The sequence below is a fragment of the Microbacterium sp. C23T genome (genome assembly GCF_053345975.1).
Genome location: NZ_JBKFBD010000002.1, coordinates 1 through 111,580, shown reverse-complemented (window position 1 = coordinate 111,580; position 111,580 = coordinate 1). Strand labels below are relative to the sequence as shown.

General features: G+C 70.8%; 114 protein-coding genes and 2 tRNA genes. 62 read left to right on the top strand and 54 right to left on the bottom strand.

What is annotated here, in order from left to right:
* Positions 1-77 precede the first annotated feature (77 nt).
* From rpoZ to ACLBXX_RS01600, 5 genes are all read left to right on the top strand, one after another.
* Positions 78-332, top strand: a complete 255-nt coding sequence (rpoZ, locus tag ACLBXX_RS01620; protein ID WP_018170775.1) for a DNA-directed RNA polymerase subunit omega — start codon at positions 78-80, stop codon at positions 330-332.
* Between the two features lie 117 nt (positions 333-449).
* Positions 450-1,643 (top strand): methionine adenosyltransferase, encoded by a 1,194-nt coding sequence (gene metK / locus ACLBXX_RS01615; RefSeq protein ID WP_387137797.1) that lies wholly within the window; start codon positions 450-452, stop codon positions 1,641-1,643.
* A 10-nt stretch (positions 1,644-1,653) separates the two neighbouring features.
* Positions 1,654-3,675 carry a primosomal protein N' family DNA-binding protein gene (locus ACLBXX_RS01610; RefSeq protein WP_447656536.1) on the top strand — a complete coding sequence of 674 codons (2,022 nt, stop codon included), beginning with the start codon at positions 1,654-1,656 and terminating at the stop codon, positions 3,673-3,675.
* Between the two features lie 21 nt (positions 3,676-3,696).
* Complete coding sequence (fmt, locus tag ACLBXX_RS01605; protein ID WP_447656535.1) at positions 3,697-4,620, top strand: methionyl-tRNA formyltransferase; 924 nt, start codon at positions 3,697-3,699, stop codon at positions 4,618-4,620.
* The gene (locus ACLBXX_RS01600; protein ID WP_447656534.1) at positions 4,617-5,987 is read left to right on the top strand and encodes an RsmB/NOP family class I SAM-dependent RNA methyltransferase; all 1,371 of its coding nucleotides are present in this window, start codon (positions 4,617-4,619) and stop codon (positions 5,985-5,987) included. The genes fmt and ACLBXX_RS01600 overlap by 4 nt, the downstream gene beginning before the upstream one ends.
* A gap of 86 nt (positions 5,988-6,073) precedes the next feature.
* Here the strand turns inward: ACLBXX_RS01600 and glsA are convergent, their stop codons facing one another.
* The gene (gene glsA / locus ACLBXX_RS01595; RefSeq protein ID WP_447656533.1) at positions 6,074-7,246 is read right to left on the bottom strand and encodes a glutaminase A; all 1,173 of its coding nucleotides are present in this window, start codon (positions 7,244-7,246) and stop codon (positions 6,074-6,076) included.
* A gap of 20 nt (positions 7,247-7,266) precedes the next feature.
* Between glsA and rpe the strand changes: the two genes are divergently transcribed.
* The 15 genes from rpe (at position 7,267) to ACLBXX_RS01520 (ending at position 23,167) form a co-directional block, all read left to right on the top strand.
* Positions 7,267-7,962: a ribulose-phosphate 3-epimerase gene (gene rpe, locus ACLBXX_RS01590; protein ID WP_447656532.1), complete on the top strand. Its 696-nt coding sequence runs from the start codon at positions 7,267-7,269 to the stop codon at positions 7,960-7,962.
* Between the two features lie 52 nt (positions 7,963-8,014).
* Entirely contained in the window at positions 8,015-8,278 is a 264-nt protein-coding gene (locus ACLBXX_RS01585) for a phosphoribosyl-ATP diphosphatase (protein WP_045302883.1), read from the top strand.
* A 43-nt stretch (positions 8,279-8,321) separates the two neighbouring features.
* Complete coding sequence (hisG, locus tag ACLBXX_RS01580) at positions 8,322-9,164, top strand: ATP phosphoribosyltransferase (protein WP_447656531.1); 843 nt, start codon at positions 8,322-8,324, stop codon at positions 9,162-9,164.
* Positions 9,164-9,952 (top strand): imidazole glycerol phosphate synthase subunit HisF, encoded by a 789-nt coding sequence (gene hisF / locus ACLBXX_RS01575; RefSeq protein ID WP_447656530.1) that lies wholly within the window; start codon positions 9,164-9,166, stop codon positions 9,950-9,952. Before hisG ends, hisF begins: the two co-directional genes overlap by 1 nt.
* Positions 9,949-10,314, top strand: coding sequence for a phosphoribosyl-AMP cyclohydrolase (hisI, locus tag ACLBXX_RS01570; RefSeq protein ID WP_447656529.1), 366 nt, complete (start codon positions 9,949-9,951; stop codon positions 10,312-10,314). The genes hisF and hisI overlap by 4 nt, the downstream gene beginning before the upstream one ends.
* The gene (locus ACLBXX_RS01565) at positions 10,311-10,946 is read left to right on the top strand and encodes a Trp biosynthesis-associated membrane protein (protein WP_447656528.1); all 636 of its coding nucleotides are present in this window, start codon (positions 10,311-10,313) and stop codon (positions 10,944-10,946) included. The genes hisI and ACLBXX_RS01565 overlap by 4 nt, the downstream gene beginning before the upstream one ends.
* A 46-nt stretch (positions 10,947-10,992) precedes the next feature.
* The gene (locus ACLBXX_RS01560; RefSeq protein WP_387137830.1) at positions 10,993-11,223 is read left to right on the top strand and encodes a DUF6704 family protein; all 231 of its coding nucleotides are present in this window, start codon (positions 10,993-10,995) and stop codon (positions 11,221-11,223) included.
* Between the two features lie 2 nt (positions 11,224-11,225).
* Positions 11,226-12,002: an indole-3-glycerol phosphate synthase TrpC gene (gene trpC / locus ACLBXX_RS01555; protein WP_447656527.1), complete on the top strand. Its 777-nt coding sequence runs from the start codon at positions 11,226-11,228 to the stop codon at positions 12,000-12,002.
* Positions 11,999-13,264: a tryptophan synthase subunit beta gene (gene trpB / locus ACLBXX_RS01550; RefSeq protein ID WP_447656526.1), complete on the top strand. Its 1,266-nt coding sequence runs from the start codon at positions 11,999-12,001 to the stop codon at positions 13,262-13,264. The genes trpC and trpB overlap by 4 nt, the downstream gene beginning before the upstream one ends.
* Positions 13,261-14,055: a tryptophan synthase subunit alpha gene (gene trpA, locus ACLBXX_RS01545; protein ID WP_447656525.1), complete on the top strand. Its 795-nt coding sequence runs from the start codon at positions 13,261-13,263 to the stop codon at positions 14,053-14,055. The genes trpB and trpA overlap by 4 nt, the downstream gene beginning before the upstream one ends.
* Positions 14,056-14,120: 65 nt before the next feature.
* Positions 14,121-15,092 carry a prolipoprotein diacylglyceryl transferase gene (lgt, locus tag ACLBXX_RS01540; RefSeq protein WP_447656524.1) on the top strand — a complete coding sequence of 324 codons (972 nt, stop codon included), beginning with the start codon at positions 14,121-14,123 and terminating at the stop codon, positions 15,090-15,092.
* A 75-nt stretch (positions 15,093-15,167) separates the two neighbouring features.
* Positions 15,168-19,775, top strand: a complete 4,608-nt coding sequence (gene gltB / locus ACLBXX_RS01535; protein ID WP_447656523.1) for a glutamate synthase large subunit — start codon at positions 15,168-15,170, stop codon at positions 19,773-19,775.
* Positions 19,768-21,234, top strand: coding sequence for a glutamate synthase subunit beta (locus ACLBXX_RS01530; RefSeq protein WP_447656522.1), 1,467 nt, complete (start codon positions 19,768-19,770; stop codon positions 21,232-21,234). Before gltB ends, ACLBXX_RS01530 begins: the two co-directional genes overlap by 8 nt.
* A gap of 48 nt (positions 21,235-21,282) precedes the next feature.
* Positions 21,283-22,731: a pyruvate kinase gene (gene pyk, locus ACLBXX_RS01525; RefSeq protein WP_056367250.1), complete on the top strand. Its 1,449-nt coding sequence runs from the start codon at positions 21,283-21,285 to the stop codon at positions 22,729-22,731.
* 46 nt (positions 22,732-22,777) lie between these two features.
* Positions 22,778-23,167, top strand: coding sequence for an SHOCT domain-containing protein (locus tag ACLBXX_RS01520; RefSeq protein ID WP_375872181.1), 390 nt, complete (start codon positions 22,778-22,780; stop codon positions 23,165-23,167).
* Between the two features lie 75 nt (positions 23,168-23,242).
* Here the strand turns inward: ACLBXX_RS01520 and ACLBXX_RS01515 are convergent, their stop codons facing one another.
* Genes ACLBXX_RS01515 through ACLBXX_RS01500 form a run of 4 tightly spaced genes read right to left on the bottom strand, consistent with a single transcriptional unit; the run spans position 23,243 to position 25,516 of the window.
* Positions 23,243-24,010, bottom strand: coding sequence for an ABC transporter permease (locus ACLBXX_RS01515; protein ID WP_056367249.1), 768 nt, complete (start codon positions 24,008-24,010; stop codon positions 23,243-23,245).
* Positions 24,007-24,789, bottom strand: coding sequence for an ABC transporter ATP-binding protein (locus ACLBXX_RS01510; protein ID WP_387137852.1), 783 nt, complete (start codon positions 24,787-24,789; stop codon positions 24,007-24,009). The genes ACLBXX_RS01515 and ACLBXX_RS01510 overlap by 4 nt, the downstream gene beginning before the upstream one ends.
* Entirely contained in the window at positions 24,786-25,154 is a 369-nt protein-coding gene (locus ACLBXX_RS01505; RefSeq protein ID WP_447656521.1) for a DUF1048 domain-containing protein, read from the bottom strand. Before ACLBXX_RS01505 ends, ACLBXX_RS01510 begins: the two co-directional genes overlap by 4 nt.
* A gap of 2 nt (positions 25,155-25,156) precedes the next feature.
* Positions 25,157-25,516 carry a PadR family transcriptional regulator gene (locus ACLBXX_RS01500; RefSeq protein WP_447656520.1) on the bottom strand — a complete coding sequence of 120 codons (360 nt, stop codon included), beginning with the start codon at positions 25,514-25,516 and terminating at the stop codon, positions 25,157-25,159.
* Positions 25,517-25,667: 151 nt separating this feature from the next.
* Between ACLBXX_RS01500 and ACLBXX_RS01495 the strand changes: the two genes are divergently transcribed.
* A complete protein-coding gene (locus tag ACLBXX_RS01495; protein ID WP_447656519.1) occupies positions 25,668-27,215 on the top strand; it encodes an APC family permease in 1,548 nt (515 codons plus the stop codon).
* A 53-nt stretch (positions 27,216-27,268) separates the two neighbouring features.
* On the opposite strand, the gene ACLBXX_RS01490 is transcribed toward ACLBXX_RS01495, so the two are convergent.
* Positions 27,269-27,354 (bottom strand) — tRNA-Leu (locus ACLBXX_RS01490).
* 47 nt (positions 27,355-27,401) lie between these two features.
* On the opposite strand from ACLBXX_RS01490, the gene ACLBXX_RS01485 reads away from it, so the two are divergent.
* Positions 27,402-28,025, top strand: a complete 624-nt coding sequence (locus tag ACLBXX_RS01485; RefSeq protein ID WP_109209425.1) for an ANTAR domain-containing response regulator — start codon at positions 27,402-27,404, stop codon at positions 28,023-28,025.
* Between the two features lie 68 nt (positions 28,026-28,093).
* On the opposite strand, the gene ACLBXX_RS01480 is transcribed toward ACLBXX_RS01485, so the two are convergent.
* On the bottom strand, positions 28,094-28,525 hold the full coding sequence (locus tag ACLBXX_RS01480) for a hotdog fold thioesterase (protein WP_447656518.1): 432 nt from the start codon (positions 28,523-28,525) through the stop codon (positions 28,094-28,096).
* Positions 28,526-28,588: 63 nt separating this feature from the next.
* On the opposite strand from ACLBXX_RS01480, the gene polA reads away from it, so the two are divergent.
* Both polA and ACLBXX_RS01470 read left to right on the top strand, forming a co-directional pair.
* Entirely contained in the window at positions 28,589-31,246 is a 2,658-nt protein-coding gene (polA, locus tag ACLBXX_RS01475) for a DNA polymerase I (RefSeq protein WP_447656517.1), read from the top strand.
* Positions 31,247-31,324: 78 nt separating this feature from the next.
* Positions 31,325-32,998 (top strand): DUF885 domain-containing protein, encoded by a 1,674-nt coding sequence (locus ACLBXX_RS01470; RefSeq protein ID WP_387137871.1) that lies wholly within the window; start codon positions 31,325-31,327, stop codon positions 32,996-32,998.
* A gap of 13 nt (positions 32,999-33,011) precedes the next feature.
* Here ACLBXX_RS01470 and ACLBXX_RS01465 read toward each other — a convergent pair whose 3' ends face one another.
* Entirely contained in the window at positions 33,012-33,668 is a 657-nt protein-coding gene (locus ACLBXX_RS01465; RefSeq protein ID WP_447656516.1) for a phosphoribosyltransferase, read from the bottom strand.
* A gap of 91 nt (positions 33,669-33,759) precedes the next feature.
* On the opposite strand from ACLBXX_RS01465, the gene ACLBXX_RS01460 reads away from it, so the two are divergent.
* The 3 genes from ACLBXX_RS01460 to ACLBXX_RS01450 are packed head-to-tail and all read left to right on the top strand — an operon-like array spanning position 33,760 to position 36,996.
* Complete coding sequence (locus tag ACLBXX_RS01460) at positions 33,760-34,803, top strand: LLM class flavin-dependent oxidoreductase (protein ID WP_447656515.1); 1,044 nt, start codon at positions 33,760-33,762, stop codon at positions 34,801-34,803.
* A 36-nt stretch (positions 34,804-34,839) separates the two neighbouring features.
* Positions 34,840-36,192: an MFS transporter gene (locus ACLBXX_RS01455; protein WP_447656514.1), complete on the top strand. Its 1,353-nt coding sequence runs from the start codon at positions 34,840-34,842 to the stop codon at positions 36,190-36,192.
* 42 nt (positions 36,193-36,234) lie between these two features.
* Positions 36,235-36,996, top strand: a complete 762-nt coding sequence (locus tag ACLBXX_RS01450) for an SGNH/GDSL hydrolase family protein (protein ID WP_387137884.1) — start codon at positions 36,235-36,237, stop codon at positions 36,994-36,996.
* Between the two features lie 7 nt (positions 36,997-37,003).
* On the opposite strand, the gene ACLBXX_RS01445 is transcribed toward ACLBXX_RS01450, so the two are convergent.
* Positions 37,004-37,492 (bottom strand): DUF2087 domain-containing protein, encoded by a 489-nt coding sequence (locus tag ACLBXX_RS01445; RefSeq protein ID WP_447656513.1) that lies wholly within the window; start codon positions 37,490-37,492, stop codon positions 37,004-37,006.
* Complete coding sequence (locus ACLBXX_RS01440) at positions 37,489-38,058, bottom strand: dihydrofolate reductase family protein (RefSeq protein WP_387137890.1); 570 nt, start codon at positions 38,056-38,058, stop codon at positions 37,489-37,491. The genes ACLBXX_RS01445 and ACLBXX_RS01440 overlap by 4 nt, the downstream gene beginning before the upstream one ends.
* An 89-nt stretch (positions 38,059-38,147) precedes the next feature.
* Between ACLBXX_RS01440 and ACLBXX_RS01435 the strand changes: the two genes are divergently transcribed.
* A complete protein-coding gene (locus ACLBXX_RS01435; protein ID WP_447656512.1) occupies positions 38,148-38,537 on the top strand; it encodes an ArsR/SmtB family transcription factor in 390 nt (129 codons plus the stop codon).
* Positions 38,530-38,976 (top strand): SRPBCC family protein, encoded by a 447-nt coding sequence (locus tag ACLBXX_RS01430; protein WP_447656511.1) that lies wholly within the window; start codon positions 38,530-38,532, stop codon positions 38,974-38,976. Before ACLBXX_RS01435 ends, ACLBXX_RS01430 begins: the two co-directional genes overlap by 8 nt.
* Positions 38,977-38,985: 9 nt before the next feature.
* Here the strand turns inward: ACLBXX_RS01430 and ACLBXX_RS01425 are convergent, their stop codons facing one another.
* The 3 genes from ACLBXX_RS01425 to ACLBXX_RS01415 form a co-directional block, all read right to left on the bottom strand.
* Positions 38,986-39,822, bottom strand: coding sequence for a carbohydrate kinase family protein (locus ACLBXX_RS01425; protein WP_447656510.1), 837 nt, complete (start codon positions 39,820-39,822; stop codon positions 38,986-38,988).
* A complete protein-coding gene (locus ACLBXX_RS01420) occupies positions 39,822-40,742 on the bottom strand; it encodes a pseudouridine-5'-phosphate glycosidase (RefSeq protein ID WP_447656509.1) in 921 nt (306 codons plus the stop codon). Before ACLBXX_RS01420 ends, ACLBXX_RS01425 begins: the two co-directional genes overlap by 1 nt.
* 71 nt (positions 40,743-40,813) lie before the next feature.
* Complete coding sequence (locus ACLBXX_RS01415; RefSeq protein ID WP_447656508.1) at positions 40,814-42,103, bottom strand: MFS transporter; 1,290 nt, start codon at positions 42,101-42,103, stop codon at positions 40,814-40,816.
* 263 nt (positions 42,104-42,366) lie between these two features.
* On the opposite strand from ACLBXX_RS01415, the gene ACLBXX_RS01410 reads away from it, so the two are divergent.
* The gene (locus ACLBXX_RS01410) at positions 42,367-42,630 is read left to right on the top strand and encodes a DUF6458 family protein (protein WP_387137908.1); all 264 of its coding nucleotides are present in this window, start codon (positions 42,367-42,369) and stop codon (positions 42,628-42,630) included.
* Between the two features lie 52 nt (positions 42,631-42,682).
* Here ACLBXX_RS01410 and ACLBXX_RS01405 read toward each other — a convergent pair whose 3' ends face one another.
* Positions 42,683-43,375 (bottom strand): GNAT family N-acetyltransferase, encoded by a 693-nt coding sequence (locus ACLBXX_RS01405; protein WP_447656507.1) that lies wholly within the window; start codon positions 43,373-43,375, stop codon positions 42,683-42,685.
* A gap of 86 nt (positions 43,376-43,461) precedes the next feature.
* On the opposite strand from ACLBXX_RS01405, the gene ACLBXX_RS01400 reads away from it, so the two are divergent.
* Positions 43,462-44,028, top strand: a complete 567-nt coding sequence (locus ACLBXX_RS01400) for a TetR/AcrR family transcriptional regulator (RefSeq protein WP_447656506.1) — start codon at positions 43,462-43,464, stop codon at positions 44,026-44,028.
* Between the two features lie 25 nt (positions 44,029-44,053).
* Here ACLBXX_RS01400 and ACLBXX_RS01395 read toward each other — a convergent pair whose 3' ends face one another.
* The 3 genes from ACLBXX_RS01395 to ACLBXX_RS01385 all read right to left on the bottom strand — a co-directional run bounded on the left by ACLBXX_RS01395 (position 44,054) and on the right by ACLBXX_RS01385 (position 47,627).
* Complete coding sequence (locus tag ACLBXX_RS01395; RefSeq protein ID WP_447656505.1) at positions 44,054-44,920, bottom strand: GyrI-like domain-containing protein; 867 nt, start codon at positions 44,918-44,920, stop codon at positions 44,054-44,056.
* Positions 44,921-45,006: 86 nt separating this feature from the next.
* Positions 45,007-46,371, bottom strand: a complete 1,365-nt coding sequence (locus ACLBXX_RS01390; protein WP_447656504.1) for a DUF222 domain-containing protein — start codon at positions 46,369-46,371, stop codon at positions 45,007-45,009.
* A gap of 806 nt (positions 46,372-47,177) precedes the next feature.
* Entirely contained in the window at positions 47,178-47,627 is a 450-nt protein-coding gene (locus tag ACLBXX_RS01385; RefSeq protein WP_447656503.1) for a pyridoxamine 5'-phosphate oxidase family protein, read from the bottom strand.
* Positions 47,628-47,715: 88 nt separating this feature from the next.
* Between ACLBXX_RS01385 and ACLBXX_RS01380 the strand changes: the two genes are divergently transcribed.
* A complete protein-coding gene (locus ACLBXX_RS01380) occupies positions 47,716-48,636 on the top strand; it encodes an AEC family transporter (RefSeq protein WP_447656502.1) in 921 nt (306 codons plus the stop codon).
* A 14-nt stretch (positions 48,637-48,650) separates the two neighbouring features.
* Here ACLBXX_RS01380 and ACLBXX_RS01375 read toward each other — a convergent pair whose 3' ends face one another.
* The 3 genes from ACLBXX_RS01375 to ACLBXX_RS01365 are packed head-to-tail and all read right to left on the bottom strand — an operon-like array spanning position 48,651 to position 50,235.
* On the bottom strand, positions 48,651-48,923 hold the full coding sequence (locus ACLBXX_RS01375; protein WP_447656501.1) for a DUF6510 family protein: 273 nt from the start codon (positions 48,921-48,923) through the stop codon (positions 48,651-48,653).
* Positions 48,920-49,645 (bottom strand): ferredoxin reductase, encoded by a 726-nt coding sequence (locus tag ACLBXX_RS01370; protein WP_447656500.1) that lies wholly within the window; start codon positions 49,643-49,645, stop codon positions 48,920-48,922. Before ACLBXX_RS01370 ends, ACLBXX_RS01375 begins: the two co-directional genes overlap by 4 nt.
* Positions 49,642-50,235 (bottom strand): sulfite oxidase-like oxidoreductase, encoded by a 594-nt coding sequence (locus tag ACLBXX_RS01365; protein ID WP_082496893.1) that lies wholly within the window; start codon positions 50,233-50,235, stop codon positions 49,642-49,644. The genes ACLBXX_RS01370 and ACLBXX_RS01365 overlap by 4 nt, the downstream gene beginning before the upstream one ends.
* Before the next feature lie 185 nt (positions 50,236-50,420).
* Between ACLBXX_RS01365 and ACLBXX_RS01360 the strand changes: the two genes are divergently transcribed.
* A complete protein-coding gene (locus tag ACLBXX_RS01360) occupies positions 50,421-50,978 on the top strand; it encodes an HdeD family acid-resistance protein (protein WP_056367218.1) in 558 nt (185 codons plus the stop codon).
* A gap of 68 nt (positions 50,979-51,046) precedes the next feature.
* On the opposite strand, the gene ACLBXX_RS01355 is transcribed toward ACLBXX_RS01360, so the two are convergent.
* Together ACLBXX_RS01355 and ACLBXX_RS01350 are read right to left on the bottom strand one after the other, a co-directional pair.
* The gene (locus ACLBXX_RS01355) at positions 51,047-53,026 is read right to left on the bottom strand and encodes a prolyl oligopeptidase family serine peptidase (RefSeq protein ID WP_447656499.1); all 1,980 of its coding nucleotides are present in this window, start codon (positions 53,024-53,026) and stop codon (positions 51,047-51,049) included.
* A gap of 4 nt (positions 53,027-53,030) precedes the next feature.
* Complete coding sequence (locus tag ACLBXX_RS01350; RefSeq protein WP_447656498.1) at positions 53,031-53,804, bottom strand: SDR family oxidoreductase; 774 nt, start codon at positions 53,802-53,804, stop codon at positions 53,031-53,033.
* A gap of 41 nt (positions 53,805-53,845) precedes the next feature.
* On the opposite strand from ACLBXX_RS01350, the gene ACLBXX_RS01345 reads away from it, so the two are divergent.
* The 4 genes from ACLBXX_RS01345 to ACLBXX_RS01330 all read left to right on the top strand — a co-directional run bounded on the left by ACLBXX_RS01345 (position 53,846) and on the right by ACLBXX_RS01330 (position 56,663).
* Positions 53,846-54,340: an NfeD family protein gene (locus ACLBXX_RS01345; protein ID WP_447656497.1), complete on the top strand. Its 495-nt coding sequence runs from the start codon at positions 53,846-53,848 to the stop codon at positions 54,338-54,340.
* Positions 54,337-55,368: an SPFH domain-containing protein gene (locus ACLBXX_RS01340; RefSeq protein WP_447656496.1), complete on the top strand. Its 1,032-nt coding sequence runs from the start codon at positions 54,337-54,339 to the stop codon at positions 55,366-55,368. The genes ACLBXX_RS01345 and ACLBXX_RS01340 overlap by 4 nt, the downstream gene beginning before the upstream one ends.
* Complete coding sequence (locus tag ACLBXX_RS01335; protein ID WP_447656494.1) at positions 55,365-56,153, top strand: glycerophosphodiester phosphodiesterase family protein; 789 nt, start codon at positions 55,365-55,367, stop codon at positions 56,151-56,153. The genes ACLBXX_RS01340 and ACLBXX_RS01335 overlap by 4 nt, the downstream gene beginning before the upstream one ends.
* 126 nt (positions 56,154-56,279) lie before the next feature.
* Positions 56,280-56,663, top strand: a complete 384-nt coding sequence (locus tag ACLBXX_RS01330) for an RNA polymerase-binding protein RbpA (RefSeq protein WP_310290648.1) — start codon at positions 56,280-56,282, stop codon at positions 56,661-56,663.
* A gap of 24 nt (positions 56,664-56,687) precedes the next feature.
* On the opposite strand, the gene lnt is transcribed toward ACLBXX_RS01330, so the two are convergent.
* The 9 genes from lnt to ACLBXX_RS01285 all read right to left on the bottom strand — a co-directional run bounded on the left by lnt (position 56,688) and on the right by ACLBXX_RS01285 (position 66,643).
* Entirely contained in the window at positions 56,688-58,244 is a 1,557-nt protein-coding gene (gene lnt / locus ACLBXX_RS01325) for an apolipoprotein N-acyltransferase (RefSeq protein ID WP_447656493.1), read from the bottom strand.
* Positions 58,245-58,294: 50 nt separating this feature from the next.
* Entirely contained in the window at positions 58,295-60,793 is a 2,499-nt protein-coding gene (locus ACLBXX_RS01320) for a DEAD/DEAH box helicase (RefSeq protein ID WP_447656492.1), read from the bottom strand.
* Positions 60,790-61,557 carry a twin-arginine translocase subunit TatC gene (gene tatC, locus ACLBXX_RS01315; RefSeq protein WP_447656602.1) on the bottom strand — a complete coding sequence of 256 codons (768 nt, stop codon included), beginning with the start codon at positions 61,555-61,557 and terminating at the stop codon, positions 60,790-60,792. Before tatC ends, ACLBXX_RS01320 begins: the two co-directional genes overlap by 4 nt.
* Before the next feature lie 66 nt (positions 61,558-61,623).
* Positions 61,624-61,869 (bottom strand): Sec-independent protein translocase subunit TatA, encoded by a 246-nt coding sequence (tatA, locus tag ACLBXX_RS01310; protein WP_116193575.1) that lies wholly within the window; start codon positions 61,867-61,869, stop codon positions 61,624-61,626.
* Positions 61,870-61,936: 67 nt separating this feature from the next.
* A complete protein-coding gene (locus tag ACLBXX_RS01305; protein WP_447656491.1) occupies positions 61,937-62,899 on the bottom strand; it encodes a helix-turn-helix transcriptional regulator in 963 nt (320 codons plus the stop codon).
* A complete protein-coding gene (locus tag ACLBXX_RS01300) occupies positions 62,896-63,891 on the bottom strand; it encodes a helix-turn-helix transcriptional regulator (protein ID WP_447656490.1) in 996 nt (331 codons plus the stop codon). Before ACLBXX_RS01300 ends, ACLBXX_RS01305 begins: the two co-directional genes overlap by 4 nt.
* A 44-nt stretch (positions 63,892-63,935) precedes the next feature.
* Complete coding sequence (locus ACLBXX_RS01295; RefSeq protein ID WP_447656489.1) at positions 63,936-64,901, bottom strand: FKBP-type peptidyl-prolyl cis-trans isomerase; 966 nt, start codon at positions 64,899-64,901, stop codon at positions 63,936-63,938.
* 9 nt (positions 64,902-64,910) lie between these two features.
* Positions 64,911-65,939 (bottom strand): tRNA (adenine-N1)-methyltransferase, encoded by a 1,029-nt coding sequence (locus tag ACLBXX_RS01290; RefSeq protein WP_447656488.1) that lies wholly within the window; start codon positions 65,937-65,939, stop codon positions 64,911-64,913.
* On the bottom strand, positions 65,936-66,643 hold the full coding sequence (locus ACLBXX_RS01285) for an HAD family hydrolase (protein ID WP_447656487.1): 708 nt from the start codon (positions 66,641-66,643) through the stop codon (positions 65,936-65,938). The genes ACLBXX_RS01290 and ACLBXX_RS01285 overlap by 4 nt, the downstream gene beginning before the upstream one ends.
* A 92-nt stretch (positions 66,644-66,735) precedes the next feature.
* Here ACLBXX_RS01285 and ACLBXX_RS01280 point away from each other — a divergent pair, with 92 nt between their 5' ends.
* The gene (locus ACLBXX_RS01280; RefSeq protein ID WP_310290623.1) at positions 66,736-67,611 is read left to right on the top strand and encodes a PAC2 family protein; all 876 of its coding nucleotides are present in this window, start codon (positions 66,736-66,738) and stop codon (positions 67,609-67,611) included.
* A 39-nt stretch (positions 67,612-67,650) separates the two neighbouring features.
* Here the strand turns inward: ACLBXX_RS01280 and ACLBXX_RS01275 are convergent, their stop codons facing one another.
* The 6 genes from ACLBXX_RS01275 to ACLBXX_RS01250 all read right to left on the bottom strand — a co-directional run bounded on the left by ACLBXX_RS01275 (position 67,651) and on the right by ACLBXX_RS01250 (position 73,635).
* Positions 67,651-68,472 carry an undecaprenyl-diphosphate phosphatase gene (locus ACLBXX_RS01275; RefSeq protein ID WP_310290621.1) on the bottom strand — a complete coding sequence of 274 codons (822 nt, stop codon included), beginning with the start codon at positions 68,470-68,472 and terminating at the stop codon, positions 67,651-67,653.
* A gap of 60 nt (positions 68,473-68,532) precedes the next feature.
* Complete coding sequence (locus ACLBXX_RS01270; RefSeq protein WP_447656486.1) at positions 68,533-69,828, bottom strand: M20/M25/M40 family metallo-hydrolase; 1,296 nt, start codon at positions 69,826-69,828, stop codon at positions 68,533-68,535.
* Positions 69,829-69,886: 58 nt separating this feature from the next.
* A tRNA-Leu gene (locus tag ACLBXX_RS01265) sits at positions 69,887-69,971 on the bottom strand.
* An 81-nt stretch (positions 69,972-70,052) separates the two neighbouring features.
* Positions 70,053-71,141 carry a VIT1/CCC1 transporter family protein gene (locus ACLBXX_RS01260; RefSeq protein ID WP_447656485.1) on the bottom strand — a complete coding sequence of 363 codons (1,089 nt, stop codon included), beginning with the start codon at positions 71,139-71,141 and terminating at the stop codon, positions 70,053-70,055.
* A 101-nt stretch (positions 71,142-71,242) separates the two neighbouring features.
* Complete coding sequence (locus tag ACLBXX_RS01255) at positions 71,243-71,707, bottom strand: hypothetical protein (RefSeq protein ID WP_447656484.1); 465 nt, start codon at positions 71,705-71,707, stop codon at positions 71,243-71,245.
* A 32-nt stretch (positions 71,708-71,739) separates the two neighbouring features.
* Positions 71,740-73,635, bottom strand: coding sequence for a DEAD/DEAH box helicase (locus ACLBXX_RS01250; RefSeq protein ID WP_447656601.1), 1,896 nt, complete (start codon positions 73,633-73,635; stop codon positions 71,740-71,742).
* A 164-nt stretch (positions 73,636-73,799) separates the two neighbouring features.
* On the opposite strand from ACLBXX_RS01250, the gene ACLBXX_RS01245 reads away from it, so the two are divergent.
* Complete coding sequence (locus ACLBXX_RS01245) at positions 73,800-74,660, top strand: SGNH/GDSL hydrolase family protein (RefSeq protein ID WP_447656483.1); 861 nt, start codon at positions 73,800-73,802, stop codon at positions 74,658-74,660.
* A gap of 1 nt (position 74,661) precedes the next feature.
* Positions 74,662-75,351: an SDR family oxidoreductase gene (locus tag ACLBXX_RS01240; RefSeq protein ID WP_447656482.1), complete on the top strand. Its 690-nt coding sequence runs from the start codon at positions 74,662-74,664 to the stop codon at positions 75,349-75,351.
* Between the two features lie 21 nt (positions 75,352-75,372).
* Here the strand turns inward: ACLBXX_RS01240 and ACLBXX_RS01235 are convergent, their stop codons facing one another.
* Both ACLBXX_RS01235 and ACLBXX_RS01230 read right to left on the bottom strand, forming a co-directional pair.
* Positions 75,373-76,176 carry a TrmH family RNA methyltransferase gene (locus ACLBXX_RS01235; protein WP_447656481.1) on the bottom strand — a complete coding sequence of 268 codons (804 nt, stop codon included), beginning with the start codon at positions 76,174-76,176 and terminating at the stop codon, positions 75,373-75,375.
* Positions 76,177-76,199: 23 nt separating this feature from the next.
* A complete protein-coding gene (locus ACLBXX_RS01230) occupies positions 76,200-76,973 on the bottom strand; it encodes a class I SAM-dependent methyltransferase (protein ID WP_447656480.1) in 774 nt (257 codons plus the stop codon).
* Between the two features lie 102 nt (positions 76,974-77,075).
* Between ACLBXX_RS01230 and ACLBXX_RS01225 the strand changes: the two genes are divergently transcribed.
* From ACLBXX_RS01225 to ACLBXX_RS01215, 3 genes are read left to right on the top strand one after another with little or no spacing between them, the layout of a single operon-like run.
* Entirely contained in the window at positions 77,076-77,909 is an 834-nt protein-coding gene (locus ACLBXX_RS01225; RefSeq protein ID WP_447656600.1) for a Sir2 family NAD-dependent protein deacetylase, read from the top strand.
* 38 nt (positions 77,910-77,947) lie between these two features.
* Entirely contained in the window at positions 77,948-78,553 is a 606-nt protein-coding gene (locus ACLBXX_RS01220) for a histidine phosphatase family protein (RefSeq protein WP_447656479.1), read from the top strand.
* 10 nt (positions 78,554-78,563) lie between these two features.
* On the top strand, positions 78,564-78,944 hold the full coding sequence (locus tag ACLBXX_RS01215) for an iron chaperone (protein ID WP_447656478.1): 381 nt from the start codon (positions 78,564-78,566) through the stop codon (positions 78,942-78,944).
* A 21-nt stretch (positions 78,945-78,965) separates the two neighbouring features.
* Here the strand turns inward: ACLBXX_RS01215 and ACLBXX_RS01210 are convergent, their stop codons facing one another.
* Genes ACLBXX_RS01210 through ACLBXX_RS01190 form a run of 5 tightly spaced genes read right to left on the bottom strand, consistent with a single transcriptional unit; the run spans position 78,966 to position 85,151 of the window.
* Positions 78,966-79,775 carry an HpcH/HpaI aldolase/citrate lyase family protein gene (locus ACLBXX_RS01210; RefSeq protein ID WP_447656477.1) on the bottom strand — a complete coding sequence of 270 codons (810 nt, stop codon included), beginning with the start codon at positions 79,773-79,775 and terminating at the stop codon, positions 78,966-78,968.
* Positions 79,772-80,299, bottom strand: coding sequence for a MaoC family dehydratase (locus ACLBXX_RS01205; RefSeq protein WP_447656476.1), 528 nt, complete (start codon positions 80,297-80,299; stop codon positions 79,772-79,774). The genes ACLBXX_RS01210 and ACLBXX_RS01205 overlap by 4 nt, the downstream gene beginning before the upstream one ends.
* 16 nt (positions 80,300-80,315) lie before the next feature.
* Positions 80,316-81,476, bottom strand: a complete 1,161-nt coding sequence (locus tag ACLBXX_RS01200) for an acyl-CoA dehydrogenase family protein (protein WP_447656475.1) — start codon at positions 81,474-81,476, stop codon at positions 80,316-80,318.
* Between the two features lie 16 nt (positions 81,477-81,492).
* On the bottom strand, positions 81,493-83,541 hold the full coding sequence (locus ACLBXX_RS01195; RefSeq protein ID WP_447656474.1) for an acetyl/propionyl/methylcrotonyl-CoA carboxylase subunit alpha: 2,049 nt from the start codon (positions 83,539-83,541) through the stop codon (positions 81,493-81,495).
* A gap of 5 nt (positions 83,542-83,546) precedes the next feature.
* Entirely contained in the window at positions 83,547-85,151 is a 1,605-nt protein-coding gene (locus ACLBXX_RS01190; protein ID WP_447656473.1) for a carboxyl transferase domain-containing protein, read from the bottom strand.
* Between the two features lie 135 nt (positions 85,152-85,286).
* Here ACLBXX_RS01190 and ACLBXX_RS01185 point away from each other — a divergent pair, with 135 nt between their 5' ends.
* Complete coding sequence (locus tag ACLBXX_RS01185; RefSeq protein ID WP_387138028.1) at positions 85,287-85,883, top strand: SACE_7040 family transcriptional regulator; 597 nt, start codon at positions 85,287-85,289, stop codon at positions 85,881-85,883.
* Between the two features lie 29 nt (positions 85,884-85,912).
* The gene (locus ACLBXX_RS01180) at positions 85,913-87,730 is read left to right on the top strand and encodes an alkaline phosphatase family protein (protein WP_447656472.1); all 1,818 of its coding nucleotides are present in this window, start codon (positions 85,913-85,915) and stop codon (positions 87,728-87,730) included.
* Positions 87,731-87,769: 39 nt separating this feature from the next.
* On the opposite strand, the gene ACLBXX_RS01175 is transcribed toward ACLBXX_RS01180, so the two are convergent.
* Genes ACLBXX_RS01175 through pdhA form a run of 3 tightly spaced genes read right to left on the bottom strand, consistent with a single transcriptional unit; the run spans position 87,770 to position 91,316 of the window.
* Entirely contained in the window at positions 87,770-89,173 is a 1,404-nt protein-coding gene (locus ACLBXX_RS01175; RefSeq protein WP_387138034.1) for a dihydrolipoamide acetyltransferase family protein, read from the bottom strand.
* A complete protein-coding gene (locus ACLBXX_RS01170; RefSeq protein ID WP_387138038.1) occupies positions 89,173-90,183 on the bottom strand; it encodes an alpha-ketoacid dehydrogenase subunit beta in 1,011 nt (336 codons plus the stop codon). The genes ACLBXX_RS01175 and ACLBXX_RS01170 overlap by 1 nt, the downstream gene beginning before the upstream one ends.
* 2 nt (positions 90,184-90,185) lie before the next feature.
* Complete coding sequence (pdhA, locus tag ACLBXX_RS01165; RefSeq protein WP_447656471.1) at positions 90,186-91,316, bottom strand: pyruvate dehydrogenase (acetyl-transferring) E1 component subunit alpha; 1,131 nt, start codon at positions 91,314-91,316, stop codon at positions 90,186-90,188.
* Between the two features lie 165 nt (positions 91,317-91,481).
* On the opposite strand from pdhA, the gene ACLBXX_RS01160 reads away from it, so the two are divergent.
* Positions 91,482-91,955 (top strand): Lrp/AsnC family transcriptional regulator, encoded by a 474-nt coding sequence (locus ACLBXX_RS01160; RefSeq protein ID WP_045302332.1) that lies wholly within the window; start codon positions 91,482-91,484, stop codon positions 91,953-91,955.
* Here ACLBXX_RS01160 and ACLBXX_RS01155 read toward each other — a convergent pair.
* Complete coding sequence (locus ACLBXX_RS01155) at positions 91,927-92,937, bottom strand: EamA family transporter (RefSeq protein ID WP_447656470.1); 1,011 nt, start codon at positions 92,935-92,937, stop codon at positions 91,927-91,929. The two genes, ACLBXX_RS01160 and ACLBXX_RS01155, sit on opposite strands and share 29 nt — an antisense overlap.
* Before the next feature lie 75 nt (positions 92,938-93,012).
* Between ACLBXX_RS01155 and ACLBXX_RS01150 the strand changes: the two genes are divergently transcribed.
* Entirely contained in the window at positions 93,013-93,567 is a 555-nt protein-coding gene (locus ACLBXX_RS01150) for a CGNR zinc finger domain-containing protein (RefSeq protein WP_387138048.1), read from the top strand.
* Here ACLBXX_RS01150 and ACLBXX_RS01145 read toward each other — a convergent pair.
* Positions 93,527-94,426 (bottom strand): alpha/beta fold hydrolase, encoded by a 900-nt coding sequence (locus ACLBXX_RS01145; protein ID WP_447656469.1) that lies wholly within the window; start codon positions 94,424-94,426, stop codon positions 93,527-93,529. The genes ACLBXX_RS01150 and ACLBXX_RS01145 overlap by 41 nt on opposite strands.
* 89 nt (positions 94,427-94,515) lie before the next feature.
* On the opposite strand from ACLBXX_RS01145, the gene ACLBXX_RS01140 reads away from it, so the two are divergent.
* Entirely contained in the window at positions 94,516-95,247 is a 732-nt protein-coding gene (locus tag ACLBXX_RS01140) for an exonuclease domain-containing protein (RefSeq protein WP_447656468.1), read from the top strand.
* A gap of 67 nt (positions 95,248-95,314) precedes the next feature.
* On the opposite strand, the gene ACLBXX_RS01135 is transcribed toward ACLBXX_RS01140, so the two are convergent.
* The 3 genes from ACLBXX_RS01135 to glgA form a co-directional block, all read right to left on the bottom strand.
* Positions 95,315-95,569, bottom strand: coding sequence for a type B 50S ribosomal protein L31 (locus ACLBXX_RS01135; protein WP_045302322.1), 255 nt, complete (start codon positions 95,567-95,569; stop codon positions 95,315-95,317).
* Positions 95,570-95,691: 122 nt separating this feature from the next.
* On the bottom strand, positions 95,692-96,477 hold the full coding sequence (locus ACLBXX_RS01130; RefSeq protein WP_387138059.1) for an ABC transporter ATP-binding protein: 786 nt from the start codon (positions 96,475-96,477) through the stop codon (positions 95,692-95,694).
* A 9-nt stretch (positions 96,478-96,486) separates the two neighbouring features.
* Positions 96,487-97,680, bottom strand: coding sequence for a glycogen synthase (glgA, locus tag ACLBXX_RS01125; protein ID WP_447656467.1), 1,194 nt, complete (start codon positions 97,678-97,680; stop codon positions 96,487-96,489).
* A 76-nt stretch (positions 97,681-97,756) separates the two neighbouring features.
* Between glgA and ACLBXX_RS01120 the strand changes: the two genes are divergently transcribed.
* The 3 genes from ACLBXX_RS01120 (at position 97,757) to ACLBXX_RS01110 (ending at position 100,455) form a co-directional block, all read left to right on the top strand.
* Entirely contained in the window at positions 97,757-99,001 is a 1,245-nt protein-coding gene (locus ACLBXX_RS01120) for a glucose-1-phosphate adenylyltransferase (protein WP_387138066.1), read from the top strand.
* Positions 99,002-99,043: 42 nt separating this feature from the next.
* The gene (gene serB / locus ACLBXX_RS01115; RefSeq protein ID WP_387138069.1) at positions 99,044-99,685 is read left to right on the top strand and encodes a phosphoserine phosphatase SerB; all 642 of its coding nucleotides are present in this window, start codon (positions 99,044-99,046) and stop codon (positions 99,683-99,685) included.
* A gap of 62 nt (positions 99,686-99,747) precedes the next feature.
* Positions 99,748-100,455, top strand: coding sequence for an alpha/beta fold hydrolase (locus tag ACLBXX_RS01110; protein ID WP_447656466.1), 708 nt, complete (start codon positions 99,748-99,750; stop codon positions 100,453-100,455).
* A 29-nt stretch (positions 100,456-100,484) separates the two neighbouring features.
* Here the strand turns inward: ACLBXX_RS01110 and fabG are convergent, their stop codons facing one another.
* Positions 100,485-101,195 (bottom strand): 3-oxoacyl-ACP reductase FabG, encoded by a 711-nt coding sequence (gene fabG / locus ACLBXX_RS01105; protein ID WP_447656465.1) that lies wholly within the window; start codon positions 101,193-101,195, stop codon positions 100,485-100,487.
* A 128-nt stretch (positions 101,196-101,323) separates the two neighbouring features.
* Between fabG and ACLBXX_RS01100 the strand changes: the two genes are divergently transcribed.
* The 4 genes from ACLBXX_RS01100 (at position 101,324) to ACLBXX_RS01085 (ending at position 103,428) form a co-directional block, all read left to right on the top strand.
* Positions 101,324-101,854 (top strand): DUF4190 domain-containing protein, encoded by a 531-nt coding sequence (locus tag ACLBXX_RS01100; protein WP_387138079.1) that lies wholly within the window; start codon positions 101,324-101,326, stop codon positions 101,852-101,854.
* Positions 101,855-101,921: 67 nt separating this feature from the next.
* Positions 101,922-102,311: a DUF3099 domain-containing protein gene (locus ACLBXX_RS01095; RefSeq protein WP_387138083.1), complete on the top strand. Its 390-nt coding sequence runs from the start codon at positions 101,922-101,924 to the stop codon at positions 102,309-102,311.
* Positions 102,308-102,538, top strand: a complete 231-nt coding sequence (locus ACLBXX_RS01090) for a hypothetical protein (protein WP_387138086.1) — start codon at positions 102,308-102,310, stop codon at positions 102,536-102,538. The genes ACLBXX_RS01095 and ACLBXX_RS01090 overlap by 4 nt, the downstream gene beginning before the upstream one ends.
* Entirely contained in the window at positions 102,535-103,428 is an 894-nt protein-coding gene (locus tag ACLBXX_RS01085) for an SURF1 family cytochrome oxidase biogenesis protein (protein ID WP_447656464.1), read from the top strand. The genes ACLBXX_RS01090 and ACLBXX_RS01085 overlap by 4 nt, the downstream gene beginning before the upstream one ends.
* 21 nt (positions 103,429-103,449) lie before the next feature.
* Here ACLBXX_RS01085 and ACLBXX_RS01080 read toward each other — a convergent pair whose 3' ends face one another.
* Positions 103,450-105,048, bottom strand: a complete 1,599-nt coding sequence (locus ACLBXX_RS01080) for an ABC-F family ATP-binding cassette domain-containing protein (RefSeq protein WP_447656463.1) — start codon at positions 105,046-105,048, stop codon at positions 103,450-103,452.
* 165 nt (positions 105,049-105,213) lie between these two features.
* On the opposite strand from ACLBXX_RS01080, the gene ACLBXX_RS01075 reads away from it, so the two are divergent.
* The 7 genes from ACLBXX_RS01075 to ACLBXX_RS01045 form a co-directional block, all read left to right on the top strand.
* Entirely contained in the window at positions 105,214-105,822 is a 609-nt protein-coding gene (locus ACLBXX_RS01075) for a DedA family protein (RefSeq protein WP_447656462.1), read from the top strand.
* Positions 105,823-105,848: 26 nt separating this feature from the next.
* Entirely contained in the window at positions 105,849-107,099 is a 1,251-nt protein-coding gene (locus ACLBXX_RS01070; RefSeq protein WP_447656461.1) for a histidine kinase, read from the top strand.
* Complete coding sequence (locus ACLBXX_RS01065; protein ID WP_447656460.1) at positions 107,096-107,767, top strand: response regulator; 672 nt, start codon at positions 107,096-107,098, stop codon at positions 107,765-107,767. Before ACLBXX_RS01070 ends, ACLBXX_RS01065 begins: the two co-directional genes overlap by 4 nt.
* 97 nt (positions 107,768-107,864) lie before the next feature.
* On the top strand, positions 107,865-109,211 hold the full coding sequence (locus ACLBXX_RS01060; RefSeq protein ID WP_447656459.1) for an acyltransferase family protein: 1,347 nt from the start codon (positions 107,865-107,867) through the stop codon (positions 109,209-109,211).
* 10 nt (positions 109,212-109,221) lie between these two features.
* Complete coding sequence (locus ACLBXX_RS01055) at positions 109,222-109,869, top strand: biotin transporter BioY (protein WP_447656458.1); 648 nt, start codon at positions 109,222-109,224, stop codon at positions 109,867-109,869.
* A 179-nt stretch (positions 109,870-110,048) separates the two neighbouring features.
* Positions 110,049-111,083 (top strand): iron-siderophore ABC transporter substrate-binding protein, encoded by a 1,035-nt coding sequence (locus tag ACLBXX_RS01050; protein ID WP_387138109.1) that lies wholly within the window; start codon positions 110,049-110,051, stop codon positions 111,081-111,083.
* Positions 111,084-111,105: 22 nt separating this feature from the next.
* Positions 111,106-111,580 (top strand): iron chelate uptake ABC transporter family permease subunit (locus ACLBXX_RS01045; protein ID WP_447656457.1); only part of this gene is annotated, 475 nt, incomplete at its 3' end.

Below are 111,580 nucleotides of genomic sequence, written 5' to 3'. Positions count from 1 at the left end.
GTAGAATGGTGGGATGCCTCGGCACCCCGAGGCCCCGCAGACTCCCATTCCTTTCATCCGATCCAGGAGGTTTCGCCATGGCCGGAACGAACCAGGGCATCATCGAGCCCCCCATCGACAGCCTGCTCGAGAAGGTCGACTCGAAGTACCAGCTCGTGATCTTCGCGTCCAAGCGCGCGCGTCAGATCAACGACTACTACTCCGACCTCCACGAGGGCAACCTGTTCGACAACGTGGGCCCGCTCGTCGACTCGACCGTCGAGGACAAGCCGCTCACCATCGCGATGCACGAGATCCACGAGGACAAGCTGCGCCTGCGCCGCGCGGAGTAATCCGACACATCCTCGATGCCCCCGACGACGGCCCTGTCCGTCGTCGGGGGCATACTGGTGTCCGCCCCTCGGCGCCCGGATGCCACGACGACCGGAGCCACGACAACTGGAGTACCGATGACCGACCTGCGTCTGTTCACGTCCGAATCCGTCACCGAGGGCCACCCCGACAAGATCTGCGACCAGATCTCGGACTCGATCCTCGACGCGATCCTGGACGCCGACCCGAACGGGCGCGTCGCCGTCGAGACCCTCGTCACCACCGGGCTCGTCCACGTCGCCGGTGAGGTGTCGACCTCCGCGTACGTGGAGATCCCGGCCATCGTGCGCGGCGTCGTCAACCGCATCGGCTACACCTCGAGCGACACCGGCTTCGACGGCGACTCGTGCGGCGTGAGCGTCTCGATCGGGGCCCAGTCCTCCGACATCGCCGCCGGCGTCGACAAGGCGTTCGAGCGGCGCGAGGACGGGTCGGAGGACCCGCACGACCTCCAGGGTGCGGGCGACCAGGGCATCATGTTCGGCTACGCGACGACCGAGACGCCGCAGCTCATGCCGATGGCCGCATGGACGGCGCACCGCATGGCCGAGCGCCTCGCCGAGGTGCGCCGGTCGGGCGAGCTGCCGTTCCTGCGCCCTGACGGCAAGACGCAGGTCACGCTCGGCTACGACGGCCACACGCCGAAGACGGTCGAGTCTGTCGTGCTGTCGACGCAGCACCACCCCGACATCTCGCAGAAGGCGCTGCGCGCCGCCGTCCGCGCCGAGGTCATCGACCCGGTGCTGGAGGCGACCGGGCTCGAGCTGCCCGACGTGAACTACTACATCAACCCGGCGGGGCCGTTCGTCATCGGCGGCCCCAAGGGCGACGCCGGCCTCACCGGCCGCAAGATCATCATCGACACGTACGGCGGGGCGTCCCGCCACGGTGGCGGCGCGTTCAGCGGCAAGGACCCGTCGAAGGTCGACCGCTCCGCCGCGTACGCGATGCGCTGGGTCGCGAAGAACGCCGTCGCCGCCGGACTCGCGGACCGCCTCGAGGTGCAGGTCGCGTACGCCATCGGCAAGGCAAAGCCCGTCGGGCTCTACGTCGAGACGTTCGGCACCGGCCACGTGGCCGACGACGTCATCACGAACGCCATCCTCGAGGTCTTCGACCTGCGCCCCAAGGCGATCATCGACCAGCTCGACCTGCTGCGGCCGATCTACGCCCAGACCGCGGCGTACGGCCACTTCGGCCGAGAGCTGCCCGACTTCACGTGGGAGCGCACCGACCGCGCGGACGCGCTGCGCGCCGCAGCCGGGCTCTGACGCCGGCCGCGTGACCGCGGTGCACGACGACGAGCCGGGCGCCGGCGATCGGCCGCGGCGCCCGCGGCGCGTCGCGCGCGTGCTGATCGACTCGCCGCTGCCGCAGCTCGACCGCCTCTTCGACTACGAGATCCCCGACGAGCTCGTCGCCGACGCCGTGCCCGGCGTCCGCGTCCGTGTGCCCCTGCGCAGCGCCGGGCGTGTGGTCGACGCGCTCCTCGTCGAGGTGGGGGAGCCGGATGCCTCGGACCGCCCGCTCTCGCAGCTCGAGGCCGTCGTATCGCCGGTGCCGGTGCTGACGCCGGGACTCTACGCGCTCGCCCGGCGTGCCGCCGACCGGGCGGCGGGGTCGGCGGGCGACATCCTCCGCCTCGCGATCCCCAAGCGCATGGTGCGCGCCGAGAAGGCGTGGCTCGCCGCCGACCCGCCGCCGCGCCCGGCGATCGACGCCGCGGTTCTCGCGTGGGCCGATGGGGTCCTCGACGTGTACCCGGGACTCGCCCAGGCGCTGGACGACGGCGAGCGCCTCGCAGTGGATGCCCCACCGGCGCCGTCGGCACTCGACGACGGCACGGTCGTCGGCTCATGGGCGATCCTCCTCGCCGCGGCGGCGACGCACACCCTCGCCTCCGGGCGCAGCGCCGTGATCGCCGTGCCGGACCACCGTGACCGCGCGCAGCTCGAAGCGGCGCTGGCGGCCCGCATCCCCGCCGACGCCCTGGTCCGCGACGATGCGAAGCAGAGCGGCCCCGCGCGGTATGCCGCGTTCCTGCGCACCCTCGCGGACGCGCCGTGCGTCGTGATCGGCAACCGCTCCACCGTGTACGCACCGGTGTCCGAGCTCGGGCTGGTGGCGCTCTGGGACGACGGGGACCCCTTGCTGGGGGAGCCGCTGAGCCCCGGGGTCCACGCCCGCGACGCGGCGCTGCTGCGTCAGGAACTGCACGGCGGGGCGCTCGTCTTCGCCGGGCACACCCGCACCACGGACGTGGAGCGCCTGGTCGCCGTGGGCTGGGTGCGCGACCTTCCTGCGGCGCGGCGCATGACCCCTCGCGTCGTGCTGAGCGCGAACCGCGAGGGCGAGTCCCGTGCGGCACGCGTGCCGTCGTCGGCGTTCGCCGCCGCCCGCGAGGCGCTCACCGAGGGCCCTGTGCTCGTCCAGGTGGCGCGTCCTGGGTACGCACCCGTCCTCGTGTGCGCGAAATGCCGCCATCCCGCGCGCTGCGCGCACTGCGGCGGGCCGCTCCACGCCGCGCGGCAGGGCGCCGTCCCGACGTGCACGTGGTGCGGACGCGCCGCCCACGCGTGGGCCTGCCCCGAGTGCCGGTCGCCTCTGCTGCGCATGGCCTCGTCCGGCAGCGAGCGCACCGCCGACGAGCTCGGTCGCGCATTCCCGGGCACGCGCGTGATCGTCGCCGACGGCGACCACCCCGTGGCCGAGGTCGACGCGCGTCCGGCCCTCGTGGTCGCCACTCGCGGCGCCGAGCCGCTCGCCGCCGGTGGGTATCGTGCCGTGATCCTGCTCGACGGGGACCGGATGCTGATGGCCGACGACCTGCGGATCGGCGAGTCGTGTCTGCGGTGGTGGTCGAATGCGGCGGCCCTGGCCGCCGCGGGAGCCCCGGTTCATCTCGTCGGCGTGGGCGGCGAGGTCGCTCGCGCACTCGCGACGTGGACGCAGGCGGCGTACGCCCGCTCCGAGCTCGCCGACCGCGCCCCGCTGCGGATGCCCCCGACCGTCCGGGTGGCCTCCGTCGACGGCCCGCGTCGCGCGGTGGACACCGCCGTCGCGGCGCTGCGCGCCGCCGTCCCCGAACTCGACGCAGAGGCCGTCCTCGGTCCGATCGCGCACGAGGAGTCGGTCCGCGCTCTGGTGAGGTTCGACTACGGCCTCGGCACCCGCGTGACCGAGAGCCTGCGGGCGTCCGTGGTGAGCCACGCGATGAAGGGGCGCCGCCCCGCGAAGGGTCGCACGCCCGGGGCCGCCCATACACTGAAGGTTCGGGTCGACGTACCCGATCTCGATCTCTGACCCTCGACTTCCAGGAACGTCATGCGTCTCGTCTTCGCCGGCACACCGGCGCCGGCTGTGCCGTCGCTGCGCCGGCTCGCGGCCTCCGCCCACGACATCGCCGCGGTCATCACCCGCCAGGACGCCCCGCTCGGGCGCAAGCGGGTGCTGACACCGTCACCCGTCGCCACGGCCGCCGAGGAGCTCGGGCTGCCCGTGATCCGGGCGGACCGGCTCGATGCGGCCGTCACGGCCGAGATCGCGGCGCTCGAACCCGACCTCGGCGTCATCGTGGCCTACGGCGGGCTCGTGCGCGAGCCGCTGCTGTCGGCCCCGGCGCACGGCTGGATCAATCTGCACTTCTCGCTGCTGCCGCGCTGGCGCGGCGCCGCACCCGTGCAGCACGCGCTCATCGCCGGTGACGCACGCACGGGGGCCAGCGTGTTCCAGCTGGTGCCCGAGCTCGACGCCGGAGACGTCTTCGGCGAGCTCGCGGTCGACGTCCCGTCGAACGCGACCGCCGGCGACCTCCTCGCCTCGCTGGCCGACGACGGTGCCGGGCTGCTCGCCGACGTGGTCGACGACATCGCCGCCGGCGCCGCGGTCGCCCGCCCGCAGGAGGGCGACACCACGTACGCGTCGAAGCTCGGCGACGACGACGGCCGCATCCGCTGGGACGAGCCCGCGAGCGCGGTGCTCGGCCGCATCCGCGGGGTGACGCCCGAGCCCGGTGCGCACACCACGATCGACGGCGCCCGGTTCAAGGTGCTCGCGGTCGGGCCCGCTCCCGACGATGCTCCGGCGCTCGCACCGGGCGCGCTCGCCCTGCACGGCAAGCAGGTGATCGCCGGGACCGCATCCGCGCCGATCGCGCTCGAGACGGTGCAACCCGCCGGCAAGGGCGCGATGCGCGCCGCCGACTGGTGGCGAGGGCTGCGCGACGCGACCCCGGTGGCGGGATCGTGAGCCGGACGGTCGCGGCGCGCCGCGTCGCCTACGAGACGCTGCGCGCCGTCCACGAATCGGACGCGTACGCCAACCTCCTCCTGCCGACGGCGATCTCGCGCGCCGGCCTCTCCACGGCCGACGCCGCGCTGGCGACCGAGCTGACCTACGGCACGCTCCGGCGACAGGGCACCTACGACGCGGTGATCGCGATCGCCGCCGATCGCCCTGTCGCCGACATCGATCCCGCCGTGCTCGACGCGCTGCGTCTCGGCGTGCATCAGCTCCTGTCGACGCGGGTGGCCTCCCACGCCGCGGTGAACGAGTCCGTGGAGCTCGCCCGGGGTGCGGGCGGCCGCGGTGCGGCCGGGTTCGCGAACGCCGTGCTGCGCCGGGTCTCGCGCGACACTCCGGGCGACTGGATGACCCACATCGCCGCGAGCGCGCGGTCCGACGACGAGCAGCTCGGCCTCCTGTTCTCGCACCCGGTGTGGGTCGTGCGCGCCTTCCGGCGCGCGCTGGCCGCGGAGGGCCGCGCCGAAGAGCTCGAGGCGCTCCTCACCGCCGACAACGCGTCGCCGCGCGTCACCATGGCGGCGCTTCCCGACCTCGCGGGTGTTCCCGATGACGCGCGGCGCACGCCGTTCTCGCCGATCGGCTTCCGCCTCGGCGGCGGCGACCCCGACTCGCTCGTGCGCACCTCGCGCGGCCGCATCCGCGTGCAGGACGAGGGCTCCCAGCTCGCCGCGCTGGCTCTGGCGCGCGCCCTGCCCATCACGGAGGGGGAGCGCTGGCTCGACCTGTGCGCGGGTCCCGGCGGCAAGACCGCCGTCCTCGCCGCCGAGGCCCGCGTCGGCGGCGCCACGCTCGAGGCGAACGAGATCTCGCCGGCCCGCGCCGGGCTCGTCCGGCAGGCGCTGGCGGGGGTCCCGGTCGAGGTGCCCGTGTCGGAGGAGGACGGCCGCACCCGCGCGGAGGAAGCGCCCGACACCTACGACCGCATCCTCGTCGACGCGCCGTGCACCGGGCTGGGCGCGCTGCGCCGGCGTCCCGAGGCGCGCTGGCGCAAGGCGCCGAGCGACGTCCCCGCGCTCACCGAGCTGCAGCGGGAGCTGCTCAGCGCCGCGGTCGGTGCCCTCAAGCCGGGCGGCGTCGTCGCCTACGTGACCTGCTCGCCGCACCTCGCCGAGACGTCGGGCGTCGTCGCCGACATCCGCCTGGAGTGGGGAGCGGCGCTCGAGGAGATCTCCGCCCGCGACGTGATCACGACACTGTCCGATGCCGACCCCGGCCTGCCGCCCCAGGCCGACGGCAGCGGGCGCGCACAGCTGTGGCCGCACCGTCACAACACCGACGCCATGTCGATCTCGCTGCTGCGGCGGGTCTGAGCCGCAGCTGGGCCCACGCGCCCGGAGGCTCCGGGCGACGCGCCAGCGGCGTCTGGAGGGGGCGTGGGGACCGCCGTCCCTCCCGGTCACTCCCGCAGATGGATGCCGTGGGGCATCTGCTCGAACTCGACCCGCAGCGCGACCAGCGCGGCGCCGTGGGCACGGGCGAGATCGCGCGCGTCGACGATCACCTCGGCGCCCTCGGGGAGCGCTTCGGCGATCTCGCGGAGCACCGCGACGACCCGCTCGGTGCCGGCGAGTCCGAGCTCGCCCGCCAGCCTCAGCACGCGCCCTTGGTCGGTGTCCTCGACCGTGAACGCGGGCACGGCGACGCTCTCGTGCGACTCGAGGAGGTGCATGCCGAACTGCTCGCCGAGCATCTCGAGGAGGGCGATGGCGCGCACCGAGTTGCCGTGCTCGTCCAGCCGAGGGCTGAACGCCGCCACGCCGAACTGCGACGGGGCGACGGCGAGCAGGCCGCCGCTGACACCGCTCTTCGCCGGCAGGCCGACGCGCAGCAGCCACTCGCCGGAGTAGTCGTACATGCCGCAGCTCGCCATGATCGAGAGCACGTCGCGGGCCACGGCCTCCGAGACGACCCGCTCGCCGGTGACGGGGTTGAGGCCGCCGAACGCGAGGGTCGCGGACATCACCGCGAGGTCGCGCACCGTCACGAGCAGCGAGCACTGCCGGAAGTAGGTCTCGACGGCGACCTCGACCGAGCCCTCGATGATCCCGTGCGAGCGCAGCAGGTGGGCCAGTGCACGGTTACGGTCGCCGGTGGCGGACTCCGACGCGTAGACCTGCTCGTCGACCCACAGCGAGCGCCCCGCGAAGGCGGAGAGTCCCTCGACGATGCGGGTCATGCGGTCGTCGACGCCGTCGCCGGGGATGAGGGCGGAGGTCGCGATCGCCCCGGCGTTGACCATGGGATTCGCCGGCCGTCCGGTGCCGGGCTCGAGGCTGATCGCGTTGAACGGCTCGCCGCTCGGCTCGACGCCGACCTTGCGCAGCACGGCGTCGCGGCCGCGGTCGGCGAGGGCGAGCGCGAGCACGAACGGCTTCGAGATCGACTGGATGGTGAACTCGTGCGTGACGTCGCCGACGGCGCGCACCCGGCCGCGCGGACCGACGACCGCGAGCGCGAGCCGGTCGGGATCGGCGGCGGCGAGCTCGGGGATGTACCCCGCCGGGGCGCCGCGGTCATGGGGTCGGATGTCTTCGAGGACGTCGTGCAGCAGCGCCGTGATCGGATCCACGGCTCGACGATAATGGACGCGTGCCACCGATCGACGACACCGCCCGCCAGTCCGGCATCCGCATCAATCCCAGCATCCTCGCCGCCGACTTCGTGAACATGCAGGCCGAGCTCGCGCGCATCGCGACCGCGGACTTCGTCCACGTCGACGTCATGGACAACCACTTCGTGCCCAACCTGACGTTCGGCCCGCAGATGGTCGAGCGCATCCAGGCGACGAGCCCCGTGCCCCTCGACGTGCACCTCATGATCTCCGACCCCGACCGCTGGGCACCCGGGTACGCCGAGCTCGGTGCGGCATCCGTCACATTCCACCTCGAGGCGGCGACCGAGCCGGTCGCGCTCGCCCGGCGGCTGCGCGACATCGGCGCACGCGCCGGGGTCGCGGTCAAGCCCGCCACCCCTGTGGAGGGGCTGTTCGACCTCCTCGACGACTTCGACCAGATCCTCGTGATGACGGTCGAGCCGGGCTTCGGCGGCCAGTCGTTCATGCCCGAGACCATGCCCAAGCTGCGCCGCCTGGCCGATGAGGCCCGCCGGCGCGGGTCGTCGGTGTGGCTCCAGGTCGACGGCGGCATCGGCGAGTCGACGATCGCGCAGGCCGCCGAGGCGGGCGCCGACACGTTCGTCGCGGGCTCCGCCGTGTTCGGCGCGAGCGACCCGTCGAACGCCATCGCGGGTCTTCGCGCGTCCGCCGCCGAGCACCACATCCACTGAGCGTCGTGTCACGCGGCGCCGAGGCATCCGCTCGGTTCGATACCCTGGCATGGTGAAGACGTTCGACACGCTGTACGCCGAGCTCGCCGCGAAAGCAGCTGAGCGCCCCGAGGGATCGGGAACCGTCGCACAGCTGGACGCGGGCGTCCACGCGATCGGCAAGAAGATCGTGGAGGAAGCCGCCGAGGTCTGGATGGCGGCCGAGTACGAATCGACGGATGCCGCAGCCGAGGAGATCTCGCAGCTGCTGTACCACCTGCAGGTGCTGATGCTCGCGAAGGGGCTGAGCCTCGAAGACGTCTACCGACATCTCTGAGCGCGCGTCCCCACCCGTCCTCGAACCCGAAAGCCCCGCTGCCATGCTGCGAATCGCCGTGCCGAACAAGGGCTCGCTCGCCGAGACCGCCTCTGAGATGCTTCACGAGGCGGGCTACATCGGTCGTCGCGACCCCAAGGACCTTCACGTCATCGACCCTCAGAACGAGGTCGAGTTCTTCTACCTCCGTCCGAAGGACATCGCCACGTACGTCGGCTCCGGCGCACTGGACGTCGGCATCACCGGCCGCGACCTCCTGCTCGACGCCCGGATGCCGGGCGCCCGCGAGGTCGAGGCCCTCGGCTTCGGCGACTCGACCTTCCGCTTCGCCGGGCCTCCCGGACGCTTCACGTCCGTGCAGGACCTGCAGGGCGCGCGCGTCGCGACGGCGTATCCGGGCCTCGTCGACGCGTTCCTCGACGAGCACGGCGTCGCCGTCGACCTGGTGCCGCTCGACGGCGCCGTGGAGTCGGCCGTGCAGCTGGGAGTGGCGGATGCCGTCGCCGACGTCGTGTCGACCGGCACCACGCTGCGTCAGGCCGGCCTCGAGATCTTCGGCCCGGTGCTGCTGCAGTCCGAGGCGGTGCTGATCACCTCGCCGACCCAGGCGGAGGGCACCGACACGCTGCTGCGGCGCCTGCGCGGCGTCATGGTCGCGCGCCGCTACGTCATGGTCGACTACGACCTGCCCGCCGACCTCGTCGACGACGCGGTCAAGATCGCCCCCGGCATCGAGTCGCCGACGATCGCGCCGCTGCGCGACCCGGCGTGGGTGGCGGTGCGCGTGATGGTGGCCCGCAAGGGCGTCAACCACGTCATGGACGCGCTGTACGCGATCGGCGCCCGCGCGATCCTCGTCACCGCGATCCACAACGCGAGACTCTGATGAGCCTGGTCTGCCGCGTCATCCCGTGTCTCGACGTCGCCGCAGGGCGCGTCGTCAAGGGAGTGAACTTCCAGAACCTGCGCGACATGGGAGATCCGGTCGAGCTCGCACGCGAGTACTTCCGCCAGGGCGCCGACGAGATCACCTTCCTCGACGTCACCGCGACGGTCGATGAGCGCTCCACGACGTACGACGTCGTGCGGCGCACCGCCGAAGAGGTCTTCATCCCGCTCACGGTGGGCGGGGGAGTCCGCTCCGCCGACGACGTCGCGCGCCTGCTGTCGGTCGGCGCCGACAAGATCGGCGTCAACTCCGCGGCGATCGCGCGACCGCCGCTCCTGGACGAGATCGCCGACCGCTTCGGCGCGCAGGTGCTCGTGCTCTCCCTCGACGTCAAGCGCGCTTCGGCGGAGCTCGGCGACCGGATCCCGTCCGGCTTCGTCGTCACCACCCACGGCGGCCGCACCAAGACGACCCTCGACGCGCTCGAGTGGGCGCGAGAGGCGATCGAACGCGGTGCGGGGGAGCTCCTCGTGAACTCGATCGACGCCGACGGCACCAAGCAGGGCTTCGACCTCGAGCTCGTCTCCCTGATGCGCGAGGTGGCCAGCGTGCCCGTCATCGCGTCCGGCGGCGCCGGCCGCGCAGAGGACTTCGGCCCCGCCATCGAGGCGGGCGCGGACGCCGTGCTCGCAGCATCCGTCTTCCACTCCGGCCAGCTCACGGTCGGCGACGTGAAGGCCGCCATGCGCGCCGAGGGGATCTCCGTCCGGGAGGTGGCCGCATGACCGAGACGCTCGACGAGCGCATCGCGCGCGTGACCTTCAACGCCGACGGCCTGGTCGCCGCGGTCATCCAGCAGTGGGACTCCCGCGAGGTGCTCATGCTCGGATGGATGGATGCCGAGGCCCTCCGTCGCACGCTCACCGAGGGCCGCGTCACCTTCTGGTCGCGCTCCCGGCAGGAGTACTGGCGCAAGGGCGACACGTCCGGGCACATCCAGCTCGTCCGCGGAGCGAGCCTCGACTGCGACGGCGACACGATCCTCGTCGAGGTGGAGCAGATCGGCGCAGCGTGCCACACCGGCACCCGCACGTGCTTCGACGGCCGCGACCTCGGCGCCGTACGCGGCCCGGAGCCGGACGCGTGATCCGCAGGGCGCGACTGCTCTCCGTCGTCGTGACGGTGCTGTGCGGGGCGCTGGGCGTGATCTCATCGACCCAGACGTGGCTGACGGTCGAGCTTCAGGACGCCGCCCACCACACGCTCGAGGTGGCCGGCGCTTCCGCCGTGCCGGTGCTGGCGCCGCTCAGCCTGGCGGTGCTGGCCCTGGGTGCCGCGCTGTCGATCGTCGGGCTGGTGCTGCGCTATGTCTTCGGCGCACTGGCGTTCTTCATCGGCGCCGTCCTCGCGTGGCTGACCGCCCGCGTCGTGTTCGAGCACCCCGTCTCCGCTGTCGCCTCCGTCGTCACCGAATCCACCGGCATCGCGGGGGAGACCTCTGTCGCGAAGCTCGTCGCATCGATCGACGCGACCGCCTGGCCCGCGGTGACGCTGGTCGTCTGGGTGGTGCTGATCGCGGCCGGTGTGTTCGTGCTCGCGACCGCGCACTCCTGGTCGCGCACCGGTCGCCGCTACCGCACGGACGAGGCCGCGAAGGCCGCTCCGGCCACCGGTTCCCCTGCGCGCGCCGGCGACGGCTCGCGCCCCCACGACGCTGCCGGATCACGCGCCATCGACGACTGGGACGACCTGTCGCGTGGCGAGGATCCGACCGCCTGACCGCTAGACTGGCGGCATCCCGCCCAGGTTCCACGAGGAGATATCCATGAGCAACAACATCGGCGACCCCGGCCACGGACACTCGCCCGCAGCCTGGACGGCCGTCGTGATCATGCTCATCGCGGTCTCGATCGGCACCTTCTTCTTCTTCATGGACATGCCGATCTACGTGTGGGCGTCGGCAGGCCTCCTGGTCGTCGGTCTGCTCGTGGGCTGGATCATGAAGCGCGCCGGCTACGGCGTGGGCGGCTCCAAGGTCGCGGCGAAAGAGCACTGAGCATGCTCGCCGACCTCACGGCCGGCGCGGTGGAGGATGCGGAGGCACGCGCCTCGCTGCGTCCCCTGGCAGAGGTCGAGGCCGCAGCCCTCGCACAGCGTCCCGCTCTCGACGTCCTCGCCGCGCTCGCCCCTTCCGACCGCGTCAAGATCATCGCCGAGGTCAAGCGCGCGAGCCCGTCGCGCGGCGACCTCGCCGCCATCCCCGACCCGGCACTGCAGGCCCGCCGCTACGAAGAGGGCGGCGCGTCGGCGATCTCCGTCCTCACCGAGGGCCGGAAGTTCAAGGGCAGCCTCGCCGACCTCGAGGCAGTGAAGGCCGCAGTCGCGCTGCCGGTGCTGCGCAAGGACTTCATCGCGACCGAGTACCAGCTGCTCGAGGCCCGCGCGTCGGGCGCCGACCTGGCTCTCCTCATCGTCGCCGCGCTCGACCAGGACCTGCTGGCCCGCCTGTACGCGTTCACGCGTGAACTGGGCATGACGGCGCTCGTCGAGACGCACTCGGCCGAAGAAGTGGACCGCGCTGTGGACCTCGGGGCGCAGCTCATCGGCGTCAACGCCCGCGACCTGTCGACCTTCCAGCTCGACCGCGACCTCTTCGGTCGCCTCGCCGAGCGCATCCCGGCCGGGGCGATCAAGATCGCCGAATCGGCCGTGCTCGCGCCCGACGACGTCGCCCACTACCGCCGTGACGGCGCGGATGTGGTGCTGGTGGGCGAGGCCCTCGTCACCAACGATCCCGTATCCACCCTGCGTGCATTTCTGGAGGCAGGCGCATGAGTCTTCGTGAGGCGCCCGGGCCGCTGTTCGGCGAGTTCGGCGGGCGGTACATGCCCGAGTCCCTCATCGCCGCGATCGACGAGCTGACAGCCGAGTACGAGGCGGCGAAGGCCGACCCGGCCTTCCAGGCCGAGTTCGTGCGGCTGCTGAACTCCTACGCCGGCCGCCCGTCGCCGATCACCGAGGTCGCCCGCTTCGCCGAGCACGCCGGCGGCGCCCGCGTCTTCCTCAAGCGCGAGGACCTCAACCACACGGGCTCGCACAAGATCAACAACGTGCTCGGCCAGGCGCTGCTCACGAAGCGCCTCGGCAAGACCCGCGTCATCGCCGAGACGGGCGCGGGCCAGCACGGCGTCGCGACTGCGACGGCCGCGGCGCTCTTCGGCTTCGAGTGCACGATCTACATGGGCGAGGTCGACACCGAGCGCCAGGCGCTCAATGTCGCCCGCATGCGCCTGCTCGGTGCCGAGGTGATCCCCGTCAAGACCGGCTCGCGCACGCTCAAGGACGCGATCAACGACGCCTACCGCGACTGGGTCGCGAGCGTCGAGAACACGAACTACATCTTCGGCACGGCAGCGGGCCCGCACCCGTTCCCCGCGATGGTCCGCGACTTCCAGAAGGTCATCTCTGAGGAGGCCCGCGCGCAGCTCATCGAGGAGGCGGGGCGCCTGCCCGACGCCGTCCTCGCGTGCGTCGGCGGCGGCTCGAACGCCATCGGCATGTTCGACGCGTTCCTGGACGACGAGGGCGTCAAGCTCTACGGCGTCGAGGCCGCGGGCGACGGCGTCGACACGCCGCGTCACGCCGCGTCGATCGAACGCGGCCGCCCCGGCGTGCTGCACGGCGCGAAGACCTTCGTGCTGCAGGACGAGGACGGCCAGACGATCGAGTCGCACTCGATCTCCGCAGGACTCGACTACCCGGGCGTCGGCCCGGAGCACGCGTGGCTCGCCTCGATCGGCCGCGCCGAGTACATCCCCGCCACCGACGACGAGGCGATGCAGGCGCTGCGCCTGCTCTCCGAGACGGAGGGCATCATCCCCGCGATCGAGTCGGCCCACGCCCTCGCGGGCGCGCTGCGCATCGGCCGCGAGCTCGGTCCCGACGCGATCCTCGCGGTGTGCCTGTCCGGCCGCGGCGACAAGGACATGGACACGGCCGCGCGCTACTTCGACCTGTACGACAAGGGAACGGATGCCGCGGCCTCCGCCTCCGCGCCGCACGACGACGCCGCACACGGCGAGGGGGAGAAGCTGTGACCTCACGCGTCGCCGCGGCGATCGACGCCGCCCGTGCCGAGGGACGCGGCGCGTTCGTCGGCTACCTGCCGCTCGGCTTCCCCGACCTCCAGACGAGCATCGACGCGGCGGTCGCACTGGCCGAGAACGGCGCCGACATCCTCGAGCTCGGCCCGCCCTACTCCGACCCGGTGATGGACGGCACGGTCATCCAGGAGGCGACCCAGGCTGCCCTCGCCGGTGGCTTCCGCCTGCGCGACACGTTCACGGCGGTGCGCGAGATCACGCGCCGCGTCGACGTGCCCGTGCTCGTCATGACGTACTGGAACCCGGTGCTGCAGTACGGCGTCGACCGCTACGCCGACGACCTGCTCGCCGCCGGGGGAGCAGGACTCATCACGCCCGACATCACGCCGGAGGCGGCGCCGGAGTGGATCGCCGCGAGCGAGCGCACCGGCCTCGACCGGGTGTTCCTCGCCGCGCCGACCTCGACGGACGAGCGCCTCGAGCTCATCGCCGAGAACTCCACCGGCTTCGTCTACACCGTCTCGACCATGGGCATCACGGGGGAGCGCGCGCAGTTGGATGCTGCGGCCCGCACCCTCGTCGCGCGCCTCCGCGAACACGGGGTCGAGCACGCGTGCGTCGGCATCGGCATCTCGAACGCCGAGCAGGTCGCCGGCGTGCTCGAATACGCCGACGGCGCGATCGTCGGCACGGCACTCGTGCGCGCGCTGCGCGAGCGCGGCCTCGAGGGCCTCGCCGAGACGGCGCAGAGCCTCGCCGCAGGCACCGCCCGCGACGCGAACTAGACTTCTGAGGTCGGCGGCCACCGCCGCCACCCCCAGCACGGATCCAGCAAGGACACGGTTCTCCCATGATCAACGCCGCCGCGAGCGTCGTCGCCAGCATCCCGAGCCCGTCGATCAGCTACTTCGACATCGGCCCCCTGCGGATCCACATCTACGCGCTGTGCATCATCACGGGCATCATCGTCGCGGTGCTGTGGACCAACGCCCGCCTCACCAAGCGCGGCGCCGAGCCGTGGGTCGTCATCGACATCGCCCTGCTCGCGGTCCCGCTCGCGATCATCACGGCGCGCATCTACCACGTGCTCACGCACTGGAACTTCTACTTCGGCGAGGGCGCGAACCCCTGGTCGGCCCTCTTCATCTGGGAGGGCGGCATCGCCATCTACGGCGCGCTCATCGGCGGCGCCGTCGGTGCGTGGCTCGGCTGTCGGTGGACCGGAATCCGCTTCTGGACCTTCGCCGACGCGCTCGCCCCCGGACTCCTCCTCGCACAGGCCATCGGCCGTTTCGGCAACTGGTTCAACCAGGAGCTGTTCGGCCTGCCGACCGACGTGCCGTGGGGCCTCGAGATCGACTACCCGAACCCGGCGTGGCCGATCGGCCTGCCCGAGGGCACGCTCTTCCACCCGACGTTCCTCTACGAGGTCATCTGGAACACGCTCGGCGTGCTCTTCCTCGTGTGGGTCGGTCGACGCTTCACGCTCCAGTGGGGCCGCCTCTTCGGCCTGTACCTCGTCTGGTACAGCGCCGGCCGCATCGTGTGGGAGTCGATCCGGATCGACCCGAGCGACATCTTCCTGGGCCTGCGCACCAACGTCTGGGCGGCCATCGCCGGCGTCGTGATCGGTCTCGTGATCTTCTTCCTGCAGAAGCGCCGGCACCCCGGCCTCGAGCCGTCGCCCTATGTGTCCGGCCGCGAGTGGAAGGCCGGACAGGCTGTACAATCTCAGGAGACCGACGACTTCGTCGACGTCAGCGAACCCCCGACGTCCGAAGCCGAAGGGGTCAGCGCCACAAGCACTCCTGCCACCAAGTAACGCAGCTCTTCCCCCGAAGAGCGCGCCCAGGGCCGACGTCGTCCCATCTTGACTATCAACGTGAGGACGGTAGGTATGGCTTCGAGCCCCCGTTCCGTCGCCTCTGCGGAGGCGAACTTCCCCGCTGCGTCCGGCCGTGCCGGGTTCCCGCAGAAGCAGGGGATGTACAACCCTGCCTTCGAGAAGGACGCCTGCGGCCTGGCGATGGTGGCCACGCTCCGCGGTGAGGCCGGCCACGACATCATCGATCTGGCCCTGACCGCGCTGCGCAACCTCGAGCACCGGGGCGCCATCGGCTCCGACGCCGGCACCGGCGACGGCGCGGGCATCCTGACCCAGATGCCGGACGCGTTCCTGCGCGCGGTGGCCGGCTTCGACCTGCCGCCCGTCGGCGAGTACGCCGCCGGCCTCGTCTTCCTGCCGCGCGACGCCGAGGCGCGCGCCACGCAGAAGAGCGGGATCGAGCGGATCGCCGCATCCGAGGGTCTGACGGTGCTCGGCTGGCGCGACGTCCCGACCTCCGACGAGAACCTGGGCAAGCTCGCCTTCGAGGCGCGCCCGGTCTTCGAGCAGCTCTTCATCTCGCGTCCCGCGACCGGCGACGCCGCGGCGCTGTCGGGCATCGCGCTCGACCGTCGCGCCTATCGCCTGCGGGCTCGGGCGCGCACCGAGCTCGACGCGTACTTCGTCTCGCTGTCGTCGCGCACGCTCGGCTACAAGGGCATGGTCACGACGCTCCAGCTCGAGCCGTTCTACCCCGACCTGCAGGACGAGCGCTTCGCGTCCGAGCTCGCGGTGGTGCACTCGCGCTACTCGACCAACACCTTCCCGTCGTGGCCGCTCGCGCAGCCGCTGCGCATGCTCGCGCACAACGGCGAGATCAACACCGTCAACGGCAACCGCAACTGGATGCGCGCCCGCCAGTCGCAGCTCGAGTCCGAGCTGCTCGGCGACATCCAGCCGCTGCTGCCCATCTGCACCACCGGCGCGAGCGACTCGGCCTCGTTCGACGAGGTGCTCGAGCTCCTCACGCTGACGGGCCGGAGCCTGCCGCACGCCATCATGATGATGGTGCCCGAGGCCTACGAGAAGCAGGCCGACATCGACCCGAAGCTTCGGGCGTTCTACGAGTTCCACTCCATGCAGATGGAGCCGTGGGACGGCCCGGCCGCCCTCATCTTCACCGACGGCACGCTCGTCGGCGCGACGCTCGACCGCAACGGCCTGCGCCCCGGCCGCTGGACCGAGACGACCGACGGCCTCATCGTCATCGGCAGCGAGACCGGCGTGCTCGACTTCGAGCCCGAGCGGATCAAGCGTCGCGGGCGCCTGCGCCCCGGGCGCATGTTCCTCGTCGACACCGCCGAGCGCCGCATCATCGAGGACGACGAGATCAAGGCGCAGCTCGCCGACCAGGAGCCGTGGCAGGAGTGGCTCGACTCGGGCCGTGTCCGCCTCGCCGACCTGCCCGAGCGTGAGCACATCGTCCACCCGATCGCCTCGATCACGCGGCGTCAACGCACCTTCGGCTACACCGAGGAAGAGGTCAAGATCCTCCTCACGCCGATGGGGCAGACCGGCGCCGAGCCGCTGGGCGCCATGGGCTCCGACACGCCCGTCGCGGTCCTGAGCGAGCGTCCGCGCCTGCTGTTCGACTACTTCACGCAGCAGTTCGCGCAGGTCACCAACCCGCCGCTGGACTCCATCCGCGAAGAGGTCGTCACCTCGCTCGGCCTGGGCCTCGGCCCTGAGCGCAACCTCCTCGAGTGGGGGCCCGAGCACACGCGCGTCGTGACGCTCGACTTCCCGGTGATCGACAACGACGAGCTCGCCAAGATCCAGCACATCGACACTGCGCTTCCCGGTCGCACGTCGGTCACGATCCGCGGCCTGTACCGCGTCGAGGCCGGCCACAAGGGCATGAAGAAGCGCCTCGAGCAGATGTGCCAGGAGGTCGACCAGGCCATCGAGGACGGCGCCGAGTTCATCGTGCTGTCGGACCGCGACTCCAACAAGGACCTGGCGCCGATCCCGTCGCTGCTCATGCTCGCGGCCGTGCACCACCACCTCATCCGCAAGCAGACCCGCATGAAGTGTGGTCTCGTGGTCGAGGCCGGCGACGTGCGCGAGGTTCACCACATCGCGACGCTCATCGGGTACGGGGCATCCGCCGTCAACCCGTACCTCGCGATGGAGACCGTCGAGTACCTGGTGCGCGCCGGCTTCATCACCGGCATCGCGCCGGAGAAGGCCGTCAAGAACCTGATCTACGCGCTCGGCAAGGGCGTGCTCAAGATCATGTCGAAGATGGGCATCTCGACCGTGTCGTCCTACGCGGGCGCCCAGGTGTTCGAGGCCGTCGGCCTGTCGCAGGACTTCGTCGACACGTACTTCACCGGCACCGAGTCCAAGCTCGGCGGCGTCGGACTCGACGTCATCGCCGCCGAGAACGCCGCCCGGCATGCGTACGCGTACCCGCAGGATGCTGCGGTCCGGGCGCACGAGCGCCTCTGGACGGGTGGCGAATACCAGTGGCGCCGCGACGGGTCGCCCCACCTGTTCAACCCCGACACGGTGTTCCGCCTGCAGCACTCGACGCGCACGCGCCGGTACGACATCTTCCGCGAGTACACGAAGCTCGTGGATGACCAGGCGAACGAGCTGAAGACGCTGCGCGGCCTGTTCGCGCTCAAGACCGAGGGTCGCACGCCCGTGCCGATCGACGAGGTCGAGTCGGTGGCGTCGATCGTCAAGCGCTTCTCGACGGGTGCGATGAGCTACGGCTCCATCTCCCGCGAGGCCCACGAGACGCTGGCGATCGCGATGAACCGCATCGGCGGCAAGTCGAACACCGGCGAGGGCGGCGAGGACGTGGACCGCCTCCTCGACCCCGAGCGTCGCAGCTCCATCAAGCAGGTCGCGTCGGGCCGCTTCGGCGTCACGAGCCTCTACCTGACGGAGTCCGACGACATCCAGATCAAGCTCGCCCAGGGCGCCAAGCCCGGCGAGGGTGGCCAGCTGCCGCCGACGAAGGTGTACCCGTGGGTCGCCCGGACGCGTCACGCGACCGCCGGCGTGGGTCTCATCTCGCCGCCGCCGCACCACGACATCTACTCGATCGAGGACCTCAAGCAGCTGATCTTCGACCTGAAGCGCGCCAACCCCGGCGCGCGGGTCCACGTGAAGCTCGTGAGCCAGTCGGGCATCGGAGCGGTCGCCGCCGGCACCGCCAAGGCCCTGGCCGACGTCATCCTGGTGTCGGGCCACGACGGCGGCACCGGTGCGAGCCCGCTGAACTCGCTCAAGCACGCGGGCACGCCGTGGGAGCTCGGCCTCGCCGAGACGCAGCAGACGCTCATGCTCAACGGCATGCGCGACCGCGTCGTCGTGCAGGTCGACGGCCAGCTCAAGACCGGCCGCGACGTCATCATCGGCGCGCTGCTGGGCGCGGAGGAGTTCGGCTTCGCCACGGCGCCGCTCGTCGTGTCGGGCTGCATCATGATGCGCGTCTGCCACCTCGACACCTGCCCCGTGGGCGTCGCGACGCAGAACCCCGTGCTGCGCGAGCGCTTCAACGGCAAGCCCGAGTTCGTCGTGAACTTCATGGAGTTCATCGCCGAAGAGGTGCGCGAGTACCTCGCGTCCCTCGGCCTCCGCTCGCTCGACGAGGCGATCGGCCGCAGCGACCTGCTCGACATCGACGGTGCGGTGAACCACTGGAAGGCGAACGGCCTGGACCTCGGTCCCGTGCTGGACGGCCCGGTCTTCGCCGACGACGAGCCGCGCCGCAACACGACGGCGCAGCTGCACGAGCTCGACGAGCACTTCGACGTCGGCCTCATCGAGCGCGCCCAGGACGTCATCGCGAACGGCGGCGAGATCACGATCGACCTGCCGATCCGCAACACGGAGCGCGCGGTCGGCACGCTGCTGGGTCACCACGTGACCAAGGCGCGCGGCGAGAACGGGCTGCGCTCGGGGAGCATCGTCGTCAACCTCACGGGTTCGGCGGGGCAGTCGTTCGGCGCGTTCATGCCCGCAGGCATCACACTGCGCCTCGAGGGCGACTCCAACGACTACGTCGGCAAGGGACTCTCGGGCGGTCAGATCGTCGTCCGCCCTCCGCGCGGAGCCACGTTCGACGCGTCCCAGAACGTCATCGCGGGCAACGTGATCGGCTACGGCGCGACGCTCGGGACGATGTTCCTGCGCGGCGTCGTGGGCGAGCGCTTCTTCGTCCGCAACTCCGGCGCCACCGCGGTGGTCGAGGGCGTGGGCGACCACGCGCTCGAGTACATGACCGGCGGTCTCGCGGTCATCCTCGGTGCGACCGGACGCAACCTCGGCGCCGGCATGTCCGGCGGAACCGCGTACGTGTACAAGCTCGACCGCAAGCTCGTGAACCGCGAGGCGCTGGCCGCCGGCGAACTCGAGCTCGGCGAGCTCGGCTCCGGCGACGCCGAGATCCTCCGCGACCTGCTCGAGCAGCACGTCGCCGAAACCGAATCGACCCTCGCCCAGGCTCTCCTCGACGACTTCGAGGCCGAGCTGGCGAACTTCGTCCGGGTCCTGCCGCGCGACTACGCCGCGGTGCTGCAGACCCGCCAGGAGGCCGTGGCCGAGGGGCTCGACCCCGACGGCGACGTCGTCTGGAACCGCATCCTGGAGGTGACGGGTGGCTGACCCGAAGGGCTTTCTGAAGGTCACCGAGCGCGAGCTGCCCACGCGGCGGCCGGTGCCGGTGCGCATCATGGACTGGAAAGAGGTCTATGAGCCTGGCGACTCGGCGGTGCTGCGCCGGCAGGCCGGACGCTGCATGGACTGCGGCGTGCCGTTCTGCCACAAGGGCTGCCCGCTCGGCAACCTCATCCCGGAGTGGAACGACCTCACGTGGCGCGGCGAAGGCCGCGCCGCCAGTGAGCGTCTGCACGCGACGAACAACTTCCCGGAGTTCACCGGGCGGCTGTGCCCTGCTCCGTGCGAGAGCTCCTGCGTCCTCGGCATCAACCAGCCGGCCGTGACGATCAAGCAGGTGGAGGTCTCGATCGTCGACGAGGCGTTCGCGAACGGCTGGATCGAGCCGGAGCCCCCGGGGCGCCTCACCGGTAAGACGGTCGCCGTCGTCGGGTCGGGCCCTGCCGGGCTCGCGGCCGCGCAGCAGCTGACGCGGGCCGGCCACACCGTCGCGGTGTTCGAGCGGGATGACCGCATCGGCGGCCTCCTGCGCTACGGCATTCCCGATTTCAAGATGGAGAAGAAGCACCTCGAGTCGCGTCTTCGCCAGATGCAGGACGAGGGCACCCGCTTCCGCGCAGGCGTCGAGATCGGCAAGGACATCTCGTGGGCCGACCTGCGCGCCCGTTACGACGCGGTCGTCATCGCCACCGGCGCGACGGTGCCGCGCGAACTCGCGATCCCCGGACGCGACCTGGCCGGCGTGCACTTCGCGATGGAGTACCTCGTCGAGTCGAACAAGGCCGTCGCGGGTGATGCGGTGGCCAACCAGATCACGGCCGAAGGCAAGCACGTCGTCGTCATCGGCGGCGGCGACACCGGGGCAGACTGCATCGGCACGGCGCACCGTCACGGCGCGCTGAGCGTGACGAACCTCGCGATCGGCCGCCGCCCTCCGGGCGAGCGTCCCGAGCACCAGCCGTGGCCGATGGACCCGCTCGTGTTCGAGGTGCAGTCCGCGCACGAAGAGGGCGGCGAGCGTGCCTTCCTCGCCTCGACCGTCGAGTTCCTCGCGAACGGCGCCGGCGAGGTGCGGGCCCTCCGCGTCGCCGAGACCGAGTTCGTCGACGGCCGCCGTGTGCCCAAGAGCGGCACCGAGCGCGAGATCCCCGCCGACCTCGTGCTGATCGCGATGGGCTTCACCGGCCCCGAGCGCGCCCTCCTCGAGGACCAGCTCGGCGCCCGCTTCACCGAGCGGGGCAACGTGCGCCGCGAGGACGACTACCAGACGACCGCCCCGGGCGTGTTCGTGGCCGGCGACGCCGGCCGCGGCCAGTCGCTCATCGTGTGGGCGATCGCCGAGGGACGCGCCGCCGCAGCCAGCGTCGACCGCTTCCTCATGGGGGAGACGGAGCTGCCTGCTCCGGTCCGCCCGACCGATGTCGCCATCGGCCTGCAGCCCGCGTAGGCTGGCCGAGGCACTCGCCACCTTCAACCCACCCGGAGAAAACCACGGATGAGACGCGCCAAGATCGTCGCCACCCTTGGGCCCGCCACGTCGTCGTATGAGATGGTCCGCGCGATCATCGATGCCGGCGTCGACGTCGCCCGCTTCAATCTGAGCCACGGGGACTACTCGGTCCACGACAACAACTTCGCCAATGTGCGCAAGGCCGCCGACGACGCCGGACGGGCGGTCGCGATCCTCGTCGACCTCCAGGGTCCGAAGATCCGCCTCGGCAAGTTCGAGAACGGACCGCACGAGCTGGCGGTCGGCGACATCTTCAAGATCACCACGGAAGACATCCTCGGCACCAAGGAGATCGTCGGCACGACGTTCAAGGGTCTCCCGAACGACGTCAAGCCCGGTGACTTCCTCCTCATCGACGACGGCAAGGTCCGCGTCGAGGTCGTCGAGACCGACGGCACCGTCGTCACCACCAAGGTGATCGTCGCGGGCCCGGTCTCGAACAACAAGGGCATCAACCTGCCCGGCGTCGCGGTCAATGTGCCCGCGCTGTCCGAGAAGGACGAGGCCGACCTCCGCTGGGGTCTGCGCGCCGGCGCCGACATCATCGCCCTGTCGTTCGTGCGCGACGCGAAGGACGTCCAGCGCGTCCACGTGATCATGGCCGAGGAGGGGCGCCACGTGCCCGTCATCGCCAAGATCGAGAAGCCGCAGGCCGTCGACAACCTCGAGGAGATCATCGACGCCTTCGACGGCATCATGGTCGCCCGCGGCGACCTCGGCGTCGAGCTGCCCCTCGAGGCGGTGCCGATCGTGCAGAAGCGCGCGGTCGAGCTCTGCCGTCGTATGGCCAAGCCGGTCATCGTCGCGACGCAGATGCTCGAGTCGATGATCGAGAACCCGGTCCCGACCCGCGCCGAGACGAGCGACGTCGCCAACGCCGTCCTCGACGGCGCGGACGCGGTCATGCTCTCGGGCGAGACCAGCGTCGGCAAGTACCCGGTCGTGGTCGTCGAGACCATGGCGCGCATCGTCGACTCGACCGAGGAGCACGGCCTGGACCGCATCCAGCCGCTCACGACGAAGCCCCGTACGCAGGGTGGCGCGATCACCCTCGCGGCCATGGAGGTCGCCGAGTTCGTCGACGCGAAGTTCCTCTGCATCTTCACCGAGTCGGGCGACACCGCGCGCCGCATGTCGCGTCTGCGTCCCCGCATCCCCATGATCGGGTTCGCGCCCGAGCCGGCGATCCGGCGTCGGATGGCACTGACGTGGGGTGTGCAGTCGACCCTGGTCGAGCACGTCGCGCACACCGACCTGATGTTCATCCAGGTCGACGACTACCTGCTGTCGAACGACCTCGCGAAGGTCGGCGACAAGGTCGTCGTGATCTCGGGATCCCCTCCCGGGATCATCGGCTCCACGAACGACATCCGCATCCATAAGGTAGGCGACGCGGTGCACGGCAAGGCGCCGATCTACAAGACACGGGACTGACATCTCCCTCGTCCGTACGGCTTTTCTCGAGAAAGGTGTGACGCCGATGTTCTTCGGTGACTTCTGGTGGTTCCTGCTGTGGAGCTTCTACTTCATCGCGTACCTGTACGTGGTGATCGTGATCATCACGGACCTGTTCCGCGACGACGCCCTCAACGGCTGGCTCAAGGCGCTGTGGATCATCGCCCTCGTCTTCGTGCCGTTCCTGACCGCGCTGATCTACATCATCGCCCGAGGCAAGGGCATGGCCGCGCGTGCGCAGTCCGCGCGCGGGGGAGTGGTGGCCGAGTCCGACGACTACCGTCCCTCCGCCTCGTCGAGTCCCGCAGAGGACATCGCACAGGCGAAGGCGCTGCTCGACGCCGGCGCGATCTCGCAGGGCGAGTTCGACGCCCTGAAGAGCAAGGCGCTCGGCAACCAGTACTTCGGCGCGTAACCGGCGCGAACAGCGGAAGAGCGGATGCCTCGTATTGGAGGCATCCGCTCTTCCCTTTGTGACGGCCTTCCGGCGTCAGCTGATCTTCTTGCGGTAGATCGCCATCGACGCGATGTACGCGACGACCAGGATGCCGACCAGCCAGGCCATCGCGACCCAGATGTCGGTGCCGACCGGCTCACCGGCGAACAGCGCCCGCATCGAGTCGACGATCGAGGTGACCGGCTGGTTCTCGGCGAACCACTGCACCGGGCCCGGCATGCTCTCGGTCGGGACGAACGCCGAGCTGATGAACGGCAGGAAGATGAGCGGGTACGAGAACGCGCTCGCGCCGTCCACCGTCTTCGCCGTCAGGCCCGGGATCACCGCGAGCCACGTGAGCGCCAGCGTGAACAGCACCAGCATGCCGATCACGCCCATCCAGGCGCCGAAGCTCGCGCCGGTGCGGAACCCCATCAGCAGCGCCACGCCGATGACGAGGGCGAGCGAGACGAGGATCGACACGAGCGACGTCAGCACGTGCGCCCACAGGACCCCCGACCGTGCGATCGGCAGCGACTGGAACCGCTCGAAGATGCCGCTCTGCATGTCGAGGAACAGCCGGTACGCCGTGTAGGCGATGCCCGACGCGATCGTGATCAGCAGGATGCCGGGGAGCATGTAGTCGATGTACGACCCCTTCGCCCCGCCGGTGTCGATCGCCCCGCTGAAGACGTAGACGAACAGCAGCATCAGCGCGATCGGGGTGACTGCCGTCGTGATGATCGTGTCGGGGCTGCGCAGGATGTGCCGCAGCGAGCGGCTGGTGAGAACGGCGGTGTCGCCGATGACGTGCGTGGTCATGACTCCTCCTTCGCGGATACGGTGTCGTCTTCGCCGGTGAGGGCGAAGAAGACGTCTTCCAGGCTCGGCTGCTTCTCGACGTACTCCACTTCGGCGGGCGGCAGGAGCTGCTTGAGCTCGGCCAGTGTGCCGTTGACGATGATGCGGCCCTTGTGGAGGATCGCGATGCGGTCGGCGAGCTGCTCGGCCTCTTCGAGGTACTGCGTGGTCAGCAGCACTGTCGTGCCGCCCCGCGCCAGCTCCCGCACCGCATCCCAGACCTCCAGGCGCGCCGCCGGGTCGAGACCCGTCGTCGGCTCGTCGAGGAAGATCACCGGCGGATCCCCGATGAGGCTCATCGCGATGTCGAGCCGGCGCCGCATGCCGCCCGAGTAGGTCGACACCTTGCGGGAGCCGGCCTCCGTCAGCGAGAAGCGGTCGAGCAGGCCGTCCGCGATCGCACCCGGGTCGGGGAGGTGACGGAGTTGCGCGATGAGCACGAGGTTCTCGCGGCCGCTCAGCACCTCGTCGACCGCGGCGAACTGCCCGGTGAGGCTGATCGTCTCGCGCACCTTCTGAGCCTGGGCGGAGACGTCGAACCCGGCGATGGCGGCGGTGCCGGCATCGGCCTTGAGCAGCGTCGACAGGATGCGGACGACCGTGGTCTTGCCCGCACCGTTCGAGCCGAGCAGCGCGAAGATGCTGCCCCGCGCCACGTCGAAGTCGACGCCCTTGAGCACATGCAGGTCCTTGTAGGACTTCTCGAGCCCCTGAACCCTGATGGCAGTGTCGGTGGTCATTTCTGGTCTCCTCGTTCTGCGTCGTCGATCGCCTTGTTGAGGCGTGCGCGCTCCTTGTCGATCCACTGCTTGCCGGAGTAGGCGGCGGTGAACTCCTCGGCGAACGCCGACGCGTCCTCGCCGACGATGTCGCGGACGGGCGTGCCGTCGGCGGCCGCGCGCTCCCAGAGGTCGGCGGAGTCGCCGAGCATCTGCATCATCGTGACGCCGTCAGTCATGCCGCCGACGGTCATGAAGTACCGGTCCAGCGCCTTGGCGGCGCCGCGGTAGGGCTCGGGCAGCGCCTCGATGCGCGCCTTGTACAGGCGGTACTGCTTCTTCTGTTCGAGCGAGCCGGTGACGACTTCGTACCACTTGGCGGCCATGATCAGTCCTCTTCCTGGGGGTTGGCGTTGCTGTCTGCGTGTTCGCGGTGGAGCTGTTCGATGCGTTCTGCGAGGAAGCTCCAGGTCCTCCAGAACTCCGCGAGCTGGTCACGGCCCTGCGCGTTGAGGGAGTACACCTTGCGGGGCGGTCCCTTCTCCGACGGGACCTTCTCGACGTCGACGAGGCCGCGCTGCTCGACCCTGACCAGCAGGGCGTAGACGGTGCCCTCGGCGATGTCGGAGAAGCCCTGGTCCCGCAGCCACGAGGTGATCTCGTACCCGTAGGCGGGTCGTCCGGAGAGGATCGCGAGCACGATGCCCTCCAGCGTGCCCTTGAGCATCTCGGTCTCCTGCTTGCCCATCGCGCACCTCCTTCTGACTACTCAGTATTGTTGACTACTGGTAGACGGTAACACTAAGTACCGGTACTTAGCAACACCGATTAGTAGATGATTCGAATCCGCGGGTGTAATGTCCATCCGTCGCCAACGGAGGCGGCAGTGAGGACCATCGATGACCCAAGCCAGCTCACCGGTCGCGCCCGACGACCAGAGCACCCCTGAGCGTCACGATCTGCAGGCGGGCGGCGTCAGCGCCGCCGGCTCGATCGTGATGGCCGTCGCCGGAAGCGCTCCGGCCTACTCGATCGCCGCGACCACGGCGACCCTCGTCGGCGTCGCCGGGCTCGGCGCCCCCGCCGCACTGCTGTGGTGCGGCATCCCGATGCTCGGCATCGCCTGGGCCTTCCTGTACCTCGGCAGGGCCGACGTCAACGCCGGGGCGGCGTACTCGTGGGTGGCGAGAGCGCTCCATCCGGCGCTCGGCTTCCTCTCCGGGTGGGCGCTGGTGATCTCGGCGACGATCTTCATGGTCGCCGGCGCGCTTCCCGCCGGAGCGATGACCGTCTCGCTCTTCGATCCGTCCCAGGCCGAAAACGTGCCGCTCATCACCGGGGTCGGCGCGATCTGGTTCGTCATCATGGCGGCCTGCGTCTACTTCGGGGTGAACATCACCGCGCGCGCCCAGTGGATCATGTCGACGATCGAGGTCGGCATCCTGGTGATGTTCGCCGCGCTCGCGCTCTTCCGCGCCGCCACCACGAGCCACGACGGCCCGAACTTCTCCTGGGACTGGCTCGGCTTCTCACACCTCACCGGACCCGGCATCTTCGTCGGTGCGGCGCTGATCGCTGCCTTCTACTACTGGGGCTGGGACGTCAGCTCGAACCTCAACGAGGAGACCACCGACGGCCACAAGTCGGCAGGCGCCGCAGGACTCATCGGGGTGGGCATCGTCTTCGTGCTGTTCGAGATCTTCACGATCGCGACGCTCATCATGCTGTCGCAGGAGCAGATCGAAGCGAACAGCGCCAACATCCTGTCGGTGCTCGGCGATGTCATCTGGCCGGGGCTCGGAGGCAAGATCCTGATCATCGCGGTGGCCCTCTCGACGATCGCGACGCTCGAGACCACGCTCATCCAGGTCACCCGCTCGCTGTTCGCGATGGGCCGTGACCACACGATCCCGCGCGCGTTCGGTCGCGTTCACCCTCGGTGGAAGACTCCGACCTTCGCGACCATCGTGATCCTCCTCGTCTCGCTGCTGCTGTTCATCGGATCGAACTTCCTCGGCAGCGTGGGCGACATCATGGAGAACGCGATCCTGTCGATCGGCCTCCAGATCGCGTTCTACTACACGCTCGCCGGCGTCGCCGTCGTGGTCGCGTATCGGAGGGTGCTCTTCCACTCCGTCAAGAACTTCCTGCTGATCGGGCTGTGGCCCGCCTCAGGTGCGGTGTTCATGGGCTGGGCGTTCTTCGCGTCGATCCCGAGCAACGAGCCGATCGTGAACTGGCTCGGCATCGGGCTCATCGTGCTGGGTGTCGTGCCGCTCGTGCTCTTCTATCGCAAGGCGAAGGTCTACTACTCTCGCCGGCCTCTGGAACTGCCCGCCGAGCTCGACAAGAAGGCGCCCGTCGACGTCGATCTGCGCTCGCCCGAGCAGGTCGAGACGCTGCCCGACCCGAACACGCAGGTGATCAAGACTCTCGAAGAGGAGTGAGATGGAATGAGCGGATGCCTCGGGTACGAGGCATCCGCTCATCCATGCCTGGGTGGTGCCGGTGGTGGGAGTCGAACCCACACGCCCTTGCGGGCAACCGAGTTTGAGTCGGTCGCGTCTGCCATTCCGCCACACCGGCCCGCGCGCCATGCCGCGCGTCCGCGATTGACCATACCGTAGGATTCAATGGTGACTGAGCAGGAGCAGACCGCCGCATCGACGGCATCCACCCCCCGCCGCGTCGTGGTCGCCGAAGACGAGTCGCTCATCCGACTCGACATCGTCGAGATCCTCCGCGACAACGGATTCGACGTCGTCGGCGAAGCCGGAGACGGAGAGACCGCGGTGGCCCTCGCCACCGAGCTGCGTCCCGACCTCGTGATCATGGACGTCAAGATGCCGCAGCTCGACGGCATCTCGGCGGCCGAGAAACTCAGCAAGAACCACATCGCCCCGGTCGTGCTGCTCACCGCCTTCAGCCAGAAGGAGCTCGTCGAGCGCGCGAGCGAGGCCGGCGCCCTCGCCTACGTCGTCAAGCCGTTCACGCCGAACGATCTGCTGCCCGCGATCGAGATCGCGCTCGCCCGCTACGAGCAGATCATCACGCTCGAGGCCGAGGTCGCCGACATGGTCGAGCGCTTCGAGACCCGCAAGCTCGTCGACCGGGCGAAGGGCCTCCTCAACGAGAAGATGGGCCTCTCGGAGCCCGAGGCGTTCCGCTGGATCCAGAAGGCGTCGATGGACCGCCGCCTCACCATGCAGGATGTCGCGAAGGCGATCATCGAGCAGCTGGCGCCCAAGAAGGGCTGACCCCCACCACTTCACAAGAAGCGGATGCCTCGTGACGAGGCATCCGCTTCTTCCATTCCCGTGGAGGTTCAGACGGGCGGGAGTTCCTTGATGTGGTTCGTGATGCGCACGGTCGAGCAGCGGCGGCCAGCCTCGTCGGTGACGACGATCTCGTGGACGGCGAGCGTGCGACCGAGATGGACCGGTGTGCAGACGCCGGTCACGATGCCCGAGGTCGCCGAGCGCGTGTGCGTCGCGTTGATGTCGACGCCGACCGCGAGCCTGCCCGGACCCGCGTAGAGGTTCGCCGCCATCGAGCCGAGCGATTCACCCAGCACCACGTAGGCGCCGCCGTGCAGGAGGCCGACCGGCTGGGTGTTCCCCTCCACCGGCATCGTGGCCACCGCACGCTCGACGGAGAACTCGGTGAAGACGATCCCCATCTTCTCGGCCAGCGCGCCCATGCCGCGATTCGCGGCCCACGCGAGGCCGTCGACGGGGGAGGGGGAGTGCTCGGGCATGCGTCGCCTTCGGGGGTGCGGGGCGGGAGATCGGGTGTCGCCGGCCCTGACTAGGCTTGCAGGGTGACGGACTCCGCAAAGCCTACCCTTCTCGTCGTCGACGGCCATTCGCTGGCATATCGGGCGTTCTACGCCCTCCCCGTCGACAACTTCTCGACGAAGGACGGCCAGCACACGAACGGGATCTACGGGTTCCTCGCGATGCTGATCAACCTGATCAAGGCGGAGAAGCCGACCCACCTGGCGGTGGCTTTCGACACCTCCCGGCAGTCCTTCCGCACCCGCGAGTACACCGAGTACAAGGCGAACCGCTCCGAGACGCCGTCCGAGTTCAAGGGGCAGATCCCGCTCCTGCAGGACTGCCTCGCGGCGATGAGCATCCGCGTCCTCCAGCAGGAGGACATCGAGGCCGACGACATCCTCGCGACCCTCGCGACGCAGGGCTCGTCGCAGGGGTTCCACGTGCTCGTGTGCTCGGGCGACCGCGACACGATCCAGCTCGTGAACGACGACGTCACGCTCCTCTACCCGAACGTGCAGGGCGTCTCGCAGCTCAAGCGCTACGACCGCGACGCCGTCATCGAGCGCTACGGCGTGCCGCCCGAGCAGTACCCCGACATCGCGGCACTCGTCGGCGAGACGAGCGACAACCTGCCGGGTGTGCCGAAGGTCGGCGAGAAGACCGCCGTGAAGTGGCTCACCCAGTTCGGCTCGCTCGACGCGCTACTCGAGGGCGCCGACTCGATCAAGGGCGTCGTCGGCGGCAACCTGCGCGAGCACATCGAGGACGTCCGTCGCAACCGCCGCCTCAATCGGCTCCTGACCGACGTCGACCTGCCGCTCGGCCCCGACGACCTCGAAGTGCAGCCGATGGACGCGCAGGCAGTGCGCGACATCTTCTCTCGCCTCGAGTTCAAGACCCTCATCCCGCGCGTGGCGGAGCTCGCGGGCATCGAGCAGCAGATGGCCGCAGTCACCTCGGCTGCGGCCGAGCTCGCGCCCGTCGCGAAAGAGCTCGCGCCCGCCGACTTCGCCGCGTGGCTCGAGACCGCCACCGGCGAACTGGCGGTGACGATCGCGGCCGAGGGCGGGCTCCCGGCGCGCATCGGCGTCGCCACGAAGGATGCCGCGGCCGAGGCGTCGTGGACCCCCGAGCTCGCGGCGGCCCTCGCACCGTGGCTCACCTCCGACGCCCCCAAGGTCCTCGCCGACGCGAAGCCGCAGGTGAAGGCGCTGCGGCGTGCGGGCCTGCGCCTCGGCGGGCTCGCGTTCGACGTGATCCTCGCCGGGTGGCTGCTGCGCCCGAGCTTCCCCGACAAGACGCTCGCCGACCTCGTCGACCGCTACCTCGACGAGAAGCTGCCCGAGTCCGACCCGACGCAGCTCGTGCCCGAGACCGAGGGCGCGACGACCGGCCAGCTGTCCTGGTACCTGATGCGCGTGGCGGCCGCGGTGCGGGCAGAGCTTCCCGAGAGCGTGGCAGCCGTCCTCACCGACATCGAGCTGCCCACCCTCCACACCCTCGCCGACATGGAGCTCGCGGGAGTCGCGGTGTCGCACGCGACGCTGTCGCAGTTCTCCGGCGAACTCGGCACCCGTGCCGACGCGCTCGCGCAGGAGGCGTACGCGGCGATCGGCCGCGAGGTGAACCTCGGCTCGCCGAAGCAGCTGCAGGAGGTGCTCTTCGAGGAGCTGCAGCTGCCGAAGACCCGCAAGACCAAGACCGGCTACTCGACGGATGCTGCGGTCCTCGCCGATCTGCAGGAGACCAACCCCCATCCGTTCCTCGACCTGCTGCTCCAGCACCGCGAGGCGACGAAGCTGCGCCAGATCATCGAGTCGCTCGACAGCGCGATCGGCGGCGACCGCACGAGCGGAGCCGACGGCCGCATCCACACCACCTATGTGCAGACCGGAAGCCAGACCGGCCGCCTGTCGAGCACCGACCCCAACCTGCAGAACATCCCGATCCGCACGGAGGAGAGCCGACGCATCCGTTCGGCATTCACCGTCGGCGAGGGCTACGAGACGCTGCTCACGGCCGACTACTCGCAGATCGAGATGCGCATCATGGCGCACCTCTCCGAAGATCCGGGGCTCATCGAGGCCTTCAACTCCGGAGAAGACACCCACCGCTTCGTGGGCTCTCGCGTCTTCGGCGTCGCTCCCGAGGACGTGACCCCTGCGATGCGCACCAAGGTCAAGGCGATGTCGTACGGCCTCGTGTACGGCCTGTCGGCGTTCGGCCTGTCGAAGCAGCTGCGCATCGAGCAGGCCGAGGCGAAGCAGCTCATGATGGAGTACTTCGCCCGGTTCGGCGCGGTGCGCGACTACCTGCGCTCGTCGGTCGAGCAGGCGCGCATCGACGGGTACACCGAGACGATCTTCGGCCGCCGGCGCCCGTTCCCCGACCTCGCGAGCCCCAACCGCGTGCTGCGGGAGAACGCCGAGCGCGCGGCGCTGAACGCGCCGATCCAGGGCAGCGCGGCCGACATCATGAAGATCGCGCTCTTCCACATCCACGACGACTTCACCACGCAGGAGCTCGGCTCGCGCGTGCTGCTGCAGATCCACGACGAGCTCGTGATCGAGGTCGCTCCGGGGGAGTGGGACGCCGCCGAGCAGATCGTGCGCAGCCGGATGGGCGATGCCGCACAGCTGTCCGTACCGCTCGACGTGCAGATCGGCCGCGGCGACAACTGGGACGTCGCGGGTCACTGATCCTCGATCGTCGTCGGGGGCTCACGACACCGGGATTCTCGTTTGTCGGCACCGCGTCCCATGCCTAGGCTCGGTGCTATGACAGACGAAACCCGCACGCCCACGCAGATCGACAAGATCGCTGATGCGTGGGTCGACACCCTCGCCGAACTGGAACCCCGGATCGCCACCTACATCGGTCGCGACGAGTACAACGACCGGTTCGGCGACTACAGCCCCGCCGGCCAGGAGCGCCTGGTCGACGAAGGCCGCAAGACCCTCGCCGCGCTTCAGGCCGCGGACGAGGTCGACGACATCGACGTCGTCACGAAGGACGACCTCAGCCAGCAGATCCAGCTCGAGCTCGACCTGCACGACGCGAAGTGGCACCTGCGCGACCTCAACGTCATCGACTCGCACGCTCAGAACATCCGTGCGGTCTTCGACCTGATGCCGACCGCGACCGCCGACGACTGGTCGGTGATCGCCACGCGTCTCGGCGCGGTGCCCGGCGCGATCGACGGATACATCGAGACCCTCCGCGAAGGCGTCTCGCAGGGCGTGGTGCCCGCGCGCCGACAGGTCACCGAGGTCGCGACGCAGATCGCTCGCTACACCGCGGAGAACGGTTTCTTCGCGAGCTTCGCCGCCGAAGCCGCTCCCGAGGAGGGGCAGCTGCCTGCCTCGCTCGCGCGCGATCTCGCCGACAACGCCAACGCCGCGCGCGTCGCGTACGACCAGCTCGCAGCATTCCTCACGGGCGAGCTCGCCCCGGCGGCGTCGGACAAGGACGCCGTCGGCCGCGAGCTGTACGCGCTGCACTCGCGGCGCTTCCTCGGCGCCACGATCGACCTCGACGAGACCTACGAGTGGGGCATCGAGGAGCTCGCGCGCATGGTGGCCGAGCAGGAGTCGATCGCGAACGAGATCAAGGCCGGCGCCTCGGTCGAGGAGGCCGTCGCGTTCCTCGAGCAGGACGCCAGTCGCAAGCTCTACGGCACCGAGGCGCTGCAGAAGTGGATGCAGGAGACCAGCGACCGCGCCGTCGCCGAGCTCGGCAAGACCCACTTCGACATCGCGGAGCCCATCCGCAAGCTCGAGTGCATGATCGCGCCCACCAAGGAAGGCGGGATCTACTACACCGGCCCGACCGACGACTTCTCGCGTCCCGGCCGCATGTGGTGGTCGGTTCCCGAGGGCGTCGAGGAGTTCGACACCTGGCGCGAGCTCACGACCGTGTACCACGAGGGCGTTCCCGGGCACCACCTGCAGATCGCACAGGGCGTCTACAACCGCGCGCAGCTGAACACCTACCGCCGACTGCTCGGCGGCACCTCCGGTCACGCCGAGGGCTGGGCGCTCTACGCCGAGCGCCTGATGGAGCAGCTGGGCTACCTGTCGGACCCCGCCGACCGCCTCGGTATGCTCGACGGCCAGCGCATGCGCGCCGCCCGCGTCGTGCTCGACATCGGCGTGCACCTCGAGAAGCCGCGTCCCGACGGCCAGGGTCCGTGGGACGCCGACTTCGCGCTCGAGTTCATGCTGCGCAACGTCAACATGCCCGACGAGTTCGTGAAGTTCGAGGTCAACCGCTACCTCGGCTGGCCGGGCCAGGCGCCGTCGTACAAGGTCGGCCAGCGCATCTGGGAGCAGCTGCGCGACGAGGTCGCCGAGCGCGAGGGCGACGCCTTCTCGATCAAGCAGTTCCACAAGCGCGCGCTCGACCTCGGCGGTGTCGGACTCGACACCCTGCGGTCCGCGCTCTCGCGCTGACCCTTCGGCAGGCTCAGCGGCCGGCGTCCTCGTCGGTCGCTGAGCCTGTCGAGGCGGCGCGCAGCAGCGCCACGACTTCGGCGTCCGTCGTCTGGCGGAAGTCGTCGTAGTACTGGCCCACGGCCCAGAAGTCGGCTTCGCGGTAGGGGCACACGAACCCGTCCACGGCGTCCGCCGGCGGCTCCCACTGCTCCGGGGCGACGGGGACGGCCAGCACGACCCGCTCCGGGTCGCGTGCGCGCAGCGCGCGGCATGCCGCGATGGCGGTCGCGCCGGTGGCCACGCCGTCGTCGACGACGATCGCGGTCCGCCCCGACAGTTCGACGGACGCCGAGCCGAAGGCATCCGTCCGCCGTGCCAGCTCGTCGCGCTCCGCCGCCTCCACGCGCTCGAGATCGCGCGGCGTCATCCCCGCCCACCTCATCGCGCCCGGCGTGACGATGCGCACGCCCTCGGCTATCGCGCCCACGGCGTACTCCTCATGACCCGAGGCGCCGAGCTTGCGCACGACGACCGCGTCGAGCTCGAGTCCGAGCGCGTCGGCGACGGCCGCGGCCACGACGACGCCGCCCCGCGGGATGCCGAGGACCACGGCATCCGTTCCCCGCCATCGTTCGAGCTCTGCGGCGAGCTCGCGCCCGGCGGACCGGCGATCCGCGAACGGGATCATGCCTCCACGTTACGCTCGCGGGGTCCGGGCGTCGCGGGAATGCCGCGACCGCTCCGCCGGTTCATGCAAGCGCATAGAAGGAGAAGCACACATGACCTCTGTCGATCCCGCCACGATCGAGCTCGGACTCGACACCTTCGGCGACGTGACCCGCGACGCCTCCGGCGAGCTGATCACCGGCGCGCAGACGATCCGCAATGTCGTCGAGCAGGCGGTGCTCGCCGATCGCGTCGGACTGTCGTTCTTCGGCGTGGGGGAGCACCACCGCCGCGAGTTCGCGGTGTCCAGTCCCGAGATCGTGCTCGCCGCCGCCGCGGCGCGCACGGAGCGCATTCACCTCGGAACCGCCGTCACCGTGCTGTCGAGCGATGACCCGGTGCGCGTCTTCGAGCGGTTCGCGACCCTGGATGCGGTCTCGAACGGCCGCGCCGAGGTCATCCTCGGCCGGGGGTCGTTCATCGAGTCGTTCCCGCTGTTCGGCTACGACCTCCGCGATTACGAGACGCTGTTCGACGAGAAGCTCGACCTCTTCTCGCACCTCCTGACCGAGAAGCCCGTCACGTGGGACGGAACCCTGCGGGCGTCCCTCGATGCCGCAGACGTGTTCCCCAAGACCGAGAACGGCCTGCGCGCGTGGGTCGGCGTCGGCGGCACCCCGGAGTCGGCGGTGCGCGCCGCACGCTACGGGTACGGCCTCATGCTCGCGATCATCGGCGGGCCGGCCGGGCGCTTCGCGCCCTTCGCCGAGCTGTACCGCCGGTCGCTCGACACTTTCGAGCAGCCGCAGCTGCCGGTCGGGGTGCACTCGCCGGGCCACGTCGCCGAGACGGATCAGCAGGCGTGGGACGAGGCGTACGAGGGCTTCGAGGCGATGAACAACTCCATCGGGCGCGAACGCGGCTGGCCGACGTACAACCGCCTGCGCTTCCAGCACGACGTGGGACCCGAGGGGGCGCTCTACGTGGGCTCGCCCGAGACCGTCGCCCGCAAGATCGCCGACACGGTGCAGACGCTCGGCGCGTCCCGCTTCGACATGAAGTTCTCGACGGGCACGCTGTCGCACGAGAAGATGATGCGCTCGATCGAGCTGTTCGGCACCGAGGTCGTGCCTCGCGTGCGCGACATGCTGTCGTGAGCCCCGCCGGGGTTCCGGCATCCGTAGCATGACGCTATGACGGATGCCGCAACCCGCGCGTCGTCGACGCTCTCGGAGCGCCTCGACCGCCTGCCGTTCACCCGCAAGCACCTGCGCGTGCTCACCGGATCGGGGATCGGGTGGGCGCTGGACGCGATGGACGTCGGACTCATCTCCTTCATCATCGCGGCGCTCGCGGCCCAGTGGAGTCTGACGCCGACCGAGGCCAGCTGGATCGCCTCGGTCGGGTTCGTGGGCATGGCCATCGGTGCGAGCGTCGGTGGACTCCTTGCCGACCGGTTCGGGCGTCGCCAGGTGTTCGCGCTGACCCTCCTCGTCTACGGGGTCGCGACGGGTGCGAGCGCGCTCGTCGGCGGCCTCGCCGCACTCCTCGTGCTGCGGTTCCTCGTGGGGCTAGGGCTCGGCGCCGAGCTGCCGGTCGCGAGCACGTACGTGAGCGAATTCGCTCCCGCGCGTATGCGCGGGCGTCTGATCGTGATCCTCGAGGCGTTTTGGGCGGTCGGGTGGACCCTGGCCGCGCTGATCGGCTACTTCGTGATCCCCGCATCGGAGAACGGCTGGCGCTGGGCGTTCGCGCTCGGCGCGATCCCCGCGGCGTACGCGCTCATCGTGCGCTGGGGCCTGCCCGAGTCGGCGCGCTGGCTCGAGCGGCGCGGGCGCTTCGGTCAGGCGGAGTCGGTCGTGCGCTCCTTCGAGGATGCCGCAGGTGCCGCCGCGGTGCCCGTGTCAGGGCGGCCCACGGTTCCCCCCGCCGCCGCGACCTCACTGGGTCAGCGGCTCGGCACCCTGTGGTCGGCCGAGTTCCGCGTCCGCACCGCATGCCTGTGGCTGGTGTGGTTCTGCGTCAACTTCTCGTACTACGGCGCGTTCATCTGGATCCCGTCGATCCTCGTGACGCAGGGGTACGACCTCGTGCGGTCGTTCGGCTTCACCCTGATCATCACGCTCGCGCAGCTGCCCGGTTACGCGGTGGCCGCGTGGCTCATCGAGGTGTGGGGGCGCCGCGCGACCCTCTCGGTCTTCCTCGTGGGTTCCGCGGTGTCGGCGATCTTCTTCGGAACCGCGACCGGAGCGGGCGGCGTCATCGCGGCGGGTATGGCGCTGTCGTTCTTCAACCTCGGCGCATGGGGCGCACTGTACGCGGTGACCCCCGAGATGTACCCGACGTCGCTGCGCGCCACCGGCTCGGGGTGGGCGGCCGGCGTCGGGCGCATCGCGTCGATCGTCGCGCCGCTGGTCGTGCCGCCGCTCCTCGTCGCGGGCGGCGCGCCCGTGCTGTTCGTCGTGTTCGCGGTCTTCTTCGCCGTGGCCGCCGCGGCGGCGTGGGGGCTCGCGGACCGGCGCGGCGTCGCGCTCGACGACCGCTGACGATGGCCGGTCGCGCGCTCCGCCGGACGTAGGCTTGAGCCCGTGGCATCCGTTCGATACGTCGCGATCGGCGACTCCTTCACCGAGGGCGTGGGCGACGAGCTCCCCGACGGACACGTGCGCGGCTGGGCCGATCTCGTGGCGGAGGGGTGGGCGAACACCACCGGCGAGAGCGTCGAGTACGCCAACCTCGCGATCCGCGGCAAGCTCGTGTGGCCCATCGTCGAGCAGCAGCTCGAGCCGGCGCTCGCGCTGAAGCCGACGCACCTGTCGTTCAACGGCGGCGGCAACGACATGCTGCGCCCCCGTACCAGCGTCGCCCACGTGCTCGCCGCCTTCGAGACGGTGCTGCGCCGCTGCGACGAGGAGGGCGTCCAGCTCATCGTGCTCTCGGGGGCGAATCCGACGGCCCAGCTGCCGCTGAAGCGCGTGATCCAGCGGCGCGGCGACCTCCTGTCGCACGCCGTCGAGGCACGTCTCGCCGCCCGCACCGATGTCGTCCAGGCGTACAACTGGTTCGACGAGGAGCTGGCGACGCCGCCGTACTGGTCCGAGGACCGCCTGCACATGAACGCGCGCGGACACCACCGCGTCGCCGCGCGGGTGCTGAGCTCACTCGGTGTCGAACCTGTGCCGGAGTGGTGGTCGCAGCCGCCCCTGCCCCCGATGGGACCCCGTGGCGCCGCCTACTACCGCGAGCACGTCGGCCCGTGGGTACGCCGACGGCTGGCGGGCACGTCGTCCGGCGACGGCCGCGAACCGAAGTTCGGTCAGTGGACCGAGATCGCCCCGACCGTCCGCTGACCGACGGTCACGGGGCGGCCGCGTCGACCCGCGCGTACTCGGACCCCGACCGCGTGCGCTCGAGCAGGGCCGCGTCGACGAGGTAGCGGCGGAGCACCGCGACATCGCCGGTGAAGGGCGCGAGCCGCTCGTTCGTCTGCTTCTCGGTGAGCACCTCGCCGGCGCGGAACGCCCGATCGGCGATCCATCGCAGCAGCTCGTCACGATCGCCTTGCTGGGCAGGGTAGCGGTCGATGCGTCCGTCGGTAGTGAGGAAGCGCTGCGGCCCCCAGGGCTTCGCCGGCGGGCTCTCCGCGAGGAGCGCGCGCACCGCCGCGTCGTCGAACTCGACGGCTCCCGATGCGTTCTCGTGCACGAGGCCGAGCTCGGTCAGCCGCTCCACGGCCCGACGGCGCCGGGCCTCGGACAGGGGCTCCGCACCCATGCTCTCGGCCAGCACCGACCGCAGATCGGGGTTGAGCAGCGCCGCGAGCACCCCGCGCCAGCGCTCGCTCACGCAGCGCCGCCGGTCACCGCGTAGGTGAGTTCGGCGAATGCGCCTGCCTGTCGCACGGCGGTGAGTTCCAGTCGATCGGGGCCGAGGCTGCGGGGGAGGAGTGGCTTGCCCGACGGCAGCGTCGCGGGCGCGATCGAGACGCGGATCTCGTCGAGCAGGCCCGCATCGGCGAACTGGCCCGCGAGGTCGCCGCCGCCGACGATCCACACGTCGCGGTCGCCTGCCGAATCGCGGATCTGCGGCCACACCTCGCGCACGTCGCCCGAGGCGAACCGGATGTCGACGCCCGGAACCACGGGCTGCTCCTTGCTCGTGAACACCCAGGTGGGGCGGTCGCCGTAGTACGACGGCCACTTCTCCGGGTGGGCGACGAGGTCCTCGTGCTCGAGCACCCACCGGTACGTCGACGAACCCTGAACCAGCACGCCGATGTCCGCGAGGAACCGCTGGAAGTCCTCGTCGCCGCCTTCGCCGCCCGGTGCGGCGAACAGCCACTCCAACGAGTCCTGGTCGTCGGCGAGGAAGCCGTTGAGCGTGGTGGCGGTGTAGAAGACGACGCGAGGCATGCGGTCACCGTAGCGCGCATCTCCGACAAAGGGTTGACGAGGTATTCAACCAAGTAGTACTGTACTGATCAGTTGAATACGGAGGCGAGATGACCGATGCACTGAGCCGCACGTTCGCGGCCCTCGCCGATCCGACTCGTCGCGCGATGCTCGCGCGCCTGAGTCGGGGCGAGGCGACGGTGGGGGAGCTCGCGGAGCCTTTCGACATGACGTTCGCCGCCGTGTCGAAGCACCTCCGTGTCCTCGAGGGAGCGGGGCTCGTCACGCGTGGCCGCAACGCCCAGTACCGGCCGGCCCGGCTGGACGCGCGACCTTTGGCGGCAGCATCCGTCTGGATCGGCGGATATGCGCAGTTCTGGGAGGACAGTCTCGGCGCCCTCGATCAGTACCTCAACGCCCTGCAGCAGCTCGGCGCTCCCCGCACGACACCGACCGGCGGCCCCGCCGCACCCACCGAGAAGGAGAACGACCATGACTGAGTACTTCACCGTCACCCGCACCCTGCAGGCTCCCCGGGAGCTGGTGTTCGAGACGTTGACCAAGCCCGAACACTTCGCCGTGTGGTTCGGCACCGCGGCCGTGGAGGTGCCGCAGGACAGCCTCACGATGGACGTGCGTCCCGGCGGCGCCTTCCGCGCCGTGATGCTGCTGCCCGACGGCAACCGCATCGACTGGGCGGGGGAGTACAAGGTGGTCGAGCCGCCGTCGCACCTCGCGATGACGCTGACGGACCAGCCCGGTGACGATGCAGGGCTGCCCGTCCTCTTCGACCTGGAGGAGGCCGGCGACGGCACCGTGCTCACGATCCGCCAGGACCGCAGCGACTTCTCCGACGAGCAGGTCGCCGCGACGATCGCCGGCTACGACTCGTTCATCGACGACATCGAGCGCGTGCTGGAGCGCCTCCAGACCGCCTGAGCGGTGTCGTCACAGCGCGCCCGGACGGCGCAGCGCGCTCATCGCGAGCACGCTGCCCGCCCGGGCGCTCTCGCAGGGGTCCCCGCCGGCCAGCGCCGCCACGATGTACCCCGCGGCGAAGGCATCGCCCGCACCTGTCGAATCGAGCACGTCCTCGACCCTGTCGACGGGCACCGCGGTCGTCGCGCCGTCCGCGGAGACGAGCACGGGCTCCGCGCCCCGCTTGACCACGTACACGCCCGCCGGCGCGACCCCGAGCTCCTCCGCGGCGGCCGCTTCGTCCGCATTCGCGAAGACCACGTCAGGCTCGAGCTCGTCCAACAGGCGACGCAGCCGTTCGCCGCCCAGCGCGCGCATCGTCGCGACACTCGACAGGTCGAGGCTCGCGCGGGCGCCCCGCGCTGCCGCGTGGATCGCGGCATCCGTCACCGCCCGCGCGGAGCCGGGCGACGCGAAGCCGTACAGCGGCAGATGCACCCAGTCGGCGTCGGAGATCCACTCGGGATCGATGCGGTCGAGCTCCGCTGCCGCGCCACGGTCGGTGATCATGGTGCGCTCACCGACGGCATCGACGAGCACGACGATCGAGCCCGTGCGACCGTGCCGCTGCACCCGGGCGTCGACGCCGAGGGCCTCGAGCTCGCCCACGAGCGCGATGGCCAGTGTGTCGTCTCCGACGCGGCCGATGAAGCGGGACGGATGCTGCGCCGCAGCCGCCGCTGCGACGTTCGCGGCGCTTCCGCCCCGCGTCAGACGCACTTCGGCCGGGTTGTCGGTGCCCCGCTCGAGCGTCGCGCCGCCGAGGACGATGAGGTCGGCGACGAGGTCGCCGATGACGACGAGCATCAGTCGTCGCCGGCGAGTGCCCGCGCGATGCGGGCGCCGAGGTCGACGTTGCCGCGGTACACCGCGACGTTCACCTCCAGGCTGCGTCCTGCCGTCTCACGCTGGAAGAAGTCGAGCAGGAACGGAGTCGTGTCGTGTCCCGTCACGCCCTGCGCGTCGGCCGCGGCGAGCGCTCGCGTCAGCACGTCGTCGTGCAGCGCCGGGTCGAGCTGGCGGTCGGCGCCGACGGGGTTCGCGACCAGCAGGGTCGACGAGATGCCCAGCGCGTCGCGGGTGCGCGCGATCGCGGCGATCTCGGCGGGGGAGTCCACCGAGTACTCCACGTCGTGACCGGAGTCGCCGACGTAGAAGCCGGGGTAGTCGGTGGTCCGGTAGCCGACCACGGCGAGGTTCAGCGTCTCGAGCCGCTCGAGAGTGAGCGCGATGTCGAGGATCGACTTGACGCCGGCACTCACCACCACGAGCGGGAGTCCTGCCAGGGTCGGCAGGTCGGCGGACTCGTCGAAGGTCTGCGCGGCGCCCCGGTGCACTCCGCCGAGCCCGCCTGTCGAGAACACCCGCACGCCCGCCCGCGCCGCGAGGTGCGCGGTCGCGGCCACGGTCGTACCCGCGCTGAGCCCCTTGACCACGGCGACGGGCACGTCGCGCACGCTCGCCTTGACCGCGCCGTCGGCGGTCGAGAGGCGCTCGATCTCGTCGGGCGACAGGCCGACGGTGGGGCGTCCGTCGACGATCCCGATCGTCGCCGGCACGACGCCGAGAGCCCGGACGCGGGCCTCGGCTTCCAGGGCGACCGTGAGATTGCGCGGGCGCGGGAGGCCGTGCGTGAAGATCGTGGACTCGAGCGCTAGCACGGGATCGCCCGAGGCGACGGCGTCCCGCACCTCCGGCGCGATGACGAGGGGATCGGACACGGGCATCCTTTCGATCCGGGCAGTTCATCCGACCCGGACAGGGACACAGTATCGAGCGGATGCCGCCACCCGGGCGCTCAGCCGCGCGGGCGGCGCCTCACGCGGGGCGGATCCATCCCGAGGCGGATGCGCGTGCGCTTGCGCTCGATGACGATGAAGATGCTGCCGAGCGCCCACAGCGGCACCTGCATCAGGAACGCGAGACGGAAGGCATCGAGGTTGTACGTCGCGGGCGTTCCCGCACCCTGCAGGTCGAGCGCGAGGCCGATCAGGAGGATCGCGAGGAGTGCCGCGAGGAATCCGCCCGCGTTCGTGACCCCGGTCGCGGTGCTGAGGCGGTGCGACGGATTGTGCGTGCGGGCGTGGTCGAACGCGATCATCGACGCGGGGCCACCCGTCGCGAGAGCCACGGCGAGCGCGAGCAGGAGCCACAGCGGCGCCGGTCCCGGGTAGGCGATCACGACGAGCCAGGCGATCGCCTGCACGGCGACGGTGGGCAGCACGAGCGCCCGCGAGCGCAGGTGCGGGATGCGCCGCGACAGCTCGCCCATGATGGGTCCGAGCGCCATGCCCACGACGACGTACAGCGACATGATCGACGCGGCTTCGGCCGTCGTGCGCCCCTCGCCTGCGGTGAGGAACGGCATGCCCCACAGCAGCACGAACGCGGTTCCCGCGAACGGGGTCGTGAAGTGCGACCAGAAGGCCAACCGTGTGCCCGGGTGCGCCCAGGCCGCACGAATGCCGACCCCCGTGTCGACCGACGACGTCACGACCCGGATCGCGCCGGTGTCGGTGTCGACCGACACGTCCTCATCGCGGTCCGGCGGGTGGTTGCGGATGAGCAGGAAGACGAGGATGGCGAACAGCACGCCGAGCCCGGCGATGCTGCCGAACGTGATGGTCCAGCTGGTGGCGTGCAGCAGCGCCGCGAGCGGGATCAGCGCCACCAGCTGCCCCGCCTGACCCACGATGCCGGTGAGCTGCACCATGATCGGGCCGCGCTGCGCCGGGAACCACGTCGCGATGAGTCGCAGCACACCGGGGAAGATCGCCGCGTCTCCCGCGCCCAGCAGCATGCGCGCGAGGATCGCCACGCCGACGCTGGGGGAGATGGCCATGGTCAGCTGTCCCGCCGCCATCAGCAGCATCCCGACCGTCATGATCGGCCGCGCGCCGTACCGGTCGAGAAGGACGCCGATCGGGATCTGCATCCCGCCGTACACGGCGAGCTGCACCACCGCGAACATCGACAGGGTCGCGGCATCGGCGTCGAAGCGCGCCGCGGCGTCCACGCCGACCGCGCTCAGGGACGAGCGGTTGGTGATCGCGAGGACGTAGGCGGCGACGCCGACCGCCCAGATCACCCAGGCATATGCTCCCGGCCCCGTCGCGCGAGGACGGGACAGACTGTGCACCCTTCCACAGTAGTCACCGCGACGGATGCCTCCGCCTGCGTCCGCCCGCCCAGTGAGCCGGGGAGGCGCCGGCATCCGGCGAAGGATGACGGCAGCATCCGCTCGCTGTCAAGCCCCTCCCTGACGTTCTGCGGCTCCACCAGGCTGAAATGCGGGACAACCGGTCCCGCATCAGGGGAGGGCGCACGCGCACCCCCGGAAAGGAGCTTCGCATGAGCATCGGCGCAGGAATCGTGCTGTTCGCAATCGGAGCCGTCATCGCGTTCGCGCTCAACGTGCAGGTCGACTGGGTGAACCTCGACATGCTGGGCTACATCCTCATGGGCGCCGGCGTGGTCATCTTCCTTGTCGGTCTGGTGCTGATGATGCGTCGCCGGCGGTCGGACGTCGTCACCCACACCGCAGTCGACCCCGTCTCCGACTCCCAGGTCACCCGGAGGACCACTCGCACCCCCGACGACACCGCCGGGCTGTGACGGACGCTTCGGCCGCGGGCGCTGCGGCGCTCGCGGCCGAAGTCATGCGCGGTCAGTCCGCGACGTTCGCCGGCTCGATGGCCGCGCGGAACGCCTCGAACCCGCGCATCTCGATCGGCGCGCCCAGTGCCGCGGCGTGATCGGCGCGGAGGGACTCCCAGCGCTCGCGCGACATCACGAAGCGGTTGTGGAGCACGGGGACACCTTCGCGAGCGACACGGAAAGCGCCGTCGGCCTCATAGCCCACGCGCCGTGACACGGCATTCGACGGGCCGTTGTCGACGAAGGCGCCCGACGTCGCCTCTCTCGCCCCCAGGCCTTCGAACGCGAAGTGGAGGGCAAGCATCCGCATGCGCGTGCCGATCCCACGTCCCTGATGGGCGTGGCCCAGCCACGATCCGGTCGTCACGCGGCGCAGCACCGGCCACTCGCTCGCCGTCAGGCCCTGGACGCCGGCCGGGATCCCGTCGTGCAGAACCGCGAACTCGAGCACGAACGCATCGGGGGAGATGCGGTTGCGGATGCCCCACTGGAACGTGAGAACGCTCCGCGCGACCTCCTCCGCCGTGCCGCGCGACCAGGGGTGCTCGAACGGCATCATCTCAGGATCATGGATGCCTCGACCCGCGAGTTCTGCGAGCTGCACGAGCAATCCGTCGTCGATCCAGCGAAGTTCGAGGTCGCCCGCGCGCACCGACACCCCCGAGGCGGGCCAAAGGCGGGCGAGCGCGCCGGTGTGCGGCATCCCGGAAGTCTGACAGACGGCTGGTGCACCGAGGTAGAGTGACCATGCGCCCACTATGAATGGGCGAATGCCCACTAGGAGTCCGAATGCCCACCGGCCATGCGATTCACGATGCTCGCGGCGTCCTGCTCGATGCGGGGTTCAGGATCCTGGCCGCACACGGCGCAGCCGCGCTCACCAGCAGGTCGGTGACCGAGACGTCCGGCGTCGCGAAGGGTGTGCTCCATCGCCACTTCGAGGACTTCGATGCCTACGTCGCAGCACTCGTCGCAGAGGAGGCGATCCGCATCCAGGCGATCGAGCCACGCGTCGCGGATTCTGCCGCGGCGGCGACCACGGATGTGATCGAGCAGACCTTCACACCGACGATGCTCGGGCTCGTGAGCCTCGTCATCGGCCGCGACGGCGTGCGGCGGCGCGTCGGCGACGGTTCGCCCGGCATCCCGCTGCTCGGCGATGCGACGACCGCGGTCGCAGACGTCCTGGCCGCGGGTCGGGAGGTCGGGTGGATCCGGAAGGACGCCGACGTCCCCGTTCTGGCATTGGCGCTTGCAGGCAGCGCCTATCTCCTGTCTGCGGGAGCGTCGGGCGCCCTCCCGGATCACGACGCCGTGAGGGAAGTCGTCGAGTCGATCCTCGCGGCGTCCCTCTGAACCCGCCGGACGAGCGACACGCTCGCTACTCGCGCTCGACCGGCAGCCACAGGTCGCACGTCGCGGTGCTGAAGTCAGGAGAGCGGTCGAGCACCGCCACGATGGACGGACCCGGCCGCAGTCGCCAGGGGTTCGACGGGAACCAGTCGCTCGCCGTCGCGGCCCAGGTCGATTGAAGCGCTGCAGGGTACGGGCCTTCCGTGCGGAAGACCGCCCACGCACCGGCCGGAACCTCGATCACGTCGAGATCATCAGGCGGGGAGGTATCCTCACCGACCGCGACGCCGTGGAGGTAGGTCAGCTCGCTGCCTTCGGTGTAGTCGGGGTCGACGTCGGCACTTACCTGCAGGAGCCCGGCGGGCTCGGTGCTGCTCAGGCCCTTGAGCCGGACGTGCTCGGTGACGGGCAGGGCGGCGATGTGGGCCTGGATGTGCGGATTGACGCCCTCGTGGATGAGGGGCACGCGGGCGGCATGACCGATCAGCAGGAAGGCCGGTCGGTCGGCGATACGGGTGTCCATGGGTGTGTTCCCTTCTACGGTCAGGCGGAACCTGAGCTGCGGTTGCGATCGAAGGGGACCCCCGTCGCGGCGCACGTCAGCGGGGCTCGCCCCGTGCACCGACCGGAACGCACGACCGAACGCCTCGGTGGAGCCGTAGCCGTGGCGCACCGCGATGTCGAGCAGCTCGCCGTCGCCGAGCACGTCGGCGGCCGCGACGGCCATCCGCCGACGCCGGATGTACTCCGACAGCGGCATGCCCGCGAGCGACGAGAACATGCGGCGCACGTGGTACTCGGTGGTACCGAGGCCGGCGGCCAGTGCGGCGAAGTCGACGTCGTCTGACAGGTCGGCCTCGACGAGCTCGATCACCCGGTTGAGAATCGCGATCACGGTTCCTCCTTCGACTACCAGCCTCGTCGGGCGCGCATGGACGCGCCCGACTATCGCGGTCCGATTCGATCGTGCCGTACCGGATGTCAGAAGGGCGGGTTCTCCGGCGGTTCTGCGATCCGGTCGAGCAACGCGCGGACGCGCTCTCGCAGACCCGCGAACGGGTTCGTGGTGCGATGCCCGCTCGGGAATGCGACCTCGATGCTGCCGTCTTCCCGCCTCTGATGTCGGAGCAGCGTGGTGTCTTTCAGCGCGTGGTCCGGGTCGCACAGCGGATCGAGGTTGGCGATGCCGGTCTCACCGCGGCCAGGGCCGTGATAGGCACAGTGGTGATCGATGTCTCCCTCGATCGCGAGGCGGTCGCAACCGTCTCGCGCGCACGTGCCATGCACCAGAGCCAGCCACTCTCGTTGAGCACGGGTGGCCTTCCGTGCCCGCCGGTCCATGTCCAGGATGACGCCGGTGACCGGATCGGTGATCACCCTGGTGAATGCGCCGGCGTCGAGCAGCATCTGCCGTGCAGTGGCATCGTCGATCGGGCCGACTCCGGGGATCAGGCAGTCACTGTTCAGATCGAGACCCCCGACCGCGACGGCGGGAGCGGGGACGCGGACGCTCGCCCGCGCCGCAGGAGCGAGCCGGTCGAGGGGAACGGTCACGAGCACCTTCGGCTTCAGTCGTGTGACGTCGCCGCCCATCAGCATGTCGGCGAAGAGATCCGCGCGGATCTGCCCCGTCGTGCGACCGTCGCGCTGGACCGCAGGCATCTGCTTCGCCGTCAGCGAGAGAGCGCCGTCGAAAGCGTGCGCACGATCTGTCGGGACCATCGCGTACACCCACGACATGCCGTCGGCCACGTCCTCGACGTACACCGCACGGCGAGCGAAGGCGGCCGCGTGCCGCTGGGTGCGGGTGCACGCCGTGAGCCGGTCGGCGACCAGCCGGGCTTGCCGGCGGGTGCCGCTGACCGTGGACGCCAGCGCGATGTCGCGCATCAGATCATCGAAGTCGCCGACCACATCGGGAACACCTTCGAAGAGCGGCAGCTGGGCGAGCACCGCCTTCACGTGAGCGATCGATATGAGCCCATCGCGCGCCGCCTGCCATACGCGGGGGAGTTGCGCGAGGGCCCGCTGCGCGACGGCGGCCGACGACCGCACTTCCCCCTCCGTCAGCCGCAGCCGCGAAGCCGCCTCGAGAGCCGCGCACCGCTCCGCCAATGCGGCATCGCCGCCGAGCGGCGGAAACCCTCCGGCCAGACCTGGATCGAAGTCCACGTTCACGTACAGCTCAGGGTGTGCGCGCGCGAAGTCGAGCAGATCGGCGAGATGCTCGCACTGCCGTGCTGCGCGCCTGTTCGCTTCGAACTGCGCGGACTCCGCGTCCCAGAACAACTCCTTGAGCACGAATGCGTCGTCCACCTGCTCGAGGGTGGGCGAGGAGGCTTCCATAGATCGAGTTTAGTACATATCTTCTAGTTGCGGTAGACCGGACTGCAACTACATTCGAAGATGAACCGCTCGCTAGTACCCCAGCAACTGACACCCAATGTGACAATCGAGCCCCACCGGGCCGGGGAGAGCAGCCCAGTATGCGCAGGTCGTTCTCCAACGGCGAGTCCGCGGGTCGAAACCTGTAGACGGGGGGGGGGAGTAGCTCAACGCCTTCGAGTTCAAACCAACTGTCGATCCCATCGAACAGACCGCCGGGAGACTCCGCGTCGCGTCGCGAGCTTCCAGCGTGCGGGATCGACAGCGCCCGCGACACGCCGTCAAGTCGCGAGCTTCCAGCGTGCGGGATCGACAGCGCCCGCGACAGCCGCCACGTCGTCCACATCGTCCGCGCGCGCACGACGCCACAGATGCCCAGCGCCGACGCGATCGATCTCACGAACCGCAGGCCAGCACCGATTTCAGGGGAGCGTCGTGAGGTTCCTGCATCCGCACGGTCTGAGATCGAGTTGACATAATGTGCATTATCGGCCTTGATTCACAGCGACCAGAAAGCACCCCTTTCGGCCCTCGCGCCAGAAGGGGTGCTCAGAAGGGGTTCTGGGAAGAAGTCCGCCGCGGAGCGCCGCCCTGTTGCGCAGTCCACCGCAGCACAGCGTCACAGAGTCAACCGGATGACTTTCTCTGACCGCGTTACACCGCTGTAGTTCGCGCACGCCGCGGTCGCAGCATCCGTCGTCATCCGGCGAATTCACGGATGAACAGCGTCTGCGCGACGATCCTCCGCTCGAGCCCCTCAGACGACGTCAGACCACCCAGCCCCCGTCCCGCATGAGCACGCGGCCGGTCAGCTCGTTCGACTCGCGCCACGCCTGGACCCGCGTCGGCCGCAGCACGAGGAACACGTAGCCGGGCAGCCCGCGCGGGTCCCAGTCGGCCTGCGCCGCGTACGCCTCGCCGAGCGATGCGTCGTCGTCCACGCCCGCCGACCGCTCGAGCACGACGTCGAGCATCGCCACGTCGCGCGTCGGGCCGACCGCGAGCCGCGCGGCCCCGGACGCACCGAGGTTGCGCGCCGTCACCGAGCCGCCGTCCAGCGCGATGACGGCCCGGTCTCCGATCCACGCGAGCGACAGCGGCACGAGATACGGCGCCGCTTCCGGAGAAGCCGTCGCCACCCAGACATCGGCCGCCGGAGCCGTCAGCGCCGCGAGCAGATCGGCTTTGCGGGTCACGCGATCACGGGGTTCAGACATCCGTTGCTCCTTGGTCTCGGCGGGTGTCAGTCTGTCAGACGGTGACGCGCGATTCGCTCCCCAGAGAACGATTTCCTAGGCTCGAAGCATGCTGGAGTCGCTCATCGGGTTCGTCGTGGTGGGCGTGGCGATCCTCGTCGGGTGGATCCTCGGGCGCATCGACCTGCTCGGCGAGCACGCACGGCCGGTGCTCGCGCGCCTGACGTTCTTCGTGCTCTCGCCCTTCCTGCTGTTCGTCGTCCTCGCGCAGGCCGACGTCCACACGCTGTTCTCGGCGCTCCTCCCGGTGTCGGCGATCGCGGCCGTGGCGGTCATCCTCGTCTACGCGGTCATCGCCCGTCTCTTCTGGCGGCGCACCGTCGGCGAGACCGTGATCGGCGCGCTCAGCGCGGGTCAGGTCAACTCGAACAACATCGGCATCCCGCTGTCGCTGTACCTCCTCGGCAGCGCCGCGTATCCGGCGCCGGTGATCCTCATGCAGCTGCTGGTGTTCACCCCTATCACGATGGCGATCCTCGATGCCGTCACCACCGCCCGCGCCTCGCTCTGGCGCGCCGTGGTCAGGGTGGCGACCAACCCGATCGTGGTCGGCTCCGTCTTGGGCACGCTCGTCTCGGTGCTGGGGATCGAGCTGCCGCCCGTCGTGATGGAGCCGGCGATGCTCATCGCGAACGCCTGCGTGCCGATCCTCCTGATCGCCTACGGCATCTCGCTGCACGGGCAGCGCGTGCTCGGCGCGTCGGGGCGCCGGCGCGACATCGTCCTCGCGACGACCCTGAAGCTCATCGCCATGCCGGTGATCGCCTGGGCCGTCGCCGAGTTCCTCTTCGGCCTCTCGGCGCACGACGTGCTCATCGTGACGGTGCTCGCCGCGCTGCCCACGGCCCAGAACGTGTTCAACTACTCGCAGCGGTACGACGTCGGCGAGACGATCTCGCGCGACACCGTGTTCCTCACGACGATCGGCTGCGTCCCGGTGCTGATCCTCGTCACCCTGCTGCTCGGCTGACCCGGCTCACCGGGCTAGGGCCGCGCGATCTCGTGCAGCATGCCCAGCACGAGCCGCATCCCGTCCCCGTCGCGCAGCACGGTGAAGAGCGTGTGCGTGCAGGAACGGCAGCGGACGATCGCCGCCGTCTCGTCGATCTCGACGACGGCCTCGGCGAGCGGCGAGGCGTCACCACACCCGCCGCACACGCCGACCAGCGCGGTGACGTCCGCGCCGAACACGTCCCACAGCATCCCCGCCGCCGCGTTGCCGTCGACGACGCTCGCGGCGTTCTCGGCACGCATCATGCACCTCCGAAGCGTTCGGTCCTGATTCGAGCAGGCTCATGGCCCAACCCGACGAGCGCGTCGGCGACGTGCTCGACGAACCCCGTGGGTCCGCACACGTAGACGATCGGCTCCCGCCCGGGCGCCCAGGTCGCCGCGCGCAGCGCGTCGTCGTCCAGCCTCCCGACCGGATCCGTCCACCCGTCGGGGGCCGCGCGGGTGTACCGCCACGTGACCCCCACTCCCCCGTCGCCGGTCAGCCGAGCCAGTTCATCGCGATATATCGCGTCCTCCGCCGTGCGGACGGAGTAGAGCAGACGGACGGATGCTGCCGCCCCGGCATCCGTCGCGGCCCGCACCATCGCCATCAGCGGCACGATTCCCGAGCCGCCGGCGATGAGCTGCACGGGCGCCTCTCCCCCGGGCCGCCACACGAAGTAGCCTCCGAGGGGTCCCTTGACCTCGAGCTCGTCGCCGGGCCGGACGTCCTCGACGAGATACGGCGACACCTCGCCGTCGGGGATCTCGTCGACCGCCAGCTCGATGGTCTCGGCGGGGCCGTACGAGCCGAGCGAGTACGACCGCACCGCCTGGTAGCCGTCCTCCGCGGTGAGCCGGATGTCGACGTGCTGACCCGCCGTGTTGCCCGGCCAGCCCGGCACCTGGAGCCGCAGGATGCGCGCCGACGGTGTCGCGTGCAGCGCTTCGAGGACGCGGCCGGGCCGCCAGCCGCCGACCGTCACCAATACCGTTCCTCGGTCCAGGGGTCGCCGTGCATGTTGTAGCCGTTCTGCTCCCAGAATCCGGGCTCGTCGTCCTGCATGAGGGTGAGCCCGCGCACCCATTTCGCGCTCTTCCAGAAGTACAGGTGCGGCACGAGCAGCCGCGCCGGCCCGCCGTGCTCGGGGTCGAGCGGCTCACCCTCGAACTCGAACGCGACCCACGCCTTCCCGCCGAGCAGGTCCTCCATGGGCACGTTGGTCGTGTAGCCGCCGTAGGAGTGCGCCATGGCGAACTCGGCGTCGGTCTCGACCGTGTCGAGCAGAGTGTCCAGCGACACGCCGCGCCAGGACGTGCCCAGCTTCGACCACCGCGTCACGCAGTGGATGTCGGTGTCGACGTCCTCGATCGGCAGGGCCATGAACTCGTCCCACGTCCATGAGACCGCGTCGCCGCCTTCGGTGCGGATGCCGAAGCGCCAGTCATCCTGCTCGATCCGCGGCGTCGGACCGGCCGACAGCACGGGAAAATCCTCTGTCAGATACTGCCCGGGTGGCAGCCGCGGATCGCTCTCGCGGCGACGCGCTCCGAACCCTCTCGACACGACGGCCATCGAAACCCTCCTCCTGCACGCCGCGCCGGCGCGCACGCTCACGGTCACGCACGCTCACGGTAGCGCGCCGCGACCCGCGGAGGCGATGGGCATCGGGCAACACACGTTCATGGTCGCTTGCAAGTTCGATGTGGGGTCTAAGCTTTAGCCGCACCACGTACAGGGAACTCTCAGAAAGGCCCCTCATGTCCACTGCATCCGAAGCCGAGAAGTCGGCCGTCAACGGAATCCGCACGGCGCTCGGCGTCGGCGGCGTCCTCGCCATCATCGTCGGCATCCTGATCCTGGTCTGGCCCGGCAAGACCGCCGCCGTCATCACGGCGATCATCGCGATCTACGCGATCGCCGCCGGCCTGGTCTACGCCGGTCTCGGGATCTTCTCGAAGACCAAGGGCGGCTGGGCGCGCGTCGGCCACATCGCGCTCGGCATCCTGTTCATCATCGCCGGCGTCGTGGCCCTCTTCAACCTGGGTCAGACCACCGCGTGGCTCGCGCTGTTCCTCGGCATCCTCATCGGAATCATGTGGATCGTCGAAGGCATCGTCGCGCTGTCGACGCTGGGCGACGCGTCGTCGAAGGGCTGGTCGATCTTCTTCGCCATCCTGAGCATCATCGCCGGTATCGTCGTGCTCTTCGCGCCGGTCTGGGGCGTCGCGATCCTCTGGTGGATCCTCGGCATCTCGCTCGTCGTGCTCGGCATCATCAACGTCGTCCGCGCCTTCACCTTCAAGGGCGACATCTGATCCGCGCCTGAAACGTCGTCGGCCCCGGGAGCTTCCGCTCCCGGGGCCGACTCGTGTCTGCGATCGGATCAGCCGACCGGCAGGTGCCGGTTCCACCAGTCCAGCACCGCGTCGAAGCGCTGGACGCGGTGCCGCGGCTGGCCGGCGCGCGTGAGCTCGTGGTTCTCGCCGGGGAACACCAGCAGCTCGGCCTCGGTGCCCTGGCGCTTGAGCGCCGAGTAGTACCGCGTCGCCTGCTCGAGCGGGCACCGGAAGTCGAGCTCCGAATGCATCACCAGCGTCGGCGTCTTCACCTGGCCGACGACGGCCATCGGGCTCTGACGCGCGATGTCCTCCACCGAGACGCCCACGTACTCGTCACCGAAGAACGAGCCGATGTCGCTCGTGCCCTGGAACGAGAGCGGCTCGAGGAAGCCGCGCTCCACGATCGCGCCCGCGAACCGGTGGTCGTGCGCGATGACCCACGCCGTGAGGTATCCGCCGTATGAGCCGCCCTGCACGCCGACGCGGTCGCCGTCCAGGCGGACGTCGTCCGCGATCGCCCCCTCGAGGAAGTCGATGACGTCGGCGAAGTCGACCGTGCCCATCTGCTGACGGATGCTGCGCCCGTGCGCCCGTCCGTAGCCCGCTGATCCACGGGGGTTGGAGTAGACGACGGCGTAGCCCGCATCGACGAGCACCTGCGTCTCGTCGAACAGGTGCACGCCGTACGAGGCGAAGGGTCCGCCGTGGATCTGCAGGATGACCGGGAACGGTCCCTCGCCCTCCGGCGTCGCGATCCATCCGTGCACCGGGTAGCCGTCGCGCCCCGTGACCGTCAGCTCCCGTGGGAGGGCGATTCCGGATGCTGCGGCCCGGGCCCCGAACGAGGTCAGCGTCCGCGTGGCACCGTCCTCGATGAGCACGAGCTCGCCGAAAGAGTCGGGCTGCGACACCGCTGCCACGATGCGGCCGCCGCCGGTGGCGTGACCGCCGACCTCGACATCGCCGCCGAGGAGCTCGGTGGCCCCGCCGTCGCGCGTGACCCGCAGCAGTCGCACGCGGCCGCGCGCGGCGTCCTGCACGAGGAAGCCGTCGCCGTCCACCCGCAGGTGCCCGTCGCCGAGGTTCAGTTCGTCGGCATCGGTGACGCGACGTGCACCGCCGTCCTCCACGAGCCACAGTCCGACGCCGGGGGCGATGAAGTCCACGCCGTCGCCGACCTCGTGCGCGAGGAGGGCGATCGTGCCGTCAGGGGCAGCGACCGCCTCGTAGATCGCGATGCCGGTATCGGTTCCCAGCACCTCACGCTGCCCGGAACCGTCCACCGCGAGGGCGATGAGTCGGTCGCGCAGATCGCGGCGCTCCGACTCGATCTCGTCGGGAACGGTGAGGATCTCGCGTCCGTCGGCCGTGAAGACGACCCCGCCGTGGGATGCCGTGCCCTCCGTCAGCTGTCGCGCCTCGGCGGCGACCAGCGTCTTCTTGGGCGGCGTCTCGTCATCGGGGCGCACCGCGGACGCCGGCTCGTAGAACGGCTCGGCGTCCACAGTGGGCGCGGCGATCACGAAGACGTGGGCGGGCCGGTCGCCGATGTAGCCGAGGCCGTTCGCGTGCCACCGCACACCGGTGATGTGCCGCGGCGCCTCGGCCGCAGCATCCAATCCCTCCACGCTGCCGTAGCGGCCCTTCTCGGGCACGCGTGCGACGAACGCGATGGTCGCACCGTCCGGCGACCAGGCGAAGTCCTCGACGCCCAGCACCGCGTCGGTCGCCTGCACCGGCTCGCCGCCGGCCGCGGCGACCACGTGCACCTGCGGCTTGCCCTTGGCGTCGCCGCGCACGAACGCGATGCGCGTGCCGTCGGAAGAAAGCTTGGGGGCGCCGTCGGCGGTGCCGCGCGTGAGGCGGCGCGGCGTGCCGCCGGGCAGATCGATGCGCCAGACCTGGCCGACGTTGCGGTTCGCAGCGATGTCGGGGCGCGAGGTCGCGAAGACGGCGAACGAGCCGTCGGCGGCGATCTCGGGACGCCCGACCGAGACCAGCGTCTCGATGTCGTTCGCCTTCATCGGATCACTCCGTCCCGAACGACGAGACGTCGCCGACGAGACGGGTGTTGTCCGCCGGCACCGGGTCGAGGGCCGCCTGCGCGACCTCGGCGGCGAACTCCGACACGTTGTAGAGCTTGCCCGCGTCCTCACGGCGGGCGGCGATCGCGCCCGGGTTGGCCCGCTCGAGCAGCGTCGCCGTGATGGTGCCCTCGATCATGTCGCCGGAGACGACGACGAACTCGACGCCGCGCTCGGTGGGCGCGGGGATCCGCTCGCGCAGCGCGTCCTCGCCGGCGCGCTTGGACAGCGCGACCGGCTCGTACTCGGGCATCGTCGGGGTCGTGCGGATGAAGTGGGCCTGGTGGCTCGTGACGAACACGACGCGCGAGCCGTCGCCGAGCAGGGGCAGCGCGGTCTCGAGCACGTTCACCTGGGCGTCGCGGTTGAGCAGGAGCGCGTAGTCCTCGGCCATGCCCGACTCCATGCCGCCCGACGCGTTGAGCACGAGGATGTCGAGCGAGCCGAACGTGCTCGCGACCTCGTCGAACATCGTCTGGACCGATGCGGGATCGGTGAGGTCGGCGCCGACCACGAGCACCTGGACGCCCAGCTCGCGCAGCTCGCCGGCGAGCTTCTCAGCCCGCGGAGCCTTGTTGCGGTAGTTGATGACGACGTTCGCGCCGGCCTGGGCGAGGTACCGGGCCGTGTCGGCGCCGATGCCTCTGGACGAGCCCGTGACGAGTGCGGTCTTGCCGCTCAGCGAGCTCTCGGGAAGCGGGTTCAGAGTGTCAGTCACGTGTAGACCCTACCTGCTAGGTTCGGACTGAGGAGGCTACCGTGGAGCTCATCGAGGCCATCGAACAATGGGCATGGATCGGCTGGCTGGTGCTGATCCTCGTGTTCCTCGTGATCGAGATGCTCACGCTCGGTTTCACGTTCCTCATGCTGGCCATCGGCGGCATCGCGGGCCTCATCGCCGACCTGCTCGGGGCGCCGATCTGGCTGCAGGTGATCATCGCCGCTGCGGTCGCAGCGATCCTCGTCCTCGTGCTGCGTCCGCCCCTGTTGCGGCGACTGCGCCGCGGCGAGGATCCGACGCCGTCGAACGTCGACGCCCTCATCGGACTGGGCGGCACGGTCGTCTCGTCCGTCGGCGCGCACGGCGGTCAGGTCAAGCTCGCCAACGGCGACGTGTGGACCGCGCGCACCGAGTCCGGAGACCTCGAGCCCGGCACCCGGGTGCGCGTCAGCCGCATCGAGGGCGCGACGGCGGTCGTCCGCTCCGACTCCCCTGAACCCCTCGCCCCCGCACGGGAGGATCCGCTCGCATGAACGACTTCACCTCGGCCATCCCGACGGCGATCGGGTGGATCCTCGCGATCGCGGTCTTCATCTTCGTCCTGGTCGTCATCTTCCGGTCCATCCGGATCATCCCGCAGGCGACTGCCGGAATCGTCGAGCGGCTCGGCCGGTATCACAAGACGCTCGCCCCGGGTCTGAATCTCCTCGTGCCCTTCATCGATCGGCTGCGGCCGCTCATGGACATGCGGGAGCAGGTCGTCTCGTTCCCGCCGCAGCCGGTGATCACCGAGGACAACCTCGTCGTGTCCATCGACACGGTCGTGTACTTCCAGGTCACCGACGCCCGCGCCGCGACGTACGAGATCGCCAACTACCTCAGTGCGGTCGAGCAGCTCACCACCACCACTCTCCGCAACGTCGTCGGCGGCCTGAACCTCGAAGAGGCGCTCACGAGCCGCGACGAGATCAACGGTCAGCTGCGCGTCGTGCTCGACGAGGCGACCGGCAAGTGGGGCCTGCGCGTCTCACGCGTCGAGCTCAAGGCCATCGACCCGCCGCACTCCATCCAGGACTCGATGGAGAAGCAGATGCGCGCCGAGCGCGACCGCCGCGCCGCGATCCTCACGGCCGAGGGTTCGAAGCAGTCGCAGATCCTCGAGGCCGAAGGACGCCGGCAGGCGGAGATCCTCCGGGCCGAAGGTGACAAGCAGGCTGCCGTGCTGCGCGCACAGGGCGAGGCCGAGGCGATCCAGACCGTCTTCGACGCGATCCACAGCGGCAACCCCGACGACAAGCTGCTGGCCTACCAGTACCTGCAGACGCTGCCGAAGATCGCCGACAGCGCATCGAGCAAGCTCTGGATCATCCCGAGCGAGTTCACCGAGGCGCTCAAGGGTCTCACGGGCTCCTTCGCCGGTGTGATGACGGATGCTGCGGCGAAAGGTCGCGGGCCCGCTGCGGGCGGCATCACGTCGGGCGGTCCCGCTTCGGGCGGTCCGGCCTCCGGCGGTCCCGCGATCGGCGGTGCGCCGCCCGCGGTCACCCCGCCCACCCCGTGACCCACCCCTGGTTCGAGGGAGTCGCGACGCCGCGTGTCCTCGCCCACCGCGGCCTGGTCACGCCCGATGCCGCGCGCAGCGGCATCGTCGAGAACTCCTTCGCCGCGGTCGCCGCGGCGCACTCGGCAGGCGCCCACTACGTCGAGTCGGACTGCCACCGCACCTCGGACGGTGTCGTCGTCCTGTTCCACGACGACGACCTGTCGCGCGTGACCGGCGACCCGCGCAAGATCGCCGACGTGACGGTGCGCGAGCTGGAGCACCTGATGGCCGGGCGGGGCGGACTCATCACGCTCGCGCAGGCGCTGAACTCGTTCCCGACCGTGAGGTTCAACCTCGACGTGAAGGCGACGGATGCGGCGACCGCCGTCGGCGCCGCCATCGCGCCGTTCGCCGACCGGGTGCTGGTGACGAGCTTCTCCGACGAACGGCGGCGCGCCGCGCTCGGCGCGGCTCGGGCCGTGGGCGAGGCGTCGGGGCGCAGCATCCGTCCCGCCACCTCCGGTGGCCGCGGCACCATCGGACGCGTGCTGGCCGCCGTGTCGGCGCGCTCTGATCGGCTGGTCGCGCGGGCTCTGGCGGGCGTCGACGCGCTCCAGGTCCCCGAGCGGCAGGGCCGCCTGCGCATCATCACGCCGCGGCTCATCGCGGCCGCGCACCGGCACGGCGTCGAGGTGCATGTGTGGACCATCAACGCCCCCGACGACATGGTCCGGCTGGTCGAGATGGGCGTCGACGGCATCGTCACGGACCGCGCCGACATCGCGCTCTCAGCCCTCCGATAACACCCCACGGTGGACGGACACTCGCTCCGCTGTGCATCCACTGTGAAAGGTCGATGAACAGGGCCCCTTCGGATGATCCGCTCAGGTCACTTCGTTATACCTATACAGCGACGAGAGGACCACAAAATGGCAGACCGCAGTCTGCGCGGCATCCGACTCGGCGCCCAGAGCCTACAGAGCGAAGAGGGCGTCGTGTTCCATGAGCGCGCACAGCACATCTACACATGTTCCACGTGTGGACGTGACACGACTTTGACCTTCGCGGCCGACGCCGAGGTTCCGCCGGCCTGGGAGTGCCGCACGTGCGGCGCCGAGGCGCTGCTGCGCGTGGGCGACGGCACCGCGACCGTCGACCACTCCGGCGACAAGGTCCCCCGCAGCCACTGGGACATGCTCCTGGAGCGCCGCACCATCCCCGAGCTCGAAGAGCTGCTCGAGGAGCGCCTCGCGTACGTCCGCGCCCGCCGCGGCGCCGGCGAGGCCGTCACGGTGGACAAGCTCAGCGCCTGATCCACGATCCGCGCGACGCCGGCCCTACGGGGCCGGCGTTTTCGCATGCCCGCGAGAGCGCCGACGCGCGATGATGCCGAGCCCGGCGAGCACGATGACGCTCCCCCACGCCACAAGCGCGTTCAGCCACGGTCCGATGACGACTGCGGGCGTGAGACCCGTCCGCAGGGGAACGTCGGTGAGCATGTGCCCCGGTTCGTCGGCGGGGAGTCCGTCGATCGTGGACCCGTCTGGCGCGATAACCTGACTCGTGCCCACCGTCGACAGGTTGACGACGGAGCGCCCGGTCTCGATCGCGCGCAGCCGGGCGACGGCGAGCTGCTGCAGGTTCTCGTCGGTGCCCCGGAAGTCGGCGTTGTTGGTTTGGAAGAGGTACACGCGCGCGCCGTCGCGAGCACCCTCCCACACGAGGGCGTCGTAGATGACGTCGAAGCAGATGGCGAGCCCGACGACGGTGCCGTCGACGTCGAACACCGGAGGCGTCGTGCCGGGCGTGTAGTCGCGGCCGATCATCCCGATGAGATCGGGTGCGATCGACGCGTAGAACTCCCGGTCGGGCACGTACTCGCCGAACGGCACCGGGTTGCGCTTGTCGTACGTCTGCTCGATCCCCGTGCCCTCGCGCCAGAGGAACGACATGTTGAAGTACTCCTCGCCGCGCTTGTCGATGCGGTTGGCGATGAGCGGCGCGCCCAACTGCCGGGTCACGCGGTCGAGGGCGGCCGCGACGACGGGCGACGCGTCGGGATCGACGTCGACGCTCCCCTCCGGCCACAGCACGACGTCGACGTCTTCGGCTCCGAAGAGCGGCCTCGTGGCCTCGTACTGCGATTCGAGGATGTCTCCCGCTTCGCGCTCGTCGAAGTAGCCGGCGGGGCCGTTGCCCTGCACGCTCGCGACGCGCATCGTGCCCGCAGGCGTCGTCGCCCACGCGGGGACGACCACGAGCGCGGTGGCGACGAGGGCGAGCACCGCGACCGGGAGGAGGGGACGGACGCCGCCACCCCGCGCCCGCCGCGGAGAACGCACGAGTTCCACCCCGGCGGCGACGAGCGCGACGATGAGGAAGGTGAGTCCGGCGGTGCCGGTCCACGAAACGACCTCGGCGAACGGGCCGTTCACCTGGGAGGTGCCGACGCGCCCCCAGGGGAATCCGCCGTAGGGGAAGCCGCCGATCACCGCCTCCTTCGCGGTCCACAGCCCCGCGACGAGCACCGCGGTCAGCAGAATCCGCCCGCGGCGGGGAACGACCTGCGGCACCCAGCGATAGGCCAGGGAGATGAGCACGGCGCCGCCCGCGACGAACAGCGATTCGAGGACCGAGAGCGCGAGCCACGGAAGCGGCCCCACCCACTCGGCGGTGAAGTCGACGTTGAGCAGATAGAACGCGAGACCGTAGGCGAGCCCCGTCAGGAACGCTCCGCCCGTCCGGCGCCCGATGAGGGTGACGAGCGCCAGAGCCACCGACACGAACGCCATCGGCCACCACGCGACCGACGGGAAGGCCAGGTCGAACAGCACTCCGGCCAGCACCGAGAGGGGAACCGCCGCCCACAGCGGGAAGATCGCGCGAGGTGGCACGGGATCAGCCTAAGCGAGCGGAACGGCGATCTTGAGCCGCGTCGGCGCCGCTAGACCCCCGAGTACGCGACGATGCCGCGGCGCACGGCATCCAGCGCCTTGCGAGCCGTTCCCGCGATCGGCTGATCGGCGACGATCGACAGCTGGTCGAGCAGGTCGATGGTCTGCTTCGACCAGCGCACGAAGTCGCCGGCGGCCATATCGGCCTCGATCAGCACGCGGTCGAGCATGCCGCCGCGGGCCCACGTGTGCATGGCCTGCGCGAGACCGGCCGACACCGGTTCGGTGCCGGGGAGCCGGTGCTCCTGCTCGAGGTCGTCGAGCTCCTGCCACAGCGACAGCGTCGCCTCGAACGCCGGACGGAACGCGCCGCGCGGCAGCCCCCGCTCCCCCGGGCCGCCGTCGTCGCGCCTCGGCTCGTACACGAGCGAGCACGCCAGAGCCGCGAGGGAGGCGGCATCCAGGTCCTTCCAGATGCCGCGCCGGAGCGACTCGGCGACGAGGAGGTCCCGCTCGCCGTAGATGCGCCGCATCGTGCGGCCGGCAGGCGTCAGCGCCGTCGCGCCGGCTTCGTCGATCGACACGTACTCGAGCGCGCCGAGCACGTCGACGACGCGGTCGAAGATGCGCGCCACAGTGCCGGTGCGCGTCTCGATCTGGCGGCGCAGCTTGTCGACCTCGCGCTTGAGCTTCCAGTACCGCTCGGCCCACCGCGCGTGGTGCTCGCGGTCGGGGCACTGATGGCACGGATGCCGCTGCATCTGCTTGCGCAGCGTCGCGATGTGACGCAGCCGCTCGTCGCGCGTGCGCCGCGACGCGTTGGCGTCCTTGCGGTTGAGCTTCTCGACGTCGCTCAGCTCACGCCGGATGCGGGAGTACTCGGCGAAGTCGCCGCGATCGCACGTCATCGCCTTCGCGTAGCCGGCGAGCGACTCCTCCTGCTCCTTGACCTGCCGGGCGAGCCCGACGACCGCACGGTCGGCTTGGAACTGGGCGAACGACGACTCGAGGATCTCCCGCGCCTTGGCCCGGCCGAACTGGTCGATGAGGTTGACCGCCATGTTGTACGTCGGCCGGAAGCTCGAGTTGAGCGGGTACGTGCGACGCGAGGCGAGGGCGGCCACCGCCTGCGGGTCGAGGCCTTCGGTCCACTGGATGACCGCGTGGCCCTCGACGTCGATGCCGCGGCGGCCGGCACGGCCGGTCAGCTGTGTGTACTCCCCCGACGTGATGGCGACGCGGGCCTCGCCGTTGAACTTCTCGAGCTTCTCGAGCACGACGGTGCGCGCGGGCATGTTGATGCCGAGCGCGAGCGTCTCGGTGGCGAACACCACCTTCACGAGCTTGCGCTGGAAGAGCTCCTCGACGACCTCCTTGAACGCCGGCAGGAGGCCCGCGTGGTGCGAGGCGACGCCGCGTTCGAGGTTGTCGCGCCACTCCCAGAACCCCAGTACGGCGAGGTCCTCTTCAAGGAGGGTGCGGGTGCGCTCCTCGATCACCGCGCGGATCTCGCGGCGCTCGTCCTGGGAGGTCAGCCGCACACCGGCACGGCGCACCTGCTGAACGGCCGCGTCGCAGCCCGCCCGGCTGAAGATGAAGAAGATCGCCGGCAGCAGATTGGCGCGCGAGAGCAGCTCGACGACGTCGGGGCGGTCGAGGCGCTCGATCCGCTGCACGTTCGCGGACCGCACGGGCCGCTTGCCCCCGCGGTTCGGACGGCGACGGGATGCCTCGTACCCCGCCTGCCGGGCACTGTTCGCCGCCTGCACCCGATGATTGCGCTCGAAGTTCTGGCCCTTGAAGGAGCGGATGCGCATGAGCTCCTGGTTGACCTGGGCCGTCGCGATGCCGGCGCGGTCGTCGAAGAGCGGCAGCAGGTCGCCGCGCACCAGCACGTGCTGCTCGAGGGGTACCGGGCGGGTCTCGGAGACGATGACCTCGGTGTCGCCGCGCACGGTGTCGAGCCAGTCACCGAACTCCTCGGCGTTGGAGACGGTGGCCGACAGCGAGACCAGCCGCACGCTGGGTGCGAGGTGGATGATGACCTCCTCCCACACGGCGCCGCGGAAGCGGTCGGCGAGGTAGTGCACCTCGTCCATGACCACGTAGCGGAGTCCGCGCAGCGCCGGGGAGTCGGCGTACAGCATGTTGCGCAGCACTTCGGTCGTCATGACGACGATGCGCGCGTTGCCGTTGATGTTGGTGTCGCCGGTGAGGAGTCCGACCTCGCCCTCGCCGTAGACCTCTTGCAGCTCGCGGAACTTCTGGTTCGACAGCGCCTTCATCGGCGTGGTGTAGAACGCCTTGTCGCCGGGCTCGCGCATCGCCAGATGCACCGCGAACTCGCCGACGATCGTCTTGCCGGCGCCGGTGGGCGCGGCCACCAGGACGCTGCGGCCCTCTTCGAGGGCGCGGCATCCTTCGATCTGGAAGGGGTCGAGCGTGAATCGCTGGGACGCGGCGAAGTCGGCCGTGATCGGGTGCGTCCGATCGAGGCGTGCCGATGCGCTGGCTCGTGCGTAACGTTCGGCGGGAGCGGGCTCGCTCACGAGACCTCGGGCGGCAGCAGGCCGGCTGCGCGATCGCGCTTGGCCTTGCGGCGGTCGAACAGCATCGACAGACCGACCGCGGCGAAGTAGAGCACGCACAGGATGCCCGCGAGCAGCAGCATCGAGGTGACGTCGGCGGCTGGCGTCGCGGCGGCGGCGAACACGGTGATCACGATGATGGCCACGCGCCAGCCCTTGAGGATGCCGCGGCCCGACACGACGCCTGCCAGGTTCAGGGCCACCAGGAACACCGGTGTCACGAACGAGACGCCGATCACGAGGAGCAGCTTGAAGACGAAGTCGTAGTACGTGGCGTAGTCGTAGAACTGTGCGATGCCCTGGTCGTTCGGCACGAAGTTGGCCATGAGGACGACCATGTGCGGCATGATGAGCCAGCCGACGTAGAGTCCGGCGATGAACAGCGGGATCGCGGCGGCGAGGAAGCCGACCGTGTAGCTGACCTCTTTGCGCGTCAGCCCGGGCATGATGAACGCCCAGATCTGCCACAGCCAGATCGGCGCCGAGATCAGCAGGCCGATCGCGAACGCGATCCGCATGTGCAGATCGAAACCGCTCGACACGGTCGTGAAGTTGAGCGCGATGTACTGGTCGCCGCGCTCGCCCGCGATCTGCACGATCGGCTGGGACAGCAGGTCGATGACCCAGCCACTGATGAGGAAGGCGACGATCATGCCGACGACGAGGCCGGCCGCGGCGATGAAGAATCGCCGGCGCAGCTCGCGCAGGTGCCCTCCGAGGGACATGCGCTTGTCGCGCCGAGGCTGCTCAGGCTCCTCGATGCGCGGGGGATCCGTGGTGACCACGGTGGGTCAGGATGACGGGTCTGCGGTGCTGCTCGAGCTCGCGGGGGTGTCGGCCTTGGGGGTCTCCGACGCCACGTTCTCGGCCTTCGGCTTCGCCGTGGAGTCGTCCTCCTTCATCGCCTTCATCTCGCCCTTGAAGACCCGGGCGGACTGACCGAGGCTCTTGGCCAGAGCCGGCAGTTTCGCAGCCCCGAACAGGAGCAGGATCACCGCGAGGATGATCAGAAGGTGCGGCCATCCGAATGCGCCCATGCGGAATCTCCTTGTCGGTGCGGATGTGGGTCCAGTGTAACCCGATGCCGAGGGGTGATGACGGCCCTCACCGGTATTGCGCCAAGCCCGCGTCGGCCCATTCGGCGACGGCGCGACGTGCGGCGACGGGCTCGAACACCTCGACGAGGCCGCCGCGACGCGCCGCCAGGCGGCGCAGGCTGAGCTCGTCGGCGACGCGCATGGTGGCGACCGTGACGCCGTCGGCCGTCTCGAGAGACGCGCGGTCGAGGTAGTCCCCGAGCAGTGGCGCCACGTCTTCGGCGAAGCGGATGCGCGCGACCACGTCGCCCGCATCGGTGTCGAACCAATCCGGGGCCTGTTCGCCCGCGTGCGTGCTCGGGATACCGGTGAGCTCGAGGTCGCTGACGCGGTCGAGGTGGAACGTGCGCATCGCCTCGCGGAGGTGGCACCAGCCCTGCAGATACCACTGCCCGCTCGCGATGTGCACCTTCACCGGGTCGACGGTACGGGTCGTGGGCGCCGCGTCGGGCGCCTTGTACGTGAACGAGACGGCCACTCCGCGCCGCAGCGCGTCGGACACGAGGTCGCGCACGGCGTCGACGGGCTCCGTCGCGAGGATCACCTCGGCAGGGATCCCCGAGGCCCCCCGCGCGAGCTTGGCGAGCAGTCCGGCGTACAGGGCGGTGTCGCCCACTCCGGGGATCGACCGCGCCAGCTGCAGACCCGCGAGGAGGGCGGCCGCCTCGCGCGCCGTGAGCTTGGGCGCCCGCTCGAGCCCGACGGAGTTCGTGATGACGATGAGGTCGCGCTCGTCGAGCAGGTCCCAGTCGATGTCGAACAGGTCGTTCGCCATCTGCCAGTACCCGCGGTCGCCAGGCAGCCCGATCACGGTGAGCTTCTCGACCATCGAGCGCATCTGCTCGGCCGACACGTCGAACTCGTCGGCCGCCTCGGCGAGCGAGACCTCGCCCTTGCCGATCAGGTACGGAACGAGCTGGAGCATGAGGGCCGCGCGATCGGTCGCGACGAGCTGTCGCCGGACGCTCATGAGTTCCCCCCGTGGAGATCGCGGGTCGCCGCGAGCCGGTCGATGACGCGATCCCGGAGATCGGCGGGCTCGACGACCCGCACTTCCGGGCCGTAGGAGGCGAGCTCGTCGGCGAAGATGTGCACGTCGACGTACGGCACGCGGATCCCCTGCTCGGCCGGCTGCGCGCGGCGCGCGAGGCGGAGCGCCGCCTCGGTGCCGGGGTTCACCTCCAGCAGCGCCGAGTTGCGCGCGGCGACCTCGTCGAGGCCCGCGAGCGCCCGGTCGCCGGCGCCTTCGCGCAGCGCCGGGTCGAACGACGCCCGGGTGACGGCGACGGGCCCGACGATGCGGGCGAGGAGGAACGTGCGGTCCTCTCGGACGTCGAGGTCGATGCCGAACACATGCCAGCGGCCCTCGTACTCGACGAGGGCGAGCGGCTGCACCCGCCGCGTGCGCGGTGCGGCCTCCCCCGGCTTGAGGTAGGGGAAGGTGACGACCTTGCTCGACTCGATCGCCTGCTGCAGGGCCGGGAACGCGGGGTCGCGCAGGCTCAGGCGCGGCGAGAAGCCGATGATGGGCTCGTCGACCAGGTCTCCGAGGGCGCGGATCTTGCGCAGGCCGCTGCGGGCGTCGTCCGACAGGGAGCTCTCGCTCCACACCCCGCCGGCGAGGGTCAGCAGCGCCAGCTCGGCCGGTGTGAACTCGATGTCCTCCGGCAGCTCGTATTCGGCGCTCGGCACGCGGTACCGCGCCTCGCGGAGGTCGTCGGGGTCGGCCCAGTCGCCGATCGTCTCGATCGGAACGCCGAGGCCCCGCAGCGACTCCTTATCGCGCTCGAACATCTTCTCGAGCGCATCCTTCGACGCGCCCGCCTCGCTCTGCTCGCGGTAGCCCGCGACGGAGGTCAGGATGGTGTCTTTCGTGAGGCCCTGATCGGTCGCGATGAGCGCCACCACGAGGTTCACCAGACGCTCCTCGGGCGGGATCTTCGCGGCGGCAGTGGCAGGCACCCGCCTATCCTATGGCCGCTCGCGTCGGCGTCGCCGAACCCCCGCTACTGCGCCGGCACCGCGTCGAGGCCGAGGATGTCGATCACGAACACCAGGGTCGAGCCGGCCGGGATGCCGCCCTGCGCCTGGTCGCCGTAGCCCTGCTCGGGCGGCACGACGACCATCACCTGCGAGCCGACAGTCTGCCCCTCGAGCGCCTTCGCGAACCCGGGGACCACACCGTCGAGCGTGAGCGATGCCGGCTCGCCGTCCCACGTCGTGTCGAAGGGCTCGTTCTCGCCCCACACCACGCCCGTGTAGTGGACGCGCACCGGCTGGTCGCCGGTGACCTTCTCACCGTCGCCCTTCTTGAGCGTCTGGATCGTCAGGTCGCTCGGCGCGGCACCGTCGGGGATGATGAGGCCCGGGCGCCCGTCGGGCGCACGCACGACGCTCGGCAGCCCGAAGCCGCTGTTGAACTGGTTCTGGCCGTCGGCGGCGGCGAGATACACCTTGCGGAGGTCGATGACCGCGACGAGGGCGTCTCCGTCGTCGAGCCCGGCCTGTTCGGCGACGCCGTCGGCGAGGTCATCGGACGACAGCGCGATGGCGACGCGGGATCCCTCGGTGGCGCAATGCAGAGCGTCCTCGAAGCCCGGGAAGTTGGCGAACTGCGCGACAGAGCCCACCCGCGACAGGTCGCCGTCGTACGGGGTCGCGGCGAGCTTCTCGCCGGTCGTGCCGCTGAACAGCGCCACATCGAGCACGAGCGGCTGGTTGACGGAGGTGATGGCGGTGCCGTCACCCGTCACCACGTCCTCGTAAGCGAGCTCCGGCGCCTTCACGGGCGTGTACAGGTCGACCTTCGGCTCGTTCTCGGTGTCGCCGGTGACGGTGATGAGGTCCATCACATCGGGGTTCGACACCTCGGGACGCGAGCAGTCGGACGCGGACGCGCCGGGCAGCGAGCATCCGGCCAGGCCGACGGTCACGAGTCCCAGGACAACCAGGGCAACGGGGATCTTGCGCACCGGGCTAGTTTAGGCGGACTCGTCGGGCGCGTCGGACCGTCCGGACGCCTGGCGGGCGCCCTCGGCGGCGCGCTCGGCCTCCCGGACGCGCTTGCGCAGGTTCTTGTCGGTGATCTGGCGGTCGCCGACGGCGCCGGGAGTCCACAGCTCCACGTCCTCGTCGCCGTAGCTCGACTTCGACGCGCGGCGCTTCACCTCGGGCGGGATCGCCCCGGGAGCGAGACGTCGCGCCCACACGAGGAAGCCGGTGTGCGCGACCATGCGGTGGTCCGGGCGCACGGCGAGGCCCTCGACGTGCCAGCCGCGCACCATCGTCTCGTTCGCGTCGGGCTCGGTGAACAGCCCCGTCCCGCGGATGTACTCCGCGACGCGGCTGAGCTGGGTCGCCGTCGCGACGTAGCAGACCACGACGCCGCCCGGCGTGAGCGCCTCGGCCACGGCATCGATGCACTCCCAGGGCGCGAGCATGTCGAGCACGACACGATCGACGGATGCCTCGGCCACGGTGTCGTTCAGCTCTTCGGCGAGGTCGCCCACGACCACGTCCCAGTTCGCCGGCACGTGCCCGGTGAAGGTCTCGACGTTCGCCCGCGCGACCGCGGCGAAGTCGTCGCGGCGCTCGAAGGACACGAGCCGCCCCTCGCTGCCGATCGCGCGGAGGAGCCAGAGCGACAGCGCTCCCGAGCCCACGCCGGCCTCGACGACCGTGGCACCGGGGAAGATGTCGGCCTCGGCGAGGATCTGTGCGGCGTCCTTCGGGTACACGATGGCCGCGCCGCGCGGCATCGACATCACGAAGTCCCGGAGCAGCGGGCGCAGCGCCAGGTACTCGTGCCCGCCGCTGTTCGCGACGACGGACCCGTCGGGCTGGCCCACGAGCTCCGAGTGACGCAGGACTCCGTGGTGGGTGTGCAGCTCGCCGCCTTCGCGCAGCGTGATGGTGTGCAGGCGGCCCTTGGGCCCGGTGAGCTGCACGCGGTCGCCGAGGCGGAAGGGGCCGCTGGGGCGCCCGCCGGCGAGTTCCTGGTCGTCGGTCATCGGGAGGTCTCCTCGGCGGGGTGCGGGGCGTGGACGCGGGCGCGGTGCGCGGCGTGGAACTCGGCGACGTGGGCGGCCGTGCGTCCTTCCAGGCTCTCCCAGAGCGTGTGCGCGCCGGCGCCGGTGAGCGACACCATGAGCGGCACGCCGATGACCGACACACCCGAGGCGACGGCCGAGCGCAGCCCGTTGGGCGAGTCCTCGATGGCCACGACCTCATCGGGCGTGACGCCCAGCGCCTCGCACGCCTGCAGGTAAGGGTCCGGGAAGGGCTTCGGCCGTGTCGCATCGTCGCCGGCGACGACCACGTCGAACGCGTCGAAGTCGATGAGGTCGATGACCGTCTGCGCCATGCGGCGCATCGACATCGTCACGAGTCCGGTCTTGACGCCGGCCTCGCGCAGGCTCGCGAGCAGCTCCCGGGCGCCGGGCCGGAACGGCACGCCCGTGGCGGACAGCTGACGCATGACGTCCTCGGTGAGGTGGTCGATGATCGCGTCGGTGCTCATGCGCACGCCGGTCCCCTGCAGGATCCGGGCGGAGTCCTCGAGGCCGAGGCCGACCAGTCCGAGCGCCTGCTCGTGGGACCACGTCCCGCCGAAGCTCTCGATGAGGGGCGTCTCCGCCGCCATCCAATAGGGCTCGGTGTCGACGAGGGTGCCGTCCATGTCCCACAGGACGGCGGCGAGTCGGGGCGCATTCACCGTGCAATCCTACCGAGGGGTCTCCGGCCCTCCGTGGGGGCGGGGGCATATCCTGGAAGGAACCCGCAGCGGATGCGGGTGAAGGGGGTCTCGTGGACGGACTGGGTCGTCGTGTTCTCGTCGCAGCGTTCGACGGCTGGAACGACGCGGGCGAAGCCGCGTCCTCGGCCATCACCCAACTGCGCGAGGGCGGCTCCTACGAGACCGTGTTCTCGGTCGATCCCGAGCTCTACTTCGACTACCAGTACACGCGTCCGCACATCGCCGCGGACGGCGACGGCCGTCGCACGCTCCGCTGGCCCGAGGCCACGCTGCTGCGCCCCGCACAGGCGACGCGCGGCACCCAACTGTGGCTGCTCACCGGCGTGGAGCCTGCCCGCGCATGGCAGGCGTTCTCGTCGGAGTTCATCGACATCGCCCTCCGCGAGGACATCACCGGGTTCGTCGCGATCGGCTCCATGATGTCGGACGTGCCGCACACCCGGCCCATCTCGGTCTTCTCCGGCAGCGACAACGAGAACCTGCGCACGGCGCTCGAGCTCGAGCGCAGCACCTACGAGGGGCCCGTCGGCATCCTCAGTGTCCTCGGCGACGCCGCCGAGCGCGCCGGGATCCCGACCGCGAGCCTGTGGGCGAGCGTGCCGCATTACGTCGCCGGGCACACGCCGTCGCCGAAGGCGACCCTGGCGCTCCTCGACCGGCTCGAGGACCTCACCGGTGCTCCTGTCCCCCGCGGCGATCTCGCCACGGAGGCCGCGGCGTGGGAGGCCTCCATCGACGCGGCCGCGGCCGACGACGAGGAGATGACCGAGTACATCCACCAGCTCGAGCGCACGCGCGACACCTGGGACTCGCCGGAGGCCTCGGGCGACGCGATCGCGCAGGAGTTCGAGCGGTACCTGCGCCGCAGCGACGGCAAGCCGGGCGACGGGCCGAGCAAGCCCGGCCGCGACGACCCGCGCCGCTGAGCACGCTGCGACGATCGGCTCAGCGACCGGTCGCGCCCGCTACGGGTTGATGACGCCCATGCTCAGCAGCACCAGCAGGAGCGAGCCGACCGCCACGCGGTAGACCACGAACGGCAGGAAGCTGTGCTTGGAGATCCAGTTCATGAAGAACGCGATCACACCGAGCGCGACGATGAACGCGACCACCGTCGCCACGGCGGTCTCGCCGAGGGTGAACACGCCGGGCTCGTCGAGACTCTTGACCAGCTGGAAGAAGCCGCTGCCGAAGACGGCCGGGATCGCGAGCAGGAACGCGTAGCGCGCGGCGGCGGCCCGCTCGTAGCCCATGAAGAGGCCGGCGGTGATGGTTCCGCCCGAGCGCGACACGCCCGGGATCAGGGCGAGCGACTGCGCGAAGCCGTAGATCACGCCGTGACCCACGGTGATGTCCTGCAGCTTGCGCTTCTTGGCGCCGACGTGGTCGGCGATGCCGAGCAGCACGCCGAAGAAGATCAGCATGCCGGCGGTGATCCAGAGCGATCGCAGCACGGTCTCGATCTGGTCCTGGAACAGCAGGCCGAGCACCACGATCGGGATCGAGCCGACGATGATCAGCCAGCCGAGCTTCGCGTCGGGGTCGTTGCGCGGGATGCGGCCGAACAGCGCCCGGAACCAGTGTCCGATGATCCGTACGATGTCGCGCCAGAAGAAGACCACGACGGCCGCCTCGGTGCCGATCTGGGTGATCGCGGTGAACGCCGCGCCCGGGTCCTGCGCCGACGGCAGGAACTCGCCGAGGATGCGCAGGTGCGCGCTCGACGAGATCGGCAGGAACTCGGTCAGTCCCTGGACGAAGCCGAGGATGATCGCTTCGAGAAGCATGGGCGCCTTTCAGCCGTGCTGTGACGGATGCCGGGGGCGAGGCATCCGTCGATCAATCAGTCAGTAGGTGCGGAGCAGATCGGTGAGGACGGCCTGGCCGAAGACCAGCGCGTCGATCGGGACGCGCTCGTCGACGCCGTGGAACATGCCGGTGAAGTCGAGGTCGGATGGCAGGCGCAGCGGCGCGAAGCCGTAGCCGGCGATCCCGAGCGCCGCGAGCGCCTTGTTGTCGGTGCCGCCACCCATCAGGTACGGCACGACCGGGGCGCCCGGATCGTGACGGCCGAGGGCCGCGACCATGGCGTCGACGAGGTCGCCCGAGAACGGGACCTCGAGTCCGATGTCCTGGTGGACGATCTCGACCTCGACGCCGTCGCCGACGATGCGGCGGATGTCAGCGAGGGTCGCGTCCTCGGTGCCGGGAAGGGTCCGCACGTCGATGAGCGCCTCGGCCCGATCGGGGATCACGTTGTGCTTGTAGCCGGCCACGAGACCGGTCGGGTTGGTGGTGGTGCGCAGGGTCGAGCGGAGGAATCCGGATGCTGCGCCCGTGGCCGCCGCGACGGCGTCGGGGTCGCCCGCGGACTGGCCGGTCAGCTCGGCGAGCCGCTCGCTCATCTCGCGCGACGTGTCGGTGAGGGTGACGGGCCACGCGGTGCGCCCGAGAGCCGCGACGGCCTCGGCGAGCCTCGTCACGGCGTTCTCGTCGTGCAGCTTGGAGCCGTGGGCGGCGCGGCCGCGTGCGACGAGGCGGATCCAGACCAGGGCCTTCTCCCCCACCTGCAGGAGGTACGCGTGGCGGTCGCCGATCGGGATGGAGTAGCCGCCGACCTCGCTGATGGCCTCGGTGGCACCCTCGAACCAGTCGGGGCGGTCACGAACCACGAGCGCGGATCCCTCGACGCCGCCGTTCTCCTCGTCGGCGAAGAACGCCAGGACGAGGTCGCGCTCTGGCTGCTCGCCGGCGCGGAGGATGTCGGCGACCGACGTCAGGATCATGGCGTCCATGTCCTTCATGTCGACGGCGCCGCGGCCCCACAGCATCCCGTCCTTCACGACGCCCGCGAAGGGATCGACGCTCCAGTCGTCGGCGATCGCCGGGACCACGTCGAGGTGGCCGTGCAGCACGAGTGCGGGCTTGTCGCGGTTGCGGCCGGGAACCCTCGCCATCACGTTGGTGCGGCGCGGGACGGGTTCGTAGAACTCGGGCTTCAGGCCCAGCGTCTCGAGGTAGGCGCCGACGTACTCCGCGGCCTCCCGCTCGCCGGCGGCGCGGCCGCCGCCGTGGTTCGTCGTGTCGAAGCGGATCAGATCGCGCGCGATCGCGGCGACTTCGGGGAGTTCGGCTTCGGGCATGCGGACAAACCTATCCTCTCGACGAAAGAAGGCCCCCTTTCGGGGGCCTTCTTCACTGTGCGCGAGGGGGGACTTGAACCCCCACGCCCTATACGGGCACTAGCACCTCAAGCTAGCGCGTCTACCTATTCCGCCACCCGCGCAGGTGGTTTTCGGTTTCGCAACCGAGAAATGACACTACCACCTCACCGGACGTTCAACGAATCGACGGCCGCCCGGGCGCGTCATCCCATCGAGACGCCGAACAGCAGGCCCAGGATGTACGTCACCGCGGCGGCGCCGAATCCGATCGCGAGCTGGCGCAGGGCACGCTTGAGCGGCGGGGCACCCGAAAGCAGGCCGACGGCCGCACCGGTCGACATCAGCGCGATCCCCACCAGCAGCAGCGCCACGACGACCGCGGTGAGGCCGGACAGCCCGAAGATCCACGGCAGCACGGGGATGATCGCGCCGGACGCGAAGAACAGGAAGCTCGACAGGGCGGCGGCCCAGGCGCTGCCCACGACCTCCTCGTGGTCGGCGACCGAGATCGGTCCGGTGTCGGTGCGTCCCTGACCGAGCGCGTGCGCGGCTTCGACGACCCGGCGGGCACGCGCGGACGCCTCGGCCTCCGGCATCCCGCGGGTCCGGTAGACGAGCGCCAGCTCGTTCGCGTCGATGTCGAGGTGCGGGATCGCGCCGTCGGCGTAGTCGCTCGGCTCCGTCGCCGCCAGCAGCTCCCGCTGGGAGCGGACCGACACGAACTCCCCCGCGCCCATCGACAGCGCGCCCGCGAGCAGGCCCGCGACGCCGCTGAAGAGCACGAACTGGCTCGAGACGCCGGTGGCGCCGATGCCCATCACGAGCGCGAGGTTCGAGACGAGACCGTCGTTCGCACCGAAGACCGCGGCGCGGAACGTGCCCGACAGGCGTCGGCGTCCGCGGGCGGCGAGCCCGCGCACGACCTCGTGGTGGATCCGCTCGTCCGCCGCCATCGTGGGCGTCGCGAACGGCTCGTCGTCGTAGGGCGACCGCGCCTCGGCGTTCTGCGCGAGCGCGAGCACGAAGATCGAGCCGAAGCGCTTGGCCATCCAGCCCAGCATGCGGGTGCCGACGTCGGCCCGCGGCAATCGCGCCGGCTCGCTGCCGAGCAGCTGCAGCCAGTGCGCCTCGTGACGCCCCTCGGCCTCGGCGAGTGCCAGCAGGATCTCGCGCTCCTCCCCCGTGCGGCGCCCGGCGAGCTCGCGGTAGACGTGCGCCTCGGCACGCTCGTTGACGAGATACCGCGCCCAGCGGCGTCGATCGCGGTCGGTCGGTGCGGCGGGGGTGCTCACTCGGGCCTCCAGTCGGGGTGCGGGACCCGTCAACGCTAGCCATCGCCTGAGGCCCCTCAGGCCCGAAACCGAGGATTGCCAGCATTTCGGGTTTCCGAACCTCACCGGCCCGCCAGAGCGCCCCGCAGCCCGAGCTCGCCCCGGCGCATGACGAACGCGTGAGCGCGCTCGAAGACCGGCCGCAGCACCCAGCCGGTGGCGTTCATCCACGCCCGCCGGGTCTCGACGTCCCAGTGGAACGTGATGACGGATGCTGCGTCGCCGTCCGCCTCGACGGTCACGAGGCCGCTCCCTCGGAGGTCGCCCTCGCTCGACGCCCCGATCGCACGGCCGGGATCGATGTCGCGGAGCTCCAGGAGCACGCGCAGCGAGTAGCCGAGCGGACTCCGGACGGCGAGCACCATCCGCTCCCCCGCGACGATCCGGCGGGGAGGCATCGGCAGTGTCAGCGCGGGCCACCAGCGCGGACCGGCGCCGGGGCGCAGCATCCGTTCCAATTCCGCCCATGCGCGCTCAGGCGACACGGGCATGCGCCACCGCGACACGAACGAGTACGTCGCGGGCATGCCCGGAGTCTAGGCGCGCGGGCAGCCGGGAGTCAGGAGCGGACGCGCTTGCGCAGCACGTCGATGCGGGACTGCAGCTGGGTCACCGTGGCGTGCGACACGGCGGGGCCGCCGCAGATCCGGCGCAGCTCGGCGTGCACGAGGCCGTGGGCCTCGCCCGTCTGGCGGGCGTAGAGGCCGACGAGGCTGTTGAGGAGCTGGCGCTGCTCCTTGAGCGTGCGGTGCAGCGCCTGGGGCAGCGCGGGCTCCTCCTCGGGCGCCGTCGCCTCCTGCGCCTCGCGGGCGCTGCGGTGCCGGGACTGCCGCGAGACCCGCGACATGAGCACGTCGTGCACCTGGTCTGGTTCGAGAAGACCCGGGATCCCCAGGAACTCCTCCTCTTCGGGGGTTCCGGGCACGGCGAGCTGGCCGAACTCCTTGCCGTCGAACAGCACGCGGTCGAAATGCGCGAGCGAGCCCAGCGCCTGGTACGTGAACTCCTCTTCGAGCGCGTCGGAGGCCTTGTCTTCGCGCTCCGCCGCGTCCATGAGGTCTTCTTCGGCGTTCCACTCGTCCTCGCCGTCGGAGTCGCGGTCCAGCGCGTGGTCGCGCTGGCGCTCCATCTCGTTCGCGAGGGCGAGCAGCTGCGGCACGTTCGGCAGGAACACGCTCGCGGTCTCGCCGCGGCGCCGGGCGCGCACGAAGCGACCGATCGCCTGGGCGAAGAACAGCGGGGTCGAGGCGCTCGTCGCGTACACGCCGACGGCGAGGCGCGGCACGTCGACGCCCTCCGACACCATGCGCACCGCCACCATCCAGCGGGTGGTCGCCTTCGAGAACTCCTCGATGCGGCTCGACGCCTCAGCCTCGTCCGACAGCACGACGGTCGGCATTTCGCCGGTGAGGTCCCGCAGGATCGAGGCGTAGGCGCGCGCGGCGGTCTGATCCGTCGCGATCACCAGGCCACCGGCATCCGGAACGTGCTCTCGCACCTCGGTGAGGCGCCGGTCGGCCGACCGCAGGACGGCGGGGATCCAGTCGCCTTCGGGGTCGAGCGCGGTGCGCCAGGCCTGCGAGGTGATGTCCTTGGTGTTGTCCTGCCCGAGCTGCGCCTCCATCTCCTCGCCGGTCTTCGTCCGCCAGCGCATCTGGCCGGCGTAGACCATGAAGAGCACGGGGCGCACGACGCCGTCCTCGAGCGCGCGGCCGTAGCCGTACGCGTAGTCGGTGCGCGAGAGGCGGATGCCCTTTGCGTCGGGGTGGTACTCGACGAACGGGATCGGCGCCGTGTCGCTGCGGAACGGGGTTCCGCTGAGCAGCAGCCGGCGGGTCGCCCGCGCGTACGCCTCGCGGAGGGCGTCGCCCCAGCTCAACGCATCGCCGCCGTGGTGCACCTCGTCGAGGATGACGAGCGTCTTCGCGTCCATCGTGAGCCGCTGATGGACGGATGCCTTGACCGCGACCTGCGCGTACGTCACGGCGACGCCGTGGTACTGGCGCGCGGGGGCGAAGTGGCGGTTGCTGAAGGCGGGGTCGAGGCGGATGCCCACCCGGGCGGCCGCGTCGGCCCACTGCGTCTTGAGGTGCTCGGTCGGCGCGACGACGACGATGCGGTTGATGACGCGGCGTCGCAGCAGCTCGCTCGCGAGGCGGAGGGCGAACGTCGTCTTGCCGGCGCCCGGGGTGGCCGCCGCGAGGAAGTCGCGGGGTCCGCCGCCCGGGCCGTCGGGGCCGTCCAGTCCGAAGTAGAGATCGAGCGCCTCGGCCTGCCAGGCCCTCAGCCGCTGGGCGGTTCCCCACGGGGCGCGCTGCGGGTACGTCGGGGAGAGGTGCTCCGCGGCGAAGCTTCCGATGTGCGGCTCGGCGCCGTGGGGCCCGGTGGTGAGCCTGCCTTCGGCGGAAGGCTCGGTGACGTGGTTCTCGGGGAGGGCGGGCGGCGATTCGAGCATCGTTTCGTCCGTCACCGATCACACCTCCCCCGTAGACAACGAGTCACCACGATAGACGACGCGCACGACATCGGGGCTCGCGGCGACATCGTGCGGCAGCATCCGCCGATGTCCCCCGCCGCGATAGCCTGACTGTCGGTCACGAGCCGAGGAATGGAAGACGGATGTCCACGAGAGAAGATCCCCGCAGCCCCTTCGTCGCGAACGCCGGGCCGCACCCGTGGCGCCGTTACGTCGCGATCGGCGACTCGTTCACAGAAGGCGTGGGCGACCCCGAGCCGTCGGCCCCGAACGGGTTCCGCGGCTGGGCGGACCGCGTCGCCGAGGTGCTCTCGGAGCAGGTCGACGACTTCGCCTACGCCAACCTCGCGATCCGCGGACGCCTCATCGGCCAGATCGTCGACGAGCAGGTGGCGCCGGCGATCGCCCTGAAGCCCGACCTCGTGACCTTCTCGGCCGGAGGCAACGACGTCATCCGGCCCAACGGCGACCCCGACCACGTCGCACAGCTCTTCGAGGACGCCGTCGTCCGCCTCTCCCGCGACGGTGCGACCGTCGTCGTCTTCACCGGCATCGACACCGCGTTCACGCCCGTGTTCCGGGGCATCCGCGGAAAGGTCGCCATCTACAACGAGAACATCCGCGCGATCGCCGACAAGTACGACTGCATCGTCGCCGACCAGTGGGCGCTCAAAGAGGTGCAGGACATGCGCTTCTTCGACGACGACCGCCTGCACTACAACGCGCTCGGCCACCACGAGGTCGCGCGCATGGTGCTGCGCGCCCTGAACGTGCCGAACGACCTGCAGCCGATGCAGCCCGACCCGCTTCCGCTGCGCACGTGGCGCGAAGCGCGGGCTGTCGACGTCATGTGGGCGCGCGAGTACCTCGTGCCGTGGGTGCTGCGACGTCTGCGCCATCAGTCGTCCGGCGACAACGTCACGGCCAAGCGACCCGACCCGCTCCCGGTGATCACGCTGGCACCCGGGCACGACCCCGCGGCCGGCCGCGGCGAGGAGGCCTGACGTGGCGACGCACCTCGTCACCGGTGCCGGTTCGGGCATCGGCGCGGCGCTGACCGAGCGGCTCGCCGCCCGCGGCGACGACCTGTGGCTCCTCGCACGGGACGCCGGCCGTGCGGCGCAGCTGCGACAGCGATTTCCGGGCGCGCAGACCCTCGTCGGCGACCTCGCCGACCCCGCGCGGCTGTCGTGGGCGTTCAGCCACCAGAGCGTGCCGCCGCAGCTCGACTCGCTCATCCATGTGGCCGGCGTCGTGGAGCTCGGGGCGATCGGCGAGACGCCGGTCGCGACGTGGCAGCACCAGCTCAACGTCAACGCCGTGGCACCGGCGGAGCTCACCCGCCTCATGCTCCCCGCCCTCCGCACGGCCCGCGGGCGCGTCGTCTTCGTGAACTCCGGCGCCGGTCTGCGCGTCAGCCCCGAGTGGGGTTCGTACGGCGCGAGCAAGTTCGCGGTGCGCGCCGTCGCGGATGCCCTCCGCGAGGAGGAGCGCGCGAACGGCGTGCGCGTGACCACCGTGTACCCCGGCCGCACGGCAACGCCCATGCAGGAGAAGGTGCACCAGCAGGAGGGCGCCGACTACGACGCGGCGCAGTGGATCGACCCGGCATCGGTCGCGACGGCGATCCTGGCGGCCCTCGACCTGCCCCGCGACGCGGACCTCACCGAGCTGATGGTGCGACCGGGCGCCTGACCTCGGCGACGGCGGCGCAGGTCAGCGCGCCCGCAGCTCCCAGATCGCGACCGCGCTCGCCGCGGCGACGTTGAGCGAGTCCACGCCGCCCGTCATCGGGATCGTGACGACCGTGTCCGCGGCTTCGAGGGCGCGTCGCGACAGCCCGTCGCCCTCGGCACCGAGCATCAGGGCCACCCGCTCCGGACGGTGAGCATTGAACTCGTCGAGCGACACGGCGTCGTCCGCGAGCGCGAGCGCCGCCAGCTCGAACCCGGCGTCGTGCAGCGCCTCCCGGGCCTCGCGCCACTCCGGCAGCCGCGTCCACGGCACCTGGAACACGGTTCCCATGCTCACCCGCACGCTGCGCCGGTACAGCGGGTCGGCGCATCTCGGGCTCACGAGCACCGCGTCGGCGCCGAGCCCGGCCGCCGCGCGGAAGATCGCGCCGACGTTCGTGTGATCCATGATGTCCTCGAGCACGACCACGAGCCGCGCGTTCGCGACGACCTCGGTGACCGACGGGAGCTCGGGGCGGTGCATCGACGCCAGCGCACCGCGGTGCACGGCGTAGCCGGTCAGCGACTCGGCGATCTCGGGGGCGACGACGTACACCGGCACCGAGGCATCCGTCACGAGCTCCTCCACGTCGGGGAGCCACTTCTCCTGCACGAGCACCGAGCGGGGCCGGTGGCCGGCCGCGATCGCACGACCGATCACCTTCGCCGACTCGGCGATGTACAGGCCGCCCTCGGGCTCGATCACGCGCCTCAGCGCGACGTCGGTGAGATCGCGGTAGTCCGCGAGGCGCTCGTCGGAGGCGTCGGTGATCTGGATCGCATGCATCGCGTCCCATCGTCGCACGGCGCTCAGGCCGGGGTGCCGACCGCCGTCCAGGCCCGCGCCGTCACCGTGAACGCGCCGTCGCCGAGTTCGTCGCGCAGCGCCGTCTCCAGGCGGGCGACCTCGCCCGGGTCGAGGGTGGCGACGTAGCGGCCGGCCGGTCCGACGCCGAGGAGGAACGGATCCCACCAGTCCGCGAAGTCGCGGAACGACACGGTGCACTCGACCACCGTCTGCGTGACGTCGGCGAGCCCTGCCCGCCGGAAGATGTCGACGAGCTGCCCGGGTGCGGCGCCGCTGAGACCGGCCTCCCCGCGGACGCCGTCGTCGAGCCGGCGCGCCACACGCCAGAACGTCGAGAGCGGTCCGCCGTCGCCCGCGTGATCCCACACGCAGGCCGAGACCCGGCCGCCGGGCGCCGTCACGCGGCCCATCTGCGTCACCCCACGGACCGGGTCCGACATGAAATGCACGACGAGCTGAGCCAGCGTCGCTCCGAACTCCCCGTCGGCGAACGGCAGATGCTCTGCCTCGGCGACACGTACGTCGACGCCGGGGCACAGCTCCTCGGTCGCTTCGACGAACGCCGGCTCCGGATCCGCGGCGCTCACCGCCGAAGGACCGCGACGCGTCACGAGCTCGAGGGTCAGCATCCCGGGTCCGCAGCCGACGTCCAGCAGCCGGGCGTCCGGATCGACGCCTTCGAGCCCGACGGTCGCGAACTCGACCGCCAACGGGGTCGAGAAACGGCCCATGAAACGCGCGTACTCGTCGGCGCTGACGCCCCCGAAGCTGCCCACGCGATCATCCTGGCACGCCCTGCCGCTTCGTAACATCCCGGAAAACCACGGGGCCTACACTCGACGCGAAGGGGGTGCGCCGTGACGACGATCGCGACCGGAATGGACGCCCGGACGACGGATGCCGTGGCCCAGGCCATCGCCACGCTCTCGGGCCGGCGGATCGCCGTGCTGACCGGGGCGGGCGTCTCGACGGACTCCGGCATCCCGGACTACCGAGGGGCCGGAGCCCCGGTGCGGACCCCGATGACCGTCGAGCAGTTCCTCTCGAGCGATGCGTCGCGCCGTCGATACTGGGTCGGCAGCCACCTCGGGTGGCGGGCGTTCGCGTCCGCCGAGCCGAACCCCGGGCACCGCGCGATCGCCGATCTCGAGGCTCGAGGACTCGCCACCGGCGTCGTGACGCAGAACGTCGACGGGCTCCACGTGCGCGCCGGCAGCCGCCGCGTCGTCGAGTTGCACGGAACGATGCGCCGCATCTTCTGCACCCACTGCGGCCAGGTCTTCGACCGACGTGACCTCGCCCGCCGCGTCGAGGACGACAACCCGTGGATCCGCGTGCCCGAGAACGTCGCACTCGGACCCGACGGCGATGTGCTCCCCGAGAGCACCGAGGGCTTCCGCATCCCGGAATGCAGCGTGTGCGGAGGGATGCTGAAGCCTGATGTCGTCTTCTTCGGCGAGTTCATCCCCGCTGAGAAGTTCCGCGAGGCGGAGCAGCTCGTGCACACCAGCGAGGCGCTCATCGTGGCGGGATCCTCGCTCGTCGTGAACTCCGGCATCCGGCTGCTCGAGCGTGCGCGCCGCCGACGCCTGCCCGTCGTCATCGTGAACCGCGGCGCCACGCGCGCGGACGCCCGGGCGACCGTGAAGATCGACGCCGGCACCAGCGAGGTGCTGCGCGCGCTGGCCGACGGGCTGCCCTCCCTCTCCTGAGCGGCTGACGCCCAGGAGGCCCGGGTAGGGTCGAAAGCATGACCGCGCTCACCCTGATCCGCCACGGCGAGACCGATTGGAACCGCGACCGGCGCATCCAGGGAGCGACCGACATCCCCCTCAACGACACCGGTCGTGCACAGGCCCGCGCGACCGCGCAGGTGCTGCGCGAACGCCTCGACGGCGCCGTGCCCGTCACGATCGTGTCGAGCGACCTCGCCCGCGCCCGCGAGACCGCGGAGATCATCGCCGCCGAGCTCGGCCTCGACGCGCCGCGTACGTACGCCGGACTGCGCGAGCGCGCCTACGGCAAGGCGGAGGGCGTCGGGATCGACGAGTTCCGCACCCGCTGGGGCGACTGGTACACCGCAGAGGTTCCGGGCGCCGAGCCGTGGGCCGATCTGCGCACCCGCGCCATCACGGCGCTCGGCGGCGTCGTGCGGGATCACCGCCGCGCCACCGCCCCCGCCTCGGCCGCGCTCATCGTCGTGAGCCACGGCGCGCTCATCCGCGAGGTGATGCGCCACGCGACGGCCGGCGAACTGCCGCTGGAGGGCGAGCGCCTCGCCAACGGCGCGACCCACGACTTCGTGTACGAGCGCGATCACCTGCGGCTCGTGACCTACGCGGGGCTGGTGGCCTAGGCTCGGCGCCATGGCCGCGCCTGCCACCGTCGACGAGTACATCGCGGGGTTTCCTCCCGAGGTGGCCGAGAGACTCGCCCGCGTCCGCGCCGAGATCGTGGAGGCCGTCTCGACGGCATCCGGCACGCCGCCCGAGCAGAAGGTGCGTTACGGCATCGCGGCCGTCATGCTCGGCGGGCGCTACGCGCTCCACTTCGCCGGCTGGAAGAAGCACATCGGCCTCTACCCGGTGCCGACTCTTCCCGAGCCGCTGGAGTCCGAGATCGCGCCCTATCGGGCTGAGAAGGACTCCGTCGTCGTCCCGCACTCGAAGGACGTGCCGTACGAGCTCATCGGCCGGGTCGCGCGCGAGATCGCGGACGAGCGCGTCCGTCAGTCGGCGGCGGGCTGAAGCGCCCGCCGGGTTGCGCCGTCAGCCGTCCGCGCGGGCCAGCACGCCGCGCGCGTGGCGCAGCACCGGTTCGTCGACCATCCGGCCGTCGTAGGAGAACACGCCGCGCTCGCCCTCCGCTGCCGTGAGGACGGCGCGCGCCCACGCCACGGCCTTCTCGTCGGGGCGGTAGGCGGCACGGATGACGGCCACCTGGCTCGGGTGGATGCACGCGGTGGCGCGGAAACCGGATGCCGCAGCATCCGCCGCCTCGATGGCCAGACGCTTCGCGTCCTCGATGTCGAGGTGCACGGCGTCGATCGCGGCCTTGCCGCGGGCGCCGGCCGCCAGCAGCACGCGAGACCGCGCATAGCGGGCGATGTCGCGATAGCGGCCGTTGGGCTTGCGGCTGGACGTGCCGCCGATGCTGGCGACGAGGTCCTCCGCACCCCACATCATGGCGACGACGTTGTCGAGGGCGGCGATGCGGTCGGCCTGGGCGACGCCCTTCGCCGTCTCGCACAGGGCGACGACCTCGAAGCGCGCGTCGATGCGACGGATGCGCTTGGGCGACTCGGACTTCGCGACCATGATCCGCCGGTAGTCCGTCTGCGACAGCGTCGCGAGGTCGGCGGTGAACGCGTCGGTCTCGGGCGGGTTCACGCGCACGATCACGCGCGCCGGATCGAGCTCGGATTCGATGAGGTGTCCGCGCGCCGCGGTCTTGTCTGCGGGAGCGACAGCGTCCTCGAGGTCGAGGATGACGGCGTCGGCACGTTCGAACGCCTTCTCGTACCGCTCCGGGCGGTCGGCGGGGCAGAACAGCAGCGCGGGGCCGAGGTCGAAGCTCATCGGGTCTCCTCCGAGGTCTCAGGTGCGCACCACATCAGCGCGGTCCGGGTGGCGAGGGCGACGACCTCGCCCCGCTGGTTGCGGCCGGTGTGGCGCAGCGTCACGATCCCCTGCCCCGGTCGCGAGGCCGACAGCCGCTTGTCGAGCACTTCGGTCTCGGTGTAGAGGGTGTCGCCGTGGAACAGCGGCGCCGGGAACGACACGTCGGTGAGGCCGAGCTGGGCGACGAGCGTGCCCTGCGTGATCTGCGAGACGGATGCCCCGACCATCGTCGCGAGCGTCCACATCGAGTTCATGAGGCGCTGGCCGAACGGCTGGGTCTCGGAGAAAGCGGCGTCGAGGTGGAGCGCCTGCGTGTTCATCGTGATCGACGAGAACAGCACGTTGTCGGCTTCGGTCGCCGTGCGGCCGGGGCGGTGCAGGTACCGCGCCCCGACCTGGAGCTCGTCGTAGAAGAGCCCGCGCTGCACGATCTCTCGCGCCGCCCCGGCCGGGGCGTCGTGGTCGGGAGCGTCGGGGGTCACGTCTGTCACGCTACCCTCACGCCACGCCGAGCGCCCGCGCGATCACCAGCAGCTGCACCTCGTTCGTGCCCTCGCCGATCTCGAGGATCTTCGAGTCGCGATAGTGCCGCGCGACCGGGTACTCGTTCATGAAGCCGTTGCCGCCGAAGATCTGGGTGGCGTCGCGGGCGTTGTCCATGGCCGCGTCGCTCGCGGTGAGCTTCGCCATCGCCGCCTGCGTCTTGAAGGGCTTGCCGGCGTCCCGCAGGCGGGCCGCGTGGTGCCACGCGAGCCGCGCGACGTGCACGCGCTGCTGCATGCGCGCGAGCAGGAACTGGATTCCCTGCCGCGTCGAGAGCGCGTCGCCGAACACGGTGCGCTTCTTGGCGTAGTCGACGGCCGCGTCGAGGCATCCTTCCGCCGCTCCCGTGGCGAGCGCGGCGATCGCGATGCGCCCCTCGTCGAGGATGTGGAGGAAGTTCGCGAAGCCGCGCCCCTCGGTGCCGAGCAGGTTCCCCGCGGGAACGCGCACGTCCTGGAAGGTCAGCGGGTGCGTGTCGGACGCGCGCCAGCCGACCTTGTCGTAGCCGGGTTCGACCGTGAAGCCGGGCGTGCCGTGGGGCACGACGATGGTCGAGATCTCCTTGCGGCCGTCGGTCTCGCCCGTCACCGCGGTGACCGTCACGAACCGCGTGATGTCGGTGCCCGAGTTGGTGATGAACTGCTTCGAGCCGTTGATGACCCACTCGTCGCCGTCCCGGCGCGCGGTGGTGCGGGTGGCACCGGCGTCCGATCCCGCCTCCGGCTCGGTGAGGCCGAACGCGGCGAGCGCGCGCCCCGCCAGCAGGTCGGGCAGAAGCTCCTGCTTCTGCTCCTCGGTGCCGAACCGGAACACCGGCATGGCTCCGAGGCTGACGCCCGCCTCGAGCGTGATCGCGAGCGACTGGTCGACGCGGCCGAGCGCCTCGATCGCGAGGCACAGCGCGAAGTAGTCGCCACCCTGACCGCCGTACTCCTCGGGGAACGGCAGGCCGAGGAGCCCCATCTCCCCCATCTGGGCAACGACGTCCATCGGCAGGGTGTGCGTGCGGTCGGCCTCGTACGAGACGGGCGCGACGACCTCGTCGGCGAACTGCCGCACCAGCGCGGCGAGCTCGCGCTCGTCCTCGCTGAGGTCGTAGGTGTCATAGCTGTCCATTGCTGCTCCTCGGGTGTCAGGAGGTCGGCGCGGGCGCCTCGTGGGCGTCCGCTTCGGGTGAGGGGGCGTCGCCGGGCGTGTCGAGTGAGACGTGCGCAAGCACCTGGTCGCGGCGCACCTGTGCGCCGACGGCGACGTCGACGCGCACGACGCCGTCGTGCGGGGCGAGGACGGGATGCTCCATCTTCATCGCCTCGATCGTGACGATGCGGTCGCCGGTGGCGACGGTCGCGCCGTCGGCCACGTGCACGGCGACGACCGCGCCCGGCATGGGCGCGCGCAGTTCAGGATCGGATGCCGCGGCCTCACGCTCGCGGGCCGCCAGGCGTCGCTCCATGGCGGCGCGGCGGCTGAGCGGGCGGAGGCGATGCGTCGCGCCGTCGGCGTGCACCCAGACCCATCCGTCGGCGTCGACTGCCGTGCGCGCCGGCGACGCCGTCGCCGCGGTGGCGCCTGTGGTCGCGTCGGGCACCCCCACGTGACCGGAAGCGCCACTTCCGCCGGTCGTCACGGCGTGCACGGCACCGGAGTCGTCGAGGAGCCGGATCACCGGCGGCACGGCGGGCGCGCCCGCACGCCAGCCTGCGAGCTCCCGCCAGGCCATACCGCTGTGCGCAGGACGCAGGGCGCCCGTGCTGCCCGCGTCGGTCGACGCCGCTGCGCGCAGCGCTGCGGCGCTCGGCGCGCTCGCCGTGTACGGCGGCATACGGTCGATGAGGCCCGTGTCCATGTCGCCCGTCTGCACGCCCTCCTCGGCGAGCAGGGCACGGAGGAAGCCGATGTTGGTGTCGAGCCCGAGCACGATCGTCCCGGCGAGCGCGCCGTCGAGACGATCGAGCGCCTCCGCGCGGTCGGCGCCGTGCGCGATGACCTTCGCGATCATCGGGTCGTAGTCCGCCGTCACGGCGCTCGCGGTCTCCACCGCCGAATCGGTCCGGACGCCCTCGGCAGGCCGCCACACGAGCAGCTCGCCGGTGGCCGGGAGGAAGCCGCGCTCCGGCGTCTCGGCGTACACGCGCGCCTCGATCGCGTGGCCGTCGAGGTGCACGTGGTCCTGCGAGAACGAGAGCGGCTCCCCCGCGGCGATCCGCAGCTGCTGCTCGACCAGGTCGAATCCGGTCACGAGTTCGGTGACGGGGTGCTCGACCTGCAGGCGCGTGTTCATCTCGATGAAGAAGAACTCGTCGGGACGGTCCGCCGCGACCAGGAACTCGACCGTGCCGGCACCCCGGTAGTCGACGGATGCCGCGGCCGCGCAGGCCGCCGCGCCCAGGCGCGCACGGGTGTCGGCGTCGACCGCCGGCGACGGCGCCTCCTCGATCACCTTCTGGTGGCGGCGCTGCAGCGTGCACTCGCGCTCGCCGAGGTGGACGACGCTCCCGTGCGCGTCGGCGAGCACCTGCACCTCGATGTGACGCGGGCGCTCGATGAGCCGTTCGAGGAGGAGCGTGTCGTCGCCGAACGCGGCAGCCGCGACGCGGCGGGCGGTCGCGAGGGCGTCCGGCAGCTCCGCGGCCGAGCGCACCACCTGCATGCCCTTGCCGCCGCCGCCCGCCGACGGCTTCACCAGGAGGGGGAAGCCTGCGTTTTCGGCGGACGCCGTGATCTCAGCATCCGTCATCCCCGCCGCACTGAACCCGGGCACCGTCGGCACGCCGTGCGACGCGACGTGCTCCTTCGCACGGATCTTGTCGCCCATCACGGCGAGCGCGCGCTCGCCGGGGCCGATGAAGACGATGCCCGCCTCGGCGCAGGCTCGCGCGAACGCGACGTTCTCCGACAGGAAGCCGTAGCCGGGGTGGACGGCCTGCGCGCCGCTCGCGACGGCCGCGGCGACCACGGCGTCGATGTCGAGGTACGACTGCGCGGCCGCGGCGGGCCCGATGCGGACCGCGTCGTCGGCCTCGCGCACGTGCGGCGCGTCGGCGTCCGCGTCGCTGTAGACGGCGATCGAACGGATGCCGAGACGCCGGAGCGTGCGGATGACCCGGCGGGCGATCTCGCCGCGGTTGGCGACGAGGACGGTGTCGAACCCTTCGGCGGGCTCAGGCAGGGGGAAGAGCATGGCAGTCACATCCGGAAGACGCCGAAGCGCGGTTCGGGGAGCGGGGTGCGCGAGACGACGTCGAGCGCGAGGCCGAGGAGGTCGCGGGTGTCGAGCGGGTCGACGACGCCGTCGTCCCACAGCCGGGCAGTCGCGTAGTACGGGTCGCCCTGCTCCTCGTAGCGCGCACGGATCGGGGCCTCGAAGTCCGCCTGGTCGTCCGCCGACCACTCCTCGCCGCGCGCCTCGAGCTGGTCGCGCTTGACGGTCGAGAGCACGGAGGCGGCCTGGTTGCCGCCCATGACGGAGATCCGGCTCGCCGGCCACGTCCAGAGGAACCGCGGCGAGTACGCGCGTCCGCACATCGAGTAGTTGCCGGCGCCGAACGACCCGCCGATGACGACGGTGAGCTTCGGCACCCGCGTGGTCGCGACGGCCGTGACCATCTTCGCGCCGTCCTTCGCGATGCCGCCCGCCTCCGCGTCACGTCCGACCATGAAGCCCGAGATGTTCTGCAGGAACAGCAGCGGCACCCCGCGCTGATCGCACAGCTCGATGAAGTGGGCGCCCTTCTGGGCGGACTCGCTGAACAGCACGCCGTTGTTGGCGACGATGCCGACGGGGTGCCCGTGGATGCGTGCGAAACCGGTGACGAGCGTGTCGCCGTACTCCCGTTTGAACTCGTGCAGCTCGCTGCCGTCGACGAGGCGCGCGATCACCTCGCGCACGTCGTAGGGCTGGTTCACGTCGACCGGCACGACTCCGTACAGATCGGATGCCTCGGCCACCGGTTCGACCGCCGGCAGGACCTCCCAGGCGGGTTCGGCCGGCGCCGGCAGGGTCGCGACGATGTCGCGCACGATCTCGAGCGCGTGCTCGTCGTCCTCGGCGAGGTGGTCGACCACCCCGGAGCGACGGGCGTGCAGCTCTCCCCCGCCGAGTTCTTCGGCGGTGACGATCTCGCCGATCGCGGCCTTCACCAGGGGCGGGCCACCGAGGAAGATCGTGCCCTGACCGCGGACGATCACCGTCTCGTCGCTCATCGCCGGCACGTAGGCGCCGCCGGCGGTGCAGGAGCCGAGCACGGCGGCGATCTGCGGGATGCCCGCGGCCGACAGCCGGGCCTGATTGAAGAAGATGCGGCCGAAGTGGTCGCGGTCGGGGAACACCTCGTCCTGCATCGGCAGGAAGGCGCCGCCGGAATCGACGAGGTAGACGCAGGGCAGACGGTTCTCGAGGGCGATCTCCTGCGCCCGAAGGTGCTTCTTGACGGTGAGCGGGTAGTACGTCCCGCCCTTCACCGTCGCGTCGTTGCACACCACCATCACGTGACGGCCGTGCACCAGCCCGATCCCCGCGATCACGCCCGCGGCAGGGGCCTCTCCCTCGTAGAGGCCCTCCGCGGCGAGCGGCGCGACCTCGATGAACGGGCTCCCCTCGTCGAGCAGGCGGGTGACGCGGTCGCGCGGCAGCAGCTTGCCGCGCGCGACATGCCGTTCGCGCGACGCGGCGGGTCCGCCGACGGATGCTGCGGCCAGCCGCTCGCGCAGCTTCTCGGCCAGTTCCCGCTGGGCGTCGCGCGTGCGCGCGAAGGTCTCGTCGTGCACTGCGGTGGTGCTCAGCACGCTCATCCGGGTCTCCCGCGCATCTTCCTCGACGTCACGATCGGATCACGTCCGTTGTCTGGACGCGATCGAATTGGTTAGTGTTCACTAACTGAGGTTCAGGTTAGCGAGCCTTAACTGGATTTACAAGCGGAGCAGCAGATGACGAACGGTGTCACCGATCGCGATCGCGCGAAGGCCGACCGCCACGCGGCGATCCTCCACGAGGCGGCCGCCCTCTTCGCCGAACGCGGCTTCAGCGGCGTCAGTCTCGAAGACATCGGCGGAGCGGTCGGGGTCAGCGGTCCCGCCCTCTACCGCCACTTCGCCAACAAGCAGGCGCTGCTGGGCGCCATCCTCGTCGAGGTGAGCGAGCGGCTGCTGGCGGGCGGGCGCACCGTGATCTCGGCTCATCACGAGGCCGCCGACCAGCTGGACGCGATCATCGCCTTCCACGTGGAGTTCGCGCTGCGCGACGCCGACGTCATCCGCGTGCAGGACCGCGATCTCGCGAGCCTCAGCGACGACGACCGCCACACCGTGCGCCGTCTGCAGCGGGAGTACGTGGAGGTGTGGATCGGCATCCTCTCCACCGTCCACCCGGAGCGCGACGAGGACGATCTCCGCGTGCGCGCGCACGCCTGCTTCGGCCTCATCAACTCGACGCCCCACACCGTGCGCGCGTCGCGGTCGCGCCCCGGCGAGCGCGATGTGCGCGGCATCCTCCGCTCGATGGCGCACGCCTCCCTGACCGCCTGAGCGCGGAGAGGGCCTAGTCTGGACGGACCATGACGGGGCATGGGCAGCACGACGACGCCGGGGCGGGGCACGTCGAGGGCACCGAGACGTCCACTGACTCGCGTGCGCCCGAGCCGGGCGACGCCAGTTCGCGTCGGGACTTCCTGAAGCTCGGCGGAGTCGCCGCCGCAGGACTGGTCGTGGGCGGCGCAGTGGGTGCCGCGGCCGGCGCCTCCCTCGGTCACACGATCGGATATCGCGAAGGGTCGGTCGACTTGGGCGCCGTGCCGCCGCGCTCCGAGCCCGGGTTCGACCACGTCGTCGTGCTGATGGGCGAGAACCGGTCGTTCGACAATCTCCTGGGGTGGCTCTACACGCCCGAGAACCTTCCCGACGGCGCCACCTTCGACGGGCTCGCGTTCGGCGACTACGCCAACACGGCCCCCTCCGGCGAGCGCGTCGCCGTCCACGCCTATTCGGGGCCCACCGACCATGTGATGGCTCGGCCCGACCCGGATCCCGGCGAGGAGTTCCCGCACGTCAACACGCAGCTGTTCGGCGTGGTCGACCCGCGGGAGAACGCCGCGAGCCAGGTGGGCGACATGGTCGCCCCGTTCAACGCGCCGCCGTCGGGCACCGCGCCGACGATGGAGGGCTTCCTCCACGACTACTGGAACAACCTGACGCGGCTGCGCCACGGCACGGAGCCCACGATCGAGGAGGCGTCGCACATCATGGGCGGCTTCTCCCCCGAGCAGCTCCCGGTGCTGTCGACCCTCGCGAAGGGGTTCGCGGTCTTCGACGCGTGGTTCGCGGCCGTGCCGTCGCAGACGTACTGCAACCGCTCGTTCTTCCACGCGTCGACGTCGCACGGCTTCGTCACCAACAAGCACGGCGGGGGCTACGACAAGTGGCTCGACGCGGAGCCGACGCCCACGGTCTTCAACCGGCTCGAGGACGCAGGCCTCCCATGGAAGGTCTACTTCGACGAGATGCAGCTCGTCTCGCTCACCGGCATCCTGCACGCTCCGGTGCTGCAGAAGTACTGGCGAACCGGCCGGTTCGGGCACATGTCGGAGTTCTTCGACGACGCGAAGGCGGGCAAGCTTCCCGCGTACGCCTTCATCGAGCCGCGGCTGGTCTACAACCACAACGACTTCCACCCGCCGTTCGGGGCGCTCCGCGAGAGCGAGGTCGACGGCTCCGCGGTGGTGGACTCGGCCGTGTCGGACGTGCGCGCGGGCGAGAAGCTGGTGGCCGACGTCTACGACGCGATCAAGCAGAGCGCGACGCCGAGCGGATCGAACGCCATGAACACGCTGCTGCTCATCACGTTCGACGAGCACGGCGGGACGTACGACCACGTCCCGCCGCCGACGGCGACCCCGCCTGTCGCCGACGATGATCCGGGCGAGATGGGGTTCGCGTTCGACCGACTCGGCGTCCGCGTGCCGACGATCGCCGTGTCGGCCTACACGCGTGCCGGCACCATCGTGCACGACGAGATGCACCACGCGGCGGTCGCCGCGACCCTCGCACGGCTGCACGGGCTGCGTCCGCTGACGCGGCGCGACGCCGAGGCGCGCGACCTGTTCTCGGTGGTGAACCTCGACACTCCCCGCGACCCGGCGAGCTGGCCCGTCGTGCACCCCATGTACGTGCCGCCCAACCCCGCCGAGGATCAGCTGGCCGACCTCAAGGACGGGCCGCACAAGGACAAGCCCCTCAGCCCGCCGGGACGCGGCCTGCTGGGGCTGCTGCAGGCGCGGTACGCCGCGGCCGGCGCCGCGGAGCCTGAGACCTACGCCGAGGCGTACGACGTGCTGCAGAAGCACGGCCTCGGACTCTTCTACCCGAAGGAGGACTGACCGGCCGGCCCCCAAGGTGCCGGCCGGTCAGCGGCCTCGTCAGCGCATCAGCATGGCTCGTCCGGGCTCCCGGAGGACGTCCGCGACGTCCACGAGGAAGCGCGATCCCTGCTCGCCGTCGACCAGTCGATGATCGAACGACAGGGCGAGCGTCATGACGTCGCGCAGCGCGATCTCGCCGCGATGCTCCCAGGGCTGGCGCCGCACCGCGCCGAGGGCGAGGATGCCCGCCTCCCCGGGGTTGATGATCGGCGTTCCGGCGTCCACGCCGAACACGCCGACGTTCGTGATCGAGAACGTGCCGCCCATCATGTCGGCCGGCGACGACTTGCCCGCGCGTGCGGTCTCCGCGAGCCCGCGGATCGCATCGGCCAGTTCGACCAGCGTCAGCTCCTGCGCGTCGCGGATGTTCGGCACCACGAGCCCCCGCCCGGTCGCCGCAGCGATCCCGAGGTTCACATAGTGGTGCTCGACGATCTCACCCGCCTCGTCGTCCCACTTCGAGTTGAGCCCGGGGTGGCGGCCCAGCGCGAGGCACACGGCCTTCGCGGCCACGGCCATGATCCCGATCCGGTGCTCCTGCAGGTCGCGGTCGCCCTTCAGCGAGGCGATGAGCTCGCTCGTCGCCGTCACGTCGACGGTCAGGAACGTCGTGACGTGCGGCGCGGTGAAGGCGCTGCGCACCATGGCGTCCGCGGTCATGCGCCGCACCCCGCGGATCGGCGTGCGCGTCGTGCGCTCCCCCGCGGCGGCCGGCATCGGCATCTCGAAGGTCTCGACAGGCTCGGCGGCAGCCGGCGCGGTCGCCGTGGCGCCCACGCGGGTCGCGTAGGCCTCGACGTCGGCGCGCGTGATCACCCCGGACGTGCCACTCGCCTCGACGAGCGCCAGGTCGATGCCCAGCTGCTTGGCGAACTGCCGCACCGGCGGTGTCGAGCGCGGTCGCTCGACCGGGCGCTCCACGACGTCGGCGAACTGGATCGCGTCGTGCGGAGCCGCCTCGAGGACGGCGGTGTCGGATGCTGCGGCCACCGAGCCCGCGACACGCGCGCGGCGCTGCGGGCGCCCGGCGCCCTGGGGCGTCGCGCCGTAGCCCACGAGGTTGGGCTCGGACTTCGCCGGCTCGGCCGGCGCGCTTGCCGCCGCCTCGGGAGCGGACGCCTGGGCTGATTCGGCAGGCGCTGCGGGCGCAGCATCCATTCCGCCGATGTCGAAGGAGATCAGCACCGAGCCGACCGCGACGACATCGCCCGCTCCGGCGTGCAGCGCCGTGATGGTGCCGGCGTACGGCGACGGCAGCTCGACGACGGCCTTCGCGGTCTCGACCTCGGCGATCGTCTGGTTGAGGGTGACCGTGTCGCCGACGGCGACGAGCCACTGCACGAGCTCGGCTTCGGGGAGCCCCTCCCCGAGGTCGGGGAGCTTGAAGTCCTGCACCGCCATCAGTCCAGCACCCCGCTCAGGCTGTTCGGCCGGTCCATGACGCGGTCGACGGCGTCGAGGATCCGGTCGAGGTCGGGCAGGTGGTGCTTCTCGAGCTTCGCGGGCGGGTACGGGATGTCGTGCCCGGTGACGCGCTGCGGCGCCGCCTCGAGGTAGTTGAAGCAGCGCTCGGTGACGCTGGCGACCAGCTCGGCGCCGACGCCCGCCTCACGAGCTGCCTCGTGGGTGACCACGACGCGCCCCGTCTTGCGGACGGATGCGGTCACCGTGCGGTAGTCCACCGGCGAGATCGAGCGCAGATCGATGACCTCGATCGAGACGCCGTCGTCTTCGGCGGCAGTAGCGGCATCCAGGGCCGTGAGCACCTGTGAGCCGTAGGTCAGCAGCGTCACGTCGCTGCCCTCGCGCGCCACGCGGGCCAGGCCCATCGGCGGGGCGTCGGCGAGCTGGACGTCGAGGTCGACCTCGCCCTTGGTGTGGTACAGCCGCTTGGGCTCGAAGTAGACCACCGGGTCGTCGGACGCGATCGCCTGCCGCAGCATGACGTAGGCGTCCTGCGGGTTCGACACCGCGATGACGCGCAGCCCCGAAGTGTGCACGAAGTACGCCTCGGGCGACTCCGAGTGGTGCTCCGCGGCACCCACGCCGCCCGCCCACGGGATGCGGATCGTGATCGGCATCTTCACGTTGCCGCGCGTGCGGTAGTGCAGCTTCGCGACCTGGCACACGATCTGGTCGAACGCCGGGTAGACGAAGCCGTCGAACTGGATCTCGACGACGGGCCGGTAGCCGCGGAACGCGAGCCCGACGGCGGTGCCCATGATGCCGGCCTCGGCGAGCGGCGTGTCGACCACGCGCTGCGCCCCGAACTGGTCGAGGAGGCCGTCGGTGATGCGGAAGACACCACCGAGCTTTCCGATGTCCTCGCCCATGACGAGGACCTTGTCGTCGTCCGCCATCGCGCGGCGGAGTCCTTCGTTGATGGCCTTCGCCATCGTCAACTGCGTCATCGTCACACCCCCTCGGCTGCCGGGGCGAACCCGTCGAGGTACGCACCGAACCACTCGCGCTGCTCCGTGAGGCCCGAGTGGGGCTCCGCGTAGACGTTGTCGAGCACGGTCAGCGGGTCGCGGGTCTTCGCGGTCATCGCCGCCTCGCGCACGGCCGCGGCGAGGGCATCGGCGTCGGCCTCGACGCTCGCCACGAAGGCCTCGTCGAACTCGCCGCGCGACCGCAGGAGTGCCTCGACGCGCGCGATCGGGTCGCGGCGGCGCCACTTCTCGACCTCTTCCTTGTCGCGGTACCGGGTCGGGTCGTCCGAGGTGGTGTGCGGGCCCATGCGGTAGGTCACCGCCTCGATGAACGCGGGGCCGTTGCCGCGGCGCGCGTTGTCGAGCGCCCAGCGCATGGCCGCGAAGCACGCCAGCACGTCATTGCCGTCGACGCGCATGCTGGGGATGCCGAAGCCCGGGGCGCGGCCGGCGATCGGGAACTTCGCCTGCACCGTGACGGGCTCGGAGATCGCCCACTGGTTGTTCGTGCACACGAACACGACCGGCGCGCGGAAGGAGGAGGCGAACACCATCGCCTCGTTGACGTCGCCCTGGCTCGACGCGCCGTCGCCGAAGTAGGCGACCGACACCTGGTCGGTGCCGTCGCGCTGCACGCCCATCGCGTAGCCGACCGCATGCAGCGCCTGCGCGCCGATGATGATCTGCTGCGTGGCGGTGTTGATGTCGTAGGGGTTGTAGGTCGAGTGCTCCTCGCCGCGCCACGCGAGCACGAAGTCCGCGGGCTTGCCGCCGCGGGCGTAGACGACGCCGGTCTCGCGGTAGCTCGGGAAGGCGAAGTCATCGGCGCGGAGGGCGCTGGCGGTGCCGATCTGGGTCGCCTCCTGGCCCTGGCACGGCGGCCACAGGCCCAGCTGGCCCTGCCGCTGCAGAGCGACGCCCTCGGTGTCGATGCGCCGCAGGAGAACCATGTCGCGGTACAGGCCGCGCAGTGTCGCGGCGTCGACGTCGGCCACCCAGCGATCGAGCTCGGGGTCGGCGATGCGCTCGCCGTCGGGGGTCAGCAGTCGCGCGACATCCTCGATGTCGGTGGCGAGATCCGCTGTGGGTGTCAGGGTGTGCGTCATCGTCATCACTCCTCGTTGCGGGCCCCCTCGTGAGGAGCCGCTTCGCGTGCGCCGGCCACTTCGCCGGCTGCTTCAACGGTACGTCCGCATCGCACCTCGCTCAAGCATTCGAGGACTTCTTGAGCATGTTGACAACTCACGCCCATAAAAGGCGTGCTAACGTTTCGCACTATGAGTGCCCTCGATCACGTCGACCTGGAGCTGCTGGCAGCGCTCTCCGCCGACCCGCGCGCGACCGTCGTCGCACTCGCCGAACGACTCGGCCTCTCGCGCAACACCGTCCAGGCGCGCATGTCGCGCCTGGAGAAGGCGGGCGTCTTCCTGTCGTACGAGCGAGCCATCTCATCCGCCTCGCTCGGGTTCCCGATCGAGGCGTTCATCAGCGTCATCGTGCGTCAGGCCGATCTGCCCCGCATCGCCGTCGAACTCGCCCGCGTCCCGGAGGTCGTGCAGGCGCACGGGCTGTCCGGTCAGGTGGATCTGCTGGTGCGGGTCGCGTGCCGCGACACCCAGCACCTCTTCGACACCGACGCCCGCATCCTCGCGATCGAGGGGGTCGAGCGCACCGAGACGTCGCTCGTGATGGGCGAGGTCATCGCCCATCGCGTGACGCCGCTCATGGAGCTGGCACGACGGGAGTCGTAGCGGCGGCGCCCTTCGGGTTCCCGGTCGACGACGCGTCGGCGCGCACGAGGACCACGCCGACGAGGATCAGCGCCCCTCCGACGAACTGGACGGGCGCGGGCACCTCGGCGAGGAAGATCCACGCGAACATGAGGGCGAACAGCACCTCCGAGAGCCCGACGAACGAGGCGACCCGCGAGCCGATGCGCGGGACCGCCATCACGCCCAGTGCATAGCCCAGCGTCGTCGCGATCGCGGCCACCCAGAACAGCGGCATCCACCACGGCACCGCCACGCCTGCGAGCACCACATCCACGGCCGGCGCCTGGAAGGGCATGATGCCGGTGAGGCACAGCACGCCCATGACGATCGCACCGGTCAGCAGGCCGCTGGCGGCCAGCGCGAGCGGAGGCAGGTCGTCGCCGGCCCGCTCCGAGATCACGAAGTACGCGCACACGCACACCGCGGCGGCGAGGGCGAGGAGCGTCCCGATCAGGTCGAATGAGGCGCCCGAGATGTCGACGACGAGCACCAGACCGACCATCGCGACCGCCGAGCCCCACAGCACGAGCGCCGACGGCGCTTTGCGCGTGCGCACCCACACCGCGACGACGAGCATGACCGGCGCGAGGTACTGGATCAGCAGCGCCACGGCCACCGGCATGCGCTGCATCGCCGAGAAGAAGAAGAGCTGACAGCCCAGCACCGGCATCAAGCCGAAGCCGACGATGAGCCGCCAGTGCCGCCGGAGGAAGCCGCGCTGCCGCATGATCGCCAGGAACAGCGCCGGCGAGAGCACGAGGCCCGCGACTCCCATGCGAACCAGCAGCGCCGCTCCGAGCGACCAGCCGGCCTCGAGCAGGGGCTTCACGAAGGGACCGCTCGACGAGAACGCGAGTGCCGAGGCGACGCCCATGACGAGCCCGCTGGTGCGCATTCGCGCGTTCGCGCGGAAGGCCGCGCTCGGGGCGATGACGGGAAGGGACGCGGTCGAGACGGTCATGGGCGGCATCCGGCTGTCAGGGGTGAAGACTGCTTACACTGGTGACAGTAGCGGAACGGTATGTCAGGAGTCAACGTGGTTTTCATTCATGACACGCGGAGGACGCTGATGATGGTCGTCGACCTCGTCAACACACTCCCCGGCTTCGACGACGAAGACACCCTGCAGACGCTCGACGACCTCGACGCGTTCCTCGTGCGGCAGCCCTACACGGGGACGATCCATCGCGATGCCGAGACCCTCGACGCCGTGCGAACGGTGCGCGCGCGGCTCCGGCAGCTCTGGGAGGTGGACCGGGGCGGTGCTGTGCCGCTCGTGAACACGATGCTCGCGGACGGCGAGGCTCTCCCCCGCCTCGTCATCCACGACGACTACGACTGGCACATCCACGCGACGTCCGACGAGTCACCTCTCGCGACGCGCATGATGGTCGAGGCCGCCATGGCGTTCGTGGACGTGATCCGCTCCGACGAGTACGGGCGCATCCGCATCTGCGACGCCGACGACTGCGACTCCGTCTACATCGACTATTCGAAGAACGGGTCCAAGCGCTACTGCGACACCGGCAACTGCGGCAACCGCATGAACGTCAACGCGTACCGGCGTCGGAAGGCGCGAGAAACCGCGTGATCGCGTCGGCGGCCGCCGCCGGCGTCTCGTAGTGGATGAGGTGCCCGACGTCGGGGATCTCCACCAGTTCCGCGTCCGGGAACATCTTCACGAGCTTGCGCTCGGCTTCGATGGGCGTGATGTCGTCCCTCACCGCGGCGACCAGCAGCGTGGGCTGGGCGATGCGCGGCGCGAACGCGCGCACGTCGTTCGACACGGACGCTACGAAGGCGTCGTGCAGCACGTCGCGGTCGGCGAAGCGTGAGAAGTACGTGTCGTGCTGATCGTGCACGAATCGACGGATGCCGGAGTCCTTGGTCTTCGCCATCGAGACGCTCATCACCCGCACGATGAGCCCGTTGCGCAGGAGGGCCTCGCCGAGCCGCTTGGGCAGCTTCGCGCCTGCCCAGTAGTAGAAGACCGCCAGCCTCGTGAGGATGCCTCGCGGGCCTTCCAGTGCCGGGGCGCCGATCGGGTTGACGAGGATCACCCGCGGCGTCTCGAGGCCTCCGGCGACGGCCGCCGCGACGACGATCGAGCCGAACGAGTGCCCGAGGATCACGGCCCCCGGGGCGACGACCGCGGCGAACTCGCGGAGCCACTCGGCGTAGAGGTCGAGGTCGTGGGTGCGGCCGGGGACAGGCGCCGTCTCGCCGAAGCCGGGAAGGTCGGGCGAGATCACGCGCACGCTCGGCAGGTGCGCGACGACGGGCTCGAGACCGTGGTGCTCGCCGCGGAAGCCGTGCACCGCGACGATCGTCACCTCGGCGTCGGCGGGACCGTAGACCCAGTACGCCGTCGTGCCGCCGAGCACGGCGGCCTCGCGCCGCTCGATCGGGATCACGTCGAGCAGCGGGGCGTACGGGTTGGGAGCTGTCACCCGTCGAGTCTACGAGGACTCCCCCGGGTCCCGGCTGTGCGCGGAGCGCCTGCCCGGGGATGTCGGAGGCGACGCATACCGTGAACGGCATGAGCCGCGCACATCCCGAACAGCTGCCGCTGTGGGATGTGCCGGACTGGGTGCGCATGGTCGGGGTGTTCGATCTCGAGACCACCGGCATCGACGTCACCGGCGATCGCATCGTGACGGCCCACGTGGGCCTGCTGGACGCCTCCGGCCGCGTGATCCGCGCCCGCGACTGGCTGGCCGATCCCGGCGTCGAGATCCCCGAGGGCGCGAGCGCGATCCACGGCATCTCCACGGAGCACGCGCGCGCGAACGGCCGACCGGCCGCCGAGGTGATCGCGGAGGTGGTCACGGCCGTCCGGGCCCTCCTCGATGCCAGCATCCCCGTCGTCGCGTACAACGCGCCGTTCGACTTCTCGCTGCTCAAGTACGAGTCGCTGCGTCACGGCATCGCGCCGATCGAGGACCCGTCTCCCGTGATCGATCCCCTCGTGGTCGACAAGGCGTACGACCGGTGGCGCAAGGGCAAGCGCACGCTGGAGGTCGTCGCGGCGCACTACGCAGTGAGACTGGATGCCGCGCACGAGGCATCGGCCGACGCGGTCGCTGCCGGCCGCGTCGCGCAGGCGCTCGCCGAGCGGTTCGCGCCGTGGCTGCCCGACACGGTGCACGAGCTGCACACCCGCCAGATCGGCTGGGCCCGTGCGCAGGCGGAGAGCCTGACCGAGTACTTCATCCGCATCGGCAGGATCGATCCCGACGACCGACTCGACGGTCGCTGGCCGATCCGCTGACCGGCTTCGCCCGCACCTCCCGCAAACGCAGAAGACCCCGCCGAAGCGGGGCCTTCCGGGTGGCTGCTTACTTGGAGCCGCCGAAGTTCTTGAAGCGCTGGTTGAACTTCTCGACACGACCGGCCGAGTCCATGATGCGCTGCTTGCCCGTGTAGAACGGGTGCGAGGCCGACGAGATCTCGACGTCGATGACGGGGTACTCGACGCCGTCGAGCTCGATCGTCTTGTCGCTGGTCACCGTCGAGCGGGTGAGGAAGGTCTCGCCCGAGCCGAGGTCACGGAACACGACGGCCTGGTAGTCCGGGTGGAGGTCAGTCTTCATGATGGTCCTTTGAGGATGGTGCCCTGGATTTTGCCAGGGCGGTCAAAGTCTGGGGTGCGAATGCACCAAAGAGAGATTCTACCAGTCTCCGGCGCGGACGCCGAACCGGCCGTTCTCGGGGCTCAGTGCGCGGCGCGTGCCGCGTAGCGGCCGCCCTCCTCGCTGAGGCTGATCGGCACGCCGAACGTGTCGGTGAGCGCTTCGGCGGTGAGGGTCTCGCGGATCGGACCGGATGCCACGGCCTGGCCGTCGCGCAGCAGCAGCACGTGGGTGAATCCGATGGGGATCTCCTCGACGTGGTGCGTGACCATGATCATCGCCGGCGTCGTCGGCGCCTGTGCGTAGCCGCCGAGCAGGATCAGCAGCTCTTCTCGCGCGCCCAGGTCGAGGCTGGCGGTCGGCTCGTCGAGGAGCAGCAGCTCGGGGTCGGTCATGACGGCACGGGCGATCTGCACGCGCTTCTGCTCGCCGTCGCTGAGGGTGCCGAAGGTGCGGTCGGCGAGGTGGTCGAGCTTCCACTCCGCGAGCACGCGCAGCGCGCGGCGCTCGTCGATGTCCTCGTAGTCCTCGCGCCAGCGGCCGAGCACCGAGTACGCCGCCGTCAGGACGACGTTGAGCACCGTCTCCTCCGGCGGCACGCGACGCGCCATCGCGGACGAGGCGAACCCGATCCGGGGCCGCAGTTCGAAGACGTCGGTGCGGCCGAGACGCTCGCCGAGGATGGTGACGACGCCCGAGGTGGGGTGCAGCAGCGTGTCGGCCATCTGGAGCACGGTGGTCTTGCCGGCGCCGTTGGGTCCGAGGACCACCCAGCGCTCGTCGTCGTTGATCGTCCAGTTCAGGTGGTCGACGATGTTCCGGGCGTTTCGGCGGACGACGACGTCGGAGAACTCGAGCACCTGGGGCATGCTGACAGCCTATCGGCCGCCGGAGACCACCTCCGCGTACAGGGCGGCCGTCTGGTCGGCGATGCGCTGCCAGCTGAAATCCTCGGTCGCGCGCGTGCGTCCGGCGGCGCCGTACTCGCGCGCACGCTCCGGATCGCTCACGACCTCGGTGAGCACGCGCGCGAGATCCGCCACGTACTGCTCCGGGTCGGTCGGGGTGCCCGTGCCGTCCTGCACCTGCTCGATGGGCACGAGGCGACCCGTGACACCGTCGACGACGACCTCCGGGATGCCCCCGGTGGCCGTCCCGACGACGGCGGCGCCGCAGGCCATCGCCTCGAGGTTCACGATGCCGAGCGGCTCGTAGACCGACGGGCAGACGAAGGTGGTCGCCGCGCTCAGGATCGTGCACAGCTCGTGGCGCGACAGCATCCGATCCAGCCACACCACACCCGCTCGGGTCTCCTGCAGCCCGCGGACGAGCCCTTCGACCTCGGCCATGATCTGCGGGGTGTCGGGGGCGCCGGCGGCCAGGATCACCTGCACGTCGGCGGGGAGGCGCTCGGCGGCGCGGAGGAAGTACGGCAGGCCCTTCTGCCGCGTGATGCGGCCGACGAAGACGACGGACGGCTTCGCCGGGTCTATCCCGAGCTCCGCGAGCAGAGCAGGGTCCTCGACGGGGTGCCACGCCTCGACGTCGATGCCGTTGTAGATCACGCGCACGCGCTCGGGGTCGAGTGCCGGGTAGCTGCGCAGGATGTCTTCGCGCATGCCGTTGCTCACCGCGACGATGGCCGCGGCGCTCTCGTACGCCGACTTCTCGATCCAGCTCGAGACGGCGTACCCGCCGCCGAGCTGCTCGGCCTTCCACGGGCGCAGCGGCTCGAGGCTGTGGGCGGTCACGATGTGCGGGATGCCGTGCAGCAGAGATGCGAGGTGCCCGGCGAAGTTCGCGTACCAGGTGTGACTGTGCACGACGTCGGCGCCCGCGACATCCGTCACGATCTCGAGATCCGTGCCGAGCGTCTGCACCGCGGCGTTGGCGGCAGACAGCTCGGCCGGCACGCCGTAGGACGTGGTGCCCTCCTCGTCGCGCTCCGCGCCGAACGCGCGCACCCGCACGTCGATGCTCGAGCGGAGCGCCTTCACCAGTTCGGTCACGTGGACACCGGCGCCCCCGTAGATCTCGGGCGGGTACTCCTTGGTCACGATGTCGACGCGCATGGCACGAAACCTAATACACGGAAACGTCCGCGTGTAGCGGGTACCCGTAATCTCCCACCGGCCCTAGGGTGGTGCCATGCCAGCAGCCCCCAAGGTCTTCGGAATCATCCTCGCCGGCGGCGAAGGGAAGCGGCTGATGCCGTTGACCGCGGATCGCGCAAAGCCCGCCGTCCCGTTCGGAGGCCAGTACCGGCTCATCGACTTCGCGATCTCGAACCTGATCAACTCGGGTCTGAGGCAGATCGTGGTGCTGACGCAGTACAAGTCCCACAGCCTCGACCGTCACATCTCGCAGACGTGGCGGATGTCCGCGCTCCTGGACTCCTACGTCACCTCGGTGCCCGCGCAGCAGCGCCTGGGCAAGCGCTGGTTCTCGGGATCGGCGGACGCCATCCTGCAGAGCCTCAACCTCATCAACGACGAGCAGCCCGACATCGTCGTCGTGATCGGCGCCGATCACGTCTACCGCATGGACTTCCGGCAGATGCTCGCCGCCCACATCGAATCAGGTGCGCGCGCCACGGTCGCCGGCATCCGTCAGCCGATCTCGCTAGCGAATCAGTTCGGTGTGATCGACGTCGACCCCGAGGACCCGGTGCGCATCCGCGAGTTCCTCGAGAAGCCACAGAACGCGGTGGGCCTGGCCGATGCACCCAACCAGGTGCTCGCCTCGATGGGCAACTACATCTTCGACACCGACGCGCTCATCGAGGCCGTCGAGTCCGACGGGGAGCTGCCGACGTCGAACCACGACATGGGCGGCGACATCATCCCCTACTTCGTGGACCGCGGCGAGGCCGGCGTCTACGACATGAACCGCAACGACGTGCCGGGTTCGACCGACCGCGACCGCTACTACTGGCGCGATGTGGGAACCATCGACTCGTTCTTCGACGCGCACCGCGATCTCATCTCGACGCTGCCGGTGTTCAACCTGTACAACATGGACTGGCCGATCCACTCGCAGGCGGTCAACTCCCCGCCCGCGAAGTTCGTGCGGGATTCCGTCGGCCGCATCGGCAACGCGATCGACTCGATCGTGTCGCTCGGGTCGGTGCTGTCGGGCACGCACCTCGAGCGCAGCGTGGTGGGTCCGTGGACGCTCGCCGGCGGCGGGTCGACGATCACCGACTCGGTGCTGTTCGACCACGTCCACGTCGGTGCGGGCGCGCGCGTGCACCGCGCGATCCTCGACAAGAACGTGGTGCTCGAGGACGGCGCCACGGTCGGCGTCGACCGCGACAAGGATCTCGCGCGCGGCTTCACGATCACCGACAGCGGCATCACCGTCGTCGGCAAGGGGTTCCGCGTCGAGCGCTGACACACGGCGGGAAGCGACATCCGGTCCGGCTAGCGTGGGAGTATGCCTGCCGCGCCCGCCCGCTTCCTCGTCGTGCTCGACGCCGACTCCACGCTCATCCGCAACGAGGTCATCGAGCTGATCGCCGACGAGGCCGGACGCGGCGCCGAGGTCGCGGCGGCGACGGAGGCCGCGATGCGCGGCGAGGTCGATTTCGCGACCAGCCTGCGCTCCCGCGTCGAGGCCCTCGAAGGGGTGCCGGTCGCGGCGTTCGCGCGTGTGCTGGCGCGCATCGAGCCCACGCCGGGCGTCCGCGAGCTGATCGCGGCCGTGCACCAGCGCGGCGGCGCTGTGGGCGTGGTGTCGGGCGGATTCCACGAGATCCTCGACACCGTCGCCCCCGGCCTCGGGGTGGACGTGTGGCGCGCCAACCGGCTCGCGACGCGGGACGGCGTGCTGAGCGGCACCGTGGACGGCGGGATCGTGGATGCTGCGGGCAAGGCCGCCGCCCTCCGCGAATGGGCCGACGAGCGCGGCGTGCCACTCACCCGCACCCTCGCGATCGGCGACGGCGCCAACGACCTCGAGATGATGGCCGTCGCCGGTCTCGGCGTCGCCTTCAATGCGAAGCCCGCGGTGCGCGAACGCGCCGACCTGGTCGTCGGTCCGGTCGACCTCGCCGAGGTCATCCCGCTGCTGCCTTAGTCGCGCCGCACGGCCGCGTGCGGGGCTGTTCCGATGTCGGGCGCCGTCGGTAGCGTCGAAGCATGCACATCATCCTCGTTCCCGGGCTGTGGCTCGACGCGTCGTCGTGGGGCGACGTCGACCCCGCGCTCGAAGCCGCCGGCCACCGCACGCACGCGCTCACCATGCCGGGGGTCGGCGCCTCCGGAACGGAGTCCGCGGGCATCGGCATCGCCGACTGGATCGCGGCGACGGTCGCGCAGATCGATCGCCTCGACGGCCCCGTCGTCCTCGTCGGTCATTCGGGCGGAGGCAACGTCGCTTACGGCGCCGTCGATGCGCGGCCCGACCGCGTCGCCCGGGTCGTCTTCCTCGACACCTTCCCGCCCGGCGACGGCGGCTCCATCTCCGAGTTCCCGGTCGTCGACGGGGTCATCCCGTTCCCCGGCTGGGACTTCTTCGACGAGCCCGACATCGCCGACCTCGACCCGCAGACGCGGGCGGAGGCGGCGGCGCGCGCGAAGTCGGTGCCCGAGCGGGTGCCCACCGATCCGATCCGGCTCACCGATGAGCGACGGCGCGCCGTTCCGGCGACGATGATCACCGGCACCGTGCCGGAGGCGCAGATCCGCGAGATCATCGCGGCGGCACCGCCCTGGGCGACCGAGCTCGCCGCCCTCGAGCACCTCGACATCATCGAGCTCGGCTCCCCCGGAGACCCGACGGGCCACTGGCCGCAGTTCTCACGGCCGGGCGCCGTCGCCGAGGCGATCCTGCAGGCGATCGGCTGAGAACGCCGACGTCGCGCGCGGTGCGGCGGTCAGTGCCCCATGCCGAGGCCGCCGTCGACCGGGATCACGGCGCCGGAGATGTAGGCCGCGTCGTCCGAGGCGATCCACGTCACGACGCCGGCCACCTCGTCGGGCGACGCGAAGCGCCCGGCGGGGATGTTCTTCTTGTACTCGGCCTGCGTGTCGTCCGAGAGCTCGGCCGTCATGTCGGTCTCGATGAATCCGGGAGCCACGACGTTCGCCGTGATCCCGCGAGCGCCGAGCTCGCGGGTGAGCGAGCGCGCGAACCCGACGAGGGCGCTCTTCGAGGCGGCGTAGTTGATCTGACCGGCCGAGCCGTACAGCCCGACGACGCTCGAGATCAGCACGACGCGGCCCCAGCGGGCGCGCAGCATCCCCTTGGAGGCGCGCTTGACGACGCGGAAGGCGCCGCCGAGGTTGGTCGCGACGACGCTGTCGAAGTCGTCCTCGGTCATGCGCAGCAGGAGGGTGTCCTTCGTGATGCCGGCGTTCGCGACCACGATCTCGACCGGGCCCAGCGTGTTCTCGACCTCGGTGAAGGCGGCGTCGACGGCTGCGGCATCCGTCACATCCGCCCGCACGGTGAGGGTGCCCTCGGGACCCTCACCGGAGCGCGCGGTGACGGCGACCTTGTAGCCCTCGGCGACGAAGCGCTCCGCGATGGCGCGGCCGATGCCGCGGTTTCCGCCGGTGACGAGGACGACGCGATCGGTGGACATGGTGGCACTCCCGGGGGTTGTGGCGGATCCGCACCAGCCTACCGGCGGCGCCCCGATCGGCCGGCGTGTTTGACACCCCCGCCGCGGCGCTGGGACTCTGGTCCCAGACATCGAAGAAAGGCCGCCCCGTGAGCGACAACACCCCGCAGAACCCCGCACCGGAGCCGGGCTCGTACCCGCCGGTTCCGCCCGCTCCGGCGGCGGATCAGCCCGCCCAGCCCGCTCCGGGCGCCTACCCGCCGCCCGCTCAGGGGGCGTATCCCCCGCCCGCCTACGGCGCGCCCGCCGCTCCTGCGTACGGCAGCGCTCCCGCGTATGGCGCGGCGCCCGCCTACGGCTCCGCTCCCGCGTACGGCGCTGCCCCCGGCTACGGCTACGGCGCCCCGGCCAAGACCAACACCCTCGCGATCGTGTCGCTCATCGCGTCGATCTCGAGCTTCGTGATCCTCCCGTTCATCGGCTCGATCGTGGGTGTCATCACGGGCCACATGTCGCTCAACCAGCTCAAGACGAGCGGCGAGCAGGGGCGCGGTATGGCGCTGGCCGGCACCATCGTCGGCTGGGTCGGCCTGGGCCTCACGATCATCGGCATCATCGCCGCGATCGCGTTCTTCGCGTTCTTCGCGTCGGTGTACCAGCAGTACGGCACGTACTCCTGAATCCGCTCGCCCCGGGACCCGTTCCCGGGGCGATCACGCGGTGCAACCGGCGTACCCTGGAAGTACCGTGAAGAGTTCGAGCCACGCCCCGTCGGCGACATCCCTGCCGCGTTCCCCGCGCGACGACGTCGACGCGCGCTCGACCCGCTACCTGATCACGATGGGCATCCGCGTCGCGTGCTTCATCCTCATGGTGGTCATCACGCCCTACGGCTGGTACACGTGGGTCTTCGGCGCCGCGGCGATCTTCCTGCCGTACATCGCCGTCGTCTCCGCGAACGTCGGCCAGGAGGCACGGCGCAACCGCCGCGAGGATCCCGAGCCCGCGCTTCCCGCCGCACCCACGACCGCTGCAACCGGAACCCCGGTGATCCGCGTCGAGGAGACCCGGGCGATCCCGGCGGATGACAAGCGCACGGACGAGAAGCCCACCGACGAGGCGGACCCGACCGCATGAGCGACGCCGGACCCGACCAGGTCGCCGACGCGGTCTGCTCGCGCGCAGGGTGCCGCGCCGCCGCGCTCTGGCGCATCGACTGGCGCAATCCCCGCATCCACGCCGAGGACCGCCGCAAGACCTGGGTGGCGTGCGACGAGCACGTGGGATACCTCCGCGAGTTCCTCACCGCACGCGACTTCCCGGTGACAGTCGCCCCGCTCGCCCCGACGGAGGCCGCCCGATGAGCCCCCGCTCCGTGAGCATGCAGAACCTCCCCCGCGCGGGCCGCTGGGCGATCTACATCGCCCTCGCCGTCGTGTTCGCGATCGCGTGCGCCTTCCTGTCGAACTGGCAGTTCACGCGCAACCAGGAGCGCTCCGGACAGCTCGCGCTCGTCGCCGAGAACTACGACGCCGTCCCGGTGCCGCTGGCCGAGCTCCTCCCCGCCGACGGCGACTTCTCGCCCGGTGACGAATGGCACCCGGTGACCCTGACCGGCACGTACCTGACCGACGAACAGCTTCTGGTGCGCAACCGCCCGCACGGCGGAACCTCGGCCTTCGAGGTGCTCGTTCCCTTCCGCCTCGACGACGGCCGCGTGCTGCTGGTCGACCGCGGGTGGGTGCCGCCGGGCCAGGACCAGCCCGTCCCCGACGCGATCCCCGCTCCCCCGTCCGGCGAGGCGACCGTGATCGTTCGTCTGCGTCCAGGCGAGGCCCTGCCGTCGTCGGGTCGCTCGGCGCCCGAGGGACAGGTCCCGACGATCAACCTCGGCCTCGTCGCCGACACGATCTCGCCCACCGCCGGCGAGGCCCTCGAGCAGAGCGCCTACGGCGTCACGGTGTCGGAGGACCCGGCACCGGCGACCGCGCCCAGCGCCCTCGAGCCCCCGTCGGACGACCCCGGGCCTCACCTCTCGTACGCGATCCAGTGGATCCTGTTCGCGGTGATGGGCTTCGTCTTCATCGGCTACGTCATCCGCACCGAGCGCCGGCACCGTCGCGAGGACGCGGAGGACGCCCAGTCGGAGGAAGGCGGAACGGATGCCTCGGCTCCCGCGCCGCCGGCACCGCGCCGTCGCCGCGACCGCGACGCCGAAGACGAGGACGCGCTTCTCGACGCCGCCGGCCGCTGAGCCCGACTGCTCGCTGTCGGGCTACGCGAGGGTGACGAGGTCCGCGTAGTCGCGGCCCCAGATGTCTTCGACGCCGTCGGGGAGGATGAGCACCCGCTCGGGGTTGAGCGCCTCGACCGCACCCTCGTCGTGCGACACGAGCACGACCGCACCCTCGTAGTGGGCGAGCGCGCCGAGGATCTCCTCGCGCGAGGCGGGGTCGAGGTTGTTCGTGGGTTCGTCGAGCAGCAGCATGTTCGCCGACGACACGACGAGGGTCGCCAGCGACAGGCGCGTCTTCTCGCCGCCGGACAGCACGCCGGCGGGCTTGAGCACGTCGTCGCCGGTGAACAGGAACGAGCCGAGCACCTTGCGGGCATCGGTGGCGGTGATGTCGGGCGCCGCCGACATCATGTTCTCGAGCACCGAGCGCGACACGTCGAGGTTCTCGTGCTCCTGGGCGTAGTAGCCGATCTTGAGGCCATGGCCGGGCTCGAGCTGCCCGGTGTCGGGCTGGTCGACCCCGGCGAGGATGCGCAGCAGCGTCGTCTTTCCGGCACCGTTCAGGCCGAGGATGACGACCTTCGAGCCGCGGTCGATCGCGAGGTCGACGTCGGTGAAGATCTCGAGCGACCCATAGGACTTGGAGAGACCCGAGGCCATGAGCGGCGTCTTGCCGCAGGGCGCCGGCTTCGGGAACCGCAGCTTCGCGACGCGCTCCTCCTGGCGCACTTCGTCGAGGCCCGCGAGCATCTTCTCGGCGCGCGCCACCATCTGGTGGGCCGCGGCGGCCTTCGATGCCTTGGCGCCGAACCGGGCCGCCTGCTGCTGCAGGACGGTGGCCTTCTTCTCGACGTTGGCGCGCTCCTTCTTGCGGCGCTCCTCGTCGGCCACCCGCTGGCGCAGGTAGTTCTTCCAGTTCATGTTGTAGACGTCGATGACCTGGCGGTTCGCGTCGAGGTAGAAGACGCGGTTGACCGTCTCGCCGACGAGCTCGACATCGTGCGAGATCACGATGAGCCCGCCCTTGTAGCCCTTGAGGAACTCGCGCAGCCACACGACGCTGTCGGCGTCGAGGTGGTTCGTCGGCTCGTCGAGGATCATCGTCTGCGCGTCCGAGAACAGGATGCGCGCGAGCTCGATCCGGCGGCGCTGACCACCCGACAGGGTCTTGAGCGGCTGGTCGAGGATGCGGTCCGGCAGCGAGAGATTGTGGGCGATCGAGGCCGCCTCGGCCTCTGCCGCGTAGCCGCCGAGCGCCTCGAAGCGCTCGGTGAGGTTCGCGTACTTGCGCATCGCCTTCGCGGCGACCGCCTCGTCGTCGTCACCCATCGCGAGGGATGCCTCGTGCATGCCGATCGCGAGCGAGCCGAGACCGCGGGCATCGAGGATGCGCGTGCGGGCCAGCATCTCGGGGTCGCCCGAGCGAGGATCCTGCGGCAGGTAGCCCAGTTCGCCCGAGCGCTCGACCTTGCCGTCCGCGGGGATGAGATCGCCCGCGAGGACCTTGGTCAGCGTCGTCTTGCCGGCGCCGTTGCGGCCGACGAGGCCGATCTTGTCGCCGTCGGAGACGCGGAAGGAGACGTCCGACATGAGCACGCGGGCGCCCACGCGGATCTCGAGGTCGTGCACGGCGAGCACAGCGGAAGTCCGATCCGTCGATGGAGATGGGGAGGTGGCCGAACGGCCAGCCTCCCAGTATACGGGGCCGCCTTCGTCGGCGTTCGCCGGAATACCTCCGCAGAGGGACCCGGTCGATACCGCAGAGGGATGCCCCGGGCGACACCGCGCGCATACCGTGCCCGAGTGGATGTCATCACCGACCTCGTGCTGCAGGCCGTCGCCTCCCCCTGGCTGTACCTGGCGATGTTCGCCGTCGCGGTGATCGACGGGTTCTTCCCGCCCGTGCCGAGCGAGACGGTGCTGGTCGCGTCGGCGGCGGTGGCAGCATCCACCGGCCGTCCTGATCTGGTCGTGCTGGGTCTCGTCGCCGCCGCGGGAGCAGCGGTCGGCGACAACATCGCGTTCGCCATCGGGCGGCGCACGGGCAGCGCGAGGTTCGCGTGGATGCGGCGGCCCCGCGTCGCCGCAGCGCTCGCCTGGGCGGGCGCCGCGCTCGACCGCCGCGGCGCCGGGCTCATCCTCGGAGCGCGCTTCATTCCGGTGGGACGCGTGGCCGTCAACCTCTCCGCCGGCGCGCTCGCCTATCCGTGGCGGCGGTTCGCGCTGCTCAGCGTGGCGGCGGGGCTGTGCTGGGCCGCCTACAGCATCGCCATCGGGCTGCTCGCCGGCGCCTGGCTGAAGGATCAGCCGCTGCTGAGCGCCGCGCTCGGCATCGTGCTCGCCGTGGGCATCGGGCTGCTCGTGGACCGGCTGCTCGCGGTGCGCGCACGCCGGGTCGCGGCATCCGCGTGAACGTCGACGACTGACAGGATGACATCGTGCGCGACACCTCCTCCCCCGTGACGTCCGGATCCCGGATGCGGCGCAGGCCGAGCACCGAGGCGATCGCCTTCGGCGCACTGGCACTCGCGGCGGTCGCGCTCTTCTCCGTGCTCGTGCCCGTGCACAGCGCGCTGTACCTCCAGCCGGCGCCCCTCGCCTTCCTGTTCGGGGCGATGCTGTGCTCCGCCCCGCTCCTGGCCGTGCGGTTCCCGCGCTGGTCGATCGCGATGTGCACCGTGGCGGCCGTCGCCCTGCCCCTGCCCGTCGGCGAGCCCGCGACGACCTGGCCGTGGCCGTGGTCCGTGCCGGCCATGCTCGCCTTCGTCCTCCTCGTCGGAGTCCTCGCGATCCTGCACGGCTGGCGGGTCGCTCTGGTCGCCTGGCTCCTCGGCATCGGGGGCACCCTCGCGGTCGTCATCGCGCTGGCGGCAACGGTGCCCGTGGTCGCGGGGATCGTGAATCTCGTCATCGTCACGTCGGTGTCGGGCGCCGCCCTGCTCGTCGCGGTGCTCGCGGCCAGCCGCCTGCGCGTGGGCGCCGAGCTCACCCGCGAACGCGAGCTGACCGCCCTCGAGCAGTCGCGGCGCGTCCTCGTCGAGGAGCGCACGCGCATCGCCCGCGAACTGCACGACGTCGTCGCGCACGGTATGTCGCTCATCCAGGTGCAGGCGTCGACGGCCCGGTACCGCGTACCGGGGCTGCCGGACGAAGCGGTGCAGGAGTTCGACGAGATCGCCCGGACGGCGCGCGAAGGGCTCACCGAGATGCGGCGGCTCCTGGGGGTGCTCCGCACCGAGGGCCAGCAGGCCGACCTCGCGCCGCAGCAGGGGCTGCGCGACATCCCGGATCTCGTGCAGGCGCTGCGACGCGCCGGCGCCGAGATCGAGGCCGCGCTCACCCCGGTACCGGAGTCGGTGCCGGGCGCAGTGGACATCGCCGCCTTCCGCATCGTGCAGGAGGCGCTGAGCAACGCGGTGCGGCATGCCCCGCAGGCTCCGATCGAGCTGACGGTGGAGGCGGATGCCGCCACCCTGCGCCTCCGGGTCCGCAACGCCCCGTCGAGCGAGGCCCCGAGCCCGGATGCCTCCACGCCGCGGGGACACGGCCTCCTCGGCATGCGCGAGCGCGCAGCGCTCGTCGGCGGCACCGTGAGCGCGGCCGCCGACGCCGACGGCGGATGGACGGTGCGCGCCGCACTGCCCCTCGCCCCGCTCCCGCCCGACCCGACGCCAGGAGGCGCAGCGTGACCATCAGTGTTCTCATCGCGGATGACCAGGCCATGGTGCGGGCGGGATTCGCCGCCCTCCTCGACGCGCAGGACGACATCCGCGTCGTCGGTCAGGCCGCAGACGGCAAGGAGGCGGTGACGCTGTCGGCGCGTCTCGACCCCGATGTCGTGCTGATGGACGTGCGGATGCCCGAACTCGACGGCATTGCCGCGACGCGACGGATCCTGGGTCCGGACTACCCCGCCGCCCACGTCCCGCGGATCCTGATGCTGACCACGTTCGACATCGACGACTACGTGTACGACGCCCTCGAGGCGGGTGCGAGCGGTTTCCTCCTGAAGGATGCCCTCCCGGAGGACCTCGTGCACGCCGTGCGCGTCGTCGCCGCGGGGGATGCTCTGCTCGCACCGAGCGTGACCCGGCGCATGATCGAGCACTTCGCCGCTCGCCGGCCCCGTGCCGGGCGCGCCGGCGCGGCTCTGCGCGAGCTCACCGAGCGGGAGCGCGAGGTGCTCACCCTCATCGGCCGCGGGCGCTCCAACGCCGAGATCGCCGCGGAGCTGTTCATCTCGGAGCAGACCGTGAAGACGCACGTCGGCAAGGTGCTGGCGAAGCTCGGCGTCCGCGATCGCGTCCAGGCCGTGATCTTCGCCTACGACGCAGGGCTGGTCGAGCCCGCCCCCTGATCCCTCCACGGGGTGACGCCACGACGGCACCGTGGAGCGATGCGACAGCGCACACCGCCTCCTTAGCCTTCCCGGGACGCACCCCGAGGAGGGCCTCATGACCATCGTCCGCACCGCCGCCGCGGTTCCGTCCCCCATCGACACGCCGGGCAGAGATCGTGCCATCGACCTCGTCCGCGCCGTCTGCATCGCGGGGGTGGTCGTCCTCCACGCGATGATGGTCGGGGTCGCCGTGACCGACGGCGGCCCGTCCTTCGTCAACGCGAGCGACGGGACCTGGTGGATCGCCCCCCTCAGCTGGGTGCTGCAGGTCATGCCGCTGTTCTTCGTGATCGGCGGGTTCTCCGGCGCGACCGCCCTCCGCCGGGCGCGGCGGCGCGGCCGGGACGGCGTCGACTTCGTCGCCGGGCGGATCCACCGCCTGCTCCTGCCCGCGCTGGTGACGATCGCCACGGTCGGTGCGCTGCTCGCCCTGCTCGCCATCGCGGGCACCCCGGCGGATCTCGTCGCGCTCGCAGGATTCCGCTTCGCGCAGCCGCTGTGGTTCCTCGGGGTCTTCCTCGTCTGCCAGGCGCTGCTGCCGGTGCTTCTCCGTCTGCACGAGACCGCCCCGTTGCGCACCATCGCGCTCCTCGCGGCTGCCGCGGTGGTCGTCGACGTGGTCCGTCTCGGCACCGGCGTCGACGCGTACGGCTTCATCAACCTCGCCTTCGTGTGGCTCGCACTGCAGCAGCTGGGGTTCTTCCTGGCCGACGGACGGGTCGACGCGCTGTCGCGGCGCTCGCGGACGCTGTGGGCAGGAGCGGCGGTCGCCCTCCTCGCGATCTCCTTCGTCGCGGGTGTGCACTCACCGGACCTCGTGGCCAACATCAACCCGCCGACGACGGCGCTGCTGCTCGTGGGCATCGCGCACACGGCGCTGTTCTCTCTTCTCCGCGGTCCGCTGGAGCGACTGGCGAGGCGCCGCGCCCCCGCACGGCTCATCGATGCCGTCACGCCGCGCGCGATGACCGTCTACCTGTGGCACATGCCGGTCCTGCTGTGCCTGGCCGGGTTAACGGCCGCCGTCGCGATGATCACCACGCTGCCGCTCCCCGTGATCGACGGCTCGTGGTGGTGGCTCTCGCGCCCGGCATGGCTGGCGCTCGCGCTCGCCGCGACGGCCGCGGTCGCGTGGCCGCTCGCCCGCATCGAGGCGATCCGGTCGCCGCAGGGCACGCGCTCGGTCGGACGGCTCGGCCTCGCGACCGGCGCCGGAACGGCCGCCGTCGCCCTCCTCCTGGTGACGGGGACCACCGTTCTCACCGCTGCCGTCGCCGTCCTGCTCCTCGTCGCCGCGCTGCGGCTGGCACGCGCGCCGCAGCCGGGGCTCGTAGAAGGCGGACAGCGGATCGGTCGATCATTCGTGGATCCCGTCCAAGAACCCGCCCCGACCTCCCCCTAGGCTGAGTGCCATGTCATCCATCGCCGCCGCTCCGACCGCCTCCGCCGGCACGCGTCGCGTCCTCGCCGACGTCATCGCCCGCCCGTCCTCGCGCGCTCGCGCGTTCGCCCTCGATGCCGGACTCGTCATCGCCGGCGCGACCATCGTCGCCCTCCTCGCCCAGGTCGAGATCCCGCTGTGGCCCGTGCCCATCACGGGTCAGACGCTGGGTGTCATCGTCGTCGGCGCCGCGCTCGGCGCGTGGCGCGGTGCGGCGGCCCTCACGACCTACATGCTCGTCGGTCTCGCGGGACTCCCCGTCTTCGCCGGCTTCACCGGCACCGTCGCCTCGATCGGCAAGCCGAGCTTCGGGTTCGTCATCGGCTTCATCTTCTCGGCGTTCGTCGCCGGCTGGTTCGCCGAGCGCGCGTGGGACCGCCGCCCCGGGCTCGCCTTCCTCGGCTTCGCCGCCGCGAGCGTCGTGCCGTTCCTGTTCGGCATCCCGTACATGGCCTTCATCCTCAACGTCGTGATGGGCCTGGACTACTCGTTCGGCGAGCTGCTCGCCGTCGGCCTCCTCCCGTTCATCCTGGGCGGCCTCATCAAGGCGGCGCTCGCCGCCGCGATCATCCCCGGCGCGTGGGCACTCGTCCGCAAGGCGGACCAGATCAAGAACTGAGACGGATGCCTCGGCCCGAGGCATCCCTCCCTCGAAAGCCCCCGGCTGCACAGCCGGGGGCTTTCGCGTGCAGGGGCCGTGACGCAACGGATTCGCAATCTGGGAAACGGCTGGGTAAGGTTGGCCTTACTGCGCCCTCGCTAAGGGCATCCTTACCTAACACATCCTCGGAGGATTCCGTGCGCCTCAACCGCCCCGCCGCCGCCACCGCGATGCTCGCCGTCGCCGCGATCGCCCTCGCCGGATGCGCCAGCGCGACCGCCGACAACACCGACGACACGGCCGCCGCAGGTTCGGGTGCCGGCTTCCCGGTCACGATCGAGCACGCGTACGGCGAGACGGTCATCGAGTCCAAGCCCGAGCGCGTCGCGACCGTCGCGTGGTCGAACCAGGAGGTGCCGATCGCGCTGGGCGTCGTGCCCGTCGGCATGGCCGAGGTCACGTGGGGCGACGACGACGGCGACGGCGTGCTGCCCTGGGTCGAGGACAAGCTCGAGGAGCTCGGCGCCGAGACCCCGGTCCTCTTCGACGAGACCGACGGCATCGACTTCGAGGCCGTCGCCGACACGCAGCCCGACGTCATCCTCGCCGCCTACTCCGGCCTCACGCAGGAGGAGTACGACACCCTCTCGAAGATCGCGCCCGTGGTGGCGTACCCCGAGGTCGCGTGGGGCACGTCGTACGAGGACATGATCCGTCTCAACTCGCAGGCGCTCGGCCTCGCCGAGGAAGGCGACGCCCTCATCGAGGAGCTGCACGGCGAGGTCGACGCGGCGCTCGCGAACTACCCCGAGCTCGCCGACTCCCGCGTGCTCTTCTCCTACATCGACCCGTCGGACTTCAGCCAGGTCGGCTTCTACACGAGCCTCGACACGCGTCCCGGCTTCCTCGAGGGCCTCGGCTTCCCGGTGCCGGCCGTCGTCGAGGAGGAGTCGGACGGCGTACAGTTCTACACCACCGTGAGCGCCGAGCAGGCCGACCGCTTCGCCGACGTCGACGTGTTCGTCACCTACGGCGACGCGAGCGGCTCGATCATCGCGCAGCTGCAGGCCGACCCGCTCCTGTCGCAGATCCCGGCGATCGCCGAGGGCCGCATCGCGATCCTCGAGGAGGCGACCCCGCTCGCCGCCTCGGCCAACCCGTCGCCGCTGTCGATCGGCTGGGGCGTGGACGAGTACTTCGCGCTGCTCAACGACGCCCTCACGGCTGACTGACCGAGGCCAGGAGCTCGACCGGGTGACTGTCACCGAGACGCGTACGCCGCTGCCGGATGCCGCAACCCTGCGGCGCCCGGCAGCGGTGCGACTGGCGTGGCTCGCGGTGTCGTTCGCGGTGCTCGCGATGCTCTGCGTCGCGAGCGTGGCGTTCGGCGTCCGCGACGTCGCGCTGAGCGACATCCTCGCCGGCCTCGGCGGCGACACCAGCGGGGTCGCACAGGCCGCCGTGGTGGCCCGTATTCCCCGCACCGTGCTCGCGATCCTCGTCGGCGCGGCGCTGGCGATGTCGGGCGCGGCCATGCAAGCGGTGACCCGCAACCCGCTGGCAGATCCCGGCATCCTCGGCATCTCAGGTGGCGCCGCGCTCGCGGTCGTCATCGGCATCGCGTTCTTCGGCATGTCGGACCCCTACGCCTTCATCGCGGCCTCGATCATCGGCGCCGGCGGCGCCGCCGCCCTCCTCTGCACCATCGGCCCCCTCGCCCGGCGCCGGC

Coding starts and splice junctions, on each gene's coding strand:
- rpoZ (WP_018170775.1), top strand. CDS start 78: ATGGCCGGAACGAACCAGGGCATCATCGAGCCCCCCATCGACAGCCTG.
- metK (WP_387137797.1), top strand. CDS start 450: ATGACCGACCTGCGTCTGTTCACGTCCGAATCCGTCACCGAGGGCCAC.
- fmt (WP_447656535.1), top strand. CDS start 3,697: ATGCGTCTCGTCTTCGCCGGCACACCGGCGCCGGCTGTGCCGTCGCTG.
- hisG (WP_447656531.1), top strand. CDS start 8,322: ATGCTGCGAATCGCCGTGCCGAACAAGGGCTCGCTCGCCGAGACCGCC.
- hisF (WP_447656530.1), top strand. CDS start 9,164: ATGAGCCTGGTCTGCCGCGTCATCCCGTGTCTCGACGTCGCCGCAGGG.
- hisI (WP_447656529.1), top strand. CDS start 9,949: ATGACCGAGACGCTCGACGAGCGCATCGCGCGCGTGACCTTCAACGCC.
- ACLBXX_RS01560 (WP_387137830.1), top strand. CDS start 10,993: ATGAGCAACAACATCGGCGACCCCGGCCACGGACACTCGCCCGCAGCC.
- trpC (WP_447656527.1), top strand. CDS start 11,226: ATGCTCGCCGACCTCACGGCCGGCGCGGTGGAGGATGCGGAGGCACGC.
- trpB (WP_447656526.1), top strand. CDS start 11,999: ATGAGTCTTCGTGAGGCGCCCGGGCCGCTGTTCGGCGAGTTCGGCGGG.
- lgt (WP_447656524.1), top strand. CDS start 14,121: ATGATCAACGCCGCCGCGAGCGTCGTCGCCAGCATCCCGAGCCCGTCG.
- gltB (WP_447656523.1), top strand. CDS start 15,168: ATGGCTTCGAGCCCCCGTTCCGTCGCCTCTGCGGAGGCGAACTTCCCC.
- pyk (WP_056367250.1), top strand. CDS start 21,283: ATGAGACGCGCCAAGATCGTCGCCACCCTTGGGCCCGCCACGTCGTCG.
- ACLBXX_RS01520 (WP_375872181.1), top strand. CDS start 22,778: ATGTTCTTCGGTGACTTCTGGTGGTTCCTGCTGTGGAGCTTCTACTTC.
- ACLBXX_RS01515 (WP_056367249.1), bottom strand. CDS start 24,010: ATGACCACGCACGTCATCGGCGACACCGCCGTTCTCACCAGCCGCTCG.
- ACLBXX_RS01510 (WP_387137852.1), bottom strand. CDS start 24,789: ATGACCACCGACACTGCCATCAGGGTTCAGGGGCTCGAGAAGTCCTAC.
- ACLBXX_RS01505 (WP_447656521.1), bottom strand. CDS start 25,154: ATGGCCGCCAAGTGGTACGAAGTCGTCACCGGCTCGCTCGAACAGAAG.
- ACLBXX_RS01500 (WP_447656520.1), bottom strand. CDS start 25,516: ATGGGCAAGCAGGAGACCGAGATGCTCAAGGGCACGCTGGAGGGCATC.
- ACLBXX_RS01495 (WP_447656519.1), top strand. CDS start 25,668: ATGACCCAAGCCAGCTCACCGGTCGCGCCCGACGACCAGAGCACCCCT.
- ACLBXX_RS01485 (WP_109209425.1), top strand. CDS start 27,402: ATGGTGACTGAGCAGGAGCAGACCGCCGCATCGACGGCATCCACCCCC.
- ACLBXX_RS01480 (WP_447656518.1), bottom strand. CDS start 28,525: ATGCCCGAGCACTCCCCCTCCCCCGTCGACGGCCTCGCGTGGGCCGCG.
- ACLBXX_RS01470 (WP_387137871.1), top strand. CDS start 31,325: ATGACAGACGAAACCCGCACGCCCACGCAGATCGACAAGATCGCTGAT.
- ACLBXX_RS01465 (WP_447656516.1), bottom strand. CDS start 33,668: ATGATCCCGTTCGCGGATCGCCGGTCCGCCGGGCGCGAGCTCGCCGCA.
- ACLBXX_RS01460 (WP_447656515.1), top strand. CDS start 33,760: ATGACCTCTGTCGATCCCGCCACGATCGAGCTCGGACTCGACACCTTC.
- ACLBXX_RS01455 (WP_447656514.1), top strand. CDS start 34,840: ATGACGGATGCCGCAACCCGCGCGTCGTCGACGCTCTCGGAGCGCCTC.
- ACLBXX_RS01440 (WP_387137890.1), bottom strand. CDS start 38,058: ATGCCTCGCGTCGTCTTCTACACCGCCACCACGCTCAACGGCTTCCTC.
- ACLBXX_RS01435 (WP_447656512.1), top strand. CDS start 38,148: ATGACCGATGCACTGAGCCGCACGTTCGCGGCCCTCGCCGATCCGACT.
- ACLBXX_RS01430 (WP_447656511.1), top strand. CDS start 38,530: ATGACTGAGTACTTCACCGTCACCCGCACCCTGCAGGCTCCCCGGGAG.
- ACLBXX_RS01425 (WP_447656510.1), bottom strand. CDS start 39,822: ATGCTCGTCGTCATCGGCGACCTCGTCGCCGACCTCATCGTCCTCGGC.
- ACLBXX_RS01420 (WP_447656509.1), bottom strand. CDS start 40,742: ATGCCCGTGTCCGATCCCCTCGTCATCGCGCCGGAGGTGCGGGACGCC.
- ACLBXX_RS01410 (WP_387137908.1), top strand. CDS start 42,367: ATGAGCATCGGCGCAGGAATCGTGCTGTTCGCAATCGGAGCCGTCATC.
- ACLBXX_RS01405 (WP_447656507.1), bottom strand. CDS start 43,375: ATGCCGCACACCGGCGCGCTCGCCCGCCTTTGGCCCGCCTCGGGGGTG.
- ACLBXX_RS01400 (WP_447656506.1), top strand. CDS start 43,462: ATGCCCACCGGCCATGCGATTCACGATGCTCGCGGCGTCCTGCTCGAT.
- ACLBXX_RS01390 (WP_447656504.1), bottom strand. CDS start 46,371: ATGGAAGCCTCCTCGCCCACCCTCGAGCAGGTGGACGACGCATTCGTG.
- ACLBXX_RS01385 (WP_447656503.1), bottom strand. CDS start 47,627: ATGTCTGAACCCCGTGATCGCGTGACCCGCAAAGCCGATCTGCTCGCG.
- ACLBXX_RS01380 (WP_447656502.1), top strand. CDS start 47,716: ATGCTGGAGTCGCTCATCGGGTTCGTCGTGGTGGGCGTGGCGATCCTC.
- ACLBXX_RS01375 (WP_447656501.1), bottom strand. CDS start 48,923: ATGATGCGTGCCGAGAACGCCGCGAGCGTCGTCGACGGCAACGCGGCG.
- ACLBXX_RS01365 (WP_082496893.1), bottom strand. CDS start 50,235: ATGGCCGTCGTGTCGAGAGGGTTCGGAGCGCGTCGCCGCGAGAGCGAT.
- ACLBXX_RS01360 (WP_056367218.1), top strand. CDS start 50,421: ATGTCCACTGCATCCGAAGCCGAGAAGTCGGCCGTCAACGGAATCCGC.
- ACLBXX_RS01355 (WP_447656499.1), bottom strand. CDS start 53,026: ATGAAGGCGAACGACATCGAGACGCTGGTCTCGGTCGGGCGTCCCGAG.
- ACLBXX_RS01340 (WP_447656496.1), top strand. CDS start 54,337: ATGAACGACTTCACCTCGGCCATCCCGACGGCGATCGGGTGGATCCTC.
- ACLBXX_RS01330 (WP_310290648.1), top strand. CDS start 56,280: ATGGCAGACCGCAGTCTGCGCGGCATCCGACTCGGCGCCCAGAGCCTA.
- tatC (WP_447656602.1), bottom strand. CDS start 61,557: ATGTCCCTCGGAGGGCACCTGCGCGAGCTGCGCCGGCGATTCTTCATC.
- tatA (WP_116193575.1), bottom strand. CDS start 61,869: ATGGGCGCATTCGGATGGCCGCACCTTCTGATCATCCTCGCGGTGATC.
- ACLBXX_RS01305 (WP_447656491.1), bottom strand. CDS start 62,899: ATGAGCGTCCGGCGACAGCTCGTCGCGACCGATCGCGCGGCCCTCATG.
- ACLBXX_RS01290 (WP_447656488.1), bottom strand. CDS start 65,939: ATGACCGACGACCAGGAACTCGCCGGCGGGCGCCCCAGCGGCCCCTTC.
- ACLBXX_RS01275 (WP_310290621.1), bottom strand. CDS start 68,472: ATGCTTCTCGAAGCGATCATCCTCGGCTTCGTCCAGGGACTGACCGAG.
- ACLBXX_RS01270 (WP_447656486.1), bottom strand. CDS start 69,828: ATGCCCGAAGCCGAACTCCCCGAAGTCGCCGCGATCGCGCGCGATCTG.
- ACLBXX_RS01255 (WP_447656484.1), bottom strand. CDS start 71,707: ATGCCCGCGACGTACTCGTTCGTGTCGCGGTGGCGCATGCCCGTGTCG.
- ACLBXX_RS01250 (WP_447656601.1), bottom strand. CDS start 73,635: ATGCTCGAATCGCCGCCCGCCCTCCCCGAGAACCACGTCACCGAGCCT.
- ACLBXX_RS01245 (WP_447656483.1), top strand. CDS start 73,800: ATGTCCACGAGAGAAGATCCCCGCAGCCCCTTCGTCGCGAACGCCGGG.
- ACLBXX_RS01235 (WP_447656481.1), bottom strand. CDS start 76,176: ATGCATGCGATCCAGATCACCGACGCCTCCGACGAGCGCCTCGCGGAC.
- ACLBXX_RS01225 (WP_447656600.1), top strand. CDS start 77,076: ATGGACGCCCGGACGACGGATGCCGTGGCCCAGGCCATCGCCACGCTC.
- ACLBXX_RS01220 (WP_447656479.1), top strand. CDS start 77,948: ATGACCGCGCTCACCCTGATCCGCCACGGCGAGACCGATTGGAACCGC.
- ACLBXX_RS01215 (WP_447656478.1), top strand. CDS start 78,564: ATGGCCGCGCCTGCCACCGTCGACGAGTACATCGCGGGGTTTCCTCCC.
- ACLBXX_RS01210 (WP_447656477.1), bottom strand. CDS start 79,775: ATGAGCTTCGACCTCGGCCCCGCGCTGCTGTTCTGCCCCGCCGACCGC.
- ACLBXX_RS01200 (WP_447656475.1), bottom strand. CDS start 81,476: ATGGACAGCTATGACACCTACGACCTCAGCGAGGACGAGCGCGAGCTC.
- ACLBXX_RS01195 (WP_447656474.1), bottom strand. CDS start 83,541: ATGCTCTTCCCCCTGCCTGAGCCCGCCGAAGGGTTCGACACCGTCCTC.
- ACLBXX_RS01190 (WP_447656473.1), bottom strand. CDS start 85,151: ATGAGCGTGCTGAGCACCACCGCAGTGCACGACGAGACCTTCGCGCGC.
- ACLBXX_RS01185 (WP_387138028.1), top strand. CDS start 85,287: ATGACGAACGGTGTCACCGATCGCGATCGCGCGAAGGCCGACCGCCAC.
- ACLBXX_RS01180 (WP_447656472.1), top strand. CDS start 85,913: ATGACGGGGCATGGGCAGCACGACGACGCCGGGGCGGGGCACGTCGAG.
- ACLBXX_RS01175 (WP_387138034.1), bottom strand. CDS start 89,173: ATGGCGGTGCAGGACTTCAAGCTCCCCGACCTCGGGGAGGGGCTCCCC.
- ACLBXX_RS01170 (WP_387138038.1), bottom strand. CDS start 90,183: ATGACGCAGTTGACGATGGCGAAGGCCATCAACGAAGGACTCCGCCGC.
- pdhA (WP_447656471.1), bottom strand. CDS start 91,316: ATGACGATGACGCACACCCTGACACCCACAGCGGATCTCGCCACCGAC.
- ACLBXX_RS01160 (WP_045302332.1), top strand. CDS start 91,482: ATGAGTGCCCTCGATCACGTCGACCTGGAGCTGCTGGCAGCGCTCTCC.
- ACLBXX_RS01155 (WP_447656470.1), bottom strand. CDS start 92,937: ATGACCGTCTCGACCGCGTCCCTTCCCGTCATCGCCCCGAGCGCGGCC.
- ACLBXX_RS01140 (WP_447656468.1), top strand. CDS start 94,516: ATGAGCCGCGCACATCCCGAACAGCTGCCGCTGTGGGATGTGCCGGAC.
- ACLBXX_RS01135 (WP_045302322.1), bottom strand. CDS start 95,569: ATGAAGACTGACCTCCACCCGGACTACCAGGCCGTCGTGTTCCGTGAC.
- ACLBXX_RS01130 (WP_387138059.1), bottom strand. CDS start 96,477: ATGCCCCAGGTGCTCGAGTTCTCCGACGTCGTCGTCCGCCGAAACGCC.
- glgA (WP_447656467.1), bottom strand. CDS start 97,680: ATGCGCGTCGACATCGTGACCAAGGAGTACCCGCCCGAGATCTACGGG.
- ACLBXX_RS01120 (WP_387138066.1), top strand. CDS start 97,757: ATGCCAGCAGCCCCCAAGGTCTTCGGAATCATCCTCGCCGGCGGCGAA.
- serB (WP_387138069.1), top strand. CDS start 99,044: ATGCCTGCCGCGCCCGCCCGCTTCCTCGTCGTGCTCGACGCCGACTCC.
- ACLBXX_RS01110 (WP_447656466.1), top strand. CDS start 99,748: ATGCACATCATCCTCGTTCCCGGGCTGTGGCTCGACGCGTCGTCGTGG.
- fabG (WP_447656465.1), bottom strand. CDS start 101,195: ATGTCCACCGATCGCGTCGTCCTCGTCACCGGCGGAAACCGCGGCATC.
- ACLBXX_RS01090 (WP_387138086.1), top strand. CDS start 102,308: ATGAGCGACGCCGGACCCGACCAGGTCGCCGACGCGGTCTGCTCGCGC.
- ACLBXX_RS01085 (WP_447656464.1), top strand. CDS start 102,535: ATGAGCCCCCGCTCCGTGAGCATGCAGAACCTCCCCCGCGCGGGCCGC.
- ACLBXX_RS01060 (WP_447656459.1), top strand. CDS start 107,865: ATGACCATCGTCCGCACCGCCGCCGCGGTTCCGTCCCCCATCGACACG.
- ACLBXX_RS01055 (WP_447656458.1), top strand. CDS start 109,222: ATGTCATCCATCGCCGCCGCTCCGACCGCCTCCGCCGGCACGCGTCGC.